Raw genomic sequence first — 114,636 nt, forward strand, 5'->3', positions numbered from 1 at the left:
CCTGCGCCCCTGCCAGCCCCTGCTGCAAATAAGCGCGGGCCAGGGTGATGGCGTCTTCGATGGGGTAGTCCAACGCATAGACGGCGGCGATGGCGCTGGCATAACAGCAGCCGGTGCCGTGACCGTGGCGGGTGGCAAGACGAGGAGCCGCGAGCCAGAACTCGCGGCTCTCGTCCTGGTAGTAATCGAGGCAGTGATCCCCGCTCCACTCAAGGTGCCCCCCCTTGACCAGCACCGCCTTGGCGCCGAGTTCCCGCAGCCGGGCAGCCCCCGCCCGCACCAGCGCCGGGCTGGTCGCCGGAATGGAGGTCAATGCCTCCAGCTCGGGGCCGTTGGGGGTGATGAGGGACAAGCGTGGCAGCAGCTGTTCGCGCACCGCCACCAGCATGTTGGGCTCCGCCATGGGGGTGCCGCTGCTGGCGATGGCGACCGGGTCATAGACCACGAAGGGGGCGTTTATCGTATCGAGCCGGCGGGCCAGCACCTCCACATGGAGCCGGGTCGGCAGCAGACCGATCTTGATGGCGGCGGGGGGCAAGTCGACGCCGAGGGCGTCGATCTGGGCGGTGAAGCTCTGCATCAGCACCGGATCCACCATCTTCACCGCCACCGAGTTCTGGGCGGTGATGGCGGAGATGACGGTGCAGCCGTGCACCCCGAGCGACTGCATAGTGTGCAGATCGGCCTGGATGCCGGCGCCGCCCCCGGAATCCGAACCGGCTATGGTCCAGACGATGGGCTTGGCTGCCGGTTGTGGCGCCATTGGCTTCATGCCTCTTCCTTGAGGTTGGCGGCTTGATGGTAAATCTCGCCCCCCTTCTCCTTGAAAGTTTCCGCCATCCTGGCCATGCCGCTCTCGATTTCGGCCTGCTTGAAGGTCTCCGTCACCTTGTGGGCCATGCCGCTCTCTATCTCCGTCTCCTTGAAGGCTTCTGCCATGCGAGCCATGCCCGTCTCGACCTCGGCCTGCACCCGCTGCTGCTGGCCATTCATGTCCACCAGCTTCACCTCTATGGTCTCCAGCTTGGCGGCATCGAGTCTGGCGGCGTAGTCGCGCACGTCCTGGGTGATCTTCATGGAGCAGAACTTGGGGCCGCACATGGAACAGAAGTGCGCCACCTTGCCGGACTCCTGAGGCAGGGTCTCGTCGTGATAGGCACGGGCTGTCTCGGGATCCAGCGCCAGGTTGAACTGATCCTCCCAGCGGAACTCGAAGCGCGCCTTGGACATGGCGTTGTCGCGGATCTGGGCGCCCGGGTGACCCTTGGCGAGATCCGCGGCGTGGGCGGCAATCTTGTAGGTGATGAGGCCCTGTTTGACGTCCTCCTTGTTTGGCAGCCCCAGATGCTCCTTGGGAGTGACGTAGCAGAGCATGGCGCAGCCGTACCAGCCGATCATGGCGGCACCTATGCCGGAGGTGAAGTGATCGTAGCCGGGGGCTATGTCGGTGGTGAGCGGGCCCAGGGTATAGAAGGGCGCCTCGTGGCAGTGCTCCAGCTGCTCGGTCATGTTGCGCTCGATCATGTGCATGGGCACGTGACCCGGCCCCTCGATCATCACCTGGACATCGTACTCCCAGGCAATTTTGGTCAGCTCCCCCAGGGTGCGCAGCTCGGCGAACTGCGCCTCGTCGTTGGCATCATAGATGGAGCCCGGACGCAGGCCATCCCCCAGGGAGAGCGCCACGTCATAGGCGGCGCAGATCTCGCAGATCTCGCGGAAATGCTCATAGAGGAAGCTCTCCTTGTGGTGGGAGAGGCACCATTTGGCCATGATGCTGCCGCCACGGGAGACGATGCCGGTGAGGCGCTTGGCGGTCATGGGCACGTAGCGCAGCAGGACACCGGCGTGGATGGTGAAGTAGTCCACCCCCTGCTCGGCTTGTTCGAGCAAGGTGTCGCGGAACAGCTCCCAGGTGAGATCCTCGGCGATGCCGTTAGTCTTCTCCAGGGCCTGATAGATGGGCACTGTACCGATGGGCACCGGGCTGTTGCGCAGTATCCACTCGCGGGTCTCGTGGATGTAGCGGCCGGTGGAGAGATCCATGACGGTGTCGGCGCCCCAGCGGGTGGACCAGACCAGCTTCTCCACCTCCTCCTCGATGCTGGAGGTGACCGCCGAGTTGCCGATGTTGGCGTTGATCTTCACCAGGAAGTTGCGGCCGATGATCATCGGCTCGGCCTCCGGGTGGTTGATGTTGCTTGGGATGATGGCGCGGCCGGCGGCCACCTCGGCGCGCACGAATTCCGGGGTGATGTTTTCCGGCAGGCGGGCGCCGAAGCCCTGGCCGGGATGCTGGGTCAGCAGCAGCTCGGAGCGCACCCGCTCACGACCCATGTTCTCGCGAATGGCGATGAACTCCATCTCAGGGGTGATAATGCCCTGGCGGGCATAGTGCAGCTGGCTGACCCACTTGCCAGCCTTGGCGCGGCGCGCCTTGGGCAAATTATCGAAGCGCAGGTGATCCAGCCCCTCGTCGGCGAGGCGCTCCTGGGTGAAGTGGGAACTCAGCCCCTCCAGGGATTCGGTGTCGCCCCGCTCCAGGATCCACTGTTCACGCAGACGCGGCAGGCCGCGGCGCACGTCGATCTCGGCCAGCTCGTCACCATAGGCACCCGAGGTGTCATAGACCGGCACGGATTCATTGGCTTCGAACTTGGGGTGCTCCTCGCTGCCACCGATGAAGGTATCGGCCAGGGCGATCTCCCGCAGCCCCACCCGGATGTCTGGGCGCGAGCCCTGGATGAAGATGCGTCTGGAGTTGGGGTGGGCCATGCCCTTCAAGTTATCGATAAAGCGCTGGGCGCTGGCGCGTTGCTGACGACGGCTGGCGACGGCTGGCTTGATCTGTTCAGATACGGCGTTTTCTGAAACGGACTCTGCTTCTGGCACGGACTGGATGGGGGTAGACATAGCAAAACTCACATTAACTGGTTGAAGTTATGGGTGTTTGCTTGTCTGGAGTTCGAGGAGAAGTGATGAACCTGTGGGTGAGATGTGCTTCAAGAGGGAGCGAGCCCGGGAGCTGTGCCTCCCGGCTCTGCTGTCTGGATCCCCCCTGTTCGGGCGGGCCGTACGGCGCCGCGATGGACAGGCTGGACGGGACAGACTCCCTCTTGTGCGCCCTGACTCATCGCGGATTGACCCTTCGATGAGCGGGAGAGGCTTGTCCCTCTCCCCGCGCGGCAACCCACTGGTTACCCTTGTTTCCCTTCGCAGGTTCTAGCCTGATCAGGTTCCACGGATCCCGAATTAACGGTCTCAGCTTCGCGTCGTTCGACGGTCGGCACTCCGACAAGATGGCGCCAGTATAGGTGGGGAAATGGAAAGCACAAGCCTTTAACAACTCCGATCTCTGGCGAGCGGGGTCTACTCCTCCGGATTGGGGATCAATATCTCGAGCAGCCGCCCGTCGGCATCCCGACTCAACACCAGACGGCGACCCTGTTGCAGATCCCCGGGCCCGCCGTTGCGCCAACGGGTCTGAGGCAATATCTCGACAGTGCCCAACGCCTGCAGGGTCAGGCGGTGACCGGCCACGGCCAGCAGGTTGGCCTCTGCCCGCTGCCAATGACCCTGCTCGTTGGCGTGCCATGAGGATCTGGGGCGGATCTGCAAGGCGATGCCATCCCGGCTCAGGATAGCCAGACGAGCACCTGGCCTAAGCCGTTCCAAAGCCATCTCTCCCATATCCGCACTGCCCAGTTCCAGCTCGGCCCCTTGAAACTGCAGAGTGATCCCATCTTGTCGTTCCAGCTCGACCAGCCAGAGTTCATCGGCGCAGGCGGTCTGATACACGAGAGGGAGTGATAGCAGCAAGCCCATGACTGGGCGGATGATGGGCAGGAGCGTGGAAAAAAGAGAGGGCATGGCCACCTCGGTGACGGAGCAGGGTCTGCTAACTATGGTTCCTGGCGCCGGATCCTGCCGTTGAGGATGGATGACTTGGCACGGCCGCCCCTCTGGCCTCAGTCATCTTCGCGACACTGGCTCAGACGCTGGCCGTCGAAGCGACACTCCAGCTCCAGCCAACGCCCTTCAAACGGCGTCAGACTGCCATCCGAGGTGATGTAGCCCCAGATCCGCCCTTGTGCGACCGGCCCTTCCAACTCCATCTCGTCGGTCTCCTCCAGGGCTTCCACCTCGCGGATCAACCTCTGCTCCCCCTGTACCACCCCCTCCAAGTCAACCCAGGTCCCCCCCAGATCATCCTCGCTCAGCCCATCCTTGAAACGGGCCTGCCCATCGAGCACGAAGGGGATGCCATTGACCATCAACTGGCCCAGTTGCCAGGTGGTACGACCGGTCAGCTTGAACTCGGCCGACTGTGCAGTGCCAAGTGGCAACAAGATCAGCAGCAGGAGAGCGCAGAGAGACTTCTTCATCGGGGATCCTCGGGGTTACACTGCCATACAGGATGCCTTATCCGGTGTGAAATGGCCGTGAAATATCGGTCAAGATCAGGAGATCAACCCATGAAAATATTGGTGGTGGAAGACAATCCCCAGGTGGCAGAAACCATCATGGATTATCTGGCGCTGGCGGGGCACAGCATGGACTGTGTCTATCACGGCCAGGCCGCCCTGCAACTGCTGGCCGAGCAACGCTTCGACGTCATCATCATGGACGTCATGATGCCGCGCCTCGATGGGCTGAGCACGGTCGAGCGGCTGCGGGCCGATGGCAACGCCACCCCGGTATTGTTCCTCACCGCCCGTGACAGCCTGGATGACAAGCTGGCCGGCTTTCGAGCGGGCGGCGATGACTATCTGGTCAAGCCGTTTGCCATGGAGGAGCTGGAAGTTCGGCTTCAGGCGCTGGCGCTGCGGGGTGCCCGAGTCGATGTGGGACAGCTCAGCTTCGGCGACCTCAAGGTGGATCCCGCCAACGGCCTCGCCACCCGGGCCGGCGTGACGCTGAGACTCGGCAAGATCCCGTTCCAGATCCTCACCCACCTGGTGCGTCGCGCGCCTGCGCTGGTGAGCCGCCAGGAGCTGATCGACAACGTCTGGGGGGATGAGGAGCCCGATTCCGATGCCCTGCGCAGCCACATCTACGCCCTGCGCAACGCCCTCGACAAGCCCTTCCCCAGCCCCATGCTGGAAACCCTGCACGGTCAGGGTTACCGCTTGGTCACCCCATGAATCACGCAGACCCGCGCCCTGTCAGCCCGTGGCCAGGGGTCATGACCCCATTCAGCAAGGTGACAAGATGAGCCTGCCCAGTTTACGCCGTCGCCTGATCCTGAGCCTGAGCGCGGCGGGTCTGTTGCTGCTGACCCTCATCAGCCTGCTGATGGTGGTGGCCGAAGACAAGATGGAAGAGCTGAGCCTGCAGCACTGGCTGGAAGCCGAAGTCACCCGCTACAACGATGACTGGTTGCGACTCGGGCTGGCGGCCCCGGCCCCCAGCCCGCGCCAATTCTCCAGCTACTGGACCGAGCGGGGTCGCCTGCCAGCCTGGCTCAAACCCTATCAGAGCCCGGGCTTCTTCGAACACCAGCTCGGCAAGGAGGACAAACACTTCCTGGTGCGGCCCCACCCATCCGGCCAGGGCTTGCTCTATCTGGTGTTCAATGACGATGCCGATGACTATCTGGATCCTTACGAAGACAAGTTGCATCTGACCACCCGGCTGATCGGGCTGGCCCTGCTGCTGGGTTGTATCGGCTTTGGCATCTGGCTGGTGCGCCTGATCTCCGGGCCCCTTGAGCAATTGCAGCAGAGGGTCGCCCACCTCACCCCGGGCAGCGAGGATTTCATCCCCGACGCCCCCTGGCAGGAGCTGCGGGACATAGAGCAGGCACTGCTGGCTGGCAAGCAGGAGGTGGCCGCCGTGTTCGCCCGGGAGCAGGAGTTCAGCCGCTTCGCCAGCCACGAGCTGCGCACCCCCAACATGGTGATCCAGGGCTCGGCCGCCCTGCTCGGCAAGGTAACAGACTTGCCCGCCCCCGCCGCCCGGGCCACCAGCCGCATTCGCGCCGCCAGCGAGGAGATGGCGCTACTGACCGACACTTTCCTGCTGCTGGGTCGCAAGGAGGCGGTGGAGTGCTCAGCTCAGCGCGTCGCGCCGCTGATCCAGCGGGAGCTGGCCCGCCTCGCCCCCCTGCTGCAACGCGAGCCCCTGGATATCCGCCTCGACCTCGATGCCCAAAGCGAAGTGCAGGCCCCCCTCTCCCTGCTCGCCATTGCCCTTGGCAACCTGCTCAAGAATGCCCTGAGCTATGCCGAGGGCCACATCGAGATAGTGCTCAAGGGGGATCATCTCACCATCAGCAACCCCACGGCAGCGGCGCCGGATCAGATCCTCGGCTACGGCTGCGGCCTCACCATCATAACGCGCATCTGCGATAAGCTCGGCTGGCAGATAACAACCCGCCTGGAACAGGGGCTGTTTTGCGCCAGCCTGCGGATGAGCGACACCCGGCAGGTTAGCCCGCGCGAGATGCCACCGCCTTCACCATGAGAAGAGGCGCCCCAGGGCGCCTCTTCTGCACATGACGTCAAGGGCAGGTACTCAGGAGAGCGCCAGGCCGACGGAGAGCAACAGACTGTAGAGAAACGCGCTGATGGCGGTCTTCTTGAGGGCGCCGGTCAACACCTCACCGTCATAGCTCTGGCGCAGGGTGCGCGCGGCATCGGTGAGCGGCTTGAGGGCGGGCAGGAAGATCCAGGGCCAGAGGCTGGCAGGCTGAGTCAGCAGAAAAGCCATGGTGGCGAGCAATGCCGCCCCCAGCAGGCTCCAGTGGTAGGCGATGGCGCGGTTGCGACCGAGCCGCACCGCCAGGGTGATCTTGCCGCTGGCGGCGTCCGTCTCGATGTCGCGCACGTTGTTGATGTTGAGCACGGCGGTGGCCAGCAGGCCGCAGGCGGTGGCGGGCAGCAGCAGATCCCACTGCAGGCTCTGGGTGAACAGATAGTAGGAGCCGAGCACACCGAGCAGACCGAAGAAGAGGAACACCGAAATATCGCCGAAGCCGCGATAGCCATAAGGGGTCTTGCCGACCGTGTAGGTGATGGCCGCGATGATGGCGGCCCCCCCCAGACCGACGAAGGCGAGGATCTGCAGCCACTGCTCACCGAAGACAGTGATCAACAGGGCGAGGCCGCTCACCACGGCGGCCAAAGCGGTCAGCCCCATGGCCAGACACATCTGCTGCCTGGTGATAAGTCCGGAGACCACGGCGCGCTGGGGGCCAATCCGCTCGCCATTATCCGCCCCTGAGACAGCATCGCCATAGTCATTGGCCAGATTGGAGAGGATCTGCAGCAAAATGGCAGTCAGCAGGGAGAGCACCATGATGCCAAGATCGAAGGCGCCACGACTGGCGGCCAGGCCCGACCCCAGCAAGATGGAAGAGCAGGCCAGGGGCAGGGTTCGCAAACGCGCCGCCAACAACCACACAGAGAAGGTATTTGTCATATTTTGATGGCCAAACAATCAGATATTGATCGTGTTAAGGGTTATCGAAACGGATTTGGGTATACTTGCCAGCCTGGGAGCCGGGCTCCCTCGGGCAATGTACATGGATGAATGGGCAGATAATATATAGGAATAATCGCCCTTTTGGCATCAACCAGCGGCCGACACCCGCCCATTAGACCGCTACCCCAAGGCTCGGATACGAAATCCATGTTGGCTCAGACCCATATCAAGGAACAACTGGACGCCCTGCGTCACGACAAGGCCTGCGGCCTGGCAAGAGTGCGCGTGGCCATTGAGGTGGACTCTTTCCTCGGCTGGCTCAACGCCCAGACCCTGTACCCACGCATCTACTGGCATGCCAGGGGGAGTGATAAACCCCACTATGTGGCCCTGGGTTGCATCCACGAACTGACCGGGCCCGAGCAGATCCAGCAGATCTTTGCCCATGACAATCAGGATGAGAGCCCGCGCTATTACGGCGGTCTCGCCTTCGATCCCAGGCAGCATGACTGGCAGGGTTTTGGCCCCTGCCGCCTCGTGCTGCCACGTATCGAGCTGATACGCCGGGGCGAATGCACCCACCTCTGCCTCAATCTCTGGTTCGATGAACACAACCGGGAAGCCGAGCTGGACAGCGCCATCGCAGCCCTCGCCAGCCTGCAACCCGAAGCGCCTCTGCCGCCCCTGCTGCCCCAGCAGTGGCAACGCCACGACAGCCCGGATTTCCCCCAGTGGCAAACTCTGGTGGCGGCGGTCACCGCCCCCGATTTCCAGGCACAAACCCCGAAGGTGGTGCTCTCCCGGGAGAGCCGGCTCGAGGGGGCCAGGGTCAATCCCTGGAGCCTGCTGGCAAGCTGGACGCTGCAGGCCGAGGAGTGCTTCCAGTTCGGTTTCCAGTTCGAGCCAGAGCAGGCCTTTATCGCCTGCTCCCCCGAGCGTCTCTATCGCCGGGAGCAGCGCCACCTCTATACCGAAGCGCTGGCGGGCACCATACGCCGCTGCGGTGACGAGGCGGCGGATGCCCAGCTCGCCGCCGAGCTGATGGGCGATGGCAAGAACCGGCTCGAGAATCGGCTGGTGCAGGCCGACATACTGCAACGCCTCGCGCCCCTGACCCATGACGCCACCCTGACCGAGCCTCGCGTACTGAAGTTGCGGCTGCTGCAACACCTCAAGTGCGACATCGAGGCCGAATTGCATCCCGCCGTGAGCGACGGGCAACTGCTGGCGGCCCTGCACCCGACCCCGGCGGTGGGCGGTGCCCCCCGGGAAGCGGCCCTGCGCTTTATCCGCGACCATGAACCCCATGCTCGCGGCTGGTATGCGGGCGCCTGTGGCATGCTGAGCCGGGAAACCTCGGAATTCAGCGTCGCCATTCGCAGCGCCCTGATCAGGCCCCAAACGGTCACCTTGTTCGCCGGGGCAGGCATAGTCGCAGGGTCAGAGCCTGCCGCCGAGTGGGCCGAACTCGACAACAAGATAGCCAACGTCCTGTCCCTGCTGGGATAGCACCAACCCCCATAGCGAGAGCCTCATGTTCGCGAGCCGTCATGCCACCTTCAATCACGTCTGGTCCTCCCTCCTGCTGGAGGAGCTCCATCGCCTCGGGGTACGCGACCTGGCGCTGGCCGCCGGATCACGCTCGGCACCGCTGACCATGGCGGCGGCGGCCCACCCCGGCTTTCGCCGTCACCTGCACTTCGACGAGCGGGGACTGGGCTTCATGGCCCTGGGACTGGCCAAGGGCAGTGGCCGCCCGGTTGCCATCATCACCACCTCGGGCACGGCGGTGGCCAACCTCTGGCCCGCGGTGGCGGAAGCCCAGCTGACCGGGGTGCCCCTGATCCTGCTGACCGCGGATCGCCCCCCGGAGCTCATCGACAACGGCGCCAATCAGGCCATAGATCAGCAGGGCATCTTCGCTCGCTACCCCGTCTATCAACAGAACCTGCCGAGCCCAAGCCCGACCATCCCCGCCGCCTTCGTGCTGAGCTCGGTGGATCAGGCCCTGGCCAGGCAGGCGCTGACCCCGGGGCCGGTGCACTTCAATTGCATGTACCCAGAGCCCCTCTACCCGGGGGATGAGTATCTCGATGTCAGCGAGTATCTGGCTCCGCTCGGCGACTGGCTGCAGTCGGATCGGCCCTGGAGCCCCTGGCAGACGAGTGACACCCCCTGCCCGGCCCAGCAGGATTGGTCTGAATTGAGTACCAAGCGAGGCATCATCGTCGCCGGTCGCATCGAGGATCCCGCGCAGGCCAGCGTCATCGCCGCCCTGAGCGAGCGGCTCGGCTGGCCGCTATTGGCGGATCTGCAGAGCCAGCTCCACTTCGATGATCGCAATCTCGGTCACCATGATCTGGCCCTGCAAGATGACCACTTTCGTGCCGAGCTGGCCCGGGCCGAGGTGTTGCTGCAATTTGGCGCCCGCCTCATCTCAAAACGGCTCGGTCAGTTTATCAAGAGCCATCCCTGGCAGGATTACTGGCTCATCGACCCCCAACCGGCCAGGCTCGACCCCGACTATCGGCTGCGCCGCCGCCTGCTCTGCTCCCCCGCCGCCTTCATGGCCGCCCACCCCCAACCCTCGGCTCATGCCCCCTGGCACCGACTGCACGACGTGCAGCACGCCAGCAGCCAGAAGATAGCCGCCGCCTGCGATCGCTTCTCCGAACTCGGTGTGTGTCACCGCCTGGGGTCGCTCATCGAGGGGCAACTGTTTGTCGGCAACAGCATGCCAGCCCGACTGATGGACATGCTCGGCGAAACGGGCAAGGGCCCCTGCCGGGTGATGACCAATCGCGGCGCCTCCGGCATCGATGGCCTGATCGCCACCGCCTACGGTTTCGCCCAGACCAGCCCCGAGCCCACCACCCTGCTCATCGGCGATCTCAGCGCCCTGCACGATCTCAACAGTCTGGCCCTGCTCACCAAGGCGCAGGCCCCCCTGGTGGTCATCATTCTCAACAACGATGGCGGCAGCATATTTCGCATGCTGCCCGTGCCCAGGGGCGAGCTGCTGGAGCATTACTACTGCCTGCCCCACGGACTGGGCTTTGCCCAGGCCGCCGCCATGTTCGGCCTGGGCTATCATGCCCCGACCACATTGGCGGAATTTGAACATGTCTATGTTACCGCCTTGGAAAACCGCCCTCGGGAAAACGGCGCAATCCTGATTGAAATCAAGGTACCGAGCCGCGAAGTGGCCGAGGATCTCCATGCTCTGGGGGTGCAGATCCGTGGCCACTGAGCCGCTGTCCGCCGACAGGGTGCCCCTGGTACTGCTCCATGGGCTGCTCGGCGATGGCCGCGACTGGCAGCCGGTGATGGATGCCCTGCCAGCATGCCCGATGATTGCGCTGGACTTGCCCGGCCATGGTGACAATCGGGGGCTCGGAGTGAATGGCTTCGAGCAGGCTGATCAGTGGTTGTGCGCTGCGCTGCGGGCGAGAGACATCTCCCGTTACCGGCTGGTGGGTTACTCCCTCGGCGGTCGGCTCGCCCTCTATCACGCCAGCCAGCAGCCTGCCGGTCTGTGCGCGCTGCTGCTGGAGAACAGCCACCCGGGCCTGCCCCTGGCAGAGCGGGCCGCCCGCATCGCCCACGACGAGGGCTGGGCCAGACGCTTCGACACTGAGCCTCTGACCCAGGTGCTGGCAGACTGGTATCGCCAGGAGGTGTTTGCGGATCTTGATGAAGGACAAAGAGAGCGGCAGCGAGCCAGACGACTCGGCAACGACGGTCGCGCCGTCGCCGCCATGCTCAGAGCCACCTCCCTCGGTCAGCAGCCAGATCTGGCACCCTGGTTGACAGCCACCGCGTTGCCGGTCGCATATCTCTCCGGCCAACGGGATCGGAAATTTCACAATCTGGCTTGCCAGCTGGGGAGCCAGAACCCCAGAATCAGACACTTGACGCTGGATGGCGGCCATAATCTGCACGCCAGCCAACCCGCGCAATTTGCCCGGATCCTCAGGGAGTGGGCAGGACAACAACGAGAAGAGAGCACAGATGATTGAAGCAATGACGGAAGCGGAACTGTACGCCCCCATTGAGTGGCAGGATTGTTCTGCCGGTTACGAGGACATCCTCTATCACAAGTCTCAGGATGGCATCGCCAAGATCACCATCAATCGTCCCCAGGTGCGCAACGCCTTCCGCCCCCGCACCGTCAAGGAGATGCTGCAGGCCCTGGCCGATGCCCGTTACGACGATCATATCGGTACCATCATCCTGACCGGCTTCGGTGAGAAGGCATTCTGCGCCGGTGGCGACCAGAAGATCCGCGGCGACTACGGTGGCTATCAAGATGACGAAGGCACCCATCACCTCAACGTGCTCGACTTCCAGCGCGACATCCGCACCTGCCCCAAACCCGTGGTCGCCATGGTGGCCGGTTATGCGGTCGGCGGTGGCCACGTGCTGCACATGATGTGTGATTTGACCGTCGCGGCGGACAACGCCCAGTTCGGCCAGACCGGCCCCAAGGTCGGCTCCTTCGACGGCGGCTGGGGTGCCTCCTACATGGCCCGCATCGTCGGCCAGAAGAAGGCGCGCGAGATCTGGTTCCTGTGCCGCATGTACGACGCTAGCCAAGCCCTCGACATGGGGCTGGTCAATACCGTGGTACCCCTGGCCGAGCTGGAGCGCGAGACGGTGCGCTGGTGCCGGGAGATGCTGCAAAACAGCCCCATGGCCCTGCGCTGCCTGAAAGCGGCCCTCAATGCCGACTGCGACGGTCAGGCCGGTCTGCAGGAGCTGGCGGGCAATGCCACCATGCTGTTCTACATGACCGAAGAGGGTCAGGAGGGTCGCAACGCCTTCAACGAGAAGCGCCGTCCCGACTTCTCCAAATACAAGCGCAACCCCTGATGAGATATGCCCTGTACCGCTACCAGCTCCCCTTTACCCAGCCCCTGAGCTTCCACGGCCGGGTCGAGTCGGTGCGCCAGGGCCTGTTGCTGCGCACCCCCCTGGGTTGGGGCGAGATAGCCCCCCTGCCCGGCTTCTCCCAGGAATCCCTGGCCGAGGCCGAAACGGAGGCCAGAGCCTGCCTGGAACAACTGGCCCGGGGGGAGACACCGGCCCCGCGCCTGCCCTCGGTGCAGTTCGGTTTTGACTGCGCGCGCCGCCACTGGCCCGCGCAGGACAAGCCGCTGCCCGAGCCTTATCCGCTGATCCAGGGCGCCCCCCAGGATCTGCTCAAGCACTGGAAGGAGTGGCTGCACCAGACGCCGGCCAAAGCCAAGCTGAAGGTGGCCCGCTATCCCATGCGCGACGAGCTGGCGCTGATCCGCCTGCTGCTCGACCGGCGCCCCACTCTCAATCTCGTGCTGGATGCCAACCAGGGTTGGACCCGGGAGGAGGCCTGGGCCTTCTGCGGCCACCTGGATCCACACCGCATCGAATACCTGGAAGATCCCTGCGCCAGCTTCGAGGATATCGCCTTCGTCGCCAGCCGTACCGGCATGCCCGTCGCCCTCGACGAGTTGCTGGTACAGGGCAAACCCTGGCAACCCATCCCCCAACTCAAGGCCCTGGTGCTCAAGCCCATGCTGCTCGGGGCGCTGGCCAACAGCGAGGCACTGGTGGCCCGTGCCCGCGAACTGCGGCTGAAAGTGATCGTCTCATCCTGCTTCGAGTCGGGAGTGGGGCTGGGTCAACTGGCCCGCCTCGCCGCCGAGTGGGCGCCGGATCAGGCCCCGGGTCTGGACACCCGCCGCTGGCTCGCCAGCGATCTGCTGGGGGCAGATGGCGAGCCCGATCCCGCCTGCCTGGAGACCCTGTACCTGCGTGATTGAACAACCCCCCTCGACTCACTGCCCGGTACGCCACTGGACTGGGCTAGCCCCGACCCGCATCGCCATTCATGCCGCCACCCCGCTCAGCTATTGGCAACTCGATGAGCGACTCAACAGTCTCTGCCAACAGCTGGCACAAGCGGGAATCCACAGAGGGGATCACTTGGCCGCCGTGGTGCGCGGCGCCCTGGACGATGTGCTGCTGGCATGGGCCTGTGTGCGCAGCGGCATTCTGTTTTGTCCCCTCAATCCGGCCTTTCCCCTTGCCAGACAAGGGGAGCTGGCCCATCAGCTGGCCGCGACCGCCTTCTGGTCGGCAGATGAGACACCGGCTGGCCCATGGCAATCGCTCAGGCTGGATTTCAACCATGCACTTCCCGCCACCGGCCAGACCCTCTCATGGGATCCCGATGGGCTGAACAACATGGTGCTCACCTCGGGGTCCAGCGGCACCCCCAAGGCGGTGGTGCATCGCCTCACCAATCACCTCGCCTCGGCCCGGGGCTCGGCCAGCCTGATCCCCCTCGATGGCGACTGTGGCTGGCTGCTCTCTCTGCCGCTGTTTCACGTCGGGGGCTACGCCATCCTGTTCCGGGTCTTCCTGGCGGGGGCCAGTCTGGTGCTGGACGATCGCAGCCAGCCCCTCAAGGAGCGCCTCGAACGCCTGCCCATCACCCACCTCTCGCTGGTGCCGACCCAGCTCTGGCGCCTGCTGGCGCAAGGCTTCGACCCCGCCCGCACCCGTTTGCGCGAACTGCTGCTCGGCGGCGCCGCCATCCCGCAGCCGCTGGTGAACCGTCTCACCGCCATGGGCTTTACCCCCAAGTCGAGCTATGGCCTCTCCGAGATGGGCAGTCAGGTCTGCACCGGCCAACCTGCCGCAGCGGGCGTGGTCGGCTTGCCCCTGCCCGGGCGGGAAGTCTGCATCCAGCAAGACGAGATCTGCGTGCGCGGCGACACCCTGTTTGCCGGTTATTTCCAGGCCGGGGAGCTGGTGCTGCCGCTGGACGAGGAGGGCTGGTTCCACACCCGGGACAAGGGCCACTTCAACGCGGACGGGGAACTGGTGGTGGAGGGGCGGCTCGACAACCTGTTTATCTCCGGGGGCGAAAACATCCAGCCCGAGACCATAGAGCAGCGACTGGTGGATCACGGCGCCGTGGCCCAGGCGCTGGTGGTGCCCATCCCGGATGAGGAATGGGGCCAGCGCCCCGCCGCCTTCATCGACTGGCACGGCGAGCCCGTGCCCCACGCCGAGCTGGCCGCCTGGATCAGGCAGGCGTTACCCGGCTTTATGGTGCCGGACCGCTGGCTGCCCTGGCCGGATCTCGGCGGCAGCCTGAAACCCTCCCGCACCCTGCTCGCCCGGAGCCTGCACACCGGGGACTGAGACCTGCCCCCCAAATGGCGCTGAGTCCTTGCTATCACGCCAGCCCCTTATGGGGCTCATTTTGTTATTCACCAGATTAAATACATGATTTATAAGACCAAGATGGTCAGTTGATACCCTTTTGGGGCCCTGTACATTGCCCGCGCTAACCACGCAGACAATAACGCAAAGGGATAACCATGAACTATCTGGGTACAAGGCTGCTGCTCCTGGCAGCTCCCGGCCTGCTCGCCACCTCGGCACTGGCCAACTACTCCCCCGACTGGCAAGAGTACCGGCTGAACGGTGAATCCAGCCGCCAGCTGAGCGATCGGGTCACCGAAGTGACCTACGAGCTCAGCGCTCGCGATGACAATGCCCCCTATCAGCAGCTGCGGGTCTACCGCCGCTTCGACTGGAACGATAGCGACCTCAGTGCTCTGGCGGAGCAAGCCTGCGGCGAGCCCCAGCTCAAGGTCGAGCAGGGCTGGCAGATCCGCTATCGCAGCTGCGAGCAGGTGGTGCCTTTGGGCAAGGCCATCCCGGCCAGCAGCTATGACTTTGGCTACGGCCTGAAACAGGGCCGCTGGGAACCGCTGACGGGCACCCCGACCGCCCCGCGTCAGGACAGTCTGCCGCTCCCCGAGCGCATCATACTGGGTCACAGCGAGCAGGAGCTGGATCGCTGCGAGCTCAATACCGAGGGGCGCTGCGCCGAGCAGCTTTGGCAGTACCAGCCCCGAGACTGGCAACATCTCAGCGTGCTGGAGGAGACCCCCAATGAGCGGGATGGCCGCCTCGAGCAGATCTTCTTCCGCCTGCAACCCGTGCCAGGCAGTCAGGCCGCCAGCCAGGTCCGCGAGCTGCACCTCTGGCGCCAGTACAGCTGGCAGCTGGACGAAACCAGGGCACAACAGGAGTGCGATGAGCCCCAGACCCGCCAGGAGGGGGACAACACCATCAGCTACCGGGTCTGCCGCCAGACCCTGCCCGCCGGCAGCGAGGTGCAGGTGGTACTCAAAGACAGCGGCTATCAATACCCGGTCGGTGGCAGCGAGTGGCAGCCCCTGCCGGACACCAGCGAATGGCAGGAGAGTCGGGTGCTCAATCGCCCCATAGTGCTGGCAAGCAAGGAGGAGCAGCTCGATTGCCACCGCGCCGATGGTCGCCCCTGCACCGAGCCGGAGCAGCCGGGCACGGATCTGCTGGATGCCGAGGCCGCCAGGATAGTGCAGGATGCCAGCGGCCAGCCCGCTCCCGTCTGGCAGGAAAACTATGGCCACGACGACCGCAAGCTGCTGGCGGTGTCGCGGGGCATGCAGAGTCTGCTGGCGGCCAATCAGCCCGCCCATCCGGCCATGAAGCTGCTGCTGGAATATGTGCGCGCCCACAACTATCACAACCATGGCAAGCACAAGGAAGATGGCCCGGCCGCCGCCGAGGCGCTGGCTGAAGCCCTGACCGCGCTAGGCGCCCATCCGCTGCTCTACCCGGAGCAGGCCAGCGATGAGGTGGGCGCCGTCATGGGGGCCTGGAGCATCGCCCTCCATGGCCAGTTCAAGAGCCCGGCGCTGCAGAGCCGGTTCGGTACCCTGCTCGGCCAGTTCAACCAGATGCTGGCCTACGCCACCCTGCATGCCAGCGAGATCAACGGTCAGCATGCCTGGGCCACCGGCCTGTTCGATCTGCTCAACTTCCTCGACTTCGCCAGCGACCATAGCGACGCCTTCGCCGCCGACTTCCGCCAGCAGGATGGCGAGCTGCGTAAACAGCTGCACGCCCTCGCCATGAGCGAGCTCGCCTTGTGGCAAGGACGGGACGGAGCGGATCTGTTCCTGCTCAACAACGTGCTCGATGCCTATACCCGCCTCTACCGGGTCGCCCGTTATACCCGTCCGGACGAGAGCGAAGGCTATCGCACCCTGCTGGATGGCTCAGTCATCGCGCTCATCCGTCATCACGGCCTGATCCCGGGTGGCCAGCAGAGCCAGACGCTGCTGGACGACATGTCGCTGACCCTCTCCACCTACTACCTGACCTACACGGATCGCACCGGCGAAGCCTGCATCAGCGGCGACTTTGCCGGACTCTGCACCCCGATCCGGCTGGAGGATGTGCTGCCGTTCGAGCACACCTGCTCGCCGACCCTGCGCCTGCGGGCCCAGCAGCTGAGCCAGGCCGAGGCCGACGGCATCTGCCGCGAGCTGGGTGCCGAGGAGCAGCAGTTCCATCGGCAGCTGGAAACCGGCTGGCAGCCGGTGGCGGACGATCTCAACGAGGCACTGGAGCTGGTGATCTTCGACTCCTCCGCCGACTGGAAGCGCTACGGCAGCGCCCTGTTTGGTGGTGTCTCCACCGACAACGGCGGCATCTACATCGAAGGGGATCCGGCCCGTCCCGGCAACCAGGCCCGCTTCTTCGCCTATGAGGCCGAGTGGAAGCGCCCCGCCTTCCAGGTGTGGAACCTGCGCCACGAGTACGTCCACTACCTGGATGGCCGCTTCAACCAGTACGGCAGCTTCGGCCACTACCCCCTCAACCGCACCACCTGGTGGGCGGAAGGGCTGGCGGAGTTCATCGCCCACGGTCAGTGCTTCGCCCGCGGCATGGACAATGTGGCGGGTCGCCCGGCGGCCGAACGACCGAGCCTGGCCGACATACTGCATCTGGATTACGACAAGGGGGGCGAGCTGGTCTACTCATGGTCCTATACGGTGCATCGCTTCCTGAGCGAGACAGGGCGCGGCGCCAGCTGGCTGGCGCTGGCCCAGGCCCTGCGCAACCCGGACCAACAGCAGGCGATGAGCGCCTTCGAATCCGAGCTGGATGCGCTTATCGCGAGCGACAGCGAGGCCTACCAGCAGTGGCTCGGCCGCGAGTTGCTGCCCTGGTGGGAGGCCAACAAGGAGTCTGACGAGTGCAAGGCGAACGACTCCTCCCATTGAGGATGAGGGTTAGCAAACAGGGGCAGCCATCGCTGCCCCTTTGCACAAGTTTCGTACTCTATCAAGGGGTTAGAAACGATGTGCTGCGACAGGTACAGGCTGCTGCCCACTCGAATAAGGCCATTGCCCATGACGGGGGCAACCAAGATGTAATAGAATGACGGCCACGCTGTTTCACCCTCAAGCCAGACTCTGACCGCCCATGACGAAGCTTCGCAAGATACTGCTCATCTGCCTCTGCCTGTTGCTGGGCTCTGCCGCCCTGCTGCTGGTTTACGGGGAGTGGGCCGTGTCCGGGAGCCGTCAATACACCTATGACGATGTCGACAAGGTGCCCTACAACAGAGTGGCCCTGGTGCTTGGCACCTCCAGATACCTGGTCGGCGGCGGCACCAATCAATATTTCCAGACCCGGATCAAGGCGGCGAGCGCGCTCTATAACAACGGCAAGGTGGACTACATCCTGGTCTCAGGTGACAACGCAACCCTGCAGTACAACGAGCCGCGCCAGATGCGCCGCGCCCTGATCAAGGCGGGGATTCCCGCCAAAGCCATCTATAGCGATTACGCCGGTTTTCGCACCCTGGACTCCATGGTGCGCGCCAGGGAGGTGTTCGGTCAGGATCGCTTCACCGTGGTCTCCCAAGCCTTCCACAATGAACGCGCCATCTTCATCGCCCGCCACTTCGGCATAGAGGCGGTTGGCTTCAATGCCGAAGATCCCAGCGCCTATCAGGGCATCCGCACCCGTGTGCGTGAAGTCTTCGCCCGGCTGATGGGGCTGCTCGATCTCTATATCCTCGACAAGGGCCCCAAGTTCCTCGGCCAGCCTGTCAATATTGGCGAGCCCATCCCCTGTCGCCCGCTCAGCACCCTGGGGCTGAGCCAGCCCTGCCTGCCGCTGCCAACCGAGCCCCTGGCCAGTGGCGAGCAGGTGCTGATCCCGCCTTCGGCAGCGAGTGCGACCCAGGTCGAGTGACCCGGTTCACACCCTTGCAGCCATTGGCCAGCAACAAGCTGATCCCGCCTTCGGCAGTGAGTGCGACCCAGGTCGAGTGACCCGGTTCACACCCTTGCAGCCATTGGCCAGCAACAAGCTGATCCCGCCTTCGGCGGCGAGTGCGACTCTGGCCGATTGATTCGACTCAATGCCATCAGCTAGCAAGAGAAAGACCCGCCTCGGCGGGTCTTGCTATATGGGCTCACAGCAGACTTGGCACTGCCTGCTTAACGTGCCAATGCCTGTCGATAATGCTCTGCCACCTGCGGCCAGTCGATCACCTCATAGAAGGCGGCAATGTAGTCCGGGCGCTTGTTCTGGTACTTGAGGTAGTAGGCATGCTCCCACACATCCAGACCCAGCACCGGGGTCAATCCCAGCATCAGCGGGCTATCCTGGTTGGCGCTGCTCTCGACCTGCAACTTGCCAGCCGGGGTGACCACCAGCCAGGCCCAGCCACTGCCAAAGCGGGTTAGAGCCGCCTGGGTGAACAACTTGGTGAACCCTTCGAAGCCGCCGAGATCCCGCTCGATGGCCACCAGCAACTCCCCCTCTGGCAGGCCGCCCCCCTGAGGGCTCATCACCTGCCAGAACAGGCTGTGGTTGGCGTGGCCGCCACCATGATTGCGCACCGCACCTTGCAGGCTGGCGGGCAGGCTGTCGATGCCGCGCAGCAGCTGCTCGAGGGGCCTGTCTGCCCACTCAGGCGCAGTGGCCAGGGCGGCGTTGAGACCGTTCACATAGGTTTGATGGTGGCGGCTGTGATGGATCTCCATGGTGAGCGCATCCAGGTGGGGCTCGAGTGCATCATAGGCATAGGGCAGAGCGGGCAGGACATGATTCATGGCAACTCCTTGCGACTGGGTAATGGGCGATCAATGAAGAGTGTGGGCGCTGCGCCCCTGACAATGGCACTGGTCGAGGCAGGCCTGGATGACGACGTTGGGTCCCCGTTTGCGCAGGAAGGCAAGCAGCTCCATCTGGGTGTGGCGACTGTGATTGAGGGCCGCCACCCTGAGTGCGTTGCGACAAGAGGGTGAATGGGACAGCTGCAGCAGTTGTTGGTGAGCCTGACAGAGCAAGGTGGTGGCATTCGACTCCTCACCCATGGCCATCATCAGGTCGGCCAGGTTATGACAGGCGACGACCAGGGCGGCAACCACCTCATCCGCATCCTGCCAGCTCAACAACTGCTGCTCGGCCAGGCGCAGGGCCTGCCGGTAACCGGGCAGAGCCGCCAGGTGATTGCCCTCGGCAAAGTGGTGATTCGCCAGCCGGGTATGTTGCCGCCACTGGGCCATGGGATCCTGTCTCGCCATCTCTGCTCCACCCACAAGTTGAATGATATTAATTATCATTTCATACTAATCCGCAGGAAACAAGCAGACCCGGCCAACCCCATATGGGGGAGCCACGACCGAGGCTGACCGTTTAGTGATCCCCCGCACAGCCCGGTTCCCCTGCGGAAGCCATGCTGCTCGGACTGGCATGATGCCGGACGTGGTCCATGACCCTATCAACAAGGATGCTGATATGAAGAGATGGTTGTTACTGCTGCTCTGCGCCCTGCCCCTGCTGGGTCAGGCGAGCGGCTATACCCAGACCCGTTACCCCATAGTGCTGGTCCACGGCCTGTTCGGTTTCGACAAGCTGCTGGGGGTGGATTACTTCTACGGGATCCCCCAGGCCCTCGGTCGGGATGGCGCCAAGGTATATGTCGCCCAGGTCTCTGCCACCGCCAGCTCGGAGCTGCGGGGCGAGCAGTTGCTGACCCAGGTGCAGCAAGTGCTGGCCGTGACCGGTGCCGACAAGGTCAACCTCATCGGCCACTCCCACGGCGGCCCCACCATTCGTTACGTGGCCTCGGTCGCCCCCGAGCTGGTCGCCTCGGCCACCAGCGTCGGCGGCGTCAACTTCGGCTCAGAGATAGCGGACAAGGTGCGGATGCGAGTCCTCCCCGGCTCGGCCGGGGAAGCGCTGGCGGCCTCCGCCGCCTCCGCCCTGTCCGGGGTCATCTCTCTGCTGTCCGGCACCGCCACCCTGCCTCAGGATCCTCTCGCAGCCCTGGATGCCCTCACCAGTACAGGGGCTGCCCGCTTCAACGCCGCCTACCCGGAAGGCCTGCCCAGCCGCTACTGTGGCGAGGGGCCCCTGCGCGCCGATAACGGTGTCTACTACTTCTCCTGGAGCGGGCGCGGCAACCTGACCAATATCCTGGATCCCGTGGATCCGGCCCTGGTGCTCACCGGCACCTTCTTCAGCGAGGCCAATGATGGCCTGGTGGGGGTCTGTAGCAGCCACCTCGGCAAGGTGATTGGCACCGGCTACCGGATGAACCATCTGGACGAAGTGAATCAATCATTTGGCATCCATCATCTGTTCGAGACGGATCCGGTCAGCCTCTACCGTCAACATGCCAACCGCCTCAAGGAGATGGGACTGTGAAGAGCAACACAAGGCTGCTGACACTGGCGATAGCCAGCCTGTTGCTCGGCCTGCTCGGCTATTGGCTGAACCAGGGGCAGGACAAGCCCCCGGCTCCCGACCCATCCAGCCTGCGCCAACAACTCGTCGAGCACCTCGCCAGCGGTCAATCCATCGCGGATCCCCTGCTGAGGCGCTATCAGGCATTTCTCCAGCAAGAGGCCAGACTGGCCCTGCCCCAGGCCCCGGATCTCGCCAGCCTGAGCCAGCTGTTCGACTCCCGCGAGCAGCTGCGCCAACGCAGTTTCACCCCCCAGGAGCAGGCCAGATTGTTTGGTGAGGAGAGGCTGATGGAGCAGTGGACCCTGAGGCGCAAGGGGCTGGCCGAGGCGAGTCCCGCCGAGCAGGCGGCCCTTGGGGAGGCGCTCGACATCTGGCTCGCCGAGCAGCCGGACTGGTTTCAGGAGGCGGAGGCCAATGGCCGGCTGATAAGCGATCTGCAGCACATGGCGCACCTGCCCCCCGAGGCCCGGCGTCTCGCCATGCTGGAACGGGTCGGACCCGAGGCACAGGGCCGATTGCAGCAACTCGACCAGGATAATCAACACTTCGAACGGCAACTCGATGGCTATCTGGGGGCGCTGGCGACCATGACAGACCCGGATCCCCAGACCCGCCAACAGTTGCTGGCGTCATGGTTTCCCGAGCAGCAGTGGCGCCGGGTGGCGGCCCTGACCCGGCTGCGCCAAGCGCAGACCCCCTCACAATGACAGAGGGGCCCTGGGGCCCCTCTGTCATTGTGATAAAGAGCGTCGCCGCACGGCGAGCATCATCACTGCGGCTTGTTGGCTCCGGGCAAGGGCTGCCAGGTGAGGCGAGTGACCCGTCCGGCCTGCAGATCGCAGCGCAGGGAGAGCGGCTGCCAGCCTTTATCGAGGCGCAGATTGACGGCCCCCACCACCTGCTCTTCGCTCACCTTGAGCCCGGATTGCTCCGAGGTCACCTTGTCCCCACCGGTCAGAGCCATCAGCTTGTCGTTGCACAGCCAGTGGGCGAGCGCCGCCCCCTTGAGCTTGATGCTGGCATCCCCGTTGGCCAGACGCAGCTCCCCCGGACTCAAGGCAAAGAGCGCGGTCAGCTCGGTGGCGCGCTTGCTAAGCCAGGTTTCACGCTGCTGCATGCTCATCTTGCTGACGAACTCGGCCGGTTCACCCTTGGCATCCAGCCACTGGGTCAGGGCACCTTGCTCATCGAAGCCAAATTGGGCCTCGGGCTCCTTGACCCCAAACAGCTTGCCGCCTTTGAAGTAGTAACGGCTCTCGCCGACCAGCTTGCCCTGCTCGTCACGAATGGGCACGGCGATGATGACCGGGGGGCCATCTATCCAGGCCTGGATCTCGACACCGTCATGACTGAACAGCCGGGTATCCAGAGCACTTTGGGCACCTTGCTCCATCAGGGTGAACTGTTGTGCGAGAGAGGCCGCCAGTGCGGGCAGTGAACCTAACCCCAAGGTCAGGGCGATGAGGATCTTGCGCATAGATATCCTGTGATTGGCCAATGGCCAAGGTTAACGCTCGAGTAACCAGCTCCTGAGCCCGTCCCGCTGCGCTTCGCTCAGCGCCACGGACTGGCGGGTCTGGTAGTCAAAATGGATCAGGGTCGTCTCACCGGTCACCGCCAGCTCGCCCTCCTGCCAGGCCTCCTGCCAGAGGGTGAAGGAACTGCTGCCGATACGGCTCACCCCCGTCTTGATCAGCACCGGCTGACCGTAGAACAGCTCCCGTTTGAACTGCACCGTATAGCCCGCGATGATCAGATGCCAGTCATGGACATCCAACTCGGGGGAGAAGATGCGAAACAGGGGGTCCCGCGCCGATTCGAACCAGACCGCTGGCACTGTGTTATTGATATGCCCCAGGGCATCCGTCTCCTGAAAACGGGGGAAGATCTGCATTTCCAGCATGGGTGACTCCTTGTCAGTGGATGAGCGGGGGCTGGCCATCATCGGCTGACAGGATGTTACCGATATCCGGCCTCAAAGGACAGGGATGCCCCTGGTCAGACGACGTCACTGCGCCATATCCAGGTATGTGGCAGACAAAAAAATGCCCCGCACAGGGTAGTGTGCGGGGCAATGAGGTCGAGCTTAGCTTATCAGGTCGAAGCGATCCGCATTCATCACCTTGTTCCAGGCCGCGACGAAGTCACCCACAAACTTCTCCTTGCTGTCGTGCTGGGCATAGACCTCGGCATAGGCACGCAGCACCGAATTGGAGCCGAACACCAGGTCGATCCGGGTCGCCGTCCACTTCACCTTGCCACTCTTGCGATCCCGCACCTCATAGAGCTGCTTGCTGGTGGGATGCCAGAGATTGGCCATGTCGGTGAGGTTGACGAAGTAGTCCGTGGTCAACGCCCCTTCACGCTCGGTAAAGACCCCGTGCCGGGTACCGCCATGGTTGGTGCCAAGCACCCGCATGCCCCCGACCAGCACCGTCATCTCATGGGCGGTCAGCCCCATCAGTTGGGTGCGATCCAGCATCAGCTCCTCGGCACTGACGAGGTACTCCTTCTTCAGCCAGTTGCGATAGCCATCGTGCAGCGGCTCAAGGGGCTCGAAGGAATCGACGTCCGTCATCTGCTCGCTGGCATCACCGCGCCCCGGGTAGAAGGGCACTGTCACCGGCACCCCGGCCGCCTTGGCCGCCAGCTCGACGCCCACATTGCCCGCCAGCACTATCACATCCGCCACGCTCACCTTGGCGGCCGCGGCCATGGGTTCCAGCACCTTGAGCACCTTGGCCAGTCGGGCGGGCTCGTTGCCTGGCCACTCTTTCTGGGGCGCCAGGCGGATGCGGGCACCGTTGGCGCCACCGCGCATGTCCGAGCCACGGAAGGTACGGGCACTGTCCCAGGCGGTGGCGACCAGCTCCCCGACGCTGAGGCCACAGTTGCGGATCTGCTCCTTGAGGGCCGAAATGTCGTAGCCACTGCGGCCAGCAGGCACAGGATCCTGCCAGATCAGATCCTCTGCCGGCACATCAGGCCCCAGATAGCGCGCCTTGGGCCCCAGATCCCGGTGGGTCAGCTTGAACCAGGCCCGGGCGAAGGTATCCGAGAAATAGGCAGGATCATCGCGGAAACGCTCGGCTATCTTGCGGTATTCGGGGTCGACCTTCATGGCCATGTCGGCATCGGTCATGATGGGCATGCAGCGGATCGAGGGATCCTCCACATCCACCGGCTTGTCCGCTTCCTTGATGTCGATGGGTATCCACTGCCAGGCCCCGGCCGGACTCTTGGTCAGGGTCCACTCGTGGCCGAACAGCATATCGAAGTAACCGTTGTCCCAGCGGGTCGGTTGCGTCGTCCAGGCCCCTTCGATGCCGCTGGTGACCGTATCGCGGCCGACGCCTCTGCTGGTCTTGTTGAGCCAGCCGAGCCCCTGATCCTCAATCTCGGCCCCTTCCGGCTCAGGACCAAGCTGCTTGGCGCTGCCATTGCCGTGGGTCTTGCCGACGGTGTGGCCACCGGCCGTCAGGGCGACCGTCTCTTCATCATTCATCGCCATGCGGGCGAAGGTGACGCGAATGTCTTGCGCCGTTTTCTGTGGGTCCGGGTTGCCATCCACCCCTTCAGGGTTGACGTAAATGAGCCCCATCATCACCGCCGCCAGCGGGTTGTCGAGGTCTCGCACCCCTGAGTAGCGGCTGTTGGGGTTGTCGCTGGGTGCCAGCCACTCTTTCTCTGCTCCCCAATAGATATCTTTCTCCGGATGCCAGATATCCTGGCGGCCGAAACCGAAGCCGAACGTCTTGAGCCCCATGGACTCATAGGCCAGGGTGCCGGCCAGCAGGATGAGATCCGCCCAGCTGATCTTGTTGCCGTATTTCTGCTTGATGGGCCACAGCAGGCGCCTGGCCTTGTCCAGGTTGGCGTTATCTGGCCAGGAGTTGAGCGGCGCGAAGCGCTGGTTGCCTGTGCCACCACCGCCACGGCCATCGGCGATGCGATAGGTACCGGCTGCATGCCAGGCCATGCGGATCATCAGGCCGCCATAGTGGCCCCAGTCTGCCGGCCACCAATCCTGGCTGTCGGTCATCAGGGCGATCACATCCTGCTTGAGGGCGGCCACGTCCAGGGTTTTGAGCTCTTCGCGGTAGTCGAAATCGGGCCCGAGGGGGTTGGTCTTGGTATCGTGCTGATGAAGGATGTCGAAGTTCAGGCTCTTGGGCCACCACTCCATATTGGCCATCTCGGTCGTCGTGCTGCCTCCGTGCATGACCGGGCATCGTCCTTGGGAATGTTCTGAATTGTTGCTCATCATTTTCCTCACTTGCTCTGCTTTCCATAACCAGAATCAGCATGGCACATGAGGATGATCTCTTCTGTGATCCCCCCACCCCTTCCTGGCTTTTTGAGACGCAACATAATAGTCAGGAGGGGCGGCGGCGAAAATGCGCGCCGCGAGCTAAGCCGTGCCCTCCTCCTCGGCGGCTCCGTTCGCCAGCTCGGGCCGCAGCCAGGCACTGCGAAAATCGAACCAGCCCAGCGCCGTCATGCGCACCCCGTGCACCCCGACCCGGCTCTCCAGCTCCAGCCAGTGGTGAAACAGCGGCACAAACCAGGCTTGCTGCTGCAACCGGGCGAGCAGGAGCCGTGGCCCGGACTCATGACCAGATGCACGCCAGGCGGCCAGCCCCTGCCACAGGGCGCTCTGCTTGCTCCAGACCCTTTGCAACAGGGGGGTCCCCTGCAGCCAGGCATAGGGGGCGAAAGGCCCTTCATGCTCCAGATTGAGGGTGCCGAGCCAGAGATCCACATCCTCATCCTCGCCGCTGACCCAGCGACCGTAATCCAGGGTACGCACCTCCAGCTCGATGCCCCGCTCTGCCAGCAGGCTGGCCATGGCGCCGGCGCACTCGTGAAACTCCAGATGCTGGTTGAAACAGGCCAGCACCAGTCGCCTTGGCAGGGCCGCGGGTTCGGGCTGAGGTGGCGGCAAGGCTTCACGCCAATGGGGTAGCAAGCCTAGCGCGCTGGTCCAGCCCCGTTGCAACTCGGGGGCCACCCTGGCCATCAGGGCGACCGGATTGAGCAGGGTCAGCAGCCAGCGCCGCAGGGAGAGATCGGCCAGGGCCGCTGACCTGTCATCTTGCAACAAGAAGTAGCAACCGGACTCGAGTTCTGACTCACCCTGCATGGTACCCAGCTCGGGGCTGTCGCTGCCGAGGCGCAGGTGGCTCTCCAGCCGCTCCGCCAGTTCGGGCAGCATCCAGATGTCTATCTCGTCGAGCAGGGCACGCAGACCGAAGTAATCATCGAAGGCGGTCAGCCGGAGCTGCAAGGGATCATTGGCGCCAACCTTGTAGGGACCTGTGCCGACCGGGCGCAGGGCAAAGCCGGGCTGATCCTTGAGTTCCCGCGGCAAGATGGCAGCCATGGGCTCGGCCAGCAGATGGGGCAGCCAGGGATCCGGGTTGGCGAGGTGTATGTCCAGGGTACGCGGCCAAGGGTGATCAAAGCCGACGATATGCTGGAACAGGGGGCGATCCCCGAGCGCGGCCAGGCTGTCGATCACATCCTGGATATCCAGGGACCGGCCATGGTGAAAGCGCACCGCAGGCCTCAGGTAAAAACGCCAATGACAGGGGCTCAACAGCTCCCAGTGGTGAGCCAAATCCCCCTCGATTTCCCCATTTTCCTCATTTCGCCGGGTCAGGCCGTTGAACAGCTGACGGGCCAGATGCACCTCGGAACGACGCAGGGGGCCGCTCGGCAGCAGGCCAGGCAGTGGCCGGTAATAGGGTACTCGCAGGATCTGACGCCCCTCCCGGGTCGCTTGACCCAGCTGCTCATAGAGCAAGGGGGTGACCAGATCGAGCCGCTCCCCCGCCAACGCCATGGCCTGAGCGAGCTGGCCCTGGCTCAGCAGAGCCCGCAATCTGCGCTGCAGGGATCCCTCCTGGCTGTCGAGCAGTTGCAGGGTGGATCGCTTGCCACGCCCGGCCCGGGCCGACCAGCTGAGCCACCCCTCCTGCTCCATGCGTCGCAGCAAGAGCCGGGCGTTACGGGGAGTACAGCAGAGCAGCTCGGCCACCTCGGCCAGGCTGAGTTCCAGTCGATCCGCCTCAAGCAGGCGGCTCAGACGCTGAAAATGCTGATAGAGACGGAGGCTGGTCATAAAAGAGGAAATCCTGGTTGGCTAAGTCGTCAGTTTTTACTTCCGCATTTTAGCTCAATACTGCTGGCGAACGTGAGAACCACAGCACAGGAGCACTCAAATGAACTCAGTACAGCCCCTCAAACCAAGCCGGATCCAGCAAGGGATGCGCCGTTACTTCAAGCGGATCCTGCCCCGCCCACTGTCGCTGGTGGAAGATCCCATGGCCCAGCTCAATCGCCTGATGCAGTGGGACATGCACCAGATCGACGACAAGGAGTACCGTCGCCGCCTGTAGCAGAGATGCGCAATAGCTTTGCCAATACGGTCTGTTTACAACGAGTGAGGGCCTGCTAGATTGGACGTCTATCCATCCATAATGGCGACGACGTCCAACAAGGAGTGTGTGATGAAAGATGCGACCCTGGCCCTGCACCACGGCTTTTCCCACGATCCCGCCACCAAGGCGGTGGCCGTGCCCATCTACCAGACGGTGGCCTACGAGTTCGACAGCGCCCAGCACGGGGCGGATCTGTTCAACCTGGCGGTGCCCGGCAACATCTACACCCGCATCATGAACCCCACCAACGACGTGCTGGAGCAGCGAATGGCCGCCCTGGAGGGGGGCATCGCCGGGCTGGTGGTCTCGGCGGGGTCTGCCGCCATCACCTACGCCATTCAGGCGCTGACCGCCGCCGGCGACAACATCGTCTCCACCCCCCAGCTCTACGGCGGCACCTACACCCTGTTCGCCCACATGCTGCCGAGTTTCGGGGTCGAGGTGCGTTTTGCCAGGGATGACAGCGCCGAGGCCATCGCCGCCCTCATCGACGACAAGACCAAGGCGGTCTATTGCGAGAGCATCGGCAACCCGGCGGGCAACATCGTCGATCTGGCGGCCTTCGCCAGGGTGGCCCACGCCCGTGGCGTGCCGCTTATCGTCGACAACACCGTCGCCACCCCGGTGCTGTGCAAGCCCATCGAGCACGGCGCCGACATAGTGGTGCACAGCCTCACCAAGTACGTGGGCGGTCACGGCAACTCGCTGGGCGGCGTCATCGTCGACTCGGGCAAGTTCCCCTGGGCGGATCACGCCGAACGCTTCCCCCAGCTCACCCAGCCGGAGCCCTCCTACCACGGGGTGGTCTACACCGACGCCTTCGGCCCTGCGGCCTTCATCGGCCGGGTGCGCACCGTGCCCCTGCGCAATACCGGTGCGGCCCTGGCCCCCATGAACGCCTTCCTGCTGTTGCAGGGGCTGGAGACCCTGAGCCTGCGCATGGAGCGCCACGTGGACAACGCCCTGCGGGTCGCCCACCACCTCAAGCATCACCCCAAGGTGGCCTGGGTCAGCTACGCCGGCCTGCCGGATCACCCCCACTATCCGCTGGCGGAGAAGTACATGGGCGGCCGCCCCTCGGCCATCCTCTCCTTCGGTCTGAAGGAAGGGTACGAGGCCGGGGTGCGCTTCTACGATGCGCTCAAGATCTTCAAGCGACTGGTCAATATCGGCGACGCCAAGTCCCTGGCCTGCCACCCCGCCTCCACCACCCATCGCCAGCTGAGCGAGGAGGAACAGACAAAGGCGGGGGTCAAGCCGGAGATGATCCGGCTGTCGGTGGGGATCGAGGCCATCGAAGACATATTGGTGGATCTGGATCAGGCGCTGGCGGCCTGAATCAGTACAGAGCGGGCATCTGCCCGCTCTTTTTTGTCTGCCGGTGAACCAGTCACCACGCCGGCGCGTATCATGCCCTTCCGCCACCCCATCGAGGTTCCCATGATAGTCCTGCATCACCTGAACAAGTCCCGCTCCCAACGCATCATCTGGCTGCTCGAAGAGCTGGGGCTGCCTTACCAGATAAAGGCCTACCAGCGCGATGCCGCTACCTTTTTGGCCCCCCCCGAGCTCAAGGCCATTCATCCCCTTGGCAAATCCCCTGTCATCGAGTTTGACGGGCGGATCCTGGCAGAATCCGGCGCCATCACCGAATACCTGATCGCCCGCCATGCTCCCCACACCCTGGCTCCTGATCCCGAGAGCCCGGAGTACGCCGACTACCTGCAGTGGCTCCACTTCGCCGAGAGCTCAGGCATCTTGCCGCTGCTGCTGGACATGTTCGTGCGCAAGGATGGCAGCCTGATGCGCTTCCTGCCGGGCTACGCCCAGGTGGAGTGCGCCAAGGTGCTGGGCTATCTCAATGAGGTGCTGGCGACCCGCCGCTATCTGGTGGGGGAGCGTCTCTCCGGCGCCGACATCATGAACTCCTTCCTGGTCGATCTGCTGGCCCAGGGCGGCCAGCTGGCCCAGTTCCCGCACCTTAAGAGCTACTGGGAACGCCTCAATACCCATCCGGCCCGTCAGAAGGCGGCAGCCCTGGAACGCGAGCTGGATCACGCCTGAGCCCCCGGCACGCCACCACAACATGCAAAACGCCCCGAATGCGGGGCGTTCTCTTTTCAGCTCGGGAGCCGAGGGATCTGAGTGCACAGGGAAGATCCTGGCAACCTCTCCCTTGGCTCCAGCGCCCGGGCTTAGAGGGCGTGGGAAAGGATCCGCGCCACTATTATTGCCCGGCTCTCTCTGTCGCCCGAAGCTGGAGCCCCTGACTTAAAGCGCATGTGAAAGGATCCTGGCGACCTTGTCCGGATCTATGTCCTGATGCTCACCCAGCGCCGTCAGTTCGAAGCGCTTGAGGTTGGAGCAGATGGCCGGAATGCAGCTCTCGTTGAGGCCGTAATCCGACAAGCGGGTGCCGACGCCCATCTGCTGGAAGAACTGCTCGGTACGGATGATGGCCTCCTCGATGCGCAGCGCCTTGTCCTCCCGACTCGCCTGCCAGACCCGCTTGGCATATTGGCACAGCTTCTCCTGCTTCTGGGCAGATTGCTCCCGCAGCAGGGAGGGCAGCACCACCGCCAGGCTCTGGGCGTGATCCAGCCCGTACAGGGCGGTGAGCTGGTGACCGATGGCATGGGTGGACCAGTCATGGGGCACGCCGCGGCCGATCAGGCCATTGAGGGCCAGACTGGCGGCCCACATGATGTTGGCGCGCACCTGGTAGTTCTGCGGCTCGGACAGGGCCAGGGGGCCATTGTCGATCAGCACCTGCAGCAAGCCCTCGGCCAGCCTGTCCTGCACATCCCCCCCGACCGGGAAGGTGAGGTACTGCTCCAGGATATGGACGAAGGCATCCACCACGCCGTTGCCCACCTGGCGCACTGGCAGGCTGTAAGTCGTCGTGGGATCGAGCACCGCAAATTGCGGCAGCACCAGCGGATTGTAGAAGGAGAGCTTGGCATCGCCCCGACTCACCACGGCAGCGGGATTGCTCTCCGAGCCGGTCGCAGGCAGGGTCAGCACGCAGCCAAGGGGCAGAGCGTGCTCGAAGGGTGCATCGCTCTTCAATATGTCCCAGGGATCCTCGCCCTGATAACAGGCGGCGGCAGCGACAAACTTGCTGCCATCCACCACGGAGCCGCCACCCACCGCCAGCAGGAAATCGATCCCCTCGCGTTTCACCAGGGCGACCGCCTCCATCAGCTGATCGTACTGGGGGTTGGCGCCTATGCCGGAGAACTCTTGCCAGTCCAGACCCGTTAGTGCAGCCACCAGCTGGTCATAGACGCCGTTGTGTTTGATGCTGCCACCGCCATAGAGCACCAGCACGCGACTGCCTGCCGGGATAAGGTCGGGCAGGCTGGCAATCTGGCCTTCGCCAAAGCAGACCCGGGTCGGATTCGAGTATTGAAAGTTGTACAAGGCAGGATCCTCACAGATGGTCAAACGGGGAGCGTTGTGCCGTCATTGTGCCCCTGCCGCCCCATGAGGTCAAAAAACGAGAGCTGACCATCAAAATGAAGATTGTCACCAATCTCAATGAGGTAGCCAAGCGCGACTCTGTTATGGTCGTTCAGGGCAAGACTCCGGTAAATAAGCATCATGCCGCGTCATCATTCACAGAGGCCCGCTTTGCCACTACTTCCCAGCTATGAGGTGTTAAAAATGAAATTGAAGCATGCATGGATTGCCGCCCTCTTCACCCTCTCGACCGGCCTGGCCCAGGCAACCGAGCTCACTGCCGAAGTATTGAGCGCGCCAGGTAAGGCCAACTTGATGGAGGTCATGACCGCCTCAGCGACCGTCACCGCCATCGACATGGCAAGCCGCAAGGTCAGCCTGAAGAATGCCGCAGGGGATCTGTTCGACATAGTGGCCGGTGACAAGGTCACCAACCTGCAGAGCCTCAAAGTCGGTGACACTATCACGCTGGAGTACCTGCAGATGCTGGATCTGGAGCTGCTCAAAGGCACCGCCGGGGTGAGAAAGCGCATCGTGGAAGTGGCTGCGGATAAAGCCGCCGCGGGTCAGACCCCAGAGGCGGGCGTTGGCGCCAAGGTCACCCTCTATGGGGACATCATCGCTCTCGACAAACAGCAGCAAACGGTCACCGTTAAAGGTGTGGATCACACCGTCGTCGTGAAGGTCCAGAACCCGGATCAGTTTGCCCTGATGGCAAAAGGCGATCAGATCAAGGCAATTCAGACCCAGGCGGTGGGGATCAGCATAGCGCCAGCCCAGAAATAACCCCCGGGCGAGCGCTTCCCATCGCCCGTCAACATCAGTCCGCATAACAGAAGAGGCACCCTGGGGTGCCTCTTCTTGTTTGGTCAACGCAATACCTGTGACCCTTCAGCCACGGCTGATGTGCAGGGGGCCGAAGGTCTGGGCCACCGGCATGATCTCGATGCTGTTGATATTGACGTGGGCGGGCTGCTCGCCGATCCAGAGCACCGTATTGGCGATGTCTTCTGGCAAGATAGCCTGCACCCCCTGGTAGACGGTCGCCGCCTTGGCATCGTCACCATGGAAGCGCACGTTGGAGAACTCGGTGCCGCCGCACAGGCCGGGCTCCACATTGGTGACCCGCACCGCCGAGCCAGCCAGATCGGCACGCAGATTCAGGCTGAACTGCTTCACGAACGCCTTGGTGGCGCCATAGACGTTGCCGCCCGGATAGGGGTAGGTGCCCGCGATGGAGCCGATATTGATCACATGGCCGCGGTTGCGCGCCACCATGCCCGGCAGCAGGAGCCGGGTGACCAGAGTCAGGCCACTGATGTTGGTGGCTATCATCTGCTCCCAATCATCAAGATCCGATTGGTGGGCCGGTGCCAGTCCCAGGGCCAGACCGGCATTGTTGACCAGCAGATCCACCTCGCTCCAGCTTGCGGGCAATCCCTCGAGGGCGGCGCGGGTGGCCGCCTTGTCCTGCACGTCAAACACCAGCGGCAGAAAGCTGTCACCCAGCTCATCGGCCAGGGCTGCCAGACGCTCGGCACGCCGTCCTGTGCCAATCACCTTGTGACCCGCCTGTACCAGCGCGCGGCTGATCGCCTCACCAAAACCGGACGAGGCGCCCGTTACCATTGCAATCATCTGAGCCTCCTTGGCTGCTATTCAAATCGGTTATCGAAGATTCTCATCTCTTGAGATGTGTCAGTCGAGCTCGCGTCCCCCGACCTTGCGCCAGATAAAAACCAGCAGGTGCAGCGCAAACAGCAACGAACCGGCGAGTCCGAACAGCAGGGCCGTCAAGGCATGAACCGAGCGGTCTGCCCCCAGCCACCACCAGGCGGCCCACCCCATCAGGCCGATGACCAGGGTCTGGATGGCGCAGACCGGGCAACGGCCCAGCTTGGCGCGGATCGCAGTCGCGAGACAGGCCTCACAGCTCACGGAGATAATCCGGGATGGCGACAGCGCCCGCCCTTTTGGGTTCACGCAGTCGCAGCACCAGTCGATGGGCATGCTGATCCCGGCCGTAATAATCGGGCAGTCGTTGCTGGGCCTTGAAGCCGAGCCGCTGATAGAGAGGCAGCGCCTCATCGTTGCCATCGGCCACTTCGAGCCGGATGGCCCCCCATCCCTGGGCCTTGCCTTTGGCGATCACCTGCTCAAGCAGACGACGGGCCCAGCCCTGGCGCCGCATCCGCCAATGAATGGCCAGGGTCTGGATCACCAGTCGATCCCAGCCTTTGTGTTCCAGCAGGCAGAGATAGCCCATCAGCTGGCCCTTGGTATCGTGCAGCAGCAGGGTGCGCCCCTTGGCATGACCGAGCAGATAGTGCCAGCGATTGCGGCCAAAGGCGACCTCGGGTGGGAAGCAGTAACGCTCCAGTTTTACGATGGCGCCCAGATCATCGGGAAGGGCGGCGCGCAGGGTCAACACAGGGAAGTCCTCGTTTGAGTTATTTATCTTCAGCACCAGAAATGCGACTTGTATCACAAGTTACCAAAGCGTCATATTAGGCACTCTAACCTCTTGTCCCCCCTCGCGCCATGGTCGTGCTGTCGGTGCATCGAAGCCCACCGGGGATACTGCCATACCGGCAGTCCGATCCCTGGAGCCGAAAATATGAGTACCTATGTCATCGTCGAGGAGCCGGGGGACTGGCCCTGTCACGGCGATTATCTGCTGACTGCCCGTTCCTATCTGCAACATGGCCTGCCCACTACCGGGGGACGCGGTCGCATCATCAACCTCTGCCGCAGCCTGGATCACCTGAGCGCTGGCTACTATTGCTCACTGCTGGCCCAGGCCCGTGGCCACCACTGTCTGCCCGGGCTGCAGGCCATCAGTGTGCTGCAACCCCAGCAGCCCCCCGCCAAGCTGTGGCGCAAGCTGCAAGGCTGGCTGGCCCAGCAGAATGAAGACAGGATCCGGGTGCGCGCCATCTTCGGACAATGCGAGCAAGAGGCGCTGGCGGGGCTGGCTCGCTACTACTATGGCCTGAGCCAGCTGCCGCTCCAGGAGCTGACCCTGAAACGCGGCCGCCACGGCTGGTCGGTGCGCCAGCAGCAGAGCCTGTCACCCCTCGCCCTTGGCGAGGGGGAGCGCGCCCTGATGTTGAGTCATGTCCAATCCCTGGTCGGCGATCGGGCCGAACCCAGCACACCGCGCTACCAGCTCGCCATCTTGGCCGATCCTGGCGATGGTCGCGCCAGCAGCGATGAACTCGCCCTGGCTCGCTTCATCCGGGCCGCTGCCGTGCAGGGGATCCACGCCGAGATCCTGGCCCCTAATGCCATCGAGCGACTGCCTGAATTCGACAACCTCTGGCTGAGATCCGAAACCGCCGTCGGCCACTATACCTTCGAGTTTGCCCGTCGTGCCGAGCAGCTCAAGATGCCGGTCATCGACAGCTCCCGCGCCATTCTCGCCTGCAGCAACAAGCTCTATCTCTATGAATTGATGGTGCGCAGCGGCGTGGCCATGCCCCCGACCATGGTGGTCACCCGGCGCGGTCGCCATCAGGTCGAGGAGCTGGTGCAGCGGCTCGGCCTGCCTTTGATGGTGAAGATCCCGGATGGCGCTCAGGGACGGGATCTGGCCATGGCCAGTGACGAGCCGCAGCTCGCCCGTCTGCTGGAGGAGGGCTTGAGCCGCTCCGCCCTGCTGCTGGTGCAGAGCCGGATCCCGGCCGAGTTTGACTGGCGCATCGGCTTTCTCGACGGCTCCCCCCTGTTTGCCTGCCGCCGCTACCGTCCCGAACCCGGCAACCGAATCCGCCGCCGCAAGCACCCCCTCGACATGAGCCGGATCGAGGCGATAGCGATGAACGAGGTGCCGGAGCGGGTATTGCAGATGGCGCGCCGGGCCGTGCATCAGCTCGGCAACGGCCTGTTTGGCGTGGATCTGCGTCAACAGGGGCAGGGCTGTGTGTTGCTCGAGATCATCGACAACCCCTGGATCCGCGGCGACATCGAGGATAAAGAGGCGCCGGATCTCTACGATAGGCTGGCCCTGGCATTTCGCGAGCGCCTTGAAAACCGGGGGCAGCAGGCCCTGACATGAGCCCACCCTGGCGCCATGGCCTTGAGCCGTATATGGCAGAGGGGAGCCCTGGCTCCCCTCTGCTATTCAGTCCCGCTGACCCATTGCAGGTGTCAGCTGGGGCACTTACTCCGCCGGCTTGTGTTTGCGACTCGCCTTGAGCTCCAGATACTCGATGATCTTGCCCGCCACATCCTTGCCGGAGGCCGCTTCCACCCCTTGCAGGCCGGGGGAGGAGTTCACCTCCAGCACCAGCGGGCCGCGGGCGCTGCGCAGAATGTCGACACCGGCCACGTCCAGTCCCATGATCTTGGCGGCCTGCACCGCCGTCGCCCGCTCTTCCGGGGTGATCTTGATGGCCTCGGCCGTGCCGCCGCGATGCAGGTTGGAGCGAAACTCCCCCGGCTGCGCCTGACGACGCATGGCGGCCACCACCTTGCCATTGACCACCAGGCAGCGAATGTCGGCCCCATCGGCCTCGCGGATAAACTCCTGCACCAGAATATTGTTATTGGTCTGGATGAAGGCTTCGATCACGCTCTCGGCGGCCTTTTGGGTCTCGCACAGCACCACCCCTATCCCTTGGGTACCCTCCAGCAGCTTCACTACCAGGGGGGCGCCCCCCACCATCTTGATGAGATCCGGGACATCATGAGTGCTGTGGGCATAACCTGTCACCGGCAGGCCGATGCCGTGGCGCGACAACAGTTGCATGGCACGCAATTTATCCCGGGAGCGGGAGATGGCCACCGAGCTGTTGAGGGCCATGGTGCTCATCATCTCGAACTGGCGCAGCACTGCGGTGCCGTAGAAGGTGATGCTGGCACCAATGCGCGGGATCACCGCATCGTAATTGCCAAGCTCCACCCCTTCATAATGGATGGAGGGATTATGAGAAGCGATATTCATGTAGCAGCGCAGGGTGTCGAGCACCTCGACCTCATGACCACGGGCACGAGCCACCTCGACCAGACGGCGAGTGGAGTAGTTTCTAGGCTCACGGGATAAAATAGCAATCTTCATGAAAGTTCCGCTAGGAGGCAGTGCCTGGGCAGGATAGGGCGGGAGAGTATAAGGTGCCACAGCCCTATGACAACGCCAATCGTTTATCCTGACAACAAGACAATCCACACAAAAAGTGCAAAAACTCGGTCTCTGTCATCCAGATGTAAAACGGCGGCCCCAGAGTGGGGCCGCCGTTGTCATGGGCCTATGGCCAGTCGGGCCGAACCGCGCCTCACCCCAGGTTGGGTCCCAGCCAGCGCTCGGCCTCGGCCAGGCTCATGCCCTTGCGCATGGCATAATCCTCGACCTGATCTTGCTGGATCTGCGCCACCGCGAAGTACTTGGCTTGCGGGTGGGAGAAGTACCAGCCCGATACCGCGGCACCCGGCCACATGGCGTAGGATTCGGTCAGCTGCATGCCGATCGCCTGCTCTACATCCAGCAGCTCCCAGATGCTGCCCTTCTCGGTATGCTCGGGGCAGGCCGGATAGCCAGGGGCTGGCCGTATGCCCTGATAGTTCTCACGAATGAGATCCTCCTTGCTGAGCGCCTCGTCCGCGGCATAACCCCAATGCACTTTGCGCACCTGCTCGTGCAGGTATTCGGCAAAGGCTTCGGCCAGGCGGTCACACACCGCCTGCACCAGAATGGCATTGAAATCATCATGCTGCGCCTTGTAGGCGTTGGCGATGGCCTCTTCCCCTATGCCGCCGGTCACCGCGAAGGCACCGATCCAGTCCGGTTTGCCGCTCTCCTTGGGTGCCACATAGTCCGCCAGGCAGTAGTTGGGGAAGCCCTGCTTCTCGCTCTGCTGACGCAGGTGATGCAGCACCTTGCGCACCTCGCTGCGTGACTCGTCGCTATAGACCTCGATGCTGTCGCCGACCCGGTTGGCCGGGAACAGCCCTATGATGCCGGCGCAGCGCACGCTCTGATCACGCTCGAGCAGATCCAGCATGGCGTTGGCCTCGGCGAACAGCTTGGTCGCCTCCTCGCCTATCACCTCATCTTCCAGGATGCGGGGATACTTGCCCGCCAGCTCCCAGCTCAGGAAAAACGGCGTCCAGTCGATGTAGGGGCGCAGCACCGAGATGGCAATGTTCTCGAATTTTTGTACCCCAGGCTCGCGGGGGGCGGGGGGCTGATAGTTCACCCAGTCCAGCTGCTGGCGGTTGGCGCGGGCGTGGGCCAGGCTGACCGGCTTGGATCTCGGCTGCTTGCGGGCATGTTGCTCCCGGGCGATTTCGTACTCCTTGTCGATGCGGGCGACGAAGGCGGGTTTGAGCTCGGGGTTGAGCAGACTCTGGGCCACCCCGACCGCCCGGGAGGCGTTCGACACATAGACCACGGGCTCGGAGTAGTTCTGCTCTATCTTGACTGCTGTGTGGGCCTTGGAGGTGGTGGCACCGCCGATCAGCAGCGGCAGCTTGAAGCCCTGACGCTCCATCTCCTTGGCCACGTGCACCATCTCGTCGAGGGAAGGGGTGATGAGGCCGGACAATCCGATCATGTCGGCATTCACTTCCCGGGCAGTTTTGAGGATCTTCTCGCAGGAGACCATGACCCCGAGATCGACGATTTCGTAGTTGTTGCATTGGAGCACCACCCCGACGATGTTCTTGCCGATGTCGTGCACGTCCCCTTTGACGGTGGCCATCACTATCTTGCCGTTGCTCGACCCTCCCGACTTTTCCGCCTCTATATAGGGTTGCAGGTAGGCGACCGCCCGCTTCATCACCCGGGCAGATTTGACCACCTGGGGCAGGAACATCTTGCCCGCGCCAAACAGGTCGCCGACCACGTTCATGCCATCCATCAGCGGCCCTTCGATCACGTGTAGCGGCTTCTCGGCCCCGGCCCGCGCCTCTTCGGTATCCTCTTCGATGAAGTCGGTGATCCCCTTGACCAAGGCGTGCTCCAGCCGCTTGCCCACCGGCCAGCTGCGCCACTCCTGATCCCGGGGATCCTCGGCCTGGGCGCCGGCGCCGCGATACTTCTCGGCGATGGCCAGCAGATCCTCGGTGGCGTTGTCGTTGAGGTTGAGCACCACGGCGATCACTTTCTCTTTCAACTCCGCCGGAATGTCTTCATAGATGGCGAGCTGACCGGCGTTGACGATGCCCATGTCCATGCCGTTCTGGATGGCGTGGTAGAGGAAGACCGCGTGGATGGCTTCCCGCACCGGCTCGTTGCCCCTAAACGAGAAGGAGACGTTGGAGACGCCGCCGGAGATCATGGCGTGGGGCAAATTATCCTTGATGTCCTTCACCGCCTCGATGAAGTCCACCGCGTAGTTGTTGTGCTCGTCGATGCCGGTGGCGATGGCGAAGATGTTGGGATCGAAGATGATGTCTTCCGGCGGGAAGCCGACCTTGTCCACCAGCACCCGGTAGGCGCGCTGGCAGATCTCGAACTTGCGGGCCCGGGTATCGGCCTGACCCTGCTCGTCGAACGCCATGACGATGACGGCGGCGCCGTAGCGACGCAGCAGCTTGGCCTGCTCGATGAACTTCTCCTCCCCCTCCTTCATGGAGATGGAGTTGACCACCGGCTTGCCCTGCACGCACTTGAGCCCCGCCTCCAGCACCTCCCACTTGGAGGAGTCGATCATCACCGGCACCCGGGCGATGTCCGGCTCGCCGGCGATGAGGTTGAGGAAGCGCACCATGGCCGCCTCGGCGTCCAGCATCCCCTCGTCCATGTTGATGTCGATGATCTGGGCGCCGCTCATGACCTGCTGCTTGGCCACATCGAGGGCCTCGTCGTAGAGCCCCTCTTTAATCAGTCGCTTGAACTTGGCCGACCCGGTGACGTTGGTGCGCTCCCCCACGTTCACGAACATGGACTCCGCGGTGATGATCAGCGGCTCCAGCCCCGACAGACGGCAGGCCACCGGCAGTTCGGGCAGGGCGCGCGGCTTGATGCCCGCCACCGCCTCGCTCATGGCGCGAATGTGGGTCGGGGTGGTGCCACAGCAGCCCCCCACCAGATTGAGGAAGCCGCTCTGGGCCCACTCGCGGATATGGGCCGCCATCTCATCGGCATCCAGATCGTACTCGCCGAAGGCATTGGGCAGACCGGCGTTGGGGTGGGCGCTGACATGGCTCTCGCTGATCCGCGACAGCTCAGCCACATATTCCCGCAACTCGTCCGGGCCGAGCGCGCAGTTGAGGCCAAACGACAGCGGTTTGACATGGCGAAGCGAATGATAGAAGGCTTCGGTGGTCTGGCCGGAGAGGGTGCGGCCGGAGGCATCGGTGATGGTGCCGGAGATCATCACCGGCAGGGCATAGCCCAGCTCTTCGAACACCCCTTCCACCGCGAAGGCGGCCGCCTTGGCGTTGAGGGTGTCGAAGATGGTCTCGATCAGAATGATGTCGGCGCCCCCCTCGATCAGGGCGTGGGTCGATTCGGTGTAGGCGGTCACCAGCTGGTCATAGGTGACATTGCGCTTGCCCGGATCGTTGACGTCCGGCGAGATGGAGGCGGTGCGGTTGGTGGGGCCCAGCACTCCCGCCACGAAGCGCGGCTTGGTCGGGTCCTTGGCCGTCCACTCATCGGCGACGGCGCGGGCCAGACGGGCCGCTTCCAGGTTGATCTCCGCCGAGAGGGCTTCCATCTCGTAGTCGGCCATGGCGATGGGGGTGGCGTTGAAGGTGTTGGTCTCGAGGATGTCGGCCCCGGCGGCGCAATATTGATCGTGGATCTCACGAATGATCCCGGGCTGGCTGAGCACCAACAGGTCATTATTGCCCTTGATGTCGGTATGCCAGTCGGCGAAGCGCTCGCCCCGGTAATCCGCTTCTCCCAGCTTGTAGCCCTGGATCATGGTACCCATGGCGCCATCTATGATCAGGATCCTCTGCGCCAGACAGGCCTGTAGACTCTTGTTATTTATCGACACCGCTCTTCCCTCTTACATCCATGCAACTGCGTGGCTTCATCCTAACAGCAAAGGAAAAAAATGGAAATCTAGCCGTCTATCTGTCTAAAACTTTCGTCTCGATACCCAAAAGTAGGTAGTGAGTAAACTATCACCACAGAGTACCCTATGCCCGTCCTATAGGGACTCGTGCTTGCTGTAACTCCAACGAGAAAAATAACTATGAGCGTCTACTACACTCTCTGCTTCTTGGCAGCATTGGCGATTCTTATCGCCTTCGCCAACCAATATGTCCTCAAAATCCAGACCACCATCGCCATCACGGCGGGCTCCATGCTGATCTCCTTGTTGATGGTCATGTTCGGCAAGCTGGGTTGGTTCAATCTGGAACCCCTTGCCGTCTCCACCATGGAGAGCATCAACTTCCAGGACTTCCTGCTCAAGGGGATACTGGGCTTCCTGCTGTTTGCAGGCGGGATAGGGATCAACCTGCCAGCACTGCGGGATCAGAAGTGGGAAATCACCATTCTCGCCCTCTTCTCCACCCTGCTGTCGACCTTCCTCATCGGCTACGGCTTCTGGGGCATCTCGGCGCTGCTGGGCTGGGAAATTCCTTTCATCTACTGCATGTTGTTCGGGGCACTCATCTCCCCCACCGACCCTATCGCCGTGCTGGCCATCGTCAAGAAGCTCAAGGCGCCACCCCAGATCGCCATCCAGATCGAAGGGGAATCCCTGTTCAACGACGGTGTGGGTCTGGTGATCTTCGTCACCGTCTTTGCCGTGGCCTTTGGCGGCAGCGAGCCCACCTTCTCGGGGGTGGCTTCCGTCTTCATGCATGAGGCCGTCGGCGGCATACTGTTCGGTCTGCTGCTTGGCCTGTTGGCCCACGTCATGATCAGCGCCACCGATGATGGTTCCCTCGAACTGTTGCTCACCCTCTGCATCCCGACTGCCGGTTTTGCCCTGGCCAACATCATGGGTGTCTCCGGTGCCCTGGCCATGGTGGTCACCGGTATCATGATCGGCAACTGGACTCGTCACACCGGCTTCTCCGAACAGAGCAAGCACTATCTGGATCACTTCTGGGAGTTGATGGATCAGTTCCTCAATGCCTTGCTGTTCCTGCTGATCGGTCTGGCGATAGTGTTGCTCGATATCGGCTGGGAGTTCTGGCTGTTGCCCATCATCGCCATTCCACTCTGCCTGGCGGCGCGTTTCATCAGCGTCTCCCTGCCCTATGTGGCGTTTCGCAAGTTCCGCAGCTACAACACCTTCTCCATCCGCATCCTGACCTGGGGCGGCCTGCGGGGCGGCCTGGCCATGGCGATGGCGCTGGCATTGCCAACCGACACCATGATGCTCCCCTCAGGGGTGGACTTGCGCGAAGTGATACTGATCATGACCTATGCCGTGGTCATGTTCTCCATCGTGATCCAGGGGATGACCATCACCCCCATGATCGAAAAAGCCAAGCGGGCCCACGGCGATTACTGAGCTGACTGATAAAGGTTGCACTCAGACCGCCCTGCAAGGCCAAAAAAGCCGCTCATTGAGCGGCTTTTTCATGGGGGAGAGACGGCAAGTCACCCTCAGTTGCGGGGCTTCTCGTAGGTGAACACCTTGCCGATATCTTCCAGGCGATAACTGGTGAGCTGGTAGACGTAGTAGTTGAGCCAGTTGGCAAACAGCAGGTGACCATGGCTGCGCCAGCTGGCGCGCGGCGGCTTGGCCGGGTCATTGTCGGGGTAGTAGTTGACCGGCACCATGGGCTCGAGTCCCGCCTCGAGATCCCGTTTGTACTCCCCATCCAGGGTCAGCACGTCATATTCGGGGTGGCCGGTGACGAACACCTGGCGGCAATCCTTGGTCGCGGCGAGATAGACGCCAGCCTCCTCGGACTCGGCGAAGATCTGCAGGTCGGTATGGGCGCGGATGAGATCGCCATCGAAGGCGGCATAACGGGAGTGGGGCGCCACGAAGTCGTCATCAAAGCCGCGCAGCAGCGGCTCGTTCTCATCCAGCCGGTGGTGGCGATAGATGCCGGACAGCTTCTCGCCATGGGTCTGCTTGTCCATGCCATAGAGCGCCTTGAGCGCCGCCTGCACGGCCCAGCACAGGAAGAGGGTGGAGGTAACATGTTCGTGGGACCACTCGATGATCTCGACCACCTTGTCCCAGTAGATGACCTCTTCAAACTCCACCCGCCCCAGGGGGGCCCCGGTGATGATCATGCCGTCGTAGTTGTTGCCACGCACCTGCTCAAAATCGTGATAGAAGTTTTCCAGATGCGCCTGGGGCGTGTTCTTCGACTCCCGATCGTCTATGCGCAGCAGATCGACGTCTACCTGCAAGGGCGAGTTGGAGAGCATCCGCATCAGCTGGATCTCCGTCTCTATCTTCTTGGGCATCAGATTGAGAATAAGCACCCGCAGCGGGCGTATGTTCTGGGTGACGGCCCGGGATTCCGTCATGACGAAGATGTTCTCCTGCCCCAATACTTCGGCGGCGGGCAACTGATCCGGGATCTTGATGGGCATGCTGACTCCCTGTACTGCATCGGTAAGAATGTCTGGACATCTAGAAGCCTATAATAAAGCACCCGAGCTGTCATCAGATACCTTTGTGTTCACCCCTGCCATTGACTAGCATACGGCTCAAGCGCCCCTCATTCCGAGCATCATGGCTGGCATCACCATTTCAGTAGACAGGCTGCAAGTCGGCAACTATGTCTCCCTGCCTCTGGGCTGGCGTGAGCACCCTTTCCTGTTTTCCAGCTTCAAGATAAAGAGTGAGGAAGAGATAGCACTGATCCGTCGCCTCGGCTTGCAACAGGTCACCCTGTTCCCCGACAAGAGCGACAGCCCGCCTCTGCCTCCGGATAGTGTCGCCCCCGTTGAGATCCCAGCGTCAGAGCAGAGCAGCCAACAAGAGGCGATGCAGCAGGATAAAGAGGAGCGCATCGCCCGGTTGCAGCAATACCGCCATGACGTACAGCAGTGCGACAAGCAGTTTCAGCACTCCCTGAGCCAGGTACGCAGCCTGATGGGCAAGGTGCAGGCCCGTCCGCTCAATGCCATCACCGAGGCGAAAGAGCTCATCGATGCCATCACCAGGCAACTGCTGGCGGCGGACGATCTGGTGCTGCACCTGATGGCCGAGGGTGACGTGGACGACCAGCTCTACTACCACTCCCTCAACGTCAGCGTGTTGAGCATGATGCTGGCCAAGGAGTGCAATCTGGGGGCTGAACAGATAAGCCAGGTCGGCATGGGCGCCCTCTTCCATGACATCGGCAAGCTGAAGATCCCGAGCCAGATAGTGCGTAAACGCGAGCCGCTGACCAAGCCGGAGCAAAACCTGCTGGCGCAACATGGCCGCTATGGCCTCAGCCTTGTCAACCTGACCCCATCCTTTCCCGAGGAGGCCAAGGGCATAGTGCTGCACCATCACGAGTACCTGGATGGCAGCGGGCCCCTGGGACTCAAGGCCAGCCAGCTCGATCCTCTGACCCAGCTCGTTTCCCTGATCAATGAATATGACAATCTCTGCCACCGCCATGCCAAGGTGCCTTTCTCTGCCCTCTCCAGCCTCTACAAGCAGCGCAAGGGCCAATTCAACCCCGACTATCTGGCCCTGCTGATCCGCCTGCTCGGCATCTATCCTCCGGGCAGCGTGGTACAGCTATCCAATGGCCAGATTGGCTTGGTCATCGCCATCAAGGGCAGCAGCCTGCTCTATCCGAGCGTACTGCTCTATGACCCGGGCATTCCACGTCAGGAGGCGGCCATCATCGATCTGAGCCAGGTCGGACTCACCATCGCCAAGGTGATCCACCCCAAGCGCCTCCCCCCCGCCGTGTTTGAATACCTGAACCCGCGCACTCGCATCAGCTACTACTTCGACCCCAAACCGAAATAGTGGCCGGGATGGATCCTCTGGATAATCTTCCCGTGGGGCCGCTACAATCCCATGCTGCCTGGCGCCCTGTCCCGACGACACGGCAAGCTGGCCGCCCCCCATGTTCAACCAGCCTCATCAGGAATCTGTCATGCACATAGAGATAATCAGCACCGGGGACGAGATAGTGACCGGCCTGGTGGTGGACACCAATGCCGCCTGGCTCAGCGCCCTGCTGCTCGAACAGGGGTGGCAGGTGCGGCGCCGCCATACGGTGGGCGATAACATGGCCGACCTGGTGAGCCTGCTGCGCGAATGCGCGGCCCGCGCCGAGCTGGTGCTGGTCTGTGGTGGTTTGGGGCCCACTGCCGACGATCTGACCGCGCAAGCCGCCGCCGAAGCCTTTGACGCGCCGCTGACGCTCTGCCCTGGCTGGCTCGAGGTCATCAAGGCGCGCTATGCCAGCCGGGGTCGCCCCATGCCTGCCAGCAACGCCAAACAGGCCTGGTTGCCAGGGGGCAGCGAGATCCTCGATAACCCGGTCGGCACCGCCTGCGGCTTCCTGGTCAGCCATGGCCAGAGCCGACTCTTCTTTACCCCTGGGGTGCCTTTCGAATTCAAGCAGATGGTGCGCGAGCAGATAGTGCCACGGCTACGCGGTGCGGGAAGTGCCCGGGACACCGAGCTGCGCCGCTTCTACAGCTTCGGCATCTCGGAGTCGGCCTTGAGCGACCAGCTCGATGCCGCCCCCTGGCCCGCCGGGATCGAGCTCGGCTACCGCTCCGCCATGCCGCTCATCGAGCTCAAGCTGATCGGTCACGGGGCGAGTGCGGCAGACATGGCGATCGCCGAGACCCGGCTGATCCAGGCGATCCAGCCCTGGCTGGTAGGGCGAGGGGATCAGGCTCCCTGGTTGCAGATACTGGCAAGCCTCGACGAGCACCAACCCCTGCAACTGATTGAAGGGGCCAGTCAGGGGGCCCTGCTGGCCCTGTGCCGGGATCGGGTCGGGGTGAGCGCCAGCTACCGCCAGGATCTGCCCCAGGATCTGGCACGGCTCGAGGGGCCAGCACAGGGACTGGCGCTCACCATAGGCCGCGCCGGCCCCGAGGGGGTGCCCCTGCTGCTCTCTCGTGATGGCCGCCATTGGGGACAGACCCTCAGGGTCAATCACCCGGATCCCGCCAGTGGCCGACGCCTGCTCGCCTTCGCCGCCCTCGACATGCTGCGCCGCCAGCAGGCAGCGCTGCCGGTTATCGCCGATTATCCCACCCTGCCCCGCAGCGCCCGGCGTCTGCCCGAGTGATGCCACAGACCCCGGCAATCCGGGGTCCTCTTCCACCACCTCAATCCAGGCTCTTCTTGAAACGATGGGCCGCCAGCAGCAGCACTATGGCGGCGAAGCCCCCTAGCCAGAGGGCATCCTGCCAGAGCGATGCCAGCTCGCCCCCCCGTAGCACTATGCCGCGAATGATGCGCATGAAGTGGGTGGCGGGCAGCAATTCGGCGACCCACTGGGCGGGCACCGGCATCCCCTCGTAGGGAAACATGAAACCCGACAACAGGATGGAGGGCAGCAGTACGAACACCGTCATCTGCATCGCCTGCAACTGGGTCTGAGCCAGGGTCGAGATGAGCAGCCCCAGGGTCAGGCTGGCGGCGATGAACAGCAGGGTGGCCAGCAGCACCTGACTCAGGGCCCCGTTGATCGGCACGGCAAAAATGAGGTGGCCCAATCCCAATATGATGGCGACCTGGACAAGGCCTACCCCGATGTAGGGCAATATCTTGCCGAGCATCAGTTCCAGCGCCGTCACCGGGGTGGTGATGAGCAGCTCCAGATTGCCCCGCTCCCGCTCGCGCACTATGGCCGCCGAGGTGAACATGATCATGGTCATGGTGAGGATGACCCCGAGCAGACCCGGCACTATGTTGATGGCCGAACGGCGCGAGGGGTTGAAGTAGAGCACCGTCTCCAGGCTGACCGGAGGTTGAGTCAGGCGGGCGTCCAGCTCGGTGAGCGGCATGCTGCGCAGGCCAAGCAGGGCGCTGGCGATCAGGGTATCCGAGCCATCGACCAGCCACTGCCCCACGGGGCGCCCCTCACCGAGCCGCCTCGGCAAATCCGCCGGCAACACCAGCACGGCGCGCACCTCCCCCCGGGTCAGGGCCGACTCCGCCTGGTCGACGCCCTCATAGTGGCGCGCGATGCTGACCACCTGGGTCGCCTTGACCGCCTCCACCAGCAGACGGGCATCCGCCGTGCGACTCATGTCGAGCAGACCAACCGGGATATGGCGCACATCGGTATTGATGGCATAGCCAAACAGCAGCAGCTGGATCAGGGGGATCATCACCACCATACCAAAGGTGAGCCTGTCCCGCGCCAGCTGACGCAGCTCCTTCTGGGTAATGGCCCACAGCCGCAGCCAACGGATCATGCCCTCACCCTCGTCGTGACTTCCGTGATATTCAGGCAACAGGGGCTCATCACCGCCCAAGCGCCAAAGGTGAGCCTGTCCCGGGCCAGCTGACGCAGCTCCTTCTGGGTAATGGCCCACAGCCGCAGCCAGCGGATCATGCCCTCACCTCCTGGCCCGTGCAGCTGACGAACACATCCTCCAGGCTGGGCCTGACCTGCACCAGCTCGGCCCCCATCAGGGCGGGGCAAGCCTGACGCAACCAGGCCACAGGGTCTGTCTGCTCCTTGTCCACCAGCACTCGTAGCCGCTGACCGAGCTGGGCCGCCGAACGCACCATGCCCAGGGCGAGCAACTGCTGTTTGAGGGCGCGTAAATCCGGCGCCTGCACCTCCACCACTCGGGTCGCCATGGCATCCATCAGCACCTGGGGTGAACCTTGCGCCCGTACCTGGCCCGCCTCCATGATGGCCAGATGGTGACAGCGCTCCGCCTCATCCATGTAGTGGGTGGTCACGAGAATACTGGTCCCCGCCTCGCTGATATCGAATAACTTCTCCCAAAAATCGCGCCGGTTCTGGGGATCCACTGCCGAGGTCGGCTCGTCGAGCAACAGCAGATCCGGCCTGTGAATGACGGCGGCGGCCAGGGCGAGACGCTGCTTCTGGCCACCGCTCAGCCCCCCCGCCCGCCGCCGGACCAGGGGGGTGAGTTCATAGGTGCTGAGCAGCTCTTGCTGACGCAGCTTGAGGGCGGGCTGGGCCATGCCGTGGATGCGCCCCATGAACTCCAGGTTCTCCCACACCGTCAACTCGTCATAGAGGGAGAACTTCTGCGTCATATAACCGATCCGTTGGCGCAGCGCCTCGGCTTGCCTCGGGATCTCCAGCCCCAGCACCCTCACCCGCCCCGCAGAAGGGGTGAGCAGGCCGGTCAACATGCGCAGGGTGGTGGATTTGCCACAACCGTTGGGGCCGAGGAAGCCATGGATCTGCCCCCTGGGCAGGCAGAGTGCCAAGTCCTTGACCGCGACCATGTCACCGAAACGCCTCGTCAGCCCCTCGGCAAGGATCGCTGGCTCGCCAATGCCGGCATTCTCCTGGCGAGCCGTCTCACTCATCGATCGGCTCCACTCGCAGGGGTATGCCGCTTGGCAAGGGGTTGGCGGCGGCCGGCAGATCAATCTTGGCCAGATAGACCAGCCGCGCCCTGTCCAGCTCGTTGAGTCCGTAATAGGGGGTGAAGGCGGGATCCTTGGCAATCCAGCGCAGGCTGCCGGTCATGGGGTCGGCCACCCCGTCGACATAGACCGCCAGTCCCAGCCCCGGGACGTAGCGGGCCAGGTCAGGCTCGGGTACATAGACCCTGGCATAGGGTCCATCCTCGGCCAGCAGGCGAGCCAGTACGGCGCCGGTCGCCACCCGCTCTCCCAACTGATAAGGCAGGCTGTCGAGCCGACCGCCACGGGGAGCCCGCACGCTCAAATCTGCCAGCCCCTGAGCGGCAAGGGCAACCCGGGCACGGGTCGCGGCCAGGTTGGCCTGGGCCTCTTCGATATCTTCGATACGCCCTCCGTGCACCAGCTTGGCGAGACGCTGCTCCGCCCCCTGCCAGGCGGCCAGGGCGCCATCACGCTCGGCGCGGGCCCGGTCCAGATCCGCCGGGCTCATCAGTTTCTGACGTACCAGCTGGGCGACGCGCGTGAAGTTGCGCTCCCCCTCGCGCAAGTTGGCCTGGGCCTGATCCCTGTCGGCACGGGCTGCGGCTATGTCCTCGGGTCTCTCACCATTGGTGAGCCTGGCCAGGGCCGCGCGGGCCCCCGCTTCAGCGGATCTGGCTTCGGCCAGCACACTCTGCTGGCGGCTGTCATCGAGCTGCACCAAGAGATCCCCGGCCGCCACCTGACTGCCCTCTGCCAGTGGCAGGGCGCGGATGATCTCGCTTGCGGTGGCCGTCAGTTCCACCCTGTCCCGCTCGAGGGTACCGAGCGCCCCCGGCTCGGTCGCTGGCTGACAGCCAACCAGCGTGAATGCCAGCAGACAGAGCCCGCCTCTGTGCCATGAGTCCATCTTGCCTTCCCCCTTGCGACTGTGCCCTGAGCATATCCCCTCCCCCCGGGGATTTCTTCAACCCTCGTCACCCATTTGGACATAGCTCATTGACCAATAAGAAGAATGTTCAGGATACTGGGCCATAACCCACTCCCGTCAGGGTATCGACAAGGTGGGCATTCATGGAATTGATAGATAAATCAGTCAGATGGACTGTGCAGGAGCCAGGGTGTTAAGCAAAGAGTGGTTACAGCTGTCAGCAGATATGGAGTTGGCCTGCCTGCGCATCCTGCCCGGGTCAGAAAAACCAGTGCGCGAAGCCGATGTGATCGCCCTGCTGCACGCCTCCAGCTGTCGCCGCTACCAGCCCCTGCACGAAGGGATCAAGCAGGTGGTCACCCTGCTCAATACCCTGCAGAGCAGACCCGATGCCCCCATCCCCCCCAATCCGATCCCCATCGCCAAGCGCCAGGATGCCCGGCTGATGATACTGATCGACAGCGACAAGATGACGGCCCGGGCCCAGATCACCTGCGATTGGGGCGGGAGACCCCTGACCCTTGAGCAGATGCAGCAAGCCCTGGCCGAGAGTGAGGTCAATAGCGGCGTGCAGGGTACCCTGATAGAGCTGGCCATCAAGCTCGCCAAGGAGGGGGCGCCTGGCAGCCTGATCCAGCCCGCCATCGCCCACGGTACCCCTCCCATCCCCGGTCTGGATACCCGCTTCGAGCGCTTGGTTGAGACCCCCTCCGATCGCATCCTCACCCCCCAGGAAACGGAACACGGCAAGGTAGACCTGCGCGATCTCGGCAGCCTGATCACGGTGCGCACCGGGGAACCCCTGATGCGCCGCCACCCGGCGACCCAGGGCTCTCCCGGCCTGACCGTCACCGGTCAGAACCTGCCTGTCAAACCGGGCAAGGAGATAGCCATGGTGCCTGGGGAAGGAACTGAGATAGCCGCCGATGATCCCAACCTGATCGTCGCCAGCCGCCCCGGCCTGCCCTGCCTGGAGAAACAGGGCATGCGGGTCGACGATGTGCTCAGCCTCAAACAGGTGGATGCACGCAGCGGTCACGTCACCTTCGAGGGTGCCTTGGTCATCAGTGGTGATGTGTTCGCCGGCATGCGCGTCAAGGCCAGCGGCGACGTGGTGATTGGTGGCTTCGTCGAGGGGGCCGATATCGAATCCGGCGGCTCCATCACGGTCCGCCACGGCATCATAGGTCGCAAGACGGAGGAGAGCGAACTGCTCTGCCGACTCAGTGCTCAGGGGGAGATCCACGCAGCTTATGCCCAGTACGCCAGGCTCGAAGCGGGCGGCAATATCCATATCCAGACTCAGCTCACCCACTGCCACAGCCGCAGCGGCCAGGATCTGCTGGTCGGCGACAGCGCCATGCGCAAGGGAACCCTGCTCGGCGGCATCAGCATTGCCAATCGCCAGATCCTGGCCCCCAGCATAGGCGCCTCTGCCGCCAACCATACCCGGTTGCAGATCCTCGGCGGGTATTTCACTCACAAACAGCAGGAGCAGGAGCTCAGACAGCGCAAGCAGGCCTGCCGGGAACAACTACTCAAGGTGCAGGACCTGCTGCTCAAGCTGCTGCAATTGCCGAGTGATCGCCGCAACCCGCAAACCCTGGAAAACATCAAGACGCTGCGCCTGCAGTTCCTGACCCAGAGCAAGGGGCTGGACGCCAAGCTCGATGAGGCCCAGCAAGCCCTGCAGCAGCTCCTCAGTGAGATGGACGTCACCGCGACCCAGCGCCTCTGTGCCGGCGTCGAAGTGGAGCTGGCCAACAGCAGCTATCGGGTCGACATCGACCACGGCCCCATCAGGATCGCCATCAAGCAGGATCAGATAGTGTTGCAGCCCTTCGAGGGGCGCAGATAGGCCACGCAGCAATATCCCGTGCGCATCGCCATCCAGCAGAAATCGATACTGTGATGGCCCTTCGAGGCTCGCAGATACACCACGCAGCTATATCCCGTACGCATCGCCACCCAGCGGGAGCCGATAGTGTGACTCCCCTTGAGGCTCGCAGATACGCCACGCAGCTATATCCCGTACGCATCGCCATCCAGCAGGAATCGATAGTGCTGCAACCCTGCGGGGGCCGTAGCTACGCCACGCCGTGATCCCGTGCGGGATCTTGGGTACACTCGCAGCTTGCACTCCACACAGAGCAGGTAGAAGTCGATGTACAAACTGATCGCATTAGATATGGATGGCACGCTGCTGACCCCGCAAGGGGAGATATCCCCCCGCACCCAGGCTGCCATTCAGGCCGCCCGCGCCCGCGGCGTGACCGTGGTACTGGCCTCGGGTCGCCCCCTGGAGGGCATGACCCGCTATCTGGAGGAGCTGGGCATGACGGGCCCGGATGACTATGTGATCAGCTACAACGGCGCCATGGTGCAACGGGTGGCGTGTGGTAGTGTCATTCGCAGCCAACTACTGACCGGGGCCGACGCCAGCCTGATCGCCAGCCTTGCCGACCAGCAGGGTGTCAATGTCCATGGCTTCTCGGTATCCCAAGGGTTGATCACACCCCGCCTCAGCCACTACACGGAGCATGAATCCCGTCTGACCGGCATGCCCATCAAGCTGGTCGATTTCGCCGCCCTGCCCCCTGACGAGGCCATCCTCAAGGTGATGATGATCGATGAGCCCAGCCTGCTCAGCCGGGCCATAGCGGCGCTGCCTGGCAGCCTCTATGAGGACTATACCGTGGTACAGAGCGCCCCCTACTTCCTGGAGATCATGAACAACCAGAGCCACAAAGGCAGTGGGGTTGCCGCCCTGGCGGAGCACCTTGGCCTCAACGCCAGCCAGGTGATTGCCGTGGGAGATGCTGGCAACGACAGCCACATGGTCGAGTACGCAGGGCTCGGCGTCGCCATGGGCAATGCAACCGAATCACTCAAGGCCCTGGCCCAGCACATCACCAGCCGCAATGATGAAGACGGGGTCGCCCGGGTCATCGAAGAGTTTGTGCTGGCCTGAGTCAGCCTCTTTGTCAGCAAAACGGGTGGCAGGCATGACCTGCCACCCGTTTAATATATCCACCGACCAAGCACTCCTATTTCTCATAGCCAACCATCCGTTAGCCCTGAATTTGCCAGATCCCTCTCTTTATGCTCACTGTACAGTAACAAAATCAGCGCATTTCGTTTGACATATTTAACGGCCTTGGCAGACTGAAATCGGGGTCCAGGCCGTCATCTCTCTCTTCTCGCCCCTCGGCATAGCCCGATATGACGCCCCGGATCTCCTAGACTTGCCTTGAGGCAGGCCCTGATATTGGTCAGGGCGAGCCCAAGGCGCGAGATGTCCCCGCGGGACTGCAAAGGAATGCCAAGGTGATCTATGTCCGCACAAACACAAGCTGCCCCCACACGAAAGCCCCTGGTTCTGATGACGATGGGGATCCAGGCACGCAATGGTCATGACTATCAGGTGATGACCCACAAATACATCAAACCGCTGGTCGAGATAGGTGGCTGCACCCCGCTACTGGTGCCCACCTGCTGCGGCATCGAGGATCTCGACAGCTATCTGGCCCTGGCCGATGGTGTCTATCTGAGTGGCGCCGGATCCAACATAGATCCGGCGCTCTACGGCGAGCCAAACCTGACCCCGGACAAGGCCCAGGACAGGGAGCGGGATCTGTTTGATATTGCACTGGTACGCGCCGCCATCGACAAGGGGCTGCCCATACTCGGCATCTGTCGCGGCATGCAGGAGATCAACGTCGCCCTCGGCGGTGACATCCATCAGAAGGTCTACTGCGAGCCGGGTTTTGAGGATCATCGCGAAGATCCCCAGACGCCGCCCGAGGTGCAGTATGGGGAGAGCCACATGGTCGAGCTGGTCGAAGACAGCTGGTTCGCCGAACTGATGGGCGCCACGCAAATACCGGTCAACTCACTGCATGGGCAAGCCATCAAGCGCCTGGGCAAAGGATTAGCGCCGCTGGCCTATGCCGAAGATGGCCTGGTCGAGGCGATCCATGCCCCAGCGCTGCCTCAGTTCACCCTGGCAGTGCAGTGGCATCCCGAATGGCATGCCAAGGACAACCCCCACTCGGTCAAGATCTTCACCGCCTTCGGCGAGGCCTGCCGTCAGCATGCAGCCCATGGCTAGCGTGCCGCGATACACATCACGAGAGAGGGGCCATGGGGCCCCTCTCTCTTGATGTACAGCGCCCAAGGCGAGTCATGCTCAATCGCCAAATCCCCGCGCCTTGAGTTTGGGCAGGCCACCGCGCACCGGCCGCAAGCCACGGCAGGCATCGATGCCCTTCAGCCCCCGCTGTATGTGATCCGGCGAGTGACCAAATACCATGCCATTGCTGCGATACAGGCTGTCACCATCGAGTTCGAAGCGCTCGCCACCGATGAGCAGCGGCTGCTTGCCCTCCACCTTCTTGCCGCGTTTGAGGGGCAATACCAGATCGGTAAAGATCTCCCCCGTCGCACACCCCTCACGCCAATGGGCTTCATCGGAGAAAGGGGTGATGGCAATCTCTCGCCAGGAGCCATCGCTGAACTCGACCCGGTAGCTGTCAGTCAGCAGATCGCAGCCCCCCAGCCACAGCAGGCTTGCCAATAAACCGTAACGACTCAACACCGCCATCCACTCCCTTGTTCTCCAGGCGGCAGCATAAGAGCTGCACCGCCGATACACACGCTCATTAGCCGCGGCCATCTTCATCATGCGGGTTCACTCATGGCCGAGCAGCAAAGGACCCAGTTCGTCCAGACGGTTGAGCATCAGATCCGGTAGCTGGGACAGGCGGCGCCAGTCCCCCCCTCCCTGATTGAGCCAGGCAGCGCGGTAGCCGTGCAGGCGAGCCCCCAGCACGTCGCTGCGCTCATGATCCCCCACGTGCAGTATCTCGGCGGGGGCCAGTCCCAACTCGGTCGCCGCCTGCACGAACAGGTCCGGCGCCGGCTTCATCCGCTGACCCTCCCCCGCCTTGTAGACCCCCTGGAAGTAGCCGTCCAATCCGGCCCGCACCAGATCCAGATTGCCATTGGTGATCGCCACCAGAGGATAACGGCGTGCCAGGGCTGCCAGCAGCTCATGACTAGCGGCAGGCACAGTGATGGCGGAACGCTCGGCCATAAAGCCTTCGAACAGCTCGGCCGCAACCCCCTCGGCGGCACCCGCCTCCATCCCCCCCTGGCGCAAGGCCAGTTGCAGGCTGAGCTTGCGCGTCAGGCTGACGTCATGACAACGCTCAGGGTCCTGCTGCTGCACCTGACGCTTGCAGGCCAGCCAGCGATCGGCATCCATCATGGCGCCCGCCAGATAGTCGCCGCGCAGGCGTGCCAGCATCCAGGCATCGGCCCGCGCGATATGGGGGCCATTGTCATAGAGGGTGTCATCGAGATCGAACGAGATAGCCTTGACCGGCTGCCAACGGCGGAAGAAAAGCATTGTCACTCCTGTTGTTCTGCATGCCCACCCGCCGCCATTTTTACCATGACGACCCGGGCTTACTCTTGTTCCTCATCCCCGGCGCCACGCCGCTTGGCCCTGGGGTGGGCACCGTCATAGACCTTGGCCAGATGCTGGAAGTCGAGGTGGGTATAGATCTGAGTGGTGGATAGATTGGCGTGGCCAAGCAGCTCCTGCACCGCCCGCAGATCGCCGGAAGACTCCAGCATATGCGTCGCGAAGCTGTGCCTGAGCTTGTGGGGGTGAACGTGGGCGTCGAGGGCCTGCTTGCTGCCCCAGCCATCGAGACGCATCTGCACCGAGCGCGCCGAGATGCGGCGCCGCTGTTTGGAGACGAACAAGGCAGGCTCCTCCCCCGAGGCAAGCAGGGGCCGCAGGGCCAGCCACTTGTGCAGCCACTCAAGGGCCATGCGCCCTATGGGCAGCACCCGCTCCCGGGAGCCCTTGCCCACTACCCGCAGCTGGCGATCGTCCAGCCGCAGATCGGTCAGGTCCAGCCCCACTAGCTCGGCAAGGCGCAGGCCGGAGGAGTACATCAGCTCCATGATGGCGCGATCCCGCACCGCCAGCGGATCCTGCTCATCGGTGATATTGAGCAGCTGATACATCTCATCCACGTCCAGGTTCTTGGGCAGGGGACGCCCCTGCTTGGGTGTGCTGATACCCCGCGCCGGATTGGCAATCAAGCGCCCCTGACGCACCTGCCAGTCGCAGAAACTGCGCAAGGCAGAGAGCTTGGTGGCCAGGGAGCGCGGGGCCAGCCCGCCCTTGTGCATCCTGCTCATCAGGCTGCGCACCTGACTCGCCTCCAGCCCGGGCCAATGGCTCAGGCCCAGATCCACCAGCTGGCTGGTCATCGCGATGAGGTGAGACAGGTAGTTGCTGCGGGTATGGCCACTCAGCTGGCGCTCCACCCGCAAGTATTCGATGAAGTCAGCCAGATCCTGCGCAAGCGCAGGAGGCAGGCTGGCAAGTCCGTCAGCGCTGACTGTCACGGATGAGTTCCGGCAGACGCAGTTGCAACAGGCGCCCAAGCTGACCGAGCAGCAAAGGATCGCTGTGGGGGGAGAAATGGCCGGGATCCGAGCTGGCAAAGGCCAGCAGCCCCAGCTCGCCTAGCCGCATCAAGGCCACGGAGCCGACCAGGGTGTCGCTGCCAAAGAGTTGCTGCTGTTCGCTCTGGCTGAGGCGCCCAAAGTAGAATCCCTGACCTGGCAGACGCTGGCCCATGATCTGCTCTATCCCCTTGCTCAGCACGAGGAAGCGCTGCCCCTCCCCCGGTTGATACTGCTTGGGGCTGAGCCAGAGCCGCACGCCAGAGAGGCGCAGCTGGTCAACGAAGGCATTTTGCAGGGCGCTCACCAGCTTGCTCAGGGTCTGGCAGCCATAGAGTTCGCCATAGAGATCCGCGTAGATGCGAAAGATCCGTTCGTTCGCGCTGGCCAGGCTCATCAGCTCGGTGATCTCGAGCTCCAATCCCTCGATACGCTCCCGCTGGCGCTCGAGCTGACGCTCCACCAGCGAGACGGTGCCCTTGCGTTCATGGGGGATGCGCACGCGATCCAGCATGCCCGCATGCTGCTGGAAAAATTCGGGGTAACGGCTCAGGTACGCCAGCACCATGGCCTCGTCGGCCTCATGCTCCTGCCGTTTAACTTCACTCATGTTGATCAATCCCGTCTTGATGACCCTGTGCGACACGCGTCCGGGTGGCGCCTGCACAGGGAACATTGGTAGCCAGGCCTCTATTAGAGCGCTATCGGGGCGTCAAATACAGTCGCGTTTGCACATCAATGCATTGAAGCGGCCGCCCCCAGCCCCCTCCGCCTGCCGGGCGGCCCCACATAGAGAAAAGGCGGCCTAAGCCGCCAGCATCTCACAGCTCGATTTGCCCATCGAACACATGCTCGGCAGGGCCCGTCATATAGACAGGCTGGCCCGGCCCCTTCCAGGCGATGGTCAGCTTGCCACCGGGCAGGGAGACGGTCACCCGCTCCTTGAGCTTGCCCTGGCTCATGCCGATCACGGCGGCAGCGCAGGCACCGGTGCCGCAGGCCAGGGTCTCCCCTACTCCCCGTTCAAAGACCCGCAACCGGATCTGAGTGGCATCGACCAGCTCCATGAAGCCGACGTTGACCCGCTCGGGGAAACGTTCGTGGCGCTCCATGATGGGGCCCAGGGTCTCGACCGGCGCGGCATCGACCGAGGGCACCTCTATCACGCAATGAGGGTTGCCCATGGAGACGGCGCCGCACATGACGGTGTGATCCTGTGCCCGCAACAGATATGTCTGCTCCGCCTTCTGGGCGCGAAACGGGATCTTGCCCGGCTCGAACTGGGGAACCCCCATGTTGACCGTGACCTGATTCTCCCCTTCCAGCTGCAAGATGATGCGGCCACGGGCCGTGCTGACCGAGATGCGATCCCGGTTGATGAGCCCCTTGAGCCGCACGAAGCGAGCGAAACAGCGAGCACCGTTGCCGCACTGCTCCACCTCGCTGCCGTCGGCATTGAAGATACGGTAGTGAAAATCGAGCTCGGGATCATAGGGGGGTTCGACCAGCAACAGCTGATCAAACCCTATTCCGAAGTGGCGATCCGCCAGCTTCTTGATGACGTCACTGCTGAAGAACAGCTTCTGGGTGACACCATCGACCACCATGAAGTCGTTACCCAAGCCATGCATCTTGGAAAATTCAATTAACATCTTTTTTCCCTGCGCTGTTCAGGCCGCAACAGCAGATCGTCCACCACCATGAAGCCGTTATCCGACACCCCATGCATCCTGGATAATTCAATTAACATCTTTTTTCCCTGCGCTGTTCAGGCCGCAACAGCAGGTCGTCCACCACCATGAAGCCGTTATCCGACACCCCATGCATCCTGGATAATTCAATTAACATCTTTTTTCCCTGCGCTGTTCAGGCCACAACAAAAGATCGTCCACCATCATGGGGGCGTTATCCAACGCCCCATGCATCCTGGAGATATCAATCAACATCCTGCGTTCCTGTCCCCGTCATCACCCGCTCACATAGCCCAGAGGAGCCTTGAGAGTCAGAAAAGAGACCCTCTCGCGCTCCTCCAAGCCGGTCAAGGCAGCAGATGCTCGCCCTGCCAGAGTGACTCCAGCGGCTCACGTTCCCGGATGAGAAACGCCTGGTCACCGTCGACCAGCACTTCGGCGGCGCGGGGGCGGGTGTTGTAGTTTGAAGACATGGTGAAGCCATAGGCACCGGCCGAACGCACCGCCAGCAGGGAGCCTTCGCCAATCGCCAGGGTGCGCTCCTTGCCGAGGAAGTCACCGGTTTCGCACACCGGGCCCACCACATCGTAGAGGGCTGGCTCATGCCGGGCCTTGCTGTCGACCTCGATGATATTCATCCAGGCGCCATACAGAGAGGGGCGCAGCAGATCGTTCATGCCGGCGTCTATCAGCGCGAAGTTGCGGGTCTCGCCCGGCTTGAGGTATTCAACCCGGGTCAAGAGCACACCGGCATTGGCGACGATGGCGCGGCCCGGCTCGAACAACAGGGTCAGTTCGCGACCGGCCAGCTTGGCTTTGAGGGCCTCGGCATACTCTGTCGGGTGTGGCGGCTGCTCGGCGCCATAGTTGACCCCCAGGCCACCACCTACATCCAGGTGATGGATGTGGATCCCCTCCAGCGCCAACTCGTCGATCAGTCGCAGCAGCTTGTCCGCCGCCTCCATGAAGGGGTTCAACTCAGTGAGCTGGGAACCGATATGGCAATCCACCCCCTTGATCTCGATGTTGCTCATGGCCGCCGCCTTGCGATAGATGGCGGGGGCCTGCTCGATGGGGATACCGAATTTATTCTGCTTGAGACCGGTCGAGATATAGGGGTGAGTACCGGCATCGATGTCCGGGTTGACCCGCACCGACACCCGCGCCACCTTGCCCATGCTGGCTGCGACCCGGTTGAGGCGCTCCAGCTCGGCTTCGGACTCAAGGTTGAAGCAGAGGATCTCTTTATCGAGCGCCAGGCGCATCTCTGCTTCGCTCTTGGCGACGCCGGAGAAGACCACCTTGGCCGGATCGCCCCCCGCCGCCAGCACCCGCGACAGCTCGCCGCCGGAGACGATGTCGAAGCCGGATCCGAGGCGCGCCAGCAAGTTCAGCAGCGCTATGTTGGAGTTGGCCTTGACCGCATAGCAGACCAGGTGGGGGATGGCCCCCGCCGCCTGATCGAAGGCATGCCAGTGGCGCTCCAGGGTCGCGCGGGAGTAAACATAGAGCGGGGTGCCATGCTGATCGGCCAGCTGTTGCAGATCAATCTGTTCGGCCTGGAGCTGGCCGGCGGCGTTGTAATTAAAGTGATCCAAGGGGCGGTTCCTTCCAAATTATGACGAGTGCGGCGTAGCCTCTGGGGTCGCCTCGGCCGGGGTCTGGGGAGTGCTCTGCGAGTCTTTCGCCGGTTCGGCTTCAGACGGAGTCGACTGCTGGCTGTCCGGCTGTTCGGCCGGCGGCATATAGAGCGGGCCTTTCAGGCCACAAGCAACCAGGGTGAGCGACAGAAGAGCGGCAGACAGGCACCGGACGAGTTGAATGATCATAATGGTTCGCTGCGAAAAAAATTTTGGCCCTCTATAATCGCACTCACATTGTTAAAAGCAACAGGATAAACCGATGAAGGATCACGAGTATCACGCCCTGGTAGACACCTTTTTCCAGTATGTGGAAGACACCATAGATGCCAATTACCCGGATATCGATTGCGAGCGGGCTGGCGGCGTACTGAACCTGGCGTTCGAGAACAAGACCAAGGTCATCCTCAACAAGCAAGAACCCCTGCACCAGATCTGGGTCGCCACCCGCGAGAACGGCTTCCACTTCGAGCTGAAAGGGGACACCTGGATAGACAACCGCTTCGGCCATGAACTCAAGGCCCTGCTCACCCGCGCCTGCACCCTGCAATCTGGCGAGGACGTGACCTTCCCATGATAGATATCCACCCCGACGGGGCCCGTCATGCGGTGATCTGGCTGCATGGTCTGGGAGACTCAGGGGCCGGGCTGGCCCCCCTGGTGGAGGCGCTGGCCCTGCCCAGCGCACTGCCCATCCGCCATCTGCTGCCCGATGCCCCCGAACGTCCCATCACCATCAACATGGGCCACAAGATGCGCGGCTGGTACGACATCAAGGGCTTCGAGCGGCCGGAAGACAGGGCCGATGAGACCGAGGTGCGCGCGGCCTGCCGCCAGATTGCGACCCTGCTGGCGCAGCTCGAGCAAGAGGGCTTCGCCCCCGAGCGCGTCGTCATCGCCGGCTTCTCCCAAGGGGGCGTCATCGCCTCCTTCACCGCCCTGCGCCATCCTGCCCCCTTGGCCGGTCTGCTCTGCATGTCCACCTATCTGGCGGCGCCGGATGCCCTGCTGGCAGAACTCAGTGATGGCGCTCGCAGCCTGCCAATCTGCTACATGCATGGCATCTATGACGACGTGGTTCACCTCTCCATGGGCTGGGACGCCAGGCAGCGCCTGGAGGCCGCGGGTCTGGCCCCCCAGTGGCACGAGTACCCCATGCGCCACGAGATCTGCCGCCCTCAGCTAGGGGATATCCGCGTCTGGCTGCTGGCCTGCTTCGCCCCCTGAGACCCAGCTCACGTCCCCTATGACATGGGGCCGGGCAATCCCCGTAACAAGAAGAGGGCCTGCATTGCAGGCCCTCTTCACATCACCAGGGTGGCTTGGCTCAGCCCACGTCACGGGCCTGCACCTGAGGATCGCGCCCCAGCCCCTGGCTGCGGTAAGGAATAACGTCCAGCGTCTCCCCCCTCTCGACTATCTCATAGTACTGGGGCAGGTTGAAGTTGACGAATTGGCCATCATCGCTGAACCGTTCGTGACTGGAGGTATAGAAGCGGTTCACCCCGGCCACCAGTTCATCTTTGTTGCCGGCGAAATGCTGGTAGATTTCGACCCTGTTCGCCTCGTCCAGTATGTAGATGTTGGTGCCCGCATTGCGGGTGTCGAAGAAGAACTGCACCAGGCCCTCGCTGGCATAGGTATCCACTATGCCCGGCAGATGCTGGCTGTGGGTCTTGTCGAGGCGCAGCGGCAGGTGATCCAGCTTGTTGTGGGAGATGTGCCGGTAGAAGTCGATGGCGTTTTCCAGCTTCTTGACCGAGACCCCGCGCCGCTCGAAGAAGATGCCGTACTTCTCCTTGCCAAGGGCGAGGGTCTTGACCAGTTGCTGCTTGTCCCGGGCCAGCCGCAGCTCGATGCACTCGGCCACCAGTTGCTGGAAGCGGGAGCGCACCAGGGAGCGGAAATGCTGGCTATAGCAGAATACGGCGATGGTTTCCGGGGCAGCCGCATCCTGGTGCATCTTGCCGAGAATGGTGGTGAGGGCATCGACCACCGCCTCGTCACCACGAAAATGCAGGGTGCGGATCTCGCTCCAGGAGTTGCGATAGACCAGATCCACCGAGCCCACCAGACACTCCATATTGCGGCCAAACGAGAAGACATCGGCGCTGTTGGCATCAAACTCTATCACCTGGCCGACCCAGTGACTACTCGGATCCACCTCCAGATTGAGGTAGATGGAGAGCTGATGGATTTCGCAAGGGCGGCTCAGGGCCACGTTGGTGGCGCGCGGGTACTTGACCGGGAAAGTGCCGGAGAGATCGCGGCAGAACTGGTGCAAGTTGTCGATGTGCAGATCCGAGCCCTGATTGAACAGGTGCACCCGCGACTGGGGAGTAAGCAGATCGTTGAAATAGGCCCAGGCCACCAGCTTGCTGATGTAGCTGTTATGTTCGAGGGGCGCCCGGCCAATGATGTCAGACGGCTCAAGGGAGTGCTTGTAGAGATACCAGCCGGCGCGATTGAGGCGGCCATTGGGCACCTGCACCAGGCTCAGATCCGGCTCGCTCAGATCCGGCGCTATCTTGAGGTTGATGCGCTGCACCTTGCCCGGCAGGCTCTCGAAGGCCGCATAGAGCTTGCGCGACAAGATACCGATATCTTCCGGGTTGATGGATTCACTGATGTTGTTGCGCCGGGCGAACTGGATCAGATTACGATAACTGTGCATCAGGGCTTCGAGCAGCTCGGCATGGGCCACCTTGACCTGCTCCACTTTCCACTCCTGGCGATGATCCAGATGATGGAGCCGCTCCGGGCTCCAGCCCCAGTAAGCGACCAGCTGCTCCATCTGCTCCCGCCGCCACAGGGGCGAGCCCTCCTCGTTGGGATGGCTCAGGCCGTCACACACCTTCAGATAGAAGCAGCGGCGCACCAGATCCAGACGCTGCATGTCGCCGATGGACTTGAGGTAGTTGGTCACCTTGTCCAGCATCAGGCAGTAGTTATCCTGGCGAAAACTCATGCCCTCATGCTGCTGGAACCAGTCGCGGCTGATGAAGGAGAGCAGCCGGGTGTTCGGGTACTCGTGGGAGTAAGCCTCCATCAGCACCGACTTGAGCACCGCCTTGTAGGGCGAGTCGATCCCCTTGTAGAGCTGCCAGAGCGCAGAGCCGAAGTACTCCTCGGCCGGAATGCGGTTGAAGCTGCCCAGATCGAGCCAGTCATCCTGACTGAGCTGACCGCTCGCAAACAGGCCTGCCACATAGTCATCATACTGCTCGTCATAGGCGCGGGGCACCAGATACCAGAGCAGGCGCTTGCCCGCGATGTGCATGGCGCTGCGATAGAACTCGTCGAGCAGCAGCAGATGCTGAGCGCTGCCACAGTTCTCGCCCTGCATCTCGGCATCATTGTGTTGACGGAACTTGTCTTCGGGGATCAGGAAGAAATTGAGATCCACGCCGCGCTGCTCGGCCCACTTGGAGAGCTGCTGGCACTTGAGATCGAGCAGGGCCAGGCGATCGGGAGAGAGGCCCGCCACGTGACAGACCCAGATATCGAGATCCGAATGACAGCACTGGCCGATGGAGGAGGTGCTGCCCATGGAGTAGAGACCCTGAATGGCTCTCTCCTGGGTGCTAAGCCCACTCTGGCAGTTGGCGTTCTGGCACAGGTCTTCGATGAAGGCCTGCTGGGTCTCGTTGGCGTTGAAACTCCAGATCCCGTGAGGCACATCCCCACCCACATAACCGGGCAGCAGGGGATGATTGAAGTGCAGCATGACGGGCAGCAGTTGGAATACCTGTTGCCCATAGCGACTCATGAGACCTAGCGCTCGCTGCGTCTTGAGACGATTGATCTCGTCATAACGCGATACGAGTGCATCGAGTTGTACCAGCAATGACCTGCCTATTTGGGGGTTGCAATTGACGCACCAAAACGGGGAGGCGTCAAAAAAGTGTGATCATGTTAACAATGCAAACTGCGGTGGTAAACAAGCCCACAGCGAATAGCAGGATTATTTATGACAGCCAGATGAACGGTATCATAGGAAAGCAAATAAGGTATTTATAATCAGATAGTTGCCATTCAAGCACTCCCCAGTGAAAATCATTTCCTCCCCTTCCTTTTTCGGCCAGATCCCGCTTTTGCAGCCAGCGCCATGAAAGCCCCTGTAAAGGGTGGTAAGATCATTTTCCTTTAAATATGAAACAACTGATTGATATGGCAGCCCGTACCCTGAGAATCGCCACACGCAAGAGCCCGCTGGCCCTGTGGCAGGCCAATTTTGTCAAAGACAGGCTCGAAGCCCTGCATCCGCAACTCACCGTCGAGCTGGTGCCCATGAGCACTCAGGGTGACAAGATATTGGATACTCCGCTGGCCAAGGTTGGCGGAAAAGGGTTGTTCGTCAAAGAGTTGGAAACTGCCATGTTGGAAGGGCGGGCAGATATCGCCGTTCACTCCATGAAAGACGTTCCGGTTGAGTTTCCCGAAGGACTCGGCCTGCACACCATCTGCGAGCGGGAAGATCCCCGTGATGCCTTCGTCTCCAACCGCTTCGCCAACATTGCCGAGCTGCCCCTGGGCGCCGTGGTCGGCACCTCCAGTCTGCGCCGCCAGTGCCAGCTGCGCGCCGCGCGCCCGGATCTGGTGGTGCGGGATCTGCGTGGCAACGTCAACACCCGCCTCGCCAAGCTCGATGGCGGTGAGTACGACGCCATCATATTGGCCGCCGCGGGTCTGCTGCGTCTGGAGATGGCGGACAGGATCCGCGCCTTCATCGAGCCGGAGCAGAGCCTGCCCGCCAACGGTCAGGGGGCGGTCGGTATCGAGTGTCGCAACGACGACCTGGCGCTGCATGCCCTGCTGGCGCCGCTGGAGCACGCCGAGACCCGCATCCGGGTGTTGACCGAGCGCGCCATGAACCGCGCCCTGCAGGGTGGCTGTCAGGTACCTATCGGAGCCTATGCCCTGGTGGAAGGGGATCAGATCTGGCTGCGTGGCCTGGTTGGCCAACCCGATGGCAGCCAGGTGCTGCGTGACGAGATCCGCGGCCCCCTCGCCCAGGGTGAAGCCCTGGGTCAGCAACTGGCCGAGCGCCTGCTGGCCGCCGGTGCCGATACCATACTCGCCCAGGTCTATCAGGCATGATGGTTCAGGGTCGTCATAGAGAGCCTCGGCAGGTCCGTGCCCCTCATGCTGACCCTGTCGTGCGAGTGGTCAGGCTGACTCCTTGCCCCTTCATCACCACTCGGGAGTCGCCTCAATGACTCCTCTGGTGGTACGCCCCGCCGAACAGGGTACCGAGCTCAGCACGCTGCTTCGTCAGCATGGCCATGACCCCCACCCCTGTACCCTGCTCACCCTGGGGCCGGGCAGTGAGCTGGATAAGCTGGCCACCCTGCTGGCCGAGGCGGATGTAATTGTCGCCGTGAGCGTCCATGCCATTCTTTTTGCTGATCATTTTATGTTGCAAACTGGTCAGACCTGGCCAAATATTGACTACTTTGCCGTCGGTGCCGCCAGCGCGGCAGCCTTTGCCGATCTCGGCATCGCCGCCATGAGTCCGACGGATCCCCGCAGTGAGGGGCTGATCGCACTGCCCGAACTGCAGCAGCTCGCTGGCAAGCGGGTACTGATCCTGCGCGGCAACGGTGGCCGGGATCTCATCGCCCGAACGCTGGCCTCGAGAGGGGCTCTGGTGCACTATTGTTGCACCTATGAGCGCCACTACCCCGAATTGGATGGCCCAGCGCTGACCCGTGACTGGCAAGAGGCCGGGATCGACAGCCTGCTTATCACCAGCGGGGAGTTGTTGCAGCGTCTGCAGACGCTGGTACCCGATGATGCACACCCCTGGCTCCATGGTTGCCAGTTGGTGGTCCCCAGTCCCCGCGTGGCCGAGATGGCCGAAGGGTTGGGTTTTCTCCATATCACGATTGCCCAGGGGGCAGCCAATCAGGCCCTGCTGGCCGCCCTGGAACAGAGGAAGACGCGATGACAGAACAGCAAGAAGCCCAGGCCACTTCGCAAGAGGGGGCCGAGCCACGCCAGAGTGCGGCGAGCCAAACGACCCAGGCCAGCCCTGCGCCAACCAGGCAGAGCAAGGGGCGCGCTGGCGTACTCATGGGGGCCGTCGCCATACTGGTCGCCCTTGGGTTGACCGGCGGCCTCTACTACCACGGCCATCAGGGCGCCCTGGCCCAGCAGGCAGAGCTTGCTCAGCTCAAGCAGCAGCTGGGGGATGTCATGGGTCGGGTCGAGCGGGGTAACAGTCAGGAGCAGCAGAAGCTGGGTGAACTTGGCAAGAGCCAGCAGGCCCTGCAAGAGGAGCTGAAGGGCCTGCAGAACCGGGTGCTGGATCTCAACGACAAGCGCCCCAACGACTGGATGCTGGCCGAATCTGAATACCTGGTACGGATGGCGGGCCGCAAGCTGTGGCTCGAGCATGATCTCATCTCCGCCATCACCCTGCTCGGCAACGCAGACGAACGCATCAAGGCGCTCAACGATCCCAGCCTGATGCCGATCCGCAAGGCCCTGGCCGAAGACATCACCAAGCTCAAGGCCATGCCCAGGGTCGATCGTGAAGGGCTCACCCTCAAACTCGCCGCCCTCGAAGATCAGATAGATCAGCTGCCCCTCTCCAACGTCACCATGCCCACCGCCGAGGAGCAGGCCAATCAGGCGGTCAGCAGCAATCCGGATGAGTGGGAGAGCAATCTGAAGAAGAACTGGGTCAAGTTTACCGAGAACTTCATCACCATTCGCCGCCGGGATGGCGCTGTCGAGGCACTCATCTCGCCCCAGCAGGAGATCTACCTGCGCGAGAACCTCAAAACCAAGCTGCTCCAGGCCCAGCTCGCCGTGTATCGCGAGCAGCAAGCCCTGTACGAAGACAGCATCGACAAGGCCTCCCGCTGGCTGGCGCAGTACTTCGATACCGACAACAGCGCGACCCACTACCTGCAAGGAGAGCTCGACAAGCTCAAGGGCGAACAGATCCAGTTCGACTATCCGGACAAGTTCAGCACCCAGGCCCTGCTCGAGCAGGTTCTGACCGAGCGCCTGCAACGCATCGCGACCGGTAACTGAGGAGAGCCCCATGATCCGTTTGATTATTCTGGTTGCCGTCATGGTTGCAGGGCTGGCCTTCGGTCCCGAAGCCTCGGGCAACAAGGGTTATGTGATGATCTCCCTGGGTAATTACACCCTGGAGTCCTCGGTCACCAGCGCGGTGATCCTGGCCATCCTGTTTTATGGTCTGCTGCTCATCGTCGAGTGGCTGCTGGCCCGGGTATTTGGTCTGCGCCGCAAGACCCTCGGCTGGTACGGCTACCGCCGTCGCCGCAAGGCCAACCAGCAGACGGTGGCCGCGACCCTGGCCTTCGCCGAGGGGCACTATAGCCAGGCCGAGAAGCTGATGGTCAAGGGCGCTCGCAACAGCGAAACTCCCCTGCTCAACTACCTCTCCGCCGCCAAGGCGGCCCAGGCCCGTGGCGATGACAGCCGCCGGGATCAGTATCTGCAGCAGGCCCAGGAAGAGCACCCCAAGGCCGAGCTGGCCCTGACCCTGACCCAGACCCAGTTGCAGATAGAGCAGGGCCAGTACGAGAGCGCCCTCGCAACCCTGGAGTCCCTGCAGGCCCTCAACCCTCGCCATCCCATGGTGCTGGATCAGCTGCGTCAGGTGCGACTGGCACGCCAGGATTGGGCCGCCCTGCTGGAGCTGATCCCGGTGCTGCACAAGGTCGGCAAGCTCAATCCCAAGCAGGAAGAGGAGCTGACCCGCCAGGCCTGGGTTGGTCGCCTGCAACAAGGGGCCGACGAGGCCGACACGCTGGCTGCCATCTGGCAGGCCATGCCCAAGAAGCTGCGCCAGGATCCCGAGTTGCTGCTCGGCTATGGCCGCCAGTTGCGCAGCCTGCAAGGAGACAAGGCCGCCGCCGATCTCTGGCTCGATGCCCTGCGCCGGGATGCCTCGCCGCAACTGCTGGCCGAGTTGCCTCGTCTGCGCCTGGATGACTACCAGCCGCTGCTGACCCTGCTTGGCAAGATGCAGGACAAACCGGGTGCCCAGGCGGCCCTCGCCCAAGTCAACCTGCTGGCAGGCCATCTGGACGAGGCACAGCGACTGCTGGAGATCGAGTTGGCCAAGGCGCAAAGCGCCGCCCTCTGCCATGCCATGGGCCAGCTGATGGACAAGCGCCGGCTCACCAACAAGGCCAACGAGTACTATCGTCAGGCCCTGCAGCTCGCCGGCGTCTAGCCAGCCCCTGAGCCGAATCTGCAAAAAGAGGCCGCAATTGCGGCCTCTTTTCTATGGTGGTCGAACAACACCAGGCAGAGGATGCCTGGCGCTACCCGCCTCATGCAAGCCAAGGCTCAGGAGGTCTGCCGCTCCCACTCCCCAAGCAACCAGATTGCCTCGCTCCGGTGAGTGCCGCAGACATCCATCATGGGGCGAAAACCACCGCATACCGCGGGACGCTCGGGCAAGCCAAACAGGCGGCAACCCAGCCGCTCATCGAGCTGGACGCAGGGCACACCAGCGGGTTTCCCCAGGGGCATGCCGGGAATGGCACTGCTGATACTGGGGGCGATACAACAAGCGGCACAGCCGGCACGACATTCCATGACGATATCCATCCAAGGGGAGCGCCAGTCTATCCCAGGCCCGGACAACCTCTTATCACTATCGGTGTCAAGGCGCGGCATACAGCAAAGCCGTCATTGGGCCGGGCTTGGATTGCAATGCACATTGCCACTGCGGATCAGAGGATGATGTCGCGGATGACGTCATCTTTGCGATTCAGACAGTGGATCGACTTGATGCGACGAAGTGGATAGGCGTGACGCGTCACGTTACGGTCACCCTCAATACAACAAGCCCGGCACTGGGCCGGGCTTGGATTGCAATGCACATTGCCACTGCGGATCAGAGGATGATGTCGCGGATGACTTCATCTTTGCGATTCAGATAATGGATCGACTTGATACGACGGATGGTGCGTGACTTGCCACGGATGAGCAGCGTCTCCGTGGTCGCCATGACCCCATCGCTGCTGATCCCTTCCAGCAGATCACCCTTGGTGATGCCGGTCGCCGAGAAGATGACGTTGTCATTCTTGGCCAGGTCTTCGAGCTTGAGCACCTTGGTGACATCGATACCCAGTGCGATGCAGCGGGCTATCTCCTGCTCACCCAGGGCACGGGCATTGGCATCGTCACCCTTGACCTGATGGCGAGGAATGAGGCGCGCCTGCATGTCACCATCCAGGGCACGGATCACCGCCGCCGAGATGACGCCTTCCGGCGCGCCGCCGATGCCGTAAAGCATGTCGACTTCACTGTCCGGCAGACAGGTGAGGATGGAGGCGGCCACATCGCCGTCGGGAATGGCGAAGACGCGCACTCCCAGTCCCTGCATCTCCTTGATCGCCTTGTCATGACGCGGCTTGGCCAGGGTGATGACGGTCAGACGCGACAACGGCTTGCCGAGCGCCTTGGCAACCGCCTTGAGGTTGAGCTCAAGGGCTACATCCAGGTCGATCACCCCCTTGGCTTTGGGGCCGACGATGATCTTCTCCATATACATGTCGGGGGCCTTGAGGAAGGATCCCTTGTCACCCACGGCCAGCACGGCCAGGGCATTGGATTGGCCCATGGCCGTCATGCGGGTGCCTTCGATCGGGTCGACGGCGATGTCCACCGCATCCCCCTGACCCGTGCCCACATGCTCGCCGATATAGAGCATGGGCGCTTCGTCGATCTCGCCCTCGCCGATCACTATCTCACCATCGATATCGATCTGATTGAGGATATGACGCATGGCCGCCACGGCCGCGCCATCGGCGATATTCTTGTCGCCACGTCCGAGCCACTTGTAGCCAGCCAGTGCAGCCGCTTCCGTCACTCGGGAAAATTCGATTGCCAGTTCACGTCTCATCGCTAATCCAACCTATAGGAGCTCGAAAAACGGGCGGCATTCTACCACAAGGGCAAACCTTTGCGCGCAAAACTGCATGCTCACCGTATTTTTACCATTTTGCACAACCAATGACCGATACAGACCCGCTCAGGCTCAAGCACACAGATCCTGACGCAGCCCTCTTCATCGAACTGACATCAAATCACCACTCACTCTTCATCTGTCAGTAACCGAACCGTCATTTCACACCCCTAGCATAGCCCCGTCTTTTACAACAAAAGCTTGCAACACAAGGGATTAAGATGAAAAAGCTGACAGTAGTAGCGCTCGCGCTGAGCTCCGCTTTCCAGGCACAGGCCGTCGAAGTCTTCAAGAATGACACCACCAAGCTCGACCTCTATGGCCGTATCTATGCCGGTCAGTTCTTCGGTGACAAGAAGAAGCTCGATGACAATGGCGACATCGTGGATGACTACAGCGCCAAGCAAGGCGCCAACCAGTTTGTTCGCTTCGGTGCCAAGGTCGACAGCCAGATCAACAGCAATCTCAAGGCCCTGGCTCAATACGAGCTGCAGCTGTACGTCAATGACAGCGAGAAGACCATCAGCGAGAACTCGGACAACATGCGCACCCGCCTGGCCTTCGCCGGGGTCGGTGCCGACTGGGGCACTGTCACCTTCGGCCGCCAGAAAGGCGCCCCCGGCTTCCTGGCCGACTGGACCGACGTCTCCCTCTCCGACGGCTATGGTAACGAGGCCCTCGGCGCCACCACCGATAACTTCGCCGTCAACCGCGCCGGTTCCGTGCTCAAATACTCTGGCCTGTTCAACGGCTTCCAGGTCGACACCAGCTACAAGTTCGATGGCGGTGACACCGAAGAGACCACCAACAAGAACAGCGATGCCGCCTACGGTGCCGCGGTGGCCTATACCTTCCCGTTCAACCTCTCCCTGGGTACCGCTTACAACGTGGGCCTGCGTGACAAGAGCGGTGAAGCCGACGCCAAACTGTGGCTGCTCTCTGCCAAATATGATGACAAGAGCATCTACGCGGCCCTGAGTTACGCCGATGGCAACGACTTCCTGGCTACCGACAAGGATCACAACGGTTGGGAAGCCGCGCTGGGTTACAACTTCAGCAACGGCATCGGCCTGATGGCCTTGTGGAACAAGCAGGAGGTCCAGCAGAAAGGCAAGGATGACGTCGACTCCATCGACTACTACACCCTGGGTGCCCAGTACAAGTTCAACAGCAACTTCCGGGTGATAGGTGAATACCGCATCAACAATCTGGATAGCCAGCCGGATCAGGCCGTCGCCAACCAGGATGACTTCCAGCTGGCCGCTCGCTACGACTTCTAAGTAGCCCCTCCCCAGCGACCCAACAGGCGATGAGCGATCATCGCCTGTTTTATTTTCTGGCAACCAAATAGGGGATACATCTACCTCAGGCAAGTTTTTGCGCCATTTGATAGCAATAAACGCTGCCATGGCAATGATTTGCAGACCAATCGGGTGGCGGCGCGCAACTTATTGCTCAACCGGTTCCATTTATAACGATCGTTACAGGTAAGATATTGAAAAATAACTAATTTAACTTATGGCACGCTCCCTGCTACCTCTTGCTGAATCTTACTACTATTCGCAAAGGAGCATTTCCATGCCAACACCGTGTTATATCAGCATTGAAGGTAAAACCCAGGGCAACATCACTGCCGGTGCCTTCACCTCAGATTCCGTCGGCAACATCTTCGTACAAGGTCACGAAGACGAGATGCTGGTGCAAGAGTTCCAGCACATCGTCACCGTACCGACCGACCCGCAATCCGGTCAGCCGGCTGGCCAGCGTGTCCACAAGCCGTTCAAGTTCACCGTCGCCCTGAACAAGGCCGTGCCGCTGATGTACAACTCCCTGGCCTCCGGCGAGATGCTGCCGAAAGTGACTCTGAAGTGGTACCGCACTTCCGTGGAAGGCAAGCAGGAGCACTTCTTCTCTACCGTGCTGACCGATGCCACCGTCGTCGATATCGACTGCCAGATGCCCCATTGCCAGGATCCGGCAAAATCCGACTTCACCCAGCTGATCCAGGTCTCTCTGGCCTACCGCAAGATCGACTGGGAGCACACCGTCGCTGGTACCTCGGGTGCTGACGACTGGCGCGCCCCGATCGAAGCTTAATCTCTTCGATGTCCTTTCTTATCCGCCTGTGTGGCAACAGGCTTTGGATTTCGTGTTGAGATCTGTGCAGTTTACCCCGGCTCTTCCCGCAAGGGATGGCGCCGGGGCTTTTGTGTTTTCTCATCCGGCCTGGCGACAGGCCCGATCATAAAATACAAGGGGAGTCTAAGTTCCTATGGCCAATCAGACCGGATTACAGTTCACCGCCCGGGTAGGGGCCTTGCCCGAATCCACCTTCGCCCTGGTCGAGTTCAACCTCGATGAGCAGCTGAGTCGCCCCTTCAGCCTGCGGCTCGATCTCGCCAGCCATCAGGCCGATCTCCCCTTCGCCGACCTGCTCGACCAGCCCTGCGAGCTGCTGGTCTGGTACAACGGCGAATTGCAGCGCCGGGTCAGCGGTGTGGTCAGCGACGCGGCCCAGGGAGACAGCGGCTTTCGCCGCACCCGCTACCAGCTGGAGGTCAAACCGGCCCTGTGGCGCCTGGGCCTTCGTCGCAACGCCCGCATCTTCCAGGCGCAAAAACCCGATGAAATCATCAGCATCTTGCTGCAGGAGGCGGGCATCACCGACTACGCCTTCGCCCTGAAAAACGACCATGGCCAGCGGGAATATTGCGTCCAGTACCGGGAATCCGACCTCGATTTCGTCAACCGCCTCGCCGCCGAGGAGGGTATCTTCTACTTCCATGAGTTCGAGCAGGGCAAGCACCGCATCGTCTTCGCCGACGATGCCGCCGCCCTTGTGGCGGGCCCCGAGCTGTTCTTCAATCTCGGCAACCGCTCCCTGGAGCAGGGCCCCTATGTACGTCAGTTCCACTACCGCGAATCGGTGCGCACCAGCGATGTGGAGCTCAAGGACTACAGCTTCCAGACCCCGGCCTATGGCCTCTCCCATCAGGCGGTGGGCAGCGCCCTCGACCATCAACGGGATGCCTACCAGCATTTTGACTACCCGGGCCGCTTCAAGGCCGACCCCAGCGGCAAGGCGTTCAGCCAGTACCGGCTCGATGCCCTGCGCAATGACGCCGCCATCAGCACGGGCCAATCCAACTGCGCCGCCTTGCAGCCGGGCCAGCGGTTTACCTTGAGCGAACACCCCAACGCGGCTCTCAACGACGACTGGCAACTGGTCAGCATCCAGCACACCGGCAAGCAGCCCCAGGCCCTGGAAGAGGAGGGGGGCAGCGAGCCCACCGTCTATTACAACCAGTTTGCCGTGGTGCGCGCCAAGCAGAGCTGGCGCCCCCGGATCCCCCACAAGCCCATGGTCGACGGCCCGCAAATCGCCTTCGTGGTGGGCCCGGCAGGCGAGGAGATTTACTGCGACCAGCATGGCCGGGTGAAGCTGCAGTTCCCCTGGGACCGCTACGGCAGCTCCAACGACATGAGCTCCTGCTGGGTACGGGTCAGCCAGGGCTGGGCCGGTGGCCAGTACGGCATCATGGCCATTCCCCGCATCGGCCACGAAGTCATCGTCAGCTTTTTGGAAGGGGACCCGGATCAGCCCATCGTCACCGGTCGCACCTTCCACGCCACCAACCGGCCGCCCTACGAGTTGCCCACCCACAAGACCCGCACCGTGCTGCGCACCGAGACCCATCAGGGGGAGGGGTTCAACGAGCTGCGCTTCGAAGATCAGGCCGGGCAGGAGGAGATCTACATTCACGGTCAGAAAGACCTCAATGTGCTGATAGAGAACGATGCCGCCTGGCACATCAAGCACGACCAGCACAGCGACATCGACCATGAGCGGGTGACCCGCATCAAGGCCAATGACCATCTCACTGTGAATGGTGAGAAGCGCGACCACATCAAGGGCGATCTGTCGCTCAGCGTAGATGGCTCCATGCATCAGAAGCTGGGGCAATCCCTGTTGGTCGAGGCGGGCTCCGAGGTGCATATCAAGGTCGGCGACAAGCTGGTGCTGGAGGCGGGCAGCGAGATCACCCTCAAAGGGGGCGGCAGCTTCATCAAGGTGGATCCCAGTGCAGTGACCCTCTCAGGCCCCGGCATTAAGCTCAATGCCGGTGGCAGTCCCGGATCAGGTTCTGGCTGGGCGGGCAAGATGCCCATACCGCCCAAGCCGGTTGCCGCTGTTCCCGCACCTGCGGAAGCCGAGTTTACCCCCCCTCCTCCCAGTCAGCTTGGCATGGAAGCCCTGCTCAAGGAGCAGGAGCTGGTTCCACCTAAGCCCAAGGCTTTCTTCTTGTTTTCTGAATAGTGGAGCTCGCCCCCATGAAGTACGCATTTCCCATACTGACCCAGGACGGCAAGGAATTTGCCGATAGCAAGGCGCTCAATGGCCTGCTCAAGGGTGAATCGGGTGGTCACTATCTGCTGGGTGGCCACAGCAAATGGCATGGCGGCATTCACATCAGTGAACAGACGGCGCCCTGGTGCAAGGACAAACATCCGGTGCGCTGCATCGCCGATGGCAGGGTCGTCGCCTTTCGCATGATGCCGGACTACCTCAGCTCCACCTTTCAGGATCAGACGCTCAAATATTCCAACTGTTTCTGTCTAGTCGAGCACGCTTATTGTGAAACCAACCCTGATACGAAGGAGAAAAACGAATTTTCGTTTTACTCCCTCTATATGCATCTGTTGCCCTGGGATCACCATCAGCAAGGGGACAAGCTGGTCCTGAAAGTGGGGCGTAATGTGCGCAATTCTGTGCCTCATCTGCATCCAACGCCAGAGGAGCTGTTGTCTGACGAGCAGCTGCCCTCCCTGACCCTGCCCGCAGGTACAGAATTCGAACGGGTGGCGGGCACGCCAACCAAACGGGGAACCCTGGGAAAAACGGATTACGACTTTGTCCTGGTCAAGGTGCTGAGCCCTGGCAGGCAGAGTCAGCAGATGTTGGCGGCTCAGGGTGATAATGTCTGGCTTGCCATGGATGAGAAGGCGGTGGCAACCATCAAACCTCAACTACCCAACTGGCTCTATGACCAGGTGGAGGCCGAGCTGACCACCGCCATGGCCGGACGCGCCGATCCCATACCGGGTGAAGCTGGCGAGTTGCCCAAGGCAGGGGCACACTCCGTCTCTCTGCCCGCTGGCACCCGCATCCGCTTCGATGCGCACCAACAGGAGTTCCAGCAGAGCAACGGCAAATCACGCAAGATGGCGCGCTGCTCCTTCGAGACTCCAGCGATTCAAGGCGGCTCAGCCGCTCTGTGCGGCATGGCTTGGGTCTGCGTCGAAGATGAATATATCAAGGTGCAAAACAAGTCGGCCAGCCACCTGGGTGAGCTCTATGTGCTGCCCAGTCCGCTGCCCATAGCGGCTGGTGACACCATTGGCTATCTGGGTCTGGTCGAGACCCCGACCAGCCTGGTAGAAAGAGATGAAAAAAAGAGCATCCATCAGCTGCATCTGGAAGTCTTCAGCCAGGATCCCAAGCTGGCCGATGTACTCGCCAACAAGGCCCAGACCAAAGGTGGCGCCAGTTATGCCAAGGTGCCCGCAGGCCTCACTCTCGCCAAAAAATCGCAGCAAGCCAATGCTGTCAGCTTCACCCCGACCGAGACCCTGAGTCAGGAAGTTCTGCTCGACTCCCCCAAGCAAGCAAAAGATAATGCCGATATCGACTGGATAGAGGTGATGACAGGGCTATTCGTGCAACAGAGCAAGGTGGAGATGCTGAGTCAGCATGACTGGCTCAAAATTGGTTTTCAGCAGGTTGATGGCAGCGGCTCGGACGGCCACCTGGCTCCTGAGGCCCCCTCCCCCTTTTTCCTGACACTGGCAAAGGCGATTGATCCCAAGCACGAGGGAGAATGGACTAGCGCCGATGTCCATAAGATCCTGCAAGACAAAGCCAAGGCGGAGACTATCCAGAAGCTGATCGTCAAACATCCGAGCGAGTGGTACGAGAAATCAGCCTCGCCCAGCTACCAGTGGCTGGATGAATTGATGGCGGAAGTGGGTCTGCCGGAATTCGACAAGCTGGTTGATCATGAGAAGCAACGCATCGACAGCCTGGAATGGATGCAGAGTGCCGCCAAATTAAAGCTCGGCCCAGATCTGTGGCATGTTTACCCAATGGGGATGATTGGATTGATGGCTAAGCAATTCCCGATAGGAAATACGATAGATTTTGAAACTACGCTTGGCATCTATAGAATCTCTAAAAAATCAGCAGAGTTTATATTGTCATGGGAAGCCTATATGCCTCGACCATATGTCCCTGCAGGAGATCAATTGAGCGGTGTGACTGTTGGATATGGATATGATTTGGGACAGCAGGCTGCCTCATCGGCACAGGCAATACTAATTGATTATTATACGCCCTCTCAAGTAGAGAGATTACTCACGGCTATAGGCCGGAAAGGCGATCAAGCACGAGCCATAGTACATGGCCTATCTGATATAAAAATTGAAAAAGATAAAGCTTTAGATATGGCAATGGTTTTAAAAAAACAATATTCTCAAACCGTTGTGGACACTTACCCTCAGGCGATAAATCTCCCACCAGATAGCGCTGGAGCGATACTATCTTTGGTTTATAATCGTGGGCCATCATTAGCGAGGCCTAAACCGGGGGATTCAATTGATAGACGACGTGAAATGAGAGAAATTCGCGATGATTTTTCTCAAGGCAACATAAACAGTATTCCCAGCAGATTAAGAAGCATGAAGCGTTTATGGGCCAACCAGCGTGGATTAAGAAACCGTCGTGAAGGTGAGGCTGAATTAATTGAAAATGAATTGGCAAAAGGGATTTAATATGAGCTACTTAATTATAATATTTTTTTCTTTTATCACTCTTGTTTTTTCATCATTTAGTCAAGCTTGCGGTGATAATCCCAATGCTATTATTCAGGGGCCTTTCAAAGATAGTGCATTTAATGATGGGGTTGTTTGCTTTCAAAATACACCAGACAAAAGAAATATAATGTTTTATCTCAGTTATATGTCAAAGGATGGCATATATAACGAGGTGGTTGATACATATTATTACTCTGATGCGCCAGCCGAATTAATGTCTGTTTTCTTTTCTCCTGTCAATGGGGAAAAGAATATTGTAGTACTGCTTCGTTGGAATGTAAATTACGAAAGTAATGGAATTCAATATCCATATTTTTATGAGATTAAAACGTATCAGAAAGAAAATAATAACAGGTATAAATTGAATCTTGATTCCAATAAAGATACTCAGCTATCAGGCTATCAAATTAATAAAAATGGAAAGATCATTAATTACCCATTAGATAATGCAGGTAAAATTAAATCTTACCTAATAGAAAAGTATAGGCCGTAGTTTAAAGCATAACTTCAGGTCAGTAAAAATAATATCTATCAACGCAGTTCTAGTTATTCCCCGACACCGGCATCAGCCGGTGCTTTTCTTAAACCTCCCCCCACATCGTAGCGCCACGCTGACGAAGGGTTGTGTGACGGTTCCCCGCATCGTCACGTGCCATCTCTCCGCTGATGGATAGCAGCCAAATGATTTTCCCCTAATCAGGCACCAGCCTTTATCATTGACCAATCCGCCATGGCCCATGGCGGATTGGTCCCCGTCGGCAAACGCCGCCCTGAGATGAGAATTACCGCCTATGAAGTCATTTATCCGACAAGAGATTGCCCTGCCCGCTGGCCTGATCACCCTGGTTTTCTTCAAGACGCTAGGCAGCGACCTGCTGACAGAAGCGACTCCGCTCGCGATCTACCTGCCGGTGTCACTAGCCCTGCTCGCCATCGTCACCTGGGCCATCTTCTCCGTGGTGCGCCACTCTGATGCCCTGGCCATCAAGCTGGGTGAACCCTTCGGCACTCTGATCCTGACCCTGTCGGTCATCTCCCTGGAAGTGGTGATGATCTCCTCCGTGATGCTGACCGGCGATCCCAACCCTGTGATGGCCCGCGACACCATGTTTGCCGTGGTGATGCTGGTGATAAACGGCCTGGTGGGCTTCACCCTGCTGTTTGGCGGCTGGCGCTATCACACCCAGAATTTCAATCTGGATGGAGTGAAATCCTACCTGGTCGCCATCATACCGCTGGCGCTGCTCTGTCTGGTGCTGCCCAACTTCACCCAAGGCGGCACCCAAGGCAGCATGTCCAGCGCCATGTCCTGGATGCTGATCATCATCTCCATCCTGCTCTACGGCGTCTTCCTGCTGATCCAGACTCGCAGCCATAGCCACTTCTTCGTCGACAGCGATCATGAAGATCATGAGGAGCACCACGGCATACTGCGCAGCAACGTCTATCACACCCTGTTGCTGCTCGCCTACCTGGTGGTGGTGATCCTGCTGGCCAAGACCCTGGCCATTCCCATCAATCATGGAGTACAGGTGATGTCGGCTCCGCCCGCCCTCGGCGGTTTCATCGTCGCCTGTATCGTGCTCTCCCCCGAGGCGGTCGGTGCCATCAAGGCGGCCTTCAACAACCAGCTGCAACGCGCCATGAACCTCTATTTCGGATCCGTGCTGGCCACCATCGCCCTGACGGTACCCGCCGTACTGTTTATCGGCGCCCTGATGGGGCAGGAGGTGCGCCTGGGCCTCTCCGGCGCCAACATGGTGCTGCTCGCCACCACGCTCATGGTCTGCAAAGTGACCTTCAGCAGCGGTCGCACCAATGTGTTGCACGGTGCCACCCATCTGGTGTTGTTCGTGGTCTATCTGTTCCTGATGTTCGAGCCCTCCTGACAGGCACTGTTTTTGAGACGAAAAAAGAGCGCCTGGTGGCGCTCTTTTTGCTTTCTTGACGAAAGTTCTCTCGCGGAAATAGCTGCTTACAGGCTCGGCAAGATACCGGCCGGGATCAGATCGTTGTAGCTGGCGGCCCCCAGCAGGGCGGCAGCGGCTTCGATGTCCGGCGAGAAGTATCTGTCCTTGTCATAGAAGCTGACCTGGCTGCGCAGGCGACCCTTGGCCAGCTCGATCAGTTCGGTGCTGCGCAGGGGGGCGCGAAAATCCAGACCCTGGGCCGCAGCCAGCAACTCGACCGCCAGGATGCCGCGGGTGTTCTCCGCCATGTCGGTCAGGCGACGCGCGGCGAAGGTGGCCATGGATACGTGATCTTCCTGGTTGGCGGAAGTGGGCAGGCTGTCCACCGAGGCAGGATGAGCCAGGCTCTTGTTCTCGGAGGCGAGCGCCGCCGAGGTGACCTGGGCGATCATGAAGCCGGAGTTGACGCCGCCGTTGTTGACCAAAAACGCCGGCAGACCCGACATCCGCGAATCGATCAGCAGCGCCATGCGACGCTCTGACAGGGAGCCGATTTCGGCGATGGCCAGCGCCAGGTTGTCGGCGGCGAAGGCCACGGGTTCTGCATGGAAGTTACCACCCGACAGGATCTCCTCATCCTCGGCGAACACCAGCGGGTTGTCGGAGACCGCATTGGCCTCGCACACCAGTACCTCGGCGGCCTGACGGATCTGGGTCAGGCAGGCGCCCATCACCTGGGGCTGACAGCGCAGGGAGTAAGGATCCTGCACCTTCTCGCAGTTGTGATGGGACATGCCGATCTCGCTGCCCTCCACCAGCAGCTGGCGATAACAGCTGGCCGCATCGATCTGGCCGCGCTGACCGCGCACCGCATGGATGCGGGCATCGAACGGGCGACGACTGCCCAGCGCCGCTTCGACGCTCATGGCGCCGATAGTGATGGCACCGGCAAACAGATCCTCGGCGTGGAACAGTCCTTCCAGCGCGAATGCCGTGCTGGCCTGGGTGCCGTTGAGCAGCGCCAGCCCCTCTTTTGGCGCCAATGAAATAGGCTCGAGACCGGCAATGTTCAGGGCCGTGGCGGCATCCATCAGCTCACCCTTGTGGCGTGCCTTGCCCTCACCGATGAGCAAGCAGCTCATATGGGCCAGGGGTGCCAGATCGCCGGAGGCGCCGACGGAGCCTTTTTTGGGCACCACAGGATAGACTTCGGCATTGATCAAGGTGATCAGGGCATTGAGCACCTCCAGCCGGATGCCGGAGAAGCCGCGGGCCAGGGAGTTCACCTTGAGCACCATCATCAGTCGCACGGTGGCGTCATCCATGTAGGTGCCGATACCGGCTGCATGGGAGAGCACGATGGAGCGTTGCAGCTCGTCGAGCTGCTCCACCGGAATGCGGGTATTGGCCAGCAGGCCAAAGCCGGTGTTGATGCCGTAGACGACGCGGTTTTGCTCTATCACTCGGGTCACCACCTCGGCGGAGGCGCGAATGTCAGGAATGGCGCTCTCGTCCAACGAGAGGCACACCGGCTCGCGGCTGACGCGGCGCAGGGTGGCGAGATCCAGTTCGCCCGGTTTCACAGTCAATGCAAACATCTTATTTCACCTCACCAGTGTGGAAACCCTGCGACTCGAGCATGGGCAGATCCAGTTTCGCCTCATGGGCACAATCGATGGCAATCTCGTAGCCCGCGTCCGCATGACGCATCACGCCGGTGGCCGGGTCGTTGCGCAGCACGCGGCCAACCCGCTTGGCGGCATCATCGCTGCCATCACAGACGATGACCACCCCGGAGTGCTGGGAGAAGCCCATGCCGACCCCGCCACCGTGGTGCAGGGAGACCCAGGTCGCGCCACCGGCGGTGTTGAGCAGGGCATTGAGCAGCGGCCAGTCGGAGACGGCGTCCGAGCCATCCATCATGGATTCGGTCTCCCGGTTCGGGCTCGCCACCGAGCCGGAATCCAGGTGATCGCGACCGATGACGATGGGGGCTTTCAGCTCACCATTTTTCACCATCTCGTTGAAAGCCAGGCCGAGCCGCACCCGATCCTTGACCCCGACCCAGCAGATCCGCGCCGGCAGGCCCTGGAAGGCGATGCGCTCACGGGCCATGTCGAGCCAGTTGTGCAGGTGTGCATCGTCCGGGATCAACTCTTTGACCTTCTGGTCGGTTTTGTAGATGTCCTCCGGATCGCCAGACAGCGCCACCCAGCGGAAGGGGCCTATGCCCTGACAGAACAGCGGGCGAATGTAAGCTGGCACGAAGCCGGGGAAGTCGAAGGCGCTCGATACCCCCTCATCCAGCGCCACCTGGCGGATGTTATTGCCGTAATCGAGGGTCGCGGCGCCACGGCTCTGCAGGGTCAGCATGGCTTCCACCTGTCGCGCCATGGAGTGACGAGCCGCCTGGTTCACCTCCTGGGGGGCGGATTTTTGCAGCTCACGCCACTGGGCGACGCTCCACCCTTGCGGCAAATAGCCGTGGATGGGGTCGTGAGCCGAGGTCTGGTCGGTCACCACGTCCGGGGTGATGCCACGGGCCACCAGCTCGGCGAACACATCGGCGGCATTGCCGAGCAGGCCGACGGAGACGGCGGTGCCGCTGCATTTGGCGGCCTCGACCATGGCCAGCGCCTCGTCCAGGCTGTGGGCCTTCTTGTCGACGTAGCGGGTCTTCAAGCGGAAATCGATGCGGGTCTCGTCGCACTCGACGGCGATCATCGAGAAGCCGGCCATGGTGGCGGCCAGGGGCTGGGCACCGCCCATGCCACCCAGACCACCGGTCAGGATCCAGCGCCCCGCAGGCTCGCCGTTGAAGTGCTGGTTTGCCACCGCGAAGAAGGTCTCGTAGGTGCCCTGCACTATCCCCTGGGTGCCGATGTAGATCCAGGAGCCGGCCGTCATCTGGCCGTACATCATCAGCCCCTTCTTATCGAGCTCGTTGAAGTGCTCCCAGTTGGCCCAGTGCGGCACCAGGTTGGAGTTGGCGATCAGCACCCGGGGCGCATCCTTGTGGGTCTGGAACACCCCGACCGGCTTGCCCGATTGCACCAGCAGCGTTTGATCGTCCTCGAGCCGGGTCAGCACCTCGACAATCTTGTCGTAGCAGGCCCAGTTGCGGGCGGCGCGGCCGATACCGCCATAGACCACCAGGGACTGGGGGTGCTCGGCCACTTCCGGATCCAGGTTGTTCATCAGCATCCGCAGGGGCGCCTCGGTCAACCAGCTCTTGGCGGTCAACTGGGTACCACGGGCGGCGCGGATGACCCGGCTGGGATCATGGCGGGGATCCTGCTTCTGCTGCGGTTCTTGCTGCTGATTGTGCTCAGACATTTGACTCTCCTTGTTCACTGTGGGGCTAGGCCCGCTTATCTTGTTAATTGGTGAATGAGACGGGCGGCCACACGGGCGCTGATGCCGTCCCTATCCAGACTCGGGTTCAGTTCGGCCAGATCGGCGAGACGCAGCTTGCCGCTGGCACGGATCTCGGCGATCAGGGGTTCTAGCAGATTCAGGGCCACCCCATGGGCGGCCGGGGCACTGACCCCAGGCATCTGGCCTGCGGGCAGCACGTCGAGATCTATGGTCAGGTAGAGGTGATCCACCTCGGCGATAAAGGCCTCCAGGCCCAGGATCACGCCAGGTAGCTCCCGCTCCGTCATCTCTTCATCCTTGACGATCCAGACATTCAAATCGTCGGCGCGGGCGAACAGCGCCTGGGTGTTGGCCGTCTCGGCCACCCCCAGGCAGGCATAGCGAAATGCCGTGCCCTGCAGTTGGCACTGCTCGGCGATCTGGAAGAAGGGGGTGCCTGAGCTCGCCTGAGGCGCCTTGCGGCGCAAGTCCAGGTGAGCATCGAAGTTGATGATGCCGACGCGGCCACGGCCAGCCAGATGGCGGTTGAGGCCACTCCAGCTGCCGAACGCCACTTCATGCCCGCCGCCCAGTACCAGGGGGAACTGGCCATCGGCCAGCAAGGCCGCCACCCGTTCGGCCAACTGCTCGTGGGCCAGCTCAAGCTCGCCATCCAGACACGCGACATCCCCCGCATCCCAGGCCGGGCGGCGACCATGCCAGGCGGTATTGGCCAGCGCCTTGCGGATATGCAGGGGCCCCTCGGCGGCGCCGACGCGGCCCTTGTTGCGGCGCACCCCCTCGTCACAGGCAAAGCCGATCAACGCGACGCCCTTGGGGGATCCTGGCTGCCAGGGTTGGACCCGGTCGTGCCAACGCAGGGCCAGCTCACCATCTTCCGGATCCTGACGACCCTGCCAGACGCTCATATCAACCATGAATAGTCTCCTTGCCATTGGCGACGCGGCACACCGGCTGCTCGACACCGACCAGATAACTGAGCTCGGCGGGATGGGTGCAGCTCCAGACCACGAAGTCCGCCAGCATGCCGACCCGCAACTGACCGAGCCGCTCCTGCTCCCCCAAGGCACGGGCGGCGTGACGGGTCACTCCGGCCAGGGCCTCGGGGGGGGTCAGGCCAAACAGGGTGCAGGCCATGTTCATGGCCATGCGCAGGGAAACAATCGGAGCCGTACCCGGATTGATGTCGGAGGAGACCGCCATGGGCACATGGGCCCGGCGCAGCGCCTCGACCGGCGGCAGCTTGGTCTCCTTGAGGAAGTAGAAAGCAGTCGGCAGCAGGGTGGCGACCACGCCACGGTGGGCCAGGGCATGGATGCCGTCGACATCCAGATATTCGAGATGATCCACCGACAGGGCGCCGAAGTTGGCGGCCAGGGTGCTGCCCCCCAGGTTGGAGAGCTGATCCATGTGCCCCTTCACCGGCAGGCCATACTGGGCAGCGGCGAGGTAGACCTGCTCGGTCTGGGCCAGGGAGAAGCCGATATGCTCGCAGAACACATCCACCGCATCGGCCAGTCCGGCCTCGGCGGCGGCCGGAATGATCTCCTGGCAGATGGTCTCGACCCAGGAGTCCGGATCATCCTTGCATTCGGGGGGCACGGCATGGGCCGCCAGCAGTGTGGTCTTGACCCGGATAGGCAGAGACTGACCGAGGCGGCGGGCGACTCGCAGCATCTTGAGTTCATCCACCAGAGTCAGGCCATAGCCGGATTTGATCTCGACCGTGGTCACCCCTTCACGCATCAGCGCCTTCACCCGTGGCAGGGCGAGATCGTAGAGCTGATCCTCGCTAGCGGCACGGGTCGCCTTGACGGTGGAGAGGATACCGCCGCCACGCTTGGCGATCTCGGCATAGGGCACCCCTTTGAGGCGCTGTTCGAACTCTTCGGCCCGGCTGCCGGCGAACACCAGGTGGGTATGGCAATCGATAAGGCCCGGCGTCACCAGCTTGCCCTTCATGTCCTGCCAGTGAGCGGGGAAACTGCCCTTGAGTTCATGCATGGGCACCAGCGCCTGGATGACGCCATCCCGCACGCCGATGGCATGAGGCTCCAGCAGGCCATAATCGGCCAGATCGGGCCGCATGGTGGCTGGTAATACGTTGAGCCAGACCCGCTCGCAGTTCAACAGTTCCTTGTTCATATCGCCCCCACAAATGTATATACAATATGTTATAGCCGATCTCTGACAGAAAATACAGCGACGAGATCACATCTTGATAACAGTGGATTTACTTGAGTATAGCCATGAAAAAGCCCACCTGAGGGTGGGCTGATATCACACAAATATGTATATACAATTAAAATCAGGCGAGCCAACCCATGGCGATGGCCAGATGGCCCACGCCCCCGGCCAGCAGCAGGCCCAGCAAGGTACGAATGAGCCAGATCGCCAGCAACTGACCCACCCCGAGCGGGATCTTGGTGGCGAGGATGCAAGGGATAGAGGCAGACAGGAAGAGCACTGAGCTGACCGACACCACGGCCGCCACGAAGCGCACCAGCAGATCCGCATCCTTGAGCAGGATGGCGGGCAGGAACATCTCCGCCAGCCCAGCGGCCAGGGATCGCGCCGCCACCATGGGTTCATTCATGTCGAGCAGCCAGGTGATGGGCAGGAAGATCCAGCCGATCACATCGAACAGGGGGGTGTGCTGAGCCAGCAACAGCCCCATCAGCCCCACCGAAAGGATGGAGGGCACCACGGCCGCCGCCATCTGCACCCCATCGCGCAGGTTATCCAGCAACTGTCGCCAGGTGGCTGGCGCTTGCCGGGACTGGTTCAGACCCGCGGCCATGGCCGCCTGCCAGCGATTCATGCCGACGGGCAGAGGATCGTCCTGGCTACCGGCATCATCGAGGCGCGAGATGGGGGGAATGCGGGCCGTGATGGCAGTGATCAGGAAGGTGATGACCAGGGTCGACCAGAAGTAGAAGTTCCAGTAGGGCATCAGGTTGAGGGTCTTGGCGACGATGATCATGAAGGCCGCCGACACCGTCGAGAAGCCGGTCGCGATGATGGCCGCTTCGCGCAGGCTGTACTTGCCCGCCAGATAGACCCGGTTGGTGATGAGTAGGCCGACCGAGTAGCTGCCGACGAAGGAAGCGACCGCATCGATGGCGGAGTGACCGGGAGTGCGCCAGAGGGGACGCATGATGGGCTGCATCAAGACGCCAATCAGCTCCAGCAGGCCGAAGCCAAGCAGGAAGGTGAGCGCCAGGGCACCGATGGGAACGATCAATCCCACCGTCATCGCCAGCTTGTCGAACAGGAAGGGCAGACGATCCGGGGTCATCAGCCAGGCCGGGCCCACCCCGGTCAGGTAGACCACCGCCAGTCCCAATCCAAGCAGCTTGAAGACGGTCAGCACCCTGTCGATGGGGCGGGCACGCCAGCTGCCATTAAACAGAGGCGCGCAGGCGCCGTAGAGGATAAGCGCCATCACCAGGCTGACCGCCAGGGTGCGCTGCGCCACGAGCTGACTCGCCAGATGATCCACCAATATGGTGCTCTTGCCCCCCAGCTCGAAGGGCACGAAGAAGCTGCCGATGCCGATGATAGCGGTGATGATCAGCTTGAGGGCCGTACCGGCCCCCGTGCTGGGTGCCATGACCTGTTCCCTTTCCATCTTGTCTCTCCCTGTTGTCTTGACTCAGTGTTGACTCACCCTGGTGGGTCGTCTGCGTGGACGACCTTAAATGTATATACATATCTACACCAGTTCACCGAGAAGGACAAAACAAAAAATTAACAGGTTTGAAACATTGGGATCCCCGTTGGATCCCGGCAGGATCCCAGGCCAAAAACAACAAAGGCCCACGAGGGGCCTTGTTGTCGAGCCTTGGGCTCAGGACATGCGGGTCTGGGATCTCAGCTTGTAACGGGATCCCGGCGACAGCAACCGGGCGTAGGAGACCAGTGCCCCTTCCGACCAGGTGCGTCTGTGGAGCAGCAGACAGGGAATATCGACCCGGATCTGCAAGAGCCCCGCCTCCCCCGCACTCGGCAACACCGCCTCGACCACGTGCTCCATCTCGGAGAGCGGGCAGACCTCCATCAGGTAACGGTTCGGGGTCTGGCGCGTGAAGTCCTGCTCCCCGTAACCGGGCAACTGCCGGGCATCAACGAAACGCTCCTCAAGCTGCAGCGGCTCCCCATCGGCCTGATGGACGATCAGGCTGTGAAAAATGGGGGCACCGACTCGCAGACCCAGCTGCACCGCCACCTTCTCATCAGCGGCCTGACGTTCGAGGCGGATCACCCTGGCGCTGTACTCGGCACCCTGCTCCGCTATCTCGTCCGCTATGTTGCGAATGGCGAGCAGGGTCGACTCGGTGCGCCTGTCTGCCACGAAGCTGCCGGAGCCTGCGGTGCGGTTGAGCCAACCCTCGGCCACCAGTTCGCGCAGCGCCTTGTTGACCGTCATCCGGCTCACGGCAAACTGCTCGCACAGGGCGGCCTCGGTCGGGATCCTGTCTCCCGCCTCGTAGTGGCGCGAGCGAATGCCGTCGAGCACGTGTTGCTTGATCTGCAAATAGAGCGCGGGGGCCAACGGCAGCGTCCTCAGCGACGGCGATGGGGCGGACGCTTGTCCGGCCAGGCGCGATAGACATCGGGGATCTGATCCGGCCCGCTGATGCAGAGATCGAGATCGTGCAGCAGACCATCCTTGATGCCGTAGATCCAGCCATGCACCGCCAGCTCCTGACCCTTGCGCCAGGCGTTCTGGATGATGGTGGTGTAGCAGACGTTGGCAACCTGCTCGGCCACGTTCAGCTCGCACAGGTAGTCGAACCGCTCGTGCTCATCCTCGATGGCCTCGAGCTCTTCGCCGTACTTGAAGTAGACGTCTTTGATGTTGCGCAGCCAGTTGTCGATGAGCCCCAGCTCCTGGTTCTGCATCGCCGCCTTGACGCCGCCGCAACCATAGTGGCCGCAGATGATGATGTGCTTCACCTTGAGCACCTCGACCGCATATTGCAGCACCGAGAGGCAGTTGAAGTCGGTGTGCACCACCAGGTTGGCGACGTTGCGGTGGACGAAGACGTCTCCCGGCAGCAGTCCCATCAGCTGGTTGGCGGGTACCCGGCTGTCGGAGCAACCGATCCAGAGGTATTCGGGGGCCTGCTGGGCGGAGAGGGTAGCGAAGAAATTCGGATCCTCGGCCTTGATCCGCTCCGCCCACTCGCGGTTGTTGGTAAACAGGTCGTTCAACAGTTTCACTATCTGCTCTCCCTACTGTGGCAGTGGCGGCAACATAACATACACAAGGGTAACCAAGGCAAGGCCGACCAGATGCTCTCGAAACAAAAACAGGGCCATCAGGCCCTGTTTTGTCGATGAAGCATCACGCCACCATGGCGTCTTTCAGCTTCTTGAGTGCGTTCTTCTCAAGCTGACGGATCCGTTCGGCGGAAACGCCATAGCTGTCGGCCAGTTCCTGCAGCGTGGTCTTGTTGTCATCATCCAGCCAGCGTGCACGAATGATGTGCTGACTACGCTCGTCCAGGGTCGCCATGGCCGCACTCAGACGACGGGTGGCATGTTTGTCCCAGTTGTCGTTCTCTATGGTCGCGGCCAAGTCGGAGGACTTGTCTTCCAGATAGTGAACGGGGGCGAAGCCAGCTTCGTCATCTTCGTCACCGACCAGGTCAAACGCCTGATCGTAGTTGCTCATCCGCGCTTCCATCTCGGTCACGTCGCTGACCGAGACACCCAGCTCATCGGCGACAACCCGCGCCTCATCATGACTGAACCAGCCCAGACGCTTCTTGGATTTGCGCAGGTTGAAGAACAGCTTGCGCTGGGCCTTGGTGGTGGCCACCTTGACCATGCGCCAGTTACGCAGTACGTATTCGTGAATTTCGGCCTTGATCCAATGCACGGCGAAAGAGACCAGGCGCACACCGACGCTGGGGTCGAAGCGCTTGACCGCCTTCATCAGACCTATGTTGCCTTCCTGTACCAGGTCTGCCTGGGGCAGACCGTAGCCGGCATAACTCTTGGCAACGTGAACAACAAAGCGCAGATGCGACATGACCAGCTGACGGGCAGCCTCGAGATCGCCACCCTGCTGCAACCGCATCGCCAGCTCACGCTCCTCTTCCGCGCTGAGCACGGGGATAGCGTTAACGGCCTGGACATAACCTTCCAGACTGCCTTGGGGGATAAGGGCCATAGTGCGTTGCAATGAAGTTCCCATCTTTTACCTCTTACTCTTCAGTCGCGCCAGTCTAGCATCCTCACCGAGGCTGTCTAGAAAGCGACGACTATTCTGCGGCCTGAATCAAGTACTGAACCAAGTCAGAACCCGACACATATTAGGAATGCGGGATGAATCAAAAATGAACAGCCAAAAAAAGGGGGTCACAGTGAAGGACCCCCGAAAAGTAGCATGCTAAGTCCATTGTTGCGGAGCTCGCAACCTTCACATGCTTGCCAAGTCTGACGAGCGGGGGTCTTACGCCACACCCGTATAAGTTCGATTTTAAGACTGCGTCACGTCAAAAAGGTTCCACGGATCTTGAGAAGATCCTGGCGATCATTGACGTCCAGATTACTCGCTGAACGCCTCCTGTGCCAGAAAGGGTCACTTTTTTACTTGATCCAGCTCGCAAAATCCAGCGAGTTTTGTCTAAAAATGGGTCAAGAAGGCTCGATATCACGAATGTGACGGTGGACCGAAAACCAGGAAGCGATGAGTCCAAGCAGTGCCCCGAGCAGTATCAGGTTGATACCGTCTACCCCGCCCATGCCGACCAGGCGGAAATGGCTGTTGTAGAGACCGGCCAGCTCCTTGACCACCCCCTCGCTCCAGATCACCATCACCTCGGTCAGCCACCAGGCCAGCATGCCGCCGATGACGCCGTACCAGATGCCGGTATAGAGGAAGGGTCTGTGGATGAAGGCATCGGTCGCCCCCACCAGCTTGAGCACTTCGATCTCGGATCGCTGGTTGAGGATATTCAACCGCAAGGTGTTGCCGACGATGAGCAGCACGGCGGAGAGCAGCAGCACCGCAATGCCGGTGATGGTGTGGCGCAGCAGGTTCATGATGCCCTGCAAGCGGGTCAGCCACTGCAAGTCCAGCTTGCCCTGTTCGATACCGGGTTCATTCTCCAGCTTGGCGAGCAGCTCGGCCGCCCCGTCCGGGTTCTGCCAGCGCGGATCCGGGATCACGCTCAAGACAGGTGGCAGCGGGTTGCTGTCCAGATAGTCGAGGGCATCGCCAAAGCCCGAGATCTCGCGAAACTCCTTGAGCGCCTCATCCCGGTTCATGTAGGTCACCGACTCCACCTCGGGGTAGAGCTGAATGCGCTGCTTGAGCTCCTGAATGTTCTGCTCCGGCAACTCTTTGCGCAGGTAGAGGGAGATCTGCGAGCTATTCTGCCAATTGCCCTCCACCAGCTCGGCATTCTTGAGCAGCACATGGAAGCAGGAGGGCAGCGCCAGGCTCACACCAAGCACGGCCAGGGTCATCAGGGAGGCGAGCGGGTTACGCCACAGCTCGCCCAGACTCGCGAACGCCTGGCGCAGGTGATCGACCCAATACATGACGAAGCGGCGCAGCAGGGGCTGCTTGTGACGCACGATAGCCATCAGTAATCCTCCTGCTGGGAGTGCATTCGTCCCGCCTTGAGCGTGAAGGTGCGATAACGCATGCGGGCGATGAGCCCGAGATCATGGGTGGCGATGAGCACAGAGACCCCGAAGCTGTTGAACTCCTCGAACAGGCGCATGATGTCCATGGAGAGTTGCGGATCCAGGTTGCCGGTCGGTTCATCGGCCAGCAGCAGCGGTGGTTTGTTGACGATGGCGCGAGCGATACCGACCCGTTGCTGCTCCCCTCCGGAGAGCATGCGCGGCTGGTAGCGCTCCTTGCCGAGCAGCCCCACCTTGTCCAGGGCCGCCGCGACCCGCTTGTTGATGTCCCCATGGCTGTAGCCATCGATCACCAGCGGCAGCGCCACGTTGTCGAACACGGTTCTGTCCATCAGCAGTCGGTGATCCTGGAAGATCATGCCTATTTGACGGCGCACATAGGGGATCTGGCGGCGCTGGATCCGGCTCACATCCTCCCCATGAAAGAAGACGCGGCCATCTGTGGGCCGCTCCATCACGCTGATGAGTTTGAGCAGGGTGCTCTTGCCTGCCCCGGAGTGACCGGTCAGAAAGCCCATCTCCCCCTTGCGCAGGTGAAAGTTCACCTTCTGCAGCGCCTGATGGCCACCGCTGTATACCTTGCTGACCTGATCAAAACGAATCATCTCTGGCCCCTGAAGCTGAACGGGCCCCTTCTGCGGGGCACTGGAGAGAGCAAGAGGCCGCCCAAGGCGGCCCGGCTTGCTTATTCGTCGCGGCTAAACAGCGCCTCGATGAAGTCATTGGCAACGAAGGGACGCAGATCGTCTATCCCCTCACCCACCCCGATGAAACGGATGGGGATCTGGAACTTGTCCGCCACCGCGAAGATGACGCCACCCTTGGCGGTACCATCGAGCTTGGTGAGGGTGATACCGGTCAAGCCCACCGCCTCTTTGAACAGCTTGGCCTGGCTCAGGGCGTTCTGGCCCGTGCCCGCGTCCAGGGTCAGCATGATCTCGTGAGGGGCCTCCTCGTCGAGCTTCTTCATGACCCGCACCACCTTCTTGAGCTCCTCCATCAGGTTGCTCTTGTTCTGCAAGCGACCGGCGGTGTCGGCGATCAACACATCGGCGCCACGGGAACGGGCGGCCTCGATGGCATCATAGATGACGGAGGCAGAGTCGGCGCCGGTATGCTGGGCGATGACCGGCAGGTTGTTGCGCTGGCCCCACACCTGCAACTGCTCGACGGCGGCGGCACGGAAGGTATCACCGGCGGCCAGCATGACGCTCTTGCCCTCGGCTTGCAGCTGCTTGGCAAGCTTGCCGATGGTGGTGGTCTTGCCCACCCCATTCACGCCCACCATGAGGATCACATAAGGCTTCTTGCTGGTATCGATCACCAGGGGCTGCTCGACCTTGGCCAGCATCTCGCCCATGTCCTGTTTGAGCAGGCCATAGAGGGCTTCGCCATCCTTGAGCTGCTTGCGGCTGGCGTGCTGGGTCAGGCTGTTGATGATGCGGGTGGTGGTATCGACCCCGAGATCCGCGGTAAGCAACTGGGTCTCCAGCTCCTCGAACAGCTCATCATCAATCTGCTTGCCACTGAACAGGCTGAAGAAACCAGAGCCTATGTTCTCCCTGGTACGTACCAGGCTGCGCTTGAGACGGGCAAAGAAGCCCTCCCGCTGCGGCTTGGCCTGAGTATCATCGGCCACATCCGCCGCCAGAGGGAGCGCGGCCAGGGCGGCGGCCTCCTGCTCGGCGGCAACGCGAGCGGCCTCCTGCTCGGCAGCAACGCGAGCCGCTTCCTGCTCGGCGGCAACGCGAGCCGCTTCCTGCTCGGCGGCAACGCGGGCAGCTTCCTGCTCGGCGGCAATGCGAGCCGCTTCCTGTTCGGCGGCAACGCGAGCGGCCTCCTGCTCGGCGGCAACCCGAGCTGCCTCCTGCTCGGCGGCAACGCGAGCGGCCTCCTGCTCGGCGGCAACGCGAGCGGCCTCCTGCTCGGCAGCAACGCGAGCGACTTCCTGCTCGGCGGCAACGCGGGCAGCTTCCTGCTCGGCGGCAATGCGAGCAGCCTCCTGCTCGGCGGCAACGCGGGCAGCTTCCTGCTCGGCGGCAACGCGAGCGACTTCCTGCTCGGCGGCAATGCGGGCAGCTTCCTGCCCGGCGGCAACGCGAGCAGCCTCCTGCTCGACGGCAACGCGGGCAGCTTCCTGCTCGGCGGCAACCTTGGCCGCGTCTTCCTCCGGGCTCAGCAGCTCAGGATTGACGATGACGGGCTCCAGGGAGCTGGCGCACTCTTCGATCACCAGGGGCGCAGTGTTGAGATCCTCAGCCAAAGGATCGAGCAGGGGGTCTGCGTGCGGCAGGGAAGTCTCGCCGGACTCAGCGGAGATGACGTCGGTCGATGGGGAAGAAGTGGCGCTGGCGCCATTTTGGGTGCTGACAGTCTCGGATTGGGGTGTCTGTGGTTGGACAACCTCAGCCTCTTCTTTCTTGCGGCCGAACCCCAGCCAGGAAAACAAACCTTTTGCCATTTTTAAAAATACTCACTTCGTTGGCTGACTGCTAAGATAGCCGTCCCTCGGTGGGTCGGCATAAAAATGAACCGCCTTATACTATCACTTTATTTTCTGACGACGAAACGCGATGCCCAGAGTGAAATCCAGTCAAAACAGCCCGGCCCAGCGCCCGGGAGCCAAGGGTAAATCCGGCTTTGTCCGTATCATCAGTGGCCAATGGCGTGGTCGCAAGCTGCCGGTGCAGGATGTGGAGGGACTCAGACCCACCACGGACAGAGTCAAGGAGACCATCTTCAACTGGTTGGCCGCCCATGTCCGCGGCAGCCGCTGTCTCGACCTGTTCGCCGGTAGCGGGGGGCTGGGCCTGGAGGCGCTGTCGCGCTACGCCGAGCAGGTCACGCTGGTCGAGATGGACAAGGGCGCCGCCGATCAACTCAAGAAGAACCTGGCGGCGCTGGGCAGCAGCCAGGGTGCGGTGATCCAGTCCGACGCCATCCACTGGCTGCAAGGCCCCGTCACCCCTTTCAATCTGGTGTTTCTCGATCCGCCCTTTCGCCGTGAGCTGCTGCCGCAAGTGTGCGAGCTGCTGGAGCAACGGGGTTGGCTGGCAGCGGGTGCGCTCATCTATCTGGAGCGGGAGAAGGAGTTCGACGATCTGGTGCTGCCCGGCAACTGGCAATGTCTCAAGGACAAGCAGGCCGGTCAGGTCTGCTATCAGCTCTATGCAAGGAGCACCCCGGAGGCCTCTGCCTAAACGGTGTCTCATTGACGCGAGTGACTATGGTTGAACCACTGGGCCGCCTCTGCGTAAGATCTGTTCGATATTGGTGCTATTCAAGGGAGTTATACGATGGGACGTCTGCTTAATCTGCTGGCCATGGGCCTCACCCTCTTCTTCTGGTTTGGAGTCATCGTCAGTCTGGTGGTGACCCTGCCCGGCAAGCTGAGCAGCTTCTTGCCCATCTGCGGCGTCATAGTGGCGCTGATGCACTGGGTACAGGCCAGCATGATCCGCGCCGCCTGCAAGCCCCACTTCTTCGTGACCAACAGTGAATTTGTGCAGGTGCTGATCTTCGGCGTCTTCGGCATGCGCGACATCCGCGCCCGGCTCAAGGCCATTGTGGAGGCGGGCAGCAAACCGCAGTCATAAAAAAACCGGGTTGCCCCGGTCATCAATCTTGTCTGGAAGGCCTGCTTGTCAGGCCTTCTCTTTTTTACCGACGCTGAGGCCCAGCTTGATGGAGAGCGCGGCCAGCAACAGCAGCATCATGATCAGCGAGAAGAAGTTGCTGCCAAGCTCGGGGTACTGCACTTTTTGCAGCGCCGCATGACCAAAACCGCCGATAAAGAAGCTGAGCCAGACGCAGACCGGCGTATTGCCTTCCATGGGTTCGCTCACATAGCAGCGATAGAGCTGATGGGCCGCCAGCAGGAAGGCGATGATGGGGAAGAAGGAGAAGGGCACGGGATCCGATACCAGCACAGCGAGGCTGGCGTCACCACAGATGCCGACCAGAAGGGCCAGCAGCAGGGGGCGTTTGGGAATGGTGTTGATGTCATGCATGGGGAAACTCCTGTTGGCTCCTGACGGTTGACTCAAGACATGGCCTCGCGGCGGCGCTGATGCTGTAGCTCGGCGCCCATGGCGATCATCCGCAGCTGGCGCACGGTGCGATCGGCCAGGGCCCGGCACTCTTCACTGCTCATATCCAACGCATCGGCACCGGCGCTGAAGACGATGGTCACCATGGCCTCGGCCTGGATATAGGCCTCCTCCCGTGGCGCCCCCGACGTGGCTTCCAGATAGTCGGTCAGCTCGGCGATGAAGTGCTGTATCTCCCGGGCGACCGCCTGACGAAAGGCAGCCGACGTGCCGGAGCGCTCGCGCAGCAGCAATCGGAAGATATTGGGATTGTTTTCGACAAATTCCATGAAGGTCGAGACAGAGGTGATGATCACGCCACCGCCACCGGCGATCCGTTGTCGCGCCTGACGCATCAGCTGGCGCAGGGTCAAGCCCCCCTCATCGACCAGGGTCAGCCCCAGCTCTTCCATGTCACGGAAGTGACGATAGAAGGAGGTTGGCGCTATGCCTGCCTCCCGCGCGACTTCTCGCAGACTCAGGTTGGAGAAGCTGCGGTTGGCACACAGCTGGCTGAACGCAGCGTCGATCAGCGTACGCCGGGTCTTTTCTTTTTGCTCTGCGCGAATACCCACGAAAACAGTCACCTTCCACGTATCGAGGCCAAATGATAACCCGAAGGCGGGTCAGGCTGTCACTTTTTTACCATTGACCCGCCGCCGGGTTGCACAGAGAATAGCGCACAGCTGTTAGCTGAAAAGGACACTCCGAATGGAACGCCCACCCATTATCATCTCCAACACCCTGCTGTTTGCCCTGACCGGGCTGACGGCTCTGATTGCCGTGCCCTGGTACGGTCTGACCCATGGCTTCGATAGCTGGCAATGGGCCAGCTTCCTGGTGCTGTTTTGCTATTGCGGCATCTCAATTACCGCGGGCTATCACAGACTCTGGTCCCACAAGACCTACAAGGCGCACCCGGCGCTGCAGTGGCTGTTCGCCATCGGCGGCGCCCTCGCCCTGCAGAACTCGGCCCTGCACTGGTCCTCGGATCACCGCCGCCATCACCGCAACGTAGATGACGATCATCAGGATCCCTACTCCGCCAGCCGCGGCTTCTGGTACTCCCACATCGGCTGGATGCTGCGGGAATACCAGGGGGATCGCTATCACGACTACAGCAATGTGCGGGATCTGCAGAACAACCCCGTCGTTGCCTGGCAGCACAAACACTATCTGGCGCTGACCCTGGCCACCAACATCTGCATCCCGCTGCTGCTGGGGCTTATCCATGGCGATCTGCTCGGCATGCTGTTGCTGGCCGGGGTGCTGCGCATGGTGATGACCCACCACACCACCTTCTTCATCAACTCCCTGGCCCACATCTGGGGCAGCCAGCCGTTCACGGATCGCAACAGCGCCCGCGACAACGGCATCCTCGCCTTCTTCACCTTCGGTGAGGGCTATCACAACTACCACCACCTGTTCGAGAACGACTACCGCAACGGCATCCACTGGTGGCAGTTCGATCCGACCAAATGGTTGATCCGCTGCTCCGCCTGGCTGGGGCTGGCCAGGGATCTGCGTACCTGCCCGGAGGAGCGCATCGAGCAGGCACGGCTGCAGATGCAGCTCAAACGCGCCCATGCCAAGCTGCAAAAACGCGACGACATGGAGATGTGGCAGACGCTGCTGCAGGAGGAGTACGACAAGCTGAGCCAGCAGTTGCAGCACTACTACGCCAGCCGCAAGCGCCTGCTCGAAGAGCGTAAACGCAAGGCTCTGGCCCGCTACGATGCCCTCAAGCTGCAGCTCGAATACCGCAGCCTCAAGGGCGGTTTCCGGGTCAGTCGCCGCAACTGGAATCGCCTGCTGGCCAACCTGGCCTGAGCGCGCAATCGACAATAAAAAGAGCAGGCCCCAACACGGGGCCTGCTCTTTTTCATGGCATGGATGACTGCCGGGCAGCCTGCCCCCAGCTATCGACGAGAGGCTCAGCTCGGGCCAATGGCCAACGGTGGCGGGAAAATCCCATAAAAAATGGGGCGACATCTGCATGTCACCCCCTCGCAAATAGCATGTTCCATATTGGAATCCAATTCATCAATCACGCACCTGACTCCCGGGTTTCCGCTCCCTCGAGACGAGTGCCCACAGGAGCGATCCCATGGGTTGAATTGACGTTTCTTCTTCCACAACCCGGCGAACCGGGCTGTTTGTCCTTGCGATTGAAATCTTACTCAGTTCGTCATCGAAAAAACGTTTCGCCAGCATCCCGCCCCCCCGCATGTCCCCACACTCATCCGCTCCATGTTTTTATTTATGTTTAAAAACAGATGGTTGAAATCTAGCCTATGGCGTTATTGCTGCCTGCCTCGCCAAATGGCTTACAAGGCTTTGCGAGATCTCGCACAAGGGAGGGGCGAAAGCGCTACAGCCAGGGACGCAGCGGCAGCCAATGGCTCAGGCGGGCGATCAGGCGCCGCCACCAGGAGGAGACGGGATCGGGCTCGGCGGTCACCCCTTGCCAATGGGTCAGCCAGGCCTGCAGCTCGGCGCAGAGCGGCCCGCTATTGAGGCGCAGCATCAGTTCGGTGTTGAGGTGAAAGGAGCGCGGATCCAGATTGAAGCTGCCGAGCAGGGCCTCCCGCTCCCCCAGCAAGATCAGCTTGGCATGCAGGCTGAGCCCGCTGCTGGCCGGCAGCTCGGCCAGTCCGATACCCTGGCGCAACAACCAGGGTCTGTGGCGATAATAGGCACCATGCACCAGGGGCACGTCCGTGCTGGCCAGGGAGTTGGTGAGCAGCCTGATGGCGATCCCCTGTCGGCGCAGACGCTGCAATTCACGGCGCAGGCCCCGGGTCAGGATGAGGTAGGGACTCACCAGTTGCAGCATGCCCTGACACTCCCCCAGCCGTCGCCACAGGTAGCGGGCCGTGCCAGGCCGGGAGACCAGCCCCTTGCCAGGCCGGTCGAACAGCACCTCGGCCCGGCCCGGATGCCAGGTCAGCGGAGCCGGATCCTCAAACAGATCAGCGGGCAGATCGTAGATGGCAGCAACGGTGGGCTCGGTGAGGCTGAGCAGGAAATCGTTGATCACTCCCGCCTCCATCCGACCGGGACGACGGCGCAGCAAGCGGCGAACAGGTTGGCTCCAGCGGCTACACCAGAACTGATCGAATCCCTGCTCCAGTGACTGGCAGAGGGGGCCCCGGCAGCCAATGTCCAGATCGAGGAAGTGGGGACCGGTGCCCAGGCCGAAGTAGGCATCGCCGATGTTGCGCCCCCCCAGAATGCCGGTATTGCCATCCACCAGCAGCAGCTTGTTGTGCATGCGGTGATTGAGGCGACGGAAGCTGAAGCAGGCCTCCAGCAGCAGCGCCAATGGCCGCCAGCCCCTCAACCAGAACGGATTGAACAGCCGCACCTCGATGCCGGGCTCGCAGGCCACCATCTCCAGGAAGCGATTCTCCCCGGCGTAGAGATCGTCGATAAGCAGCTGCACGCGCACCCCGCGCCGGGCGGCGCACAGCAACTCGGCCAGCAGCAGCTTGCCGCTGCCATCCTCGGCCCAGCTGTAATACTGGGCCTGAACTCGGCTACGGGCGGCGCGGATCAGGGCCAGACGCTGTTTCAGGGCCAATGACGGCTCGGCCAATAGCACGAATTCCCCTTCCTTCACCCTGCCCCCTCGTCATCGCCTTGTCATGGTCATGGCCCATATAGTGACAGAACTGGTCGCCATAAGGAGCCCCCATGAACCTCAGCCAGCAGGCGTCACATCCTCCCGCTTGTCCGCCCCGCCATCAGCCTGAATGGCCATTGCCTCTCTGGTTTCTCCACCATCCGGATCCGGACCTCAGAGAGACCCGCATCAGTGCTGAGCGGTGGTGGCTTCAATCGCTGCGGCCTTGCCCTCTATCTGGGGCAGGCTGAACCGGTAGGCGACATAGTATTTGTAGATGGTGCCCACATAGTTGATGGGGCCCTGTCCCACCTCCTTGGCCACCAGCTGTTCGACGTTGCCAAACCAGACATCGGGATCCAGCCCCTGGTCTGCGGCCTTGTCCCGCAAGCTCTGCAACCGGTTAGGTCCGGCGTTGTAGGCGGCCAGCGCCAGCAGGTGACGATTGAGCACATCTATCTTGGGATCCTGGAAATAGGTGTCGAGCAGGAAGCGCAGATAACGGCAGGCTGCCTCCACATTGCCCTCCAGGGTGGCCAGCCTGGCGCCATTGATGCCCACCTCTGCGCCAGCCACGGGCCGCAGTTGCATCAGGCCTATGGCCCCTCCCGGGGAACGGGCGCCGGGATCCAGGCCAGACTCCTTATAGGCCAGCGCCGCCAGCATCAGCCAGTCCAGCTGATACTGCTTGGCATACTTCTCCAGCACGGTACGAATGCGGGTCAGACGGGAGAGCCGTTCGGTGGCAAGCAGGTTGCTCATGGGATCGCTCTGACTCAGCAGGCGCCGCAGCATGAGATCGCTGTAGAGGCGCCGGCTGTCGGTCTTTGCCAGGTAGCGGTTGGCGGCATCCAGCAGCCCGGTGCTGTGCTTGGGCAGCGCCCAGGCACTCTTGCCGTTGTCACGCAGGGGCACCAGCTTGTGCGCCTTGAGGCCGGGCAACATGTCGAGCCAGATCCGCCCCTTGAAGCTGTCGGTCACCGTCAGCGGCACCAGACCGGCGGCCACCATCTCCAGCAGATCGCCATCCTGCAGGTATTCGGGCACTGTCTCGATATAGACGGGGGGCAGGCCCAGCTCCCGCAGCAGACGATTGAGATGCTGCAGGCTCTCGTAATAGCTTGAGCTTTCGCGCACCCAGATGCGTCTGCCGGAGAGTTGGGTGATGCGGTTGAAGGCGGGCAGATCCTTCTGACTCACCACCCACTCCTCGATGGGCGCTATCACCGGCTGGGTAAAGCTGACCTGTTCCAGGCGCCCCTGGGTCACGGTGAGGTTGGCCGCCACCATGTCGCCACGCCCCTCGGCCAGATAATCGAGCAGCTTGTCCTGGCGTACCGGCACGTAGACCACCTTGAGCTTGATGGGATCCTTGGCCAGATAGGTTTGATTGAGCCAGCGTTCGAAGCCTTGCAGCTGATTGACCAGCACCCCGCGCTCCAGCCCCTTGTCAAAGAAGAAGAAGCCGCGCTCATAGACCACCAGGGCCCGCAACTCCTTGCGCTGCAAGATATTGTCGAGATCCCCTGGCTGAGGGAGCAGGTGCGGCTTGAGATCCGCCGCCAACAGGGGGAGAGAGAATAACCAGGCCAGCAGAGCCCATAACCATAGCCGCATCTATTCGCCTTCCTTGACCGGTGCACGCCGGATGGCCCCAATAATGATGAAAGATAGAACGAGACCCGGGGCAGAGGGGCCGACACGGCAGCATCCCGCTGCCGTGATCGAGGGGCACCCTAGAGTGAACGGGCCCGCAACTCGAAGATCAGCTTCTCGGCGGTGCAGGTAAATTGCAGACGCACCTTGAGCTCGACCCCGTCAGCCACCTGGCTCAGCTCGCAGCTCACGTCGGCCGCTTCGCTCACCTGCCTGGCCAGGGTCTCATAGCTGACCAGCTTGGCACGAGCAGCCTGCTCGGTCGGCGCCGCTATCACCAGATCCAGCACATCATCGCCTTCGCCAATGATGGTGCCTATCTCGGCAAAACAGCCGCAGCTGTCACAGGTCTCTTGCACTTTATCTTCTACCGACATGATGACACTCCTACTTCAATAAGATGATTTCAAGCCCGAGGTATCGGGATGTCAGTTGTAACAGACGAGAGGGGGTGACGGGTTGGGCGAAATCAAGAGTGAGCCAAATAAGGCGGCAACACCACCAAAAAAATACGGCGACCCAGGGCCGCCGTATCAAGTTGGTGCTACTCGTCCCCTCAACCGTCACCTCCTGTGACAGCTAGCCTTCGGCCAGAGACGGGACTCAGGATAGGGGGATGGAGATATGAATACAAATGGTATAAATTCATCTTAGAATTGAGGGAGATTCATAACACATGTTTCTGGAACAGCTGGTCCGCACCGATCTCAACCTGCTCATCATCTTGCAAGTGCTGCTGGAGGAGCGCAACGGCAGCCGCGCCGCCCGTCGCCTGCACCTCAGCCAATCCGCCGTCAGCAAGGCCCTTGGCCGGTTGCGGGACGCCTTCGCCGATCCGCTGTTTATCCGATCCGCCTATGGTCTTGAGCCCACGCCGCGCGCCCTGGCCTTGCAGCAACAGTTACAGCCAATACTGCTCAGTCTGGACACCTTGCTGCAACCGCCCGCGTTCGACCCCTCGAGCTCGGAGCGCGAGTTCGTCATCGCCAGCATGGACAGCGCCTTCACCCTGTTTGCACCTCTCTACCTGCGCGAGCTCAAGCGTCGCGCCCCCAGGGTGCGGTTGCGCTACGAGGAGTGGACGGAGCACAGCCTGACCGAGATGGGTCAGGGTCAGGTCGATCTTGCCATCACGGTACGGGAGAACTGCCTCACCTCCGACTTTCGCCAGGACACCCTGCCCGGCACCATCTGCCAGCGGCTGCTCGCCATCGACAACCTCACCTGCCTGGTGCGGCTCGATCACCAGGCCCTGACCGAGCCCGACTGGGATCTGGCCCGCTACCTCACCTATCCCCATGTGCAAACCTATTGCGAGGGACGGGATCGCTGGATGCTGGATCACAAGTTGGCGGGACAGGCGTTGCAACGCCGCATAGAGGCCACGGTGCCCTCCTTCGAAGCGGCCCTGCGCATGAGCATGCACTCGGACATGATAGTGACCCTGTCACGCCTCTATGCCCGCCACGCCACCCAGGTCTACCCCTTGACCCAGCTGCCGCTGCCCATCGCCCTGGACAGCATCTCCCATCTGCTGATCTGGCATCAGAGCCATGAGGCCGACCCTGGCCATCGCTGGCTGCGGGAGACCCTGCTCGAGCTGATCCTCGCCGGGTTGGCGGAGGAAGCGGCCTGAGCGCTGGCGAATAATGAGTAAGCCCCTCTCAGCCCGCCACAAACAAGGAGCCCGGCACTGGGCCGGGCTCCGTCTATCGTCCATGGGGTGGCGTACCCGGGCTTAGCTCACCCTTAGCCCACGACCAGCAAGTAGTGATGCACCCCATCGAGCAACATCTGCACCGCGATCATCACCAGCAGCATGCCCATCAGCCGCTCCACCGCCGTGAGTCCTCGCTCACCCAGCAGCTTGTTGAATACCTCGTAGAACATCAGGATGACGGCGCTCGCCCCCCAGGCCATCAGCAGCGCCAGCGACCAGTCGGTCATGCGACCCGGCGCCTGGTTGGCAAGCAGCAGCAGGGAGGCCAGGATGGATGGCCCCGCAATCATGGGGATCGCCATGGGGACCAGGAAGGGCTCCTCCCCCGCGGCCAGCCCGGTCACCCCGCCGGGGCCCGGGAAGATCATCTTGATGGCGATGAGGAAGAGAATGATGCCCCCCGCGATGCTCACCGCCTCCTGACGCAGATTGAGGAAGCTCAGGATCTGCTGACCGGCAAACAGGAAGCCCATCATGATGGCCAGGGAGAACAGCAGCTCGCGCATCATCACCTTGCGGCGCCGCTTGGGGTCGATATGGCGCAGGATCGAGAGGAACACCGGCAGGTTGCCGAGGGGATCCATGATCAGAAACAGCATGACGGCGGCGGAAAAAGTATCCATAGCGCTTCCAGGGGAACAAGAACGAAGAGAGGGGCGAATATAGCAAAGGGAGGGGGTCTCTGCGAGCCCATGAGCGGGCTCGCAGTCACGCAATCATCGAAGCGGGTTGCTAGCCGTGGCGGCAGATCTTGTCGGCACGGGTCTGAAAACCCTGCTCACTGTCGATGAACTTGCCTCGCTCACGTAGGAAAGCGATGAGACCATCGGCATCCAGGTCGCTCATGCGGCACGTGTGGTAACGGGCATCGACACCAAAGTGACTGGCCATTGCCTGCTTGAGGCTCCCTTCGCTGAACGGCCCCCCCTCGGACAGCATCATCTCCATCACCGCATGACCATGGATAGACTCGGACATCTTTCACCTCCAAATGACCCTCATGAGCATCCATTACAACCTGCCCCAGGCGGGGACTCCTTGATATATGCCAATAAATGCGCAATTAACCGCACGTCAGGCTGGCCCCGATGGTCTCTTTGTCGATAATGTGGCAACCGGATGAGGGGATGGCTACACTGGCGCCCTTTTCGCCACCACGACTGAAAATAAGGACATTGGCGTCATGCTGTTCCATGGACGGGCCTTCAAGCCCTGGCGGATCTGGACCCGCCGCCCCCTCTGGCTGAAGACCTTGATCGGCATGCTGACTGGCATCGCCATCGGTCTGGGCTGGAGTGAGCAAGCACTGCTGCTCAAACCCATAGGCACTCTGTTCGTCAACACCATACAGATGCTGATGGTGCCCCTCATTTTCTGCTCCATCATCGCCGGCCTCACCGGCCTGCTCAAGGGCCAGACCCTCGACCGCGTCGGGATGCGCGCCATCGGCTACTACCTCTGCTCCACCGCCCTGGCCATCTGTATCGGCCTGATGATGGGCTGGCTGCTCGAACCCGGAGTCGGCGCCGATATGGGCCCCTACCAGCGGCCAGCGGCGATCCAGGATCTGACCCTGGCCACGGCGCTGACCCAGCTGGTGCCGCGCAACCCCATCCAGGCCATCGTCGATGGCAAAATACTGCAGGTCATCGTCTTCGCGGTGGCCCTGGCTCTGGCGCTCAATGCCAGCGGTCGCCGTGGTCGTCCGGCCATACGTGCCTTCACCTCCCTGGCCGATGGCATGTTCACCCTGACCCAGATGGTGATGTCCCTCGCCCCTTATGGGGTCTGCGCCCTGATGGCCTGGATGACGGGCAAGTATGGCGGGGCCATCATGCTGCCCCTGTTCAAGGTGATTGGCGCCGTCTACCTCGGCTGCCTGCTGCATGTGCTCGGTGTCTACAGCAGCCTGTTACTGCTGCTGGCACGGCTCAACCCGCTGCACTACTTCAAGAGCATCATCGATGCCCAGGCGGTGGCCTTTACCAGCAGTTCGAGCGAGATCACTCTGCCCATCAGCCAGAGCTGTGCCGAACGCAGGCTGGGGGTGTCGCCCCGCATCGCCGCCAAGGTGCTGCCCATAGGCGCCACCATCAACATGGATGGCACCGCCCTCTATCAGGGGGTCACGGCCCTGTTCGTCGCCCAGGCCTTTGGGGTGGATCTCCACCTGTTCGACTATCTAATCATTATCAGTATCGTCACCCTGGCCAGCATAGGCACCGCCGGCACCCCGGGCACGGGTCTGATGCTGCTGACCCTGACCCTGACTGCGGTGGGCTTGCCTCTGGAAGGGGTGGCGCTGATCGCCGGCATAGATCGCATCCTCGACATGGCCCGTACCACGGTCAACGTCTCGGGCGATCTGCTGGTCTCAGTGTTGATCGGCCGCCGTGAAGATGAGCTGGATCTGGCGATCTACCAGGATCCCAGGGCCGGGGAAGAGAGTGATTTCAGCGCCCGCTGAACCAGGCCCAGCATGCCATCAACAAACAGGGGCCCAATCAAGGGCCCCTGTTTGTTGATGGATGCCTCGTCAGGCATCGTGGGGATCATGGTGGCAACGCCAGCAGATCTCGAAGTTGGCCTCGTTTTCCTCCCCGCACTGGCCACAGAGCCAGCCATTGCCCTGCCGCTGCTGGTAGCGCTCTATCACCCGCCCGGCCCGGCTGCGATCCTGCTCACGTACCAGCAAGGTTACCTGCAGCAAGTCCACCGGCAGCTCACCGATGGCCCCGGCCAGCCCCTCACCGCTGAGCCTGACCGGGATCCCTTCCACTTCCAGCGCCCCCTTGAGGGCATGGGCCTCCAGAGTGTGAGAGGCGCGATACAGATTGAACCAGTTATCCATCTTGCTCCTTCATAACAGCTTGTCGATACCGAATTCTTCCCCGTGTTGCACCATGAAGTCGATGAAGACGCGCAACTTGCGCGGCATCAGCTGACGCTCAGGAAACAGCAGGTAGAGCGAAACTCTGGGTTGGCGCCACTCGGGCAACAGCGACACCAGACTGCCGGCCGCCAGTTCATCCTGACAGAGCATGGCGGGCAGAGAGGCCAGACCGAGCCCCACCTTGGCCGCCTCCCTGGCACAGGTAATATTGTTGACCACGAAGCGGGAGGGCGGATCCACCAGCACCTCCTCCTCCCCACGCTCGAAACTCCAATGGTTGGTGAGAAAGCCGCTGCTGACCTTGATCCGCTCATGGCTCGCCAGATCCTCGGGCCGCAGAATGGCCCTATGACTCGCCAGATAAGCAGGACTGGCACAGAGGATCCGCTCCGTGCCCCACAGCCGGCGAGCCGCCAGGTTGGAGTCTATCATGTCGCCGACCCGCACCACGGCATCCAGCCCCTCGCTGATGGGATCCACCACCCGGTTGGTCAGCTCCAGCTCGACCTTGAGCGCGGGATAAGCCTGCAGAAAGCGGGCAACCATGCGGGCCACCACCATCTGCCCCGTCTCGATGGGCACCGCCAGCTTGAGCACTCCCGTCACCGCCTGCTGGCTGGCACTGAGCATCAGCTCGGCCTGGGCCAGCTCGTTCACCGCCTTGCTGCAGCGCAGGTAATACGCCTCCCCCGCCTCGGTCAGGGTGAGCTGACGGGTAGAACGATAGAGCAGTCGCACCCCGAGTCGCAGCTCCAGCTCGGCGATGCGACGACTGACGGTCGCCTTGGTCATGCCCAGCTCTTGCGCGGCCGCGGTGAAGGAGCCCTTGTCGACAATCCGCACCAGAATAAGGGCTGCGTTCAAGTCCATTGTTGCACCAGTGAAACTGTATTTCTCATGGAACGATACTAATCGAAACAGTGACAGGATGTTAGCCTGTTCACCTTAAGTTCAGGAATAGACCCCATGAGTCAACAAAAGAAGATCCCCCTGCTGGTCGCCATGGTGCTGCTGCTCCTTGGCCTGCTGTTCGCCCTGTATTGGTACGGTTACGCCCGCTACTTCGAGCGCACCGACAACGCCTATCTGCAGAGCGAGATGACGGGCATTGCCACCAAGCTGCCCGGCTACATCAGCGAGGTGCTGGTCACCGACAACCAGACCGTCAAGGCGGGCCAGCTGATTGCCCGCCTCGATGACAGGGAGTACCGCGCCCAGTTAGCCGAGGCCGAGGCCAACGTCGCCCTCAACCGGGCGGATGCCGCCAATCTGGAGGCCAACCTCATCCAGCAGCACAGCGTGATCCGCCAGGCCGAAGCCAAGGTGAACGAATCCAGAGCCGAGGTGGTGCGGGCCCGGCAACAGGTCAGCCGAATTGGTCGGCTCAACACGGCTCACTACAGCTCCCAGGACAATCTGGATGAAGTGCGCGCCAACTTGCAGGTCAGCCAGGCCCAGCAGCAGGATGCCGAAGCCGGGGTACAAGCGGCGCGGGATCGCCTGGCCGTGCTCACCTCAGAGCGCGATCAGAGGCAGGCGCTGATCGATCTCAGCCTGGCTCAGCTCGCCAAGGCCGAGTTGAATCTGAGTTACACCGAGATCAAGGCCCCCGCCGACGGGGTCATCGGCAAGCGCAGTCTGCGCGAGGGGCTCTATGTTCAGTCCGGCATGCAGATAGCCAGCCTGGTGCCCCTGAGCGGAGTCTGGGTCGAAGCCAACTTCAAGGAGACCCAGCTCGCCAACATGGTGCCTGGCCAGAAGGTGGAACTGATCCTTGATGCCTATCCGGACCAGCCGGTCGAGGGGATCATTGACAGCCTCTCCCCGGCCACCGGGGCCAAGTTCGCCCTGCTGCCGCCGGAGAACGCCACCGGCAACTTCACCAAGATAGTGCAGCGGGTGCCGGTCAAGATCCGCATCCCGGCGCCGGGGGCCCTGACCGGCAAGCTGCTGCCCGGTCTCTCCACCGAGGTGATAGTGGATACCCGCAGCACCGGTGACACCGAGTCCCAGCTGGCCGCCCACTGATGGAAGCCGTACCGCGTCGCAACTGGATCGCCGTCATGGGGGGCCTCATTGGCGCCTTCATGGCCATCCTCGATATCCAGATCACCAATGCCTCCCTCAAGGACATTCAGGGGGCCCTCTCGGCCACCCTGAGCGAGAGTTCCTGGATCTCTACCTCCTATCTGGTGGCGGAGATGATCGCCATACCGCTCAGCGGCTGGCTCAGCCGCGGCCTGAGTGTGCGCCGCTATCTGCTGTGGACCACCGGGGCCTTCATCTTCTCCTCCGTGCTCTGCTCGTTCAGCTGGAACCTCACCAGCATGATAGTGTTTCGCGCCATGCAGGGCTTCACCGGCGGCGCCCTCATTCCCATGGCCTTCTCGCTGATCATCAGCCTGCTGCCGCTGCACAAGCGGGCCACCGGCATGGCGCTGTTTGGCCTCTGTGCCACCTTCGCCCCCGCCATAGGCCCGACCCTGGGGGGCTGGCTGACCGAGCAGCTCTCCTGGCACTACATCTTCTACCTCAACGTGCCGCCCGGTTTGCTGGTGATGGCCATGCTGGCCCATGGTCTGGACAGAAAAGCCATCGACTGGACCATCATGCGTCAGGTCGATCTGGTGGGCATCCTCACCATGGCCGTGGGACTCGGCCTGCTGGAAGTGGTGTTGGAAGAGGGCAACAGGGAGGACTGGTTCGGCTCTAGCTTCATCGTCAAGCTCACCCTCATCTCCGTGGTGGCGCTGATCTTCTTCGTGATGAGTCAGCTACTGCGCCGCCACCCTCTGGTCAACCTGCGGCTGCTGCACAACCCGCGCTTCGCCCTGGCCTGCTTCGCCTATCTGGTGCTGGGCATGGCGCTGATGGGATCCATCTATGTGCTGCCGCTCTATATGGCCCAGATCCACAATTACAATGCCCTGGAGATTGGCGAGGTACTGATGTGGATGGGGCTGCCCCAGCTGCTGGTGCTGCCCCTGGTACCCAAGCTAATCCAGAAGATAGACCCGCGCTATCTGGTCAGCTTTGGCTTCCTCATCTTCGGTCTGAGTTGCTTCATGAACGTCAACATGAGTGCCGACTACGCCGGGCCCCAGCTGATCCAGTCCTTGATAGTGCGGGCGCTGGGGCAGCCTTTCGTCATGGTGCCCCTCTCCCTGATCGCCACCGCCAGCCTGACCCAGGATGAGATCCCCTCCTCCTCCACCCTGCTCAACGTGCTGCGCAACCTGGGGGGCGCCTTCGGCATCGCCATCATCGCCACCCTGCTCGACAACGACACCCGTGTGCATGTCAGCCAGATCACCAGCACCCTGGCCGCCAGCAGCATCGAGGGGCAGGCCTATCTGATGAACCTGGCCAGCGCCATGCAGGCCCAGGGCAGCGACCCCGCCATCGCCTATCAGCAGGCCCAGGCCAGACTGGCTGGCACCATAGAGCGGGATGCCGCCATCATGGCCTACAACAAGGTGTTCTATGTGATGGGTATCTTCCTGCTCATCGCCAGCGCCCTCGTCTTGTTCCTCAAATCCCCCGCCCCCAGGGCGAGCGACGCCGAACCCCTGGAGGCGCATTGACGAGAAGAGAGAGCCTGAAGCCTGCGCAAGCGACACACCGCCATCCACTGACCGCGCATTGACGACAGAGGGGCCCTTGGGGCCCCTTCTGCTATGTGCTGTGATAATGCGTGGATGGCTGGCTTAACTCGCCAGGGAGGCGGCAATCAGGAACTGGGCGGCAAAATAGCTGCTCATCACCCAGGCACTGGCATGGGGGAAGGGGCGGCGGAAGCGGTTGAGGGCCAGCAGAGCATCGGAGCAGAGGAACAAGAGTGCGCCGACCAAAGCGGCGGCACTGCCCGCCGTGAGAGAGGCGCGCCAGGCGGCGGCGGCGACCCAGACCAGACCTATCATCATCAGGGTGTAGCAGAGCATGGGCCAGCGCATCGACCCGAGGTGAGGGCGCAGCAAGCCGAAATAGAGCCCGGCCACCAGGATCAGCAGCAAGCCATCCACCAGATTGAGCACCAGTGGCCCCTGAGCCAGCCCGACGATGTAGCAGAGGTGTGCGACAAGAAATGCCGCCAATCCCTGCAAGAAACGATCGACCGGCAACATCAACATGACGTCGCCAAGCAGGGAGAGACAGAGGCCGAGCAGGATCCAGGCGTGGGAGCCATTTTGATCGTCCCCGTGATAACCGAACGCCAGGGCCACGATCAACAGCATGGTCAGCGGCTTGCTCAGGTAGAACTGGCGGGTATCTGTGCCGTAGGCGGCCTTGATATGCCACCAGGCAGACGCGATGATCAACACACTCAACCACATGCCGGATACCTCTTCCCCATGACGATGCTTGCCTGGCGAAGTGAAGACCCAGTGCCGCGCTAGGGTAGCAAATTCCCGCTCTCGGGGGCAGGGGTGAGACACGAATGAGCTGGTTACGCCTAAAGTCTAATTGCCCTCTCCCCTGCCGATCAGGCATAAGGGTGTCTCTGGAGGAACACCATGGAAGAGCCAATGAAAAACTATCTGCCCGCCATCGATATCATGATGTGCCACCTCGGCATCAGCTTCGAGCAAGCCTGTGAGCAGCTCGGCCTGACTCTGACCGAGCAGCAGACCCTGAGCTCAATGCAGAGCCGGGAGCTGCAGGACTGATGTTCCTGCCCTGTCCTGGAGAGCCCAGGAGATAAATGCGACAAGGCGCCTGCGGGCGCCTTGTCTTTTCTGGCAAGTCACTCGGGCCCTCGCTCCCCGCCACGGCCACAGCGCCATGCCCCATAAAAAACGGCGCCGAAGCGCCGTTATCATGATGGGAGTTACTGCCTTGTTCAGGCGGCCTTTTGCCGTCTGCGTTGCAGCATCACTATCAGGCCAAACAGCAGGAAACCTGGCAGCCACATCAGCTCCTTGCGCCAGCCTTCGGTCGGGGCACTGACGGCGACTATCTGCTGATCAAACTGCAGATTGGCATCGGCCGCCGGGCTGCCGAAGGCCACGTTGTCGATCAGCGTCTTGCCGTCCTGCTCATAGAGACTCAGCCCCAGCTTGGCCAGGCGCTCCTCGCCGGTGGCGCCCTGTGGCACCCCTAGCAGCAGGCTGTACTCTCTGTGCTTGCCGACCGCATCTTCCCCGGCGATACGCAGCCGCAGTGTGCTTTCGGCCGCCACGTCACCCAGGGTCTGGGTCAACTGAGCCGGCGGCGTATCACGGTAGGGGTTATGCACCATGTCCATCCAGAAGCCGGGGCGGAACAGGGTAAAGGCAACCAGCAGCAGGGCCAGGCTCTCGTACCAGCGGCTCTTGACCAGGAAGTAACCCTGGGTCGCCGCGGCGAAGATGAGCATGGCGATGGTCGCCACCACGAAGATCAGCACCCCGTGGCTGAAGTCGACATCGATCAGCAGCAGATCCGTGTTGAAGATGAACAGGAAGGGCAGCGCCGCGGTGCGCAGGCTGTAGTAGAAGGCCGTGATCCCGGTCTTGATGGGATCGCCCTTGGAGACGGCCGCCGCCGCGAAGGAGGCCAGCCCCACCGGTGGGGTCACGTCCGCCATGATGCCGAAATAGAACACGAACAGGTGCACAGCGATGAGCGGCACTATCAGGCCGTTCTGCTGCCCCAGCGTCACCACCACGGGCGCCAGCAGGCTGGAGACCACTATGTAGTTGGCGGTGGTCGGTAGCCCCATACCGAGGATCAGGCTGAGCACGGCGGTCAGGATCAGCATCAGCAGCAGGTTGCCCATGGAGAGCACCTCCACCAGGTCCGCCAGTACCAGGCCAACCCCGGTCTGGGAGACGGCACCCACTATGATGCCGGCCGTCGCCGTCGCGATGCCGATGCCAATCATGTTGCGGGCACCGGCGATCAGCCCCTCCCGCAGATCCACGACCCCGTCCCGGACGCTGCCGTAGTCATGCTTGCCATCGGTGCGCAGCCAGTTGAGCAGTGGCCGCTGGGTGAGCAGTATGATCACCAGCATGACGGTGCCCCAGAAGGCGGACAGACCCGGCGAGAGCCGCTCTATCATCAGACACCACACCAGCACCACCACGGGCAGCAGGAAGTGCAGGCCGGAGAGCAGCACGGCGCGGGTCTGGGGCAGTTCGGTCAGGGGTTTGTCCGGATCTTCGGCCGGCAGGGGTTCATTGCTGGCGGCAATCTTGAGCAGACCCACATAGGCCAGTGCCAGCAGCAGACTGACCCCCTCGAGGGCATAGTCACCCAGGGCAGGTTTGAGCCAGCCCAGACCATAGTAGACCGCGAGCGACAAGCCGCTGATCAGGACTGTGCCAAAGGCAAAACCGGTCAGGCGACGCAACCAGGTCTTGGGCTGCTGGCCACCGATAGGCTCCATGCCCAGCTTGAGCGCTTCCAGATGCACGATGTAGAGCAGCGCTATGTAGGAGATGGCTGCCGGCAGGAAGGCGTGCTTGATGATCTCCACATAAGGAATGCCTACGTACTCGACCATGAGGAAGGCCGCGGCCCCCATCACGGGCGGCATGATCTGGCCATTGACCGAGGAAGCGACCTCCACGGCCCCCGCCTTCTCCGCACTGAAGCCGACTCGCTTCATCATGGGGATGGTGAAGGTGCCGGTGGTGACCACGTTGGCGATGGAGGAGCCGGAGATGAGCCCGGTCAGGCCCGAGGCAACCACCGCCGCCTTGGCGGGGCCGCCGCGCAGGTGGCCGAGCATGCTGAAGGCGAGCTGGATGAAATAGTGACCGGCACCGGCTCGCTCGAGCAGGGCACCGAACAACACGAACAGGAACACGAAACTGGTGGAGACACCCAGGGCGATGCCGAATACCCCCTCAGTGGTGATCCACTGGTGGTTGGCCAGGGCGGTGAAGCTGACCCCGCGGTGGGCAAGCAAGCCCGGCATATAGGGACCGGCCAGGCTGTAAATCAGGAAGACCAGCGCAATCACGGCCAGAGCCGGGCCCAGGGCGCGGCGAGCGGCTTCCAGCAAGAGCGGAATGCCGATACAGGCGGTGATCAGATCTGCCGTGGTGAGATTGCCAGGGCGCTGGGCCAGGTCCTGATACATCACAAACAGGTAGGAGGCGGCGCAGGCGGCAATGATGCCAAGCACTATGTCCGCGACCGGCACTCTCTCTCTGGGGGAGCTGCGAAAAGCCGGAAACACCAGATAGGCCAGCAGCAGTGCAAACGTCAGGTGAATGGCGCGAGTCTCGGTGTCATTCAGGACGCCGAAGCCGACCAGAAAAGGCAAGGGGGACGCTATCCAGAGCTGGAACAGCGACCAGGCCAGGGCCAGGGTAGTGATGAGCCAGCCCATGGGACCTATGGGCAGACGAGCCCCTACGTCCTGGGCGATGAGTTCTTCGGTAGAGAGTTGTTTTTCTTGCATAGGGTGTGTTTTTGCCAAGGGTTACAACAAGAGCAACACTCGTCAGCCCGCTGGTAAACCAGGCGCTGACGAGTGTCGATGTACAACTACAGTGACCCGGCAGGGTCCCTAATCACCGCAATTACAGCCAGCCACGCTCTTTGTAATAGCGAACTGCGCCTTCATGCAGCGGAGCAGACAGACCGACCTTGATCATGTCTTTCTCGTTCAGGTCGGCAAAAGCCGGGTGCAGGCGCTTGAAGCGGTCCAGGTTGTCAAACACGGACTTGACCAGCTGGTAGACCACTTCAGGATCGGCCTTGGCACTGGTAGAGAGTACGGCCTTGCCACCGATGGACGGGGTCGGCTTGTCGTTACCCTTGTAGAGACCACCGGGGATCTCGGCCTTGGTGTAGTAGCTCTTCTCGGCCAGCAGCTTGTCGATGTCAGCGCCGGTCACCGGTACCAGTACGGCATCGGTGGTGGTGGTCGCTTCCTGGATGGCACCGTTCGGGTGACCCACGAAGTAGCTCATGGCATCGATGTTGTTGTCGCCAAGGGCAGAGGCCTGCTCGGCGGGTTTCAACTCGGAGACCAGGCTGAAGGCAGACTTGTCCCAGCCCTTGACGGCCATGATCTCTTCCATGGTGTCACGCTGGCCGGAGCCCGGGTTGCCGATGTTGACGCGCTTGCCTTTCAGATCGTCGAAGCTGGCAATCTTGGCGTCACGGCGGGCGAGAATGGTGAACACTTCGCTCTGCAGGGAGAAGACGGCGCGGATGTCATCCATGGCACCTTCGGCCTGGAAGGGGGGCAGACCTTTCATCGCCTTGTACTGGTGATCAGACTGCATGATGCCGAAGTTGAACTCACCGCTGCGAATACCGTTGACGTTAGCGACACCGCCGCCGCTGGCCGGGGCGTTGCACTTGATGTTGTGCTCGGCGGCGCCGCGGTTCAGGAAGCGGCAGATTGACTGGCCCGCCACATAGTAGACGCCGGTCTGGCCGCCGGTGCCTATGGTCACGAAACGCTCTTGCGCTTGCACGGCACCACCGAAAGAGGCAGCAGCCAGCACGGCGGACATGGCGCACGCCAAGGATAATCCTTTCATGTTTTCCATCCTTTTTTTCATTGGGTTTTACATCACCCGACTCCCGGGTGAAATCAAAGGAGCGGCCCTCAGCACCAGGCTGGTCCGTCTCGACCCCGATTAGGAGATGGCGTCTGCCAGGCATGGCAGCACCAAGATTGTCGCAACCCTGCGAATAGACGCCAGCATCCTGCCGACCGAAGACGATTTACCTGTTTTATCAAGCAAATCAAAAATAACGCACTCAGATTTTAACCACACACCGTCAACATAAATCAAACAGGAGTGCAAAAATGGCGCTAGAAATAGCGTAATTTATGACAGAAGTCATCCTATTCTCTCGCTCAGTAGCGAACTTGGGATTCCCATGAGTCATAGAAATTAACAACTGTCGCGGCCCGACCAAATAGGGCCGCGACTGGCTATCCCTTAGCCCGGCTTGACGGTTTCCGGCTGAGACAGTTGCAGCAGGAAGGCAAACTCCAGGGCGATGTCCTCATAGGCTTTGAAACGACCGGATTTTCCACCATGGCCCGCCTCCATGTCGGTATGGAGCAGCAACTCGTTATGATCCGTCTTCATTTCCCGCAGCTTGGCCACCCACTTGGCGGGCTCCCAGTACTGCACCTGGGAGTCGTGCAGACCCGTGGTAACCAGCAGGTTGGGATAGGCCTGCGCCTTGACCTGATCGTAGGGGCTGTAGTCGAGCATGTAGTCGTAGTAGCGCTTCTTGTTGGGGTTGCCCCACTCGTCATACTCCCCGGTGGTGAGCGGGATGGATTCGTCGAGCATGGTGGTCACCACATCGACGAAGGGCACCTGGGCCACCACACCGTGATAGAGCTCGGGCGCCTGATTGATGACGGCCCCCATCAGCAAGCCGCCTGCGCTGCCGCCCATGGCATAGACCTGATCCTTGGCACCATAACCCTGCTCCACCAGCGCCTTGGTGACATCGATGAAGTCGTGGAAGCTGTTCTGTTTGTTGAGCAGCTTGCCATCCTCGTACCACTGGCGGCCCAGCTCCTCACCGCCCCGCACATGGGCGATGGCGTAGACGAAGCCGCGATCCAGCAAAGAGAGCCGCGCCGAGCTGAAATCGGGATCCATGCTGGCGCCATAGGAGCCGTAGCCGTAGACCAGCAAGGGGGCCTTGCCCGCCTTGAACAGATCCGTGCGATAGACCAGGGAGACAGGTACCTTGACGCCGTCCCTGGCCTGCACCCAGAGCCGCTCGCTCTGGTAACGCTCTGCCTTGAAGCCCGCCACCGCCTGCTGCTTGAGCAGGGTGCGTTTTCCGCTCGCCATATCCAGCTCATAGGTGGAGGTCGGCGTGGTCATGGAGCTGTAGCCGTAACGCAGCAGTTCGGTGTCCGGCTCCGGATTGTAAGAGAGGCCGGTGACATAGGCGGGATCGTCGAAGCTGATCTCCTTCTGCTCGCCGCTCTGCCAGTTGATCTGACGCAGTCGGGTCAGCCCCTGACTGCGCTCCTCCACCACCAGCCACTGCTTGAACAGGGCATAACCCTCGAGCAGCACGTCCGCTTGCGGTGCCACCACGGGACGCCAGCGATCGACCGGGCTCTCCTTGGTTTCGTAGAGGCCGAAGTTCTTGCCGTCCTTGTTGGAGCGCACATAGAAGCGGCCCCGGTAATGATCCAGCGTGTATTCATGATCCGGCTGGCGCTTGAGGAAGAGCCGTGGCGCCTGCTGCGGATGCTCGGCATCGATGAGCCAGGCCTCGTCCGTGGTGGTGCTGGACAGAGAGATGACGATAAAATCTTCCGAGGTGGTGGCCCCGATGCTGACATAGAAGGTGTCATCCTTCTCCTCATAGACCAGCTGATCCTTGGCAGGATCCGAGCCCAGGGTGTGGCGGTAAACCTGATAGGGCAGCAGGGTCTGCGGGTGCTTGCGCACATAGAAGAGCGTCTTGTTGTCCGCGGCCCAGACGATGTTGCCCGAGGTGTTGTCCAGCTTGTCGCTGGCCCACTGACCACTGTTCAAATCCAGGAACTGCACCTGATATTGGCGACGGGAGAGATAATCTTCCGCCACCGCCAGCCAGCGATTGTCCTGACTCACTTCCAGGGCCCCCAACTCGTAGAAATCATGGCCCTCGGCGCGCTCATTGCTGTCGAGCAGGGTCACCGTCTCCCCCTTCTCCACTCCCTGACGGGTATAGATGCCGTACTCCTTGCCCGGCTCATAGCGAGTCTGATAGCGATAGCCATTCTTGACATAGGGCACAGAGGCATCCTGCTGGGGAATACGCGCCACCATCTCCTGGTAGAGCTGGGCCCGCAGGGGGGCACTCGGCGCCAGCCGCGCCGCCGTATAGGCATTCTCGGCATTGAGATAGGCCAGCACGGCCGGATCCTTGCGATCGTCATCGCGCAGCCAATAGTAGTTATCGGTGCGGCTCTGCCCGTGCTTCTTGAGGATCTTGGGGTGTTTGGCAGCCAGAGGCGGCTGGGGGGCGGCATCTGTCATCGGCACGTCTTTCATCGGCATGGGGGACTCATCATTGGCATATGAAGCTGTGCCTGCGGCCAGCGCAGACAGCAACAGGAGGCAGCGAGAAAAGCTGAACATGTCGCATCCTTTGCGATTTATTTAAGGGTTAACACGGGGGACTGACGCCCCCTTAATCGGTCATCAATCTGCCCCTTGTGACGCCCGGTTGCAAGAGGCACCCATGAAAAAGGCCGTTCTGTGAAGAGAACGGCCTGATCCAGCTCCTGGGTGAGGCAAGATTCGCTCAGGTGTGCCTCACATGGGGGAAATCCTCACCCAGAGCCATTAGCCCGGGTAGCTGGCCCAGAGTGCGGTCTGACCCGCCTCATCGATGGCCAGCACCTGATAAGGCTGACCCGGGATATCCATGCCGGGGGCACTCTGCGGCATGCCAGGGACAGTCAATCCCCGGATGGCCGGTTTCTGTTCCAGCATGCGCTGCACGTCGGCGGCCGGCACATGACCTTCCACCACATATCCACCCACCAGGGCGGTATGGCAGGAGGCCAGCTGCGGCGTCACCCCATGTTGCTGCTTGAGGGGGGCTAGCTGCTCGGTGTCGACCACCTTGAGCTCGAAACCACTCTCCTGCATGTGCTTGATCCACTGCTCGCAGCAGCCGCAATACTGGGACTTGTAGACCGTCATCTGCTCGGCGGCCAGGGTAGACAGGCTGGTGAGACCCGCCATCAGCGCCAACCACAGGGCTGGGATCTTGTGTGTAGACATAACGACCTCGACTGATGTTATTTCAGCTGAATGGAAACAAAGGACCCCGGCTGGGGTTAACCATCATCAGATTGCGGTGCGAGGTGGGCGTTCGAGTCGCGCCAGCGGCGGCGAAGGCATATAAAGGGAAGGCGCAATGAATTCGGGGTCGGCCGGGCTCAACTCGGCCAGGGTCAGGCTGTCGCTACTGACCAGGCTCATGGCCAGCACGGCGGTGAAGCTGCCGCAGGGCATGGCTTTCTCCAGGCTGCGCTCGGCTTCACTGCAATGGGGCGTCAGGGTACAGAGATCCGCGGCGGCCCGGCTGCCAAACGACATCAACACCAGCAGCAGACCCCAGAGGGGCAGCCAGCGGCGGGCATGATCGAATTGGCGAGGGGTCAGCAGCATGGTGCGGGTCAAGGTACGCTCTGGGAAAACAGGCCCTCATGCTAACCCGCCCCCCTGGGGTAAGGTCAAGGGTGCCGGCGGGGCAACCCTTGATCGGGATCAGCTTGATGGCCGATCCGCTTGCTCGACGAGCAGTGCCTGTCGGTCACTGCGAGGCAGCTGGCCCTTCGCACCACTCAAGGCTGCTGACGGGTGGCGGCCAGCACTATCTCGCGCACGCAGACACCGGCGGGCTGACGCCAGGCATAGAGCACGGCCTCGGCGATCACCTCGGGGGATATGACGCCACCCATGCTCTCCTTCCAGCCGTGATAACCGGCCTTGATGTCTTCATCCGTGGTGTGGCTGAGCAGCTCGGTCTCGACCGCCCCCGGCGCTATGGTCACCAGGCGCACCCCCAAATCGGCCACCTCTTCGCGGATATTTTCGGTCAGGGCATGTACCGCAAACTTGGTGGCGCAATAGGCTGCATGGTTGGGGAAGGTCTTGCGTCCCGCAATCGAACTGATGTTGATGATGGTGCCACTGCGCCGCGCCTTCATCCCGGCCAGCACCGCATGAATGCCATTGAGCACCCCCATCACATTGATGTTGAGCATCTGCTGCCACTCGGCGGGATCCTGGGCATCGGCCTGGCCGAGCAGCATGACACCGGCATTGTTGACCAGACAGCCCACCGGGCCGAA

103 protein-coding genes and 1 riboswitch (1 of these 104 only partly in view) are annotated in these 114,636 nt (G+C 62.0%); of the genes, 43 read left to right on the forward strand and 60 right to left on the reverse strand.

Features of this window, described 5'->3' with window-relative positions; all coding sequences use genetic code 11:
- The 4 genes from thiD to BN1130_RS22520 all read right to left on the reverse strand — a co-directional run.
- On the reverse strand, window positions 1-772 hold a 772-nt coding region (gene thiD / locus BN1130_RS02040; RefSeq protein ID WP_042039965.1), incomplete at its 3' end, for a bifunctional hydroxymethylpyrimidine kinase/phosphomethylpyrimidine kinase.
- Complete coding sequence (gene thiC, locus BN1130_RS02045; RefSeq protein ID WP_042039966.1) at window positions 769-2,913, reverse strand: phosphomethylpyrimidine synthase ThiC; 2,145 nt, start codon at window positions 2,911-2,913, stop codon at window positions 769-771. The genes thiD and thiC, both read right to left, overlap by 4 nt.
- A 277-nt stretch (window positions 2,914-3,190) precedes the next feature.
- Window positions 3,191-3,304: riboswitch (TPP riboswitch) on the reverse strand.
- Between the two features lie 65 nt (window positions 3,305-3,369).
- Window positions 3,370-3,870, reverse strand: coding sequence for a hypothetical protein (locus BN1130_RS02050; RefSeq protein ID WP_232301911.1), 501 nt, complete (start codon window positions 3,868-3,870; stop codon window positions 3,370-3,372).
- A 98-nt stretch (window positions 3,871-3,968) separates the two neighbouring features.
- Window positions 3,969-4,385 (reverse strand): hypothetical protein, encoded by a 417-nt coding sequence (locus BN1130_RS22520; protein ID WP_042039967.1) that lies wholly within the window; start codon window positions 4,383-4,385, stop codon window positions 3,969-3,971.
- A 90-nt stretch (window positions 4,386-4,475) separates the two neighbouring features.
- Between BN1130_RS22520 and BN1130_RS22525 the strand changes: the two genes are divergently transcribed.
- Both BN1130_RS22525 and BN1130_RS02065 read left to right on the forward strand, forming a co-directional pair.
- Window positions 4,476-5,144 (forward strand): response regulator transcription factor, encoded by a 669-nt coding sequence (locus BN1130_RS22525; protein WP_042039968.1) that lies wholly within the window; start codon window positions 4,476-4,478, stop codon window positions 5,142-5,144.
- 67 nt (window positions 5,145-5,211) lie between these two features.
- Window positions 5,212-6,465 (forward strand): sensor histidine kinase, encoded by a 1,254-nt coding sequence (locus BN1130_RS02065; protein WP_042039969.1) that lies wholly within the window; start codon window positions 5,212-5,214, stop codon window positions 6,463-6,465.
- 51 nt (window positions 6,466-6,516) lie between these two features.
- Here the strand turns inward: BN1130_RS02065 and BN1130_RS02070 are convergent, their stop codons facing one another.
- Window positions 6,517-7,422 carry a 1,4-dihydroxy-2-naphthoate polyprenyltransferase gene (locus BN1130_RS02070; protein WP_042039970.1) on the reverse strand — a complete coding sequence of 302 codons (906 nt, stop codon included), beginning with the start codon at window positions 7,420-7,422 and terminating at the stop codon, window positions 6,517-6,519.
- 210 nt (window positions 7,423-7,632) lie between these two features.
- On the opposite strand from BN1130_RS02070, the gene BN1130_RS02075 reads away from it, so the two are divergent.
- The 8 genes from BN1130_RS02075 (at window position 7,633) to BN1130_RS02110 (ending at window position 18,519) form a co-directional block, all read left to right on the forward strand.
- Window positions 7,633-8,934 (forward strand): isochorismate synthase, encoded by a 1,302-nt coding sequence (locus tag BN1130_RS02075; RefSeq protein ID WP_042039971.1) that lies wholly within the window; start codon window positions 7,633-7,635, stop codon window positions 8,932-8,934.
- Between the two features lie 25 nt (window positions 8,935-8,959).
- Window positions 8,960-10,675 (forward strand): 2-succinyl-5-enolpyruvyl-6-hydroxy-3-cyclohexene-1-carboxylic-acid synthase, encoded by a 1,716-nt coding sequence (menD, locus tag BN1130_RS02080; protein ID WP_042039973.1) that lies wholly within the window; start codon window positions 8,960-8,962, stop codon window positions 10,673-10,675.
- Window positions 10,644-11,444 carry a 2-succinyl-6-hydroxy-2,4-cyclohexadiene-1-carboxylate synthase gene (gene menH / locus BN1130_RS02085; protein WP_042039975.1) on the forward strand — a complete coding sequence of 267 codons (801 nt, stop codon included), beginning with the start codon at window positions 10,644-10,646 and terminating at the stop codon, window positions 11,442-11,444. Before menD ends, menH begins: the two co-directional genes overlap by 32 nt.
- Window positions 11,437-12,297, forward strand: coding sequence for a 1,4-dihydroxy-2-naphthoyl-CoA synthase (gene menB / locus BN1130_RS02090; RefSeq protein WP_042039977.1), 861 nt, complete (start codon window positions 11,437-11,439; stop codon window positions 12,295-12,297). Before menH ends, menB begins: the two co-directional genes overlap by 8 nt.
- The gene (menC, locus tag BN1130_RS02095; protein WP_042039978.1) at window positions 12,297-13,226 is read left to right on the forward strand and encodes an o-succinylbenzoate synthase; all 930 of its coding nucleotides are present in this window, start codon (window positions 12,297-12,299) and stop codon (window positions 13,224-13,226) included. Before menB ends, menC begins: the two co-directional genes overlap by 1 nt.
- Window positions 13,219-14,616, forward strand: a complete 1,398-nt coding sequence (locus tag BN1130_RS02100) for an AMP-binding protein (protein ID WP_042039980.1) — start codon at window positions 13,219-13,221, stop codon at window positions 14,614-14,616. Before menC ends, BN1130_RS02100 begins: the two co-directional genes overlap by 8 nt.
- Before the next feature lie 179 nt (window positions 14,617-14,795).
- Window positions 14,796-17,540 carry a collagenase gene (locus BN1130_RS02105; protein WP_042039982.1) on the forward strand — a complete coding sequence of 915 codons (2,745 nt, stop codon included), beginning with the start codon at window positions 14,796-14,798 and terminating at the stop codon, window positions 17,538-17,540.
- 202 nt (window positions 17,541-17,742) lie between these two features.
- Window positions 17,743-18,519, forward strand: a complete 777-nt coding sequence (locus tag BN1130_RS02110) for a SanA/YdcF family protein (protein WP_042039984.1) — start codon at window positions 17,743-17,745, stop codon at window positions 18,517-18,519.
- Between the two features lie 248 nt (window positions 18,520-18,767).
- Here the strand turns inward: BN1130_RS02110 and BN1130_RS02115 are convergent, their stop codons facing one another.
- Both BN1130_RS02115 and BN1130_RS02120 read right to left on the reverse strand, forming a co-directional pair.
- Window positions 18,768-19,385 (reverse strand): superoxide dismutase, encoded by a 618-nt coding sequence (locus BN1130_RS02115; RefSeq protein WP_042039985.1) that lies wholly within the window; start codon window positions 19,383-19,385, stop codon window positions 18,768-18,770.
- Between the two features lie 30 nt (window positions 19,386-19,415).
- Window positions 19,416-19,859 carry a DUF2753 family protein gene (locus BN1130_RS02120; RefSeq protein WP_224431840.1) on the reverse strand — a complete coding sequence of 148 codons (444 nt, stop codon included), beginning with the start codon at window positions 19,857-19,859 and terminating at the stop codon, window positions 19,416-19,418.
- A gap of 214 nt (window positions 19,860-20,073) precedes the next feature.
- Here BN1130_RS02120 and BN1130_RS02125 point away from each other — a divergent pair, with 214 nt between their 5' ends.
- Complete coding sequence (locus BN1130_RS02125; protein WP_042039989.1) at window positions 20,074-20,985, forward strand: lipase family alpha/beta hydrolase; 912 nt, start codon at window positions 20,074-20,076, stop codon at window positions 20,983-20,985.
- Window positions 20,982-21,734 carry a lipase secretion chaperone gene (locus BN1130_RS02130; protein ID WP_052448160.1) on the forward strand — a complete coding sequence of 251 codons (753 nt, stop codon included), beginning with the start codon at window positions 20,982-20,984 and terminating at the stop codon, window positions 21,732-21,734. The genes BN1130_RS02125 and BN1130_RS02130 overlap by 4 nt, the downstream gene beginning before the upstream one ends.
- A gap of 62 nt (window positions 21,735-21,796) precedes the next feature.
- Here the strand turns inward: BN1130_RS02130 and BN1130_RS02135 are convergent, their stop codons facing one another.
- The 4 genes from BN1130_RS02135 to sgrR form a co-directional block, all read right to left on the reverse strand.
- On the reverse strand, window positions 21,797-22,504 hold the full coding sequence (locus BN1130_RS02135; RefSeq protein ID WP_042039990.1) for a hypothetical protein: 708 nt from the start codon (window positions 22,502-22,504) through the stop codon (window positions 21,797-21,799).
- 30 nt (window positions 22,505-22,534) lie between these two features.
- Window positions 22,535-22,930, reverse strand: a complete 396-nt coding sequence (locus BN1130_RS02140; protein ID WP_042039991.1) for an acyl-CoA thioesterase — start codon at window positions 22,928-22,930, stop codon at window positions 22,535-22,537.
- Window positions 22,931-23,113: 183 nt separating this feature from the next.
- Window positions 23,114-25,291, reverse strand: a complete 2,178-nt coding sequence (gene katG / locus BN1130_RS02145) for a catalase/peroxidase HPI (protein WP_042039992.1) — start codon at window positions 25,289-25,291, stop codon at window positions 23,114-23,116.
- A gap of 147 nt (window positions 25,292-25,438) precedes the next feature.
- Window positions 25,439-27,151, reverse strand: coding sequence for an HTH-type transcriptional regulator SgrR (gene sgrR / locus BN1130_RS02150; protein WP_042039993.1), 1,713 nt, complete (start codon window positions 27,149-27,151; stop codon window positions 25,439-25,441).
- A 100-nt stretch (window positions 27,152-27,251) separates the two neighbouring features.
- On the opposite strand from sgrR, the gene BN1130_RS22055 reads away from it, so the two are divergent.
- The 3 genes from BN1130_RS22055 to BN1130_RS02160 all read left to right on the forward strand — a co-directional run bounded on the left by BN1130_RS22055 (window position 27,252) and on the right by BN1130_RS02160 (window position 29,534).
- Window positions 27,252-27,428: a hypothetical protein gene (locus BN1130_RS22055; protein ID WP_157013858.1), complete on the forward strand. Its 177-nt coding sequence runs from the start codon at window positions 27,252-27,254 to the stop codon at window positions 27,426-27,428.
- 111 nt (window positions 27,429-27,539) lie between these two features.
- A complete protein-coding gene (locus BN1130_RS02155) occupies window positions 27,540-28,808 on the forward strand; it encodes an O-acetylhomoserine aminocarboxypropyltransferase/cysteine synthase family protein (protein WP_042039994.1) in 1,269 nt (422 codons plus the stop codon).
- Between the two features lie 102 nt (window positions 28,809-28,910).
- On the forward strand, window positions 28,911-29,534 hold the full coding sequence (locus BN1130_RS02160) for a glutathione S-transferase family protein (RefSeq protein WP_042039996.1): 624 nt from the start codon (window positions 28,911-28,913) through the stop codon (window positions 29,532-29,534).
- A 207-nt stretch (window positions 29,535-29,741) separates the two neighbouring features.
- Here the strand turns inward: BN1130_RS02160 and BN1130_RS02165 are convergent, their stop codons facing one another.
- Together BN1130_RS02165 and BN1130_RS22060 are read right to left on the reverse strand one after the other, a co-directional pair.
- Window positions 29,742-30,893, reverse strand: a complete 1,152-nt coding sequence (locus BN1130_RS02165; protein ID WP_042039997.1) for an iron-containing alcohol dehydrogenase — start codon at window positions 30,891-30,893, stop codon at window positions 29,742-29,744.
- Window positions 30,894-30,913: 20 nt separating this feature from the next.
- Complete coding sequence (locus BN1130_RS22060; protein ID WP_157013861.1) at window positions 30,914-31,075, reverse strand: hypothetical protein; 162 nt, start codon at window positions 31,073-31,075, stop codon at window positions 30,914-30,916.
- 61 nt (window positions 31,076-31,136) lie between these two features.
- Between BN1130_RS22060 and BN1130_RS02170 the strand changes: the two genes are divergently transcribed.
- On the forward strand, window positions 31,137-31,718 hold the full coding sequence (locus tag BN1130_RS02170) for a hypothetical protein (RefSeq protein WP_042039998.1): 582 nt from the start codon (window positions 31,137-31,139) through the stop codon (window positions 31,716-31,718).
- 105 nt (window positions 31,719-31,823) lie between these two features.
- Here BN1130_RS02170 and BN1130_RS02175 read toward each other — a convergent pair whose 3' ends face one another.
- The 3 genes from BN1130_RS02175 to BN1130_RS02185 are packed head-to-tail and all read right to left on the reverse strand — an operon-like array spanning window position 31,824 to window position 33,363.
- Complete coding sequence (locus BN1130_RS02175; RefSeq protein WP_042039999.1) at window positions 31,824-32,570, reverse strand: SDR family oxidoreductase; 747 nt, start codon at window positions 32,568-32,570, stop codon at window positions 31,824-31,826.
- Between the two features lie 60 nt (window positions 32,571-32,630).
- Window positions 32,631-32,870, reverse strand: coding sequence for a DUF3624 domain-containing protein (locus BN1130_RS02180; protein ID WP_042040000.1), 240 nt, complete (start codon window positions 32,868-32,870; stop codon window positions 32,631-32,633).
- Complete coding sequence (locus BN1130_RS02185; protein WP_042040104.1) at window positions 32,860-33,363, reverse strand: GNAT family N-acetyltransferase; 504 nt, start codon at window positions 33,361-33,363, stop codon at window positions 32,860-32,862. Before BN1130_RS02185 ends, BN1130_RS02180 begins: the two co-directional genes overlap by 11 nt.
- 186 nt (window positions 33,364-33,549) lie before the next feature.
- Between BN1130_RS02185 and BN1130_RS02190 the strand changes: the two genes are divergently transcribed.
- The gene (locus tag BN1130_RS02190; protein WP_042040001.1) at window positions 33,550-34,989 is read left to right on the forward strand and encodes a RimK family ATP-grasp domain-containing protein; all 1,440 of its coding nucleotides are present in this window, start codon (window positions 33,550-33,552) and stop codon (window positions 34,987-34,989) included.
- A 105-nt stretch (window positions 34,990-35,094) separates the two neighbouring features.
- On the opposite strand, the gene rimK is transcribed toward BN1130_RS02190, so the two are convergent.
- Window positions 35,095-35,991: a 30S ribosomal protein S6--L-glutamate ligase gene (gene rimK / locus BN1130_RS02195; RefSeq protein WP_042040002.1), complete on the reverse strand. Its 897-nt coding sequence runs from the start codon at window positions 35,989-35,991 to the stop codon at window positions 35,095-35,097.
- Between the two features lie 214 nt (window positions 35,992-36,205).
- The gene (gene metH, locus BN1130_RS02200; protein WP_042040003.1) at window positions 36,206-39,877 is read right to left on the reverse strand and encodes a methionine synthase; all 3,672 of its coding nucleotides are present in this window, start codon (window positions 39,875-39,877) and stop codon (window positions 36,206-36,208) included.
- Between the two features lie 201 nt (window positions 39,878-40,078).
- On the opposite strand from metH, the gene BN1130_RS02205 reads away from it, so the two are divergent.
- Complete coding sequence (locus BN1130_RS02205) at window positions 40,079-41,353, forward strand: cation:proton antiporter (RefSeq protein WP_042040004.1); 1,275 nt, start codon at window positions 40,079-40,081, stop codon at window positions 41,351-41,353.
- A gap of 95 nt (window positions 41,354-41,448) precedes the next feature.
- Here BN1130_RS02205 and metA read toward each other — a convergent pair whose 3' ends face one another.
- Window positions 41,449-42,396, reverse strand: a complete 948-nt coding sequence (gene metA / locus BN1130_RS02210) for a homoserine O-acetyltransferase MetA (RefSeq protein WP_042040005.1) — start codon at window positions 42,394-42,396, stop codon at window positions 41,449-41,451.
- Window positions 42,397-42,538: 142 nt separating this feature from the next.
- Between metA and BN1130_RS02215 the strand changes: the two genes are divergently transcribed.
- Both BN1130_RS02215 and BN1130_RS02220 read left to right on the forward strand, forming a co-directional pair.
- Window positions 42,539-43,777: a cyclic di-GMP phosphodiesterase gene (locus BN1130_RS02215; RefSeq protein ID WP_042040006.1), complete on the forward strand. Its 1,239-nt coding sequence runs from the start codon at window positions 42,539-42,541 to the stop codon at window positions 43,775-43,777.
- A gap of 130 nt (window positions 43,778-43,907) precedes the next feature.
- Entirely contained in the window at window positions 43,908-45,062 is a 1,155-nt protein-coding gene (locus BN1130_RS02220; protein ID WP_042040007.1) for a competence/damage-inducible protein A, read from the forward strand.
- A 40-nt stretch (window positions 45,063-45,102) separates the two neighbouring features.
- Here the strand turns inward: BN1130_RS02220 and BN1130_RS02225 are convergent, their stop codons facing one another.
- From BN1130_RS02225 to BN1130_RS02235, 4 genes are read right to left on the reverse strand one after another with little or no spacing between them, the layout of a single operon-like run.
- Window positions 45,103-46,197 carry an ABC transporter permease gene (locus BN1130_RS02225; RefSeq protein ID WP_042040008.1) on the reverse strand — a complete coding sequence of 365 codons (1,095 nt, stop codon included), beginning with the start codon at window positions 46,195-46,197 and terminating at the stop codon, window positions 45,103-45,105.
- Window positions 46,194-46,337 carry a hypothetical protein gene (locus BN1130_RS22530; protein WP_198135213.1) on the reverse strand — a complete coding sequence of 48 codons (144 nt, stop codon included), beginning with the start codon at window positions 46,335-46,337 and terminating at the stop codon, window positions 46,194-46,196. The genes BN1130_RS02225 and BN1130_RS22530 overlap by 4 nt, the downstream gene beginning before the upstream one ends.
- On the reverse strand, window positions 46,334-47,263 hold the full coding sequence (locus BN1130_RS02230) for an ABC transporter ATP-binding protein (RefSeq protein ID WP_042040105.1): 930 nt from the start codon (window positions 47,261-47,263) through the stop codon (window positions 46,334-46,336). Before BN1130_RS02230 ends, BN1130_RS22530 begins: the two co-directional genes overlap by 4 nt.
- Window positions 47,264-47,288: 25 nt before the next feature.
- On the reverse strand, window positions 47,289-48,245 hold the full coding sequence (locus BN1130_RS02235) for an HlyD family secretion protein (protein WP_052448161.1): 957 nt from the start codon (window positions 48,243-48,245) through the stop codon (window positions 47,289-47,291).
- A 211-nt stretch (window positions 48,246-48,456) separates the two neighbouring features.
- On the opposite strand from BN1130_RS02235, the gene BN1130_RS02240 reads away from it, so the two are divergent.
- The 3 genes from BN1130_RS02240 to BN1130_RS02250 all read left to right on the forward strand — a co-directional run bounded on the left by BN1130_RS02240 (window position 48,457) and on the right by BN1130_RS02250 (window position 52,377).
- On the forward strand, window positions 48,457-50,124 hold the full coding sequence (locus BN1130_RS02240) for a flagellar assembly protein A (RefSeq protein ID WP_370736595.1): 1,668 nt from the start codon (window positions 48,457-48,459) through the stop codon (window positions 50,122-50,124).
- Window positions 50,125-50,430: 306 nt separating this feature from the next.
- Window positions 50,431-51,237 carry a sugar-phosphatase gene (gene yidA, locus BN1130_RS02245; RefSeq protein WP_042040011.1) on the forward strand — a complete coding sequence of 269 codons (807 nt, stop codon included), beginning with the start codon at window positions 50,431-50,433 and terminating at the stop codon, window positions 51,235-51,237.
- Between the two features lie 363 nt (window positions 51,238-51,600).
- Window positions 51,601-52,377, forward strand: coding sequence for a gamma-glutamyl-gamma-aminobutyrate hydrolase family protein (locus BN1130_RS02250; protein ID WP_042040013.1), 777 nt, complete (start codon window positions 51,601-51,603; stop codon window positions 52,375-52,377).
- A 78-nt stretch (window positions 52,378-52,455) separates the two neighbouring features.
- Here the strand turns inward: BN1130_RS02250 and BN1130_RS02255 are convergent, their stop codons facing one another.
- From BN1130_RS02255 to lptM, 7 genes are all read right to left on the reverse strand, one after another.
- Window positions 52,456-52,869, reverse strand: a complete 414-nt coding sequence (locus BN1130_RS02255; protein WP_042040015.1) for a hypothetical protein — start codon at window positions 52,867-52,869, stop codon at window positions 52,456-52,458.
- 87 nt (window positions 52,870-52,956) lie between these two features.
- The gene (locus BN1130_RS02260) at window positions 52,957-53,676 is read right to left on the reverse strand and encodes an HAD-IA family hydrolase (RefSeq protein WP_042040016.1); all 720 of its coding nucleotides are present in this window, start codon (window positions 53,674-53,676) and stop codon (window positions 52,957-52,959) included.
- 59 nt (window positions 53,677-53,735) lie between these two features.
- Window positions 53,736-54,692 (reverse strand): tyrosine recombinase XerC, encoded by a 957-nt coding sequence (gene xerC, locus BN1130_RS02265; protein ID WP_042040017.1) that lies wholly within the window; start codon window positions 54,690-54,692, stop codon window positions 53,736-53,738.
- On the reverse strand, window positions 54,676-55,362 hold the full coding sequence (locus BN1130_RS02270; RefSeq protein WP_042040018.1) for a DUF484 family protein: 687 nt from the start codon (window positions 55,360-55,362) through the stop codon (window positions 54,676-54,678). Before BN1130_RS02270 ends, xerC begins: the two co-directional genes overlap by 17 nt.
- Window positions 55,363-55,573: 211 nt before the next feature.
- Complete coding sequence (gene dapF / locus BN1130_RS02275) at window positions 55,574-56,404, reverse strand: diaminopimelate epimerase (RefSeq protein WP_042040021.1); 831 nt, start codon at window positions 56,402-56,404, stop codon at window positions 55,574-55,576.
- 386 nt (window positions 56,405-56,790) lie between these two features.
- On the reverse strand, window positions 56,791-58,041 hold the full coding sequence (gene lysA / locus BN1130_RS02280; protein ID WP_042040022.1) for a diaminopimelate decarboxylase: 1,251 nt from the start codon (window positions 58,039-58,041) through the stop codon (window positions 56,791-56,793).
- A gap of 18 nt (window positions 58,042-58,059) precedes the next feature.
- On the reverse strand, window positions 58,060-58,272 hold the full coding sequence (gene lptM / locus BN1130_RS02285) for an LPS translocon maturation chaperone LptM (protein ID WP_042040023.1): 213 nt from the start codon (window positions 58,270-58,272) through the stop codon (window positions 58,060-58,062).
- 73 nt (window positions 58,273-58,345) lie between these two features.
- On the opposite strand from lptM, the gene cyaY reads away from it, so the two are divergent.
- Both cyaY and BN1130_RS02295 read left to right on the forward strand, forming a co-directional pair.
- Entirely contained in the window at window positions 58,346-58,660 is a 315-nt protein-coding gene (gene cyaY / locus BN1130_RS02290; RefSeq protein WP_042040025.1) for an iron donor protein CyaY, read from the forward strand.
- Window positions 58,657-59,310: an alpha/beta hydrolase gene (locus tag BN1130_RS02295; protein ID WP_042040026.1), complete on the forward strand. Its 654-nt coding sequence runs from the start codon at window positions 58,657-58,659 to the stop codon at window positions 59,308-59,310. The genes cyaY and BN1130_RS02295 overlap by 4 nt, the downstream gene beginning before the upstream one ends.
- Window positions 59,311-59,410: 100 nt before the next feature.
- Here the strand turns inward: BN1130_RS02295 and BN1130_RS02300 are convergent, their stop codons facing one another.
- Window positions 59,411-61,930 carry a class I adenylate cyclase gene (locus BN1130_RS02300; RefSeq protein WP_042040027.1) on the reverse strand — a complete coding sequence of 840 codons (2,520 nt, stop codon included), beginning with the start codon at window positions 61,928-61,930 and terminating at the stop codon, window positions 59,411-59,413.
- 323 nt (window positions 61,931-62,253) lie between these two features.
- Here BN1130_RS02300 and hemC point away from each other — a divergent pair, with 323 nt between their 5' ends.
- The 4 genes from hemC (at window position 62,254) to BN1130_RS02320 (ending at window position 66,301) form a co-directional block, all read left to right on the forward strand.
- Window positions 62,254-63,183, forward strand: a complete 930-nt coding sequence (gene hemC, locus BN1130_RS02305) for a hydroxymethylbilane synthase (protein ID WP_157013862.1) — start codon at window positions 62,254-62,256, stop codon at window positions 63,181-63,183.
- A gap of 115 nt (window positions 63,184-63,298) precedes the next feature.
- On the forward strand, window positions 63,299-64,033 hold the full coding sequence (locus BN1130_RS02310; RefSeq protein ID WP_042040031.1) for a uroporphyrinogen-III synthase: 735 nt from the start codon (window positions 63,299-63,301) through the stop codon (window positions 64,031-64,033).
- A complete protein-coding gene (locus tag BN1130_RS02315) occupies window positions 64,030-65,127 on the forward strand; it encodes a uroporphyrinogen-III C-methyltransferase (protein ID WP_042040032.1) in 1,098 nt (365 codons plus the stop codon). Before BN1130_RS02310 ends, BN1130_RS02315 begins: the two co-directional genes overlap by 4 nt.
- Window positions 65,128-65,137: 10 nt before the next feature.
- A complete protein-coding gene (locus BN1130_RS02320; protein WP_042040033.1) occupies window positions 65,138-66,301 on the forward strand; it encodes a heme biosynthesis HemY N-terminal domain-containing protein in 1,164 nt (387 codons plus the stop codon).
- Between the two features lie 116 nt (window positions 66,302-66,417).
- On the opposite strand, the gene BN1130_RS02325 is transcribed toward BN1130_RS02320, so the two are convergent.
- On the reverse strand, window positions 66,418-66,669 hold the full coding sequence (locus tag BN1130_RS02325) for a YkgJ family cysteine cluster protein (protein ID WP_042040034.1): 252 nt from the start codon (window positions 66,667-66,669) through the stop codon (window positions 66,418-66,420).
- Between the two features lie 301 nt (window positions 66,670-66,970).
- Entirely contained in the window at window positions 66,971-67,981 is a 1,011-nt protein-coding gene (glpX, locus tag BN1130_RS02330) for a class II fructose-bisphosphatase (protein WP_042040036.1), read from the reverse strand.
- 284 nt (window positions 67,982-68,265) lie between these two features.
- On the opposite strand from glpX, the gene BN1130_RS02335 reads away from it, so the two are divergent.
- The 6 genes from BN1130_RS02335 to BN1130_RS02355 all read left to right on the forward strand — a co-directional run bounded on the left by BN1130_RS02335 (window position 68,266) and on the right by BN1130_RS02355 (window position 76,803).
- Entirely contained in the window at window positions 68,266-69,324 is a 1,059-nt protein-coding gene (locus tag BN1130_RS02335) for a porin (RefSeq protein WP_042040037.1), read from the forward strand.
- 298 nt (window positions 69,325-69,622) lie between these two features.
- Window positions 69,623-70,141, forward strand: a complete 519-nt coding sequence (hcp1, locus tag BN1130_RS02340) for a type VI secretion system effector Hcp1 (protein ID WP_042040039.1) — start codon at window positions 69,623-69,625, stop codon at window positions 70,139-70,141.
- A gap of 175 nt (window positions 70,142-70,316) precedes the next feature.
- A complete protein-coding gene (locus BN1130_RS02345; protein ID WP_042040040.1) occupies window positions 70,317-72,362 on the forward strand; it encodes a type VI secretion system Vgr family protein in 2,046 nt (681 codons plus the stop codon).
- 14 nt (window positions 72,363-72,376) lie between these two features.
- Window positions 72,377-74,872, forward strand: a complete 2,496-nt coding sequence (locus BN1130_RS22535) for a pesticin C-terminus-like muramidase (RefSeq protein WP_042040041.1) — start codon at window positions 72,377-72,379, stop codon at window positions 74,870-74,872.
- 1 nt (window position 74,873) lies between these two features.
- Window positions 74,874-75,407, forward strand: a complete 534-nt coding sequence (locus tag BN1130_RS21470) for a hypothetical protein (RefSeq protein ID WP_084218100.1) — start codon at window positions 74,874-74,876, stop codon at window positions 75,405-75,407.
- A 298-nt stretch (window positions 75,408-75,705) separates the two neighbouring features.
- Window positions 75,706-76,803: a calcium:cation antiporter gene (locus BN1130_RS02355; protein ID WP_042040043.1), complete on the forward strand. Its 1,098-nt coding sequence runs from the start codon at window positions 75,706-75,708 to the stop codon at window positions 76,801-76,803.
- Window positions 76,804-76,889: 86 nt separating this feature from the next.
- Here BN1130_RS02355 and hutH read toward each other — a convergent pair whose 3' ends face one another.
- From hutH to ftsY, 11 genes are all read right to left on the reverse strand, one after another.
- A complete protein-coding gene (gene hutH / locus BN1130_RS02360; RefSeq protein WP_042040045.1) occupies window positions 76,890-78,422 on the reverse strand; it encodes a histidine ammonia-lyase in 1,533 nt (510 codons plus the stop codon).
- Window position 78,423: 1 nt separating this feature from the next.
- Complete coding sequence (hutU, locus tag BN1130_RS02365) at window positions 78,424-80,160, reverse strand: urocanate hydratase (protein ID WP_042040046.1); 1,737 nt, start codon at window positions 80,158-80,160, stop codon at window positions 78,424-78,426.
- Window positions 80,161-80,195: 35 nt separating this feature from the next.
- Entirely contained in the window at window positions 80,196-81,119 is a 924-nt protein-coding gene (gene hutG, locus BN1130_RS02370) for a formimidoylglutamase (protein WP_042040047.1), read from the reverse strand.
- The gene (gene hutI, locus BN1130_RS02375) at window positions 81,112-82,347 is read right to left on the reverse strand and encodes an imidazolonepropionase (protein ID WP_042040049.1); all 1,236 of its coding nucleotides are present in this window, start codon (window positions 82,345-82,347) and stop codon (window positions 81,112-81,114) included. Before hutI ends, hutG begins: the two co-directional genes overlap by 8 nt.
- A gap of 163 nt (window positions 82,348-82,510) precedes the next feature.
- Complete coding sequence (locus BN1130_RS02380) at window positions 82,511-83,815, reverse strand: YjiH family protein (protein WP_370736596.1); 1,305 nt, start codon at window positions 83,813-83,815, stop codon at window positions 82,511-82,513.
- 237 nt (window positions 83,816-84,052) lie between these two features.
- A complete protein-coding gene (gene hutC / locus BN1130_RS02385; protein WP_042040051.1) occupies window positions 84,053-84,757 on the reverse strand; it encodes a histidine utilization transcriptional repressor HutC in 705 nt (234 codons plus the stop codon).
- Between the two features lie 11 nt (window positions 84,758-84,768).
- The gene (gene can / locus BN1130_RS02390; RefSeq protein WP_042040052.1) at window positions 84,769-85,428 is read right to left on the reverse strand and encodes a carbonate dehydratase; all 660 of its coding nucleotides are present in this window, start codon (window positions 85,426-85,428) and stop codon (window positions 84,769-84,771) included.
- A 124-nt stretch (window positions 85,429-85,552) separates the two neighbouring features.
- Window positions 85,553-86,407, reverse strand: coding sequence for an RNA polymerase sigma factor RpoH (gene rpoH / locus BN1130_RS02395; RefSeq protein ID WP_042040053.1), 855 nt, complete (start codon window positions 86,405-86,407; stop codon window positions 85,553-85,555).
- A gap of 443 nt (window positions 86,408-86,850) precedes the next feature.
- Window positions 86,851-87,804 carry a permease-like cell division protein FtsX gene (gene ftsX / locus BN1130_RS02400; RefSeq protein ID WP_042040056.1) on the reverse strand — a complete coding sequence of 318 codons (954 nt, stop codon included), beginning with the start codon at window positions 87,802-87,804 and terminating at the stop codon, window positions 86,851-86,853.
- Window positions 87,804-88,472 carry a cell division ATP-binding protein FtsE gene (gene ftsE / locus BN1130_RS02405; RefSeq protein ID WP_005892754.1) on the reverse strand — a complete coding sequence of 223 codons (669 nt, stop codon included), beginning with the start codon at window positions 88,470-88,472 and terminating at the stop codon, window positions 87,804-87,806. Before ftsE ends, ftsX begins: the two co-directional genes overlap by 1 nt.
- Window positions 88,473-88,552: 80 nt before the next feature.
- Entirely contained in the window at window positions 88,553-90,328 is a 1,776-nt protein-coding gene (gene ftsY / locus BN1130_RS02410; protein WP_042040058.1) for a signal recognition particle-docking protein FtsY, read from the reverse strand.
- A gap of 112 nt (window positions 90,329-90,440) precedes the next feature.
- Here ftsY and rsmD point away from each other — a divergent pair, with 112 nt between their 5' ends.
- Both rsmD and BN1130_RS02420 read left to right on the forward strand, forming a co-directional pair.
- Complete coding sequence (gene rsmD, locus BN1130_RS02415) at window positions 90,441-91,067, forward strand: 16S rRNA (guanine(966)-N(2))-methyltransferase RsmD (RefSeq protein ID WP_042040060.1); 627 nt, start codon at window positions 90,441-90,443, stop codon at window positions 91,065-91,067.
- Window positions 91,068-91,163: 96 nt separating this feature from the next.
- Window positions 91,164-91,463, forward strand: coding sequence for a DUF1145 domain-containing protein (locus BN1130_RS02420; RefSeq protein ID WP_042040061.1), 300 nt, complete (start codon window positions 91,164-91,166; stop codon window positions 91,461-91,463).
- A gap of 48 nt (window positions 91,464-91,511) precedes the next feature.
- Here the strand turns inward: BN1130_RS02420 and BN1130_RS02425 are convergent, their stop codons facing one another.
- Complete coding sequence (locus BN1130_RS02425; RefSeq protein ID WP_042040062.1) at window positions 91,512-91,877, reverse strand: YijD family membrane protein; 366 nt, start codon at window positions 91,875-91,877, stop codon at window positions 91,512-91,514.
- Between the two features lie 32 nt (window positions 91,878-91,909).
- Window positions 91,910-92,530 carry an HTH-type transcriptional repressor FabR gene (fabR, locus tag BN1130_RS02430; protein WP_042040063.1) on the reverse strand — a complete coding sequence of 207 codons (621 nt, stop codon included), beginning with the start codon at window positions 92,528-92,530 and terminating at the stop codon, window positions 91,910-91,912.
- Between the two features lie 136 nt (window positions 92,531-92,666).
- Between fabR and BN1130_RS02435 the strand changes: the two genes are divergently transcribed.
- Complete coding sequence (locus BN1130_RS02435) at window positions 92,667-93,785, forward strand: fatty acid desaturase (RefSeq protein WP_042040065.1); 1,119 nt, start codon at window positions 92,667-92,669, stop codon at window positions 93,783-93,785.
- A gap of 541 nt (window positions 93,786-94,326) precedes the next feature.
- On the opposite strand, the gene BN1130_RS02440 is transcribed toward BN1130_RS02435, so the two are convergent.
- The 3 genes from BN1130_RS02440 to BN1130_RS02450 all read right to left on the reverse strand — a co-directional run bounded on the left by BN1130_RS02440 (window position 94,327) and on the right by BN1130_RS02450 (window position 97,613).
- Window positions 94,327-95,577: a phospholipase D family protein gene (locus tag BN1130_RS02440; RefSeq protein WP_042040067.1), complete on the reverse strand. Its 1,251-nt coding sequence runs from the start codon at window positions 95,575-95,577 to the stop codon at window positions 94,327-94,329.
- 192 nt (window positions 95,578-95,769) lie between these two features.
- Window positions 95,770-97,197, reverse strand: a complete 1,428-nt coding sequence (locus tag BN1130_RS02445; RefSeq protein WP_042040070.1) for an MltF family protein — start codon at window positions 97,195-97,197, stop codon at window positions 95,770-95,772.
- A 119-nt stretch (window positions 97,198-97,316) separates the two neighbouring features.
- Window positions 97,317-97,613 (reverse strand): YfcZ/YiiS family protein, encoded by a 297-nt coding sequence (locus BN1130_RS02450; RefSeq protein WP_042040071.1) that lies wholly within the window; start codon window positions 97,611-97,613, stop codon window positions 97,317-97,319.
- Window positions 97,614-97,912: 299 nt separating this feature from the next.
- Between BN1130_RS02450 and BN1130_RS02455 the strand changes: the two genes are divergently transcribed.
- The gene (locus BN1130_RS02455; protein ID WP_042040072.1) at window positions 97,913-98,872 is read left to right on the forward strand and encodes a LysR family transcriptional regulator; all 960 of its coding nucleotides are present in this window, start codon (window positions 97,913-97,915) and stop codon (window positions 98,870-98,872) included.
- A 113-nt stretch (window positions 98,873-98,985) separates the two neighbouring features.
- Here the strand turns inward: BN1130_RS02455 and BN1130_RS02460 are convergent, their stop codons facing one another.
- Window positions 98,986-99,579, reverse strand: a complete 594-nt coding sequence (locus BN1130_RS02460; protein ID WP_042040073.1) for a YhgN family NAAT transporter — start codon at window positions 99,577-99,579, stop codon at window positions 98,986-98,988.
- Window positions 99,580-99,688: 109 nt separating this feature from the next.
- The gene (locus BN1130_RS02465) at window positions 99,689-99,934 is read right to left on the reverse strand and encodes a YecH family metal-binding protein (RefSeq protein ID WP_042040074.1); all 246 of its coding nucleotides are present in this window, start codon (window positions 99,932-99,934) and stop codon (window positions 99,689-99,691) included.
- 205 nt (window positions 99,935-100,139) lie between these two features.
- Between BN1130_RS02465 and BN1130_RS02470 the strand changes: the two genes are divergently transcribed.
- Window positions 100,140-101,423 carry a dicarboxylate/amino acid:cation symporter gene (locus BN1130_RS02470; protein ID WP_042040076.1) on the forward strand — a complete coding sequence of 428 codons (1,284 nt, stop codon included), beginning with the start codon at window positions 100,140-100,142 and terminating at the stop codon, window positions 101,421-101,423.
- Window positions 101,424-101,492: 69 nt separating this feature from the next.
- On the opposite strand, the gene BN1130_RS02475 is transcribed toward BN1130_RS02470, so the two are convergent.
- Both BN1130_RS02475 and BN1130_RS02480 read right to left on the reverse strand, forming a co-directional pair.
- Entirely contained in the window at window positions 101,493-101,807 is a 315-nt protein-coding gene (locus tag BN1130_RS02475) for a putative signal transducing protein (protein ID WP_042040077.1), read from the reverse strand.
- A gap of 9 nt (window positions 101,808-101,816) precedes the next feature.
- Window positions 101,817-102,719, reverse strand: a complete 903-nt coding sequence (locus BN1130_RS02480) for a LysR family transcriptional regulator (RefSeq protein WP_042040079.1) — start codon at window positions 102,717-102,719, stop codon at window positions 101,817-101,819.
- A gap of 96 nt (window positions 102,720-102,815) precedes the next feature.
- On the opposite strand from BN1130_RS02480, the gene BN1130_RS02485 reads away from it, so the two are divergent.
- Complete coding sequence (locus tag BN1130_RS02485) at window positions 102,816-103,877, forward strand: HlyD family secretion protein (protein WP_042040080.1); 1,062 nt, start codon at window positions 102,816-102,818, stop codon at window positions 103,875-103,877.
- Window positions 103,877-105,433, forward strand: coding sequence for a DHA2 family efflux MFS transporter permease subunit (locus BN1130_RS02490; protein ID WP_042040081.1), 1,557 nt, complete (start codon window positions 103,877-103,879; stop codon window positions 105,431-105,433). The genes BN1130_RS02485 and BN1130_RS02490 overlap by 1 nt, the downstream gene beginning before the upstream one ends.
- 123 nt (window positions 105,434-105,556) lie before the next feature.
- On the opposite strand, the gene BN1130_RS02495 is transcribed toward BN1130_RS02490, so the two are convergent.
- A complete protein-coding gene (locus tag BN1130_RS02495; RefSeq protein ID WP_042040083.1) occupies window positions 105,557-106,183 on the reverse strand; it encodes a lysoplasmalogenase in 627 nt (208 codons plus the stop codon).
- Window positions 106,184-106,375: 192 nt separating this feature from the next.
- On the opposite strand from BN1130_RS02495, the gene BN1130_RS22065 reads away from it, so the two are divergent.
- On the forward strand, window positions 106,376-106,516 hold the full coding sequence (locus BN1130_RS22065) for a hypothetical protein (protein WP_198135217.1): 141 nt from the start codon (window positions 106,376-106,378) through the stop codon (window positions 106,514-106,516).
- Window positions 106,517-106,689: 173 nt separating this feature from the next.
- Here the strand turns inward: BN1130_RS22065 and BN1130_RS02500 are convergent, their stop codons facing one another.
- From BN1130_RS02500 to BN1130_RS02525, 6 genes are all read right to left on the reverse strand, one after another.
- Window positions 106,690-109,242 (reverse strand): TRAP transporter permease, encoded by a 2,553-nt coding sequence (locus tag BN1130_RS02500; protein WP_042040086.1) that lies wholly within the window; start codon window positions 109,240-109,242, stop codon window positions 106,690-106,692.
- Between the two features lie 121 nt (window positions 109,243-109,363).
- Window positions 109,364-110,335, reverse strand: coding sequence for a TAXI family TRAP transporter solute-binding subunit (locus BN1130_RS02505; RefSeq protein WP_042040087.1), 972 nt, complete (start codon window positions 110,333-110,335; stop codon window positions 109,364-109,366).
- A 408-nt stretch (window positions 110,336-110,743) separates the two neighbouring features.
- Window positions 110,744-112,909, reverse strand: a complete 2,166-nt coding sequence (locus tag BN1130_RS02510; RefSeq protein WP_042040088.1) for a S9 family peptidase — start codon at window positions 112,907-112,909, stop codon at window positions 110,744-110,746.
- 207 nt (window positions 112,910-113,116) lie between these two features.
- Window positions 113,117-113,560 (reverse strand): DUF411 domain-containing protein, encoded by a 444-nt coding sequence (locus tag BN1130_RS02515; protein ID WP_042040089.1) that lies wholly within the window; start codon window positions 113,558-113,560, stop codon window positions 113,117-113,119.
- A 66-nt stretch (window positions 113,561-113,626) separates the two neighbouring features.
- A complete protein-coding gene (locus BN1130_RS02520) occupies window positions 113,627-113,950 on the reverse strand; it encodes a hypothetical protein (RefSeq protein WP_042040107.1) in 324 nt (107 codons plus the stop codon).
- A 176-nt stretch (window positions 113,951-114,126) separates the two neighbouring features.
- Window positions 114,127-114,636: the 3' portion of an SDR family oxidoreductase gene (locus BN1130_RS02525; protein ID WP_042040092.1), read on the reverse strand. Its footprint extends 213 nt past the window's final position; 510 of the gene's 723 nt are visible here — the last part of the coding sequence; its start codon lies beyond the right edge, outside the window — the gene reads right to left on this strand; it ends in the stop codon at window positions 114,127-114,129.

It is taken from the genome of Aeromonas rivuli, from assembly GCF_000820045.1.
GTDB classification, from domain to species: domain Bacteria; phylum Pseudomonadota; class Gammaproteobacteria; order Enterobacterales; family Aeromonadaceae; genus Aeromonas; species Aeromonas rivuli.

Bases quoted from the DNA above. Each gene is read 5' to 3' on its own strand.
- hutI (WP_042040049.1), bottom strand. From the start codon at position 82,347: ATGAACAAGGAACTGTTGAACTGCGAGCGGGTCTGGCTCAACGTATTA.
- BN1130_RS02255 (WP_042040015.1), bottom strand. From the start codon at position 52,869: ATGGCGGTGTTGAGTCGTTACGGTTTATTGGCAAGCCTGCTGTGGCTG.
- menH (WP_042039975.1), top strand. From the start codon at position 10,644: ATGCTCTGGGGGTGCAGATCCGTGGCCACTGAGCCGCTGTCCGCCGAC.
- BN1130_RS02105 (WP_042039982.1), top strand. From the start codon at position 14,796: ATGAACTATCTGGGTACAAGGCTGCTGCTCCTGGCAGCTCCCGGCCTG.
- menD (WP_042039973.1), top strand. From the start codon at position 8,960: ATGTTCGCGAGCCGTCATGCCACCTTCAATCACGTCTGGTCCTCCCTC.
- BN1130_RS02515 (WP_042040089.1), bottom strand. From the start codon at position 113,560: ATGTCTACACACAAGATCCCAGCCCTGTGGTTGGCGCTGATGGCGGGT.
- BN1130_RS02335 (WP_042040037.1), top strand. From the start codon at position 68,266: ATGAAAAAGCTGACAGTAGTAGCGCTCGCGCTGAGCTCCGCTTTCCAG.
- rimK (WP_042040002.1), bottom strand. From the start codon at position 35,991: ATGAAGATTGCTATTTTATCCCGTGAGCCTAGAAACTACTCCACTCGC.
- thiC (WP_042039966.1), bottom strand. From the start codon at position 2,913: ATGTCTACCCCCATCCAGTCCGTGCCAGAAGCAGAGTCCGTTTCAGAA.
- hcp1 (WP_042040039.1), top strand. From the start codon at position 69,623: ATGCCAACACCGTGTTATATCAGCATTGAAGGTAAAACCCAGGGCAAC.
- BN1130_RS02235 (WP_052448161.1), bottom strand. From the start codon at position 48,245: ATGGACTCATGGCACAGAGGCGGGCTCTGTCTGCTGGCATTCACGCTG.
- BN1130_RS02520 (WP_042040107.1), bottom strand. From the start codon at position 113,950: ATGCTGCTGACCCCTCGCCAATTCGATCATGCCCGCCGCTGGCTGCCC.
- BN1130_RS02505 (WP_042040087.1), bottom strand. From the start codon at position 110,335: ATGAAAGGATTATCCTTGGCGTGCGCCATGTCCGCCGTGCTGGCTGCT.
- BN1130_RS02445 (WP_042040070.1), bottom strand. From the start codon at position 97,197: ATGCGGCTATGGTTATGGGCTCTGCTGGCCTGGTTATTCTCTCTCCCC.
- BN1130_RS02310 (WP_042040031.1), top strand. From the start codon at position 63,299: ATGACTCCTCTGGTGGTACGCCCCGCCGAACAGGGTACCGAGCTCAGC.
- BN1130_RS02270 (WP_042040018.1), bottom strand. From the start codon at position 55,362: ATGAGTGAAGTTAAACGGCAGGAGCATGAGGCCGACGAGGCCATGGTG.
- BN1130_RS22530 (WP_198135213.1), bottom strand. From the start codon at position 46,337: ATGATCCGCTGGCTGCGGCTGTGGGCCATTACCCAGAAGGAGCTGCGT.
- BN1130_RS02260 (WP_042040016.1), bottom strand. From the start codon at position 53,676: ATGCTTTTCTTCCGCCGTTGGCAGCCGGTCAAGGCTATCTCGTTCGAT.
- BN1130_RS02120 (WP_224431840.1), bottom strand. From the start codon at position 19,859: ATGGCGAGACAGGATCCCATGGCCCAGTGGCGGCAACATACCCGGCTG.
- BN1130_RS02425 (WP_042040062.1), bottom strand. From the start codon at position 91,877: ATGCATGACATCAACACCATTCCCAAACGCCCCCTGCTGCTGGCCCTT.
- BN1130_RS02345 (WP_042040040.1), top strand. From the start codon at position 70,317: ATGGCCAATCAGACCGGATTACAGTTCACCGCCCGGGTAGGGGCCTTG.
- ftsE (WP_005892754.1), bottom strand. From the start codon at position 88,472: ATGATTCGTTTTGATCAGGTCAGCAAGGTATACAGCGGTGGCCATCAG.
- BN1130_RS02460 (WP_042040073.1), bottom strand. From the start codon at position 99,579: ATGGATACTTTTTCCGCCGCCGTCATGCTGTTTCTGATCATGGATCCC.
- BN1130_RS02325 (WP_042040034.1), bottom strand. From the start codon at position 66,669: ATGGAATGTCGTGCCGGCTGTGCCGCTTGTTGTATCGCCCCCAGTATC.
- BN1130_RS02140 (WP_042039991.1), bottom strand. From the start codon at position 22,930: ATGCTGGAAATGCAGATCTTCCCCCGTTTTCAGGAGACGGATGCCCTG.
- menC (WP_042039978.1), top strand. From the start codon at position 12,297: ATGAGATATGCCCTGTACCGCTACCAGCTCCCCTTTACCCAGCCCCTG.
- rsmD (WP_042040060.1), top strand. From the start codon at position 90,441: ATGCCCAGAGTGAAATCCAGTCAAAACAGCCCGGCCCAGCGCCCGGGA.
- BN1130_RS02110 (WP_042039984.1), top strand. From the start codon at position 17,743: ATGACGAAGCTTCGCAAGATACTGCTCATCTGCCTCTGCCTGTTGCTG.
- BN1130_RS02295 (WP_042040026.1), top strand. From the start codon at position 58,657: ATGATAGATATCCACCCCGACGGGGCCCGTCATGCGGTGATCTGGCTG.
- BN1130_RS02435 (WP_042040065.1), top strand. From the start codon at position 92,667: ATGGAACGCCCACCCATTATCATCTCCAACACCCTGCTGTTTGCCCTG.
- hutH (WP_042040045.1), bottom strand. From the start codon at position 78,422: ATGTTTGCATTGACTGTGAAACCGGGCGAACTGGATCTCGCCACCCTG.
- ftsX (WP_042040056.1), bottom strand. From the start codon at position 87,804: ATGGCTATCGTGCGTCACAAGCAGCCCCTGCTGCGCCGCTTCGTCATG.
- BN1130_RS02190 (WP_042040001.1), top strand. From the start codon at position 33,550: ATGAGTACCTATGTCATCGTCGAGGAGCCGGGGGACTGGCCCTGTCAC.
- metA (WP_042040005.1), bottom strand. From the start codon at position 42,396: ATGCCCATCAAGATCCCGGATCAGTTGCCCGCCGCCGAAGTATTGGGG.
- BN1130_RS02215 (WP_042040006.1), top strand. From the start codon at position 42,539: ATGGCTGGCATCACCATTTCAGTAGACAGGCTGCAAGTCGGCAACTAT.
- BN1130_RS02380 (WP_370736596.1), bottom strand. From the start codon at position 83,815: ATGGCACCCAGCACGGGGGCCGGTACGGCCCTCAAGCTGATCATCACC.
- BN1130_RS02155 (WP_042039994.1), top strand. From the start codon at position 27,540: ATGAAAGATGCGACCCTGGCCCTGCACCACGGCTTTTCCCACGATCCC.
- BN1130_RS02510 (WP_042040088.1), bottom strand. From the start codon at position 112,909: ATGTTCAGCTTTTCTCGCTGCCTCCTGTTGCTGTCTGCGCTGGCCGCA.
- yidA (WP_042040011.1), top strand. From the start codon at position 50,431: ATGTACAAACTGATCGCATTAGATATGGATGGCACGCTGCTGACCCCG.
- BN1130_RS02225 (WP_042040008.1), bottom strand. From the start codon at position 46,197: ATGATCCGTTGGCTGCGGCTGTGGGCCATTACCCAGAAGGAGCTGCGT.
- katG (WP_042039992.1), bottom strand. From the start codon at position 25,291: ATGAGCAACAATTCAGAACATTCCCAAGGACGATGCCCGGTCATGCAC.
- BN1130_RS02455 (WP_042040072.1), top strand. From the start codon at position 97,913: ATGTTTCTGGAACAGCTGGTCCGCACCGATCTCAACCTGCTCATCATC.
- BN1130_RS02205 (WP_042040004.1), top strand. From the start codon at position 40,079: ATGAGCGTCTACTACACTCTCTGCTTCTTGGCAGCATTGGCGATTCTT.
- BN1130_RS02065 (WP_042039969.1), top strand. From the start codon at position 5,212: ATGAGCCTGCCCAGTTTACGCCGTCGCCTGATCCTGAGCCTGAGCGCG.
- BN1130_RS02465 (WP_042040074.1), bottom strand. From the start codon at position 99,934: ATGTCCGAGTCTATCCATGGTCATGCGGTGATGGAGATGATGCTGTCC.
- BN1130_RS02070 (WP_042039970.1), bottom strand. From the start codon at position 7,422: ATGACAAATACCTTCTCTGTGTGGTTGTTGGCGGCGCGTTTGCGAACC.
- ftsY (WP_042040058.1), bottom strand. From the start codon at position 90,328: ATGGCAAAAGGTTTGTTTTCCTGGCTGGGGTTCGGCCGCAAGAAAGAA.
- BN1130_RS02125 (WP_042039989.1), top strand. From the start codon at position 20,074: ATGAAGAGATGGTTGTTACTGCTGCTCTGCGCCCTGCCCCTGCTGGGT.
- sgrR (WP_042039993.1), bottom strand. From the start codon at position 27,151: ATGACCAGCCTCCGTCTCTATCAGCATTTTCAGCGTCTGAGCCGCCTG.
- BN1130_RS02250 (WP_042040013.1), top strand. From the start codon at position 51,601: ATGTCCGCACAAACACAAGCTGCCCCCACACGAAAGCCCCTGGTTCTG.
- lptM (WP_042040023.1), bottom strand. From the start codon at position 58,272: ATGATCATTCAACTCGTCCGGTGCCTGTCTGCCGCTCTTCTGTCGCTC.
- BN1130_RS22065 (WP_198135217.1), top strand. From the start codon at position 106,376: ATGAAAAACTATCTGCCCGCCATCGATATCATGATGTGCCACCTCGGC.
- hutG (WP_042040047.1), bottom strand. From the start codon at position 81,119: ATGGTTGATATGAGCGTCTGGCAGGGTCGTCAGGATCCGGAAGATGGT.
- BN1130_RS02495 (WP_042040083.1), bottom strand. From the start codon at position 106,183: ATGTGGTTGAGTGTGTTGATCATCGCGTCTGCCTGGTGGCATATCAAG.
- BN1130_RS02420 (WP_042040061.1), top strand. From the start codon at position 91,164: ATGGGACGTCTGCTTAATCTGCTGGCCATGGGCCTCACCCTCTTCTTC.
- BN1130_RS02175 (WP_042039999.1), bottom strand. From the start codon at position 32,570: ATGATTGCAATGGTAACGGGCGCCTCGTCCGGTTTTGGTGAGGCGATC.
- BN1130_RS02470 (WP_042040076.1), top strand. From the start codon at position 100,140: ATGCTGTTCCATGGACGGGCCTTCAAGCCCTGGCGGATCTGGACCCGC.
- BN1130_RS21470 (WP_084218100.1), top strand. From the start codon at position 74,874: ATGAGCTACTTAATTATAATATTTTTTTCTTTTATCACTCTTGTTTTT.
- BN1130_RS22520 (WP_042039967.1), bottom strand. From the start codon at position 4,385: ATGAAGAAGTCTCTCTGCGCTCTCCTGCTGCTGATCTTGTTGCCACTT.
- BN1130_RS22060 (WP_157013861.1), bottom strand. From the start codon at position 31,075: ATGATGCTTATTTACCGGAGTCTTGCCCTGAACGACCATAACAGAGTC.
- BN1130_RS02475 (WP_042040077.1), bottom strand. From the start codon at position 101,807: ATGGATAACTGGTTCAATCTGTATCGCGCCTCTCACACTCTGGAGGCC.
- rpoH (WP_042040053.1), bottom strand. From the start codon at position 86,407: ATGGGAACTTCATTGCAACGCACTATGGCCCTTATCCCCCAAGGCAGT.
- hutU (WP_042040046.1), bottom strand. From the start codon at position 80,160: ATGTCTGAGCACAATCAGCAGCAAGAACCGCAGCAGAAGCAGGATCCC.
- BN1130_RS22535 (WP_042040041.1), top strand. From the start codon at position 72,377: ATGAAGTACGCATTTCCCATACTGACCCAGGACGGCAAGGAATTTGCC.
- BN1130_RS02075 (WP_042039971.1), top strand. From the start codon at position 7,633: ATGTTGGCTCAGACCCATATCAAGGAACAACTGGACGCCCTGCGTCAC.
- BN1130_RS02135 (WP_042039990.1), bottom strand. From the start codon at position 22,504: ATGCGCAAGATCCTCATCGCCCTGACCTTGGGGTTAGGTTCACTGCCC.
- BN1130_RS02220 (WP_042040007.1), top strand. From the start codon at position 43,908: ATGCACATAGAGATAATCAGCACCGGGGACGAGATAGTGACCGGCCTG.
- BN1130_RS02170 (WP_042039998.1), top strand. From the start codon at position 31,137: ATGAAATTGAAGCATGCATGGATTGCCGCCCTCTTCACCCTCTCGACC.
- glpX (WP_042040036.1), bottom strand. From the start codon at position 67,981: ATGAGACGTGAACTGGCAATCGAATTTTCCCGAGTGACGGAAGCGGCT.
- BN1130_RS02490 (WP_042040081.1), top strand. From the start codon at position 103,877: ATGGAAGCCGTACCGCGTCGCAACTGGATCGCCGTCATGGGGGGCCTC.
- BN1130_RS02160 (WP_042039996.1), top strand. From the start codon at position 28,911: ATGATAGTCCTGCATCACCTGAACAAGTCCCGCTCCCAACGCATCATC.
- BN1130_RS02485 (WP_042040080.1), top strand. From the start codon at position 102,816: ATGAGTCAACAAAAGAAGATCCCCCTGCTGGTCGCCATGGTGCTGCTG.
- BN1130_RS22055 (WP_157013858.1), top strand. From the start codon at position 27,252: ATGAACTCAGTACAGCCCCTCAAACCAAGCCGGATCCAGCAAGGGATG.
- menB (WP_042039977.1), top strand. From the start codon at position 11,437: ATGATTGAAGCAATGACGGAAGCGGAACTGTACGCCCCCATTGAGTGG.
- cyaY (WP_042040025.1), top strand. From the start codon at position 58,346: ATGAAGGATCACGAGTATCACGCCCTGGTAGACACCTTTTTCCAGTAT.
- BN1130_RS02115 (WP_042039985.1), bottom strand. From the start codon at position 19,385: ATGAATCATGTCCTGCCCGCTCTGCCCTATGCCTATGATGCACTCGAG.
- BN1130_RS22525 (WP_042039968.1), top strand. From the start codon at position 4,476: ATGAAAATATTGGTGGTGGAAGACAATCCCCAGGTGGCAGAAACCATC.
- dapF (WP_042040021.1), bottom strand. From the start codon at position 56,404: ATGTTAATTGAATTTTCCAAGATGCATGGCTTGGGTAACGACTTCATG.
- hemC (WP_157013862.1), top strand. From the start codon at position 62,254: ATGGCAGCCCGTACCCTGAGAATCGCCACACGCAAGAGCCCGCTGGCC.
- BN1130_RS02450 (WP_042040071.1), bottom strand. From the start codon at position 97,613: ATGTCGGTAGAAGATAAAGTGCAAGAGACCTGTGACAGCTGCGGCTGT.
- BN1130_RS02315 (WP_042040032.1), top strand. From the start codon at position 64,030: ATGACAGAACAGCAAGAAGCCCAGGCCACTTCGCAAGAGGGGGCCGAG.
- BN1130_RS02480 (WP_042040079.1), bottom strand. From the start codon at position 102,719: ATGGACTTGAACGCAGCCCTTATTCTGGTGCGGATTGTCGACAAGGGC.
- BN1130_RS02320 (WP_042040033.1), top strand. From the start codon at position 65,138: ATGATCCGTTTGATTATTCTGGTTGCCGTCATGGTTGCAGGGCTGGCC.
- BN1130_RS02355 (WP_042040043.1), top strand. From the start codon at position 75,706: ATGAAGTCATTTATCCGACAAGAGATTGCCCTGCCCGCTGGCCTGATC.
- BN1130_RS02050 (WP_232301911.1), bottom strand. From the start codon at position 3,870: ATGCCCTCTCTTTTTTCCACGCTCCTGCCCATCATCCGCCCAGTCATG.
- BN1130_RS02500 (WP_042040086.1), bottom strand. From the start codon at position 109,242: ATGCAAGAAAAACAACTCTCTACCGAAGAACTCATCGCCCAGGACGTA.